Here is a 111,372-nt window from a genome sequence, read left to right as displayed (position 1 = left end):
GCCGGTGCCGGGGCCGCAAAATGGCCGCTACGCCGCTGAACCAAAGTCGGGGTTGACCAGCCTCAAGGAGTTCGAGAGTGGTCGGGCACAGTATAATGCTAGCGCACAGGCCGCGGTGGATATTGGTGATACGGTCAAACGGATTGATGGAACTGAGGTTCCGCTTCTAACGCCGTGGCGCGACAAGGGTGCGATGCACAAGCCCGCGCCCTCTGCGGTACAGCAGAACGCCGAACCGGTGGCGATCGTGCCCAAGGTAGCAGCCGGCACGCCTGCAGATGCCACCGGGGCTACCAAGGCCGAGGCGCAGGCGACGGCTACGGCGAAACCGGCAGTGGAACCGGCGGCCAAGCCCGTGAAAGCGGCGGCTGAGGCTGAGGTCACGCCGGGCAAGAAGCCCAAAGTAATGAAGTCACCGCGGAAATCCGGCCCGGATGATCTCAAGATGATCAAGGGTGTCGGTCCCAAGCTGGAGCAGCTTTTGCACAGCATGGGCTTTTACCACTTTGATCAGGTGGCAAGTTGGACGGAGGAGGAGATCAGTTGGGTCGATCAGAACCTTGAAGGTTTCAAGGGACGGGTCAGCCGGGACAACTGGGTTGAGCAGGCAAAATTACTGGCTGACGGCAAAGAGACGGAGTTCTCTGCCCGGGCCAAGAAAGGCGGAGTTTACTGAACACGCCTGCTTGAACAAAACAGGGGGTTACTGTCATGTCTGATACGTCGAAATTGAGCACTTGCCAGATCGTAAGTTGGGGTCTCGCGGCCCTGTCGGGGATACTGGTGGTCTGGTCAACCACGCCTGCCGTCGGTTTCTTCGCAGCGCTGCTGCTTGGATTGGCGTGTGCGGTGTTCTTTGGTCTGGTGCTGACAGGGCTGGTCTGTACCGGCTACAGCGCGGAGGACCGGGGGATCGCGGTCAGCGATGTCGAGGCAACGTTGCGCGGCGTGACGGGAATTACGGGCTACAAGGCCCCCGATGTTGAAGACGACGCTCCGGTCGCGGCATCACCGGCACAATCCGCGCCGGTGCCGACACCCCAAGCCCAACCGAAATCGGGGGGCACCGACACGGGGCCAAGCAGCGCGACGCGGGCCAACGACGGCGACGACGAGGCGGTTGGTACGCAACCTGAGGCATTGGCCAAGCCACGCGGAGGTAAGGCGGATGATCTCAAGCAGATCAAGGGCGTGGGGCCCAAGCTCGAAAAGCTCTGTAACGCGATGGGCTTTTACCACTTTGACCAGATTGCAGGCTGGTCGGCAGACGAGATTGCCTGGGTTGATGCCAATCTCAAAGGGTTCAAGGGGCGGGTGACACGCGACAACTGGGCCGCACAGGCCAAGACGCTCGCCGCTGGTGGCGAGACCGAGTTTTCGAAACGCGTCGCAAAGGGCGGCGTTTACGAGGAATGATGCAAGCGATGAGCGCGCAGAACAGAGACAGGCAAATGGCACGCAAGGGCCGCACCGTGGGTGTGGTGATTGCAGCGACTATGCTGATCTGGATGGCCGCTCAATGGCTGGGCGCACAGATGGAATGGCCGATAAGGTTCGTTTTTTTGTTCGATCTGGCCGCCATTGCCGCCTTTGTATGGGCGTTGGTGGTGACTTATCAAATCTGGCGCATGCGCCGAGACAATCAGGGGTAGCGGAATGCTCAAGGACCAGGACCGTATCTTTACCAATCTCTACGGGATGCATGATCGCAGCCTAAAGGGTGCCTTGGCGCGGGGGCATTGGGATGGCACGGCCAAGATACTGCAGAACGGCCGCGATTGGATCGTGAACCAGATGAAGGCGAGCGGGCTTCGCGGTCGTGGCGGTGCGGGCTTTCCTACGGGCCTGAAATGGTCGTTCATGCCCAAGGAAAGCGACGGGCGCCCATCCTATCTGGTGGTCAATGCCGATGAATCCGAGCCGGGCACCTGCAAGGACCGTGAGATCATGCGCCATGATCCACACACACTGATCGAAGGCTGTTTGATTGCAAGTTTCGCGATGAATGCGCATGCCTGCTACATCTACATCCGCGGGGAATACATCCGGGAAAAAGAGGCGCTTCAGGTCGCTATTGATGAGGCATACGCGGCGGGGCTGGTTGGCAAGAATGCCTGCAAATCCGGCTGGGATTTCGACATCTACCTTGCACATGGGGCAGGCGCTTATATCTGCGGCGAGGAAACGGCCCTCCTTGAAAGCCTTGAGGGCAAAAAGGGTATGCCTCGGATGAAGCCGCCCTTTCCGGCGGGCGCTGGCCTCTATGGCTGTCCGACCACGGTGAACAACGTGGAATCGATTGCCGTGGTCCCGACCATCCTGCGCCGTGGACCTGAGTGGTTTTCAAGCTTTGGCCGTCCGAACAATTCGGGGACCAAGCTCTTTGCGATTTCGGGTCATGTGAACAACCCCTGCGTTGTTGAAGAAGCGATGTCGATCAGTTTTGAAGAGCTGATTGAAAAGCATTGTGGCGGGATTCGCGGTGGCTGGGACAACCTTAAGGCTGTGATCCCCGGTGGCTCCTCCGTGCCTTGCATTCGTGGCGAACACATGCGCGAGGCGATCATGGATTTTGATTACCTGCGCGAACAACGCTCGGGCCTTGGCACGGCAGCGGTCATCGTGATGGACAAGTCCACCGATATGATCAGGGCGATCTGGCGGCTCTCAAAATTCTACAAGCATGAAAGCTGCGGTCAGTGCACGCCCTGCCGTGAGGGCACCGGCTGGATGATGCGGGTCATGGACCGGCTGGTGCGTGGCGATGCCGAGGTCGAGGAAATCGACATGCTTCTCGACGTGACCAAGCAGGTCGAGGGCCACACGATTTGTGCGCTTGGTGACGCGGCGGCCTGGCCGATTCAGGGCCTTATCCGCAACTTCCGCGACGAAATCGAGGATCGGATCAAGTCGAAACGCAGCGGGCGCGTCAGCGCCGTGGCGGCGGAATGAGCGCGTTGCGGACATATCGTCTCGCAGGGATTGCCCTGATTGCGATGACCGTGCTGGCAGGCTGTGCAGAGCGCGAGGAGCGCGTGCTGTTCAACGGCAATTACTATCCCGGCAAGGCGCGGGCACAGAAAGAGGACCGGCGCAATTTCACTGCCTCGGTACGGCGTGCCGGTCGTGGACTCGAGGGCGCGCAACAGGCCGTCCTGTACGAGGCAACGCGGTATTGTCTGACCAATTTCGGCACCTCCGAGATTGCTTGGTCCGGCGTGCCTGTCGGGGCTGAAGGACCGGTTTACGGGCGCTCCGGGGACACGGTATCAGTCAGGGGACGCTGCATTATATGGTCGTAAACCGTTTCATATCAGGGGTTTGGGCTGTTTGCTATTGCATAGCAGACACCATGAAACCCATCTGCAGTGCAGATGGGCGCGCCGTGTTGGTGATGCCCCGTACTGATATGAAGGGAATGATCTGATGCGTATGATCCTGTCTTTTATCCTGAGCTTTGGCCTGAGTTTTGGACTGGGTGTATCCGGGAGCGTGGCGTCGGCCAGTGCCGGCTCGCTCTCTCAGGAGGCTGATATAAATAAGGGCCTTTTCTATATGGCTGTGGCTGATGAAATCCGCAAACGCTGCGGTGACATCTCGCCGCGTGTCGTGACCGCCATCTCGTACATGCGAGCCCTCAAAGCCGAGGCGCAGTCGCGTGGCTACACCGAAGCCGAGATTGACGCCTACATCACGGACAAGGCCGAAAAACGAAAGATACGCGGGCGGAGCGACGATTACATCCGGTCGATGGGGGCCATGCCCAATGACGGCCCGAGCCTGTGCGAGCTGGGCCAATCGGAAATCGCGAAGCAAAGCCCGATCGGCAAGTTTCTGAAAGCAAAGTGAGATAATATGTCTGACCTACGCAAGATCATCATCGACGATCAGCAGATCGAGGTAGAGGGCGCAATGACCCTGATTCAGGCCTGTGAGCACGCCGGAGTCGAGGTGCCGCGCTTCTGTTATCACGAGCGGTTGTCGATTGCCGGGAATTGCCGGATGTGTCTTGTCGAGGTCGTGGGTGGTCCGCCCAAACCGGCGGCAAGCTGCGCCATGCAGGTCAAGGATCTGCGTCCCGGCCCGGATGGCCAGCCGCCGGTTGTCAAGACCAACAGCCCCATGGTCAAAAAGGCCCGCGAGGGGGTGATGGAGTTTCTGCTCATCAACCATCCGCTTGATTGCCCGATCTGCGATCAGGGCGGAGAATGCGATTTGCAGGATCAGGCCATGGCCTATGGGGTGGATTTCAGCCGCTATCGCGAACCAAAGCGGGCGAGCGAGGATCTGGACCTTGGCCCGCTGGTCGAGACCCATATGACGCGTTGCATCTCTTGCACGCGCTGTGTGCGTTTTACCTCCGAGGTGGCCGGGATTATGCAGATGGGTCAGACCGGACGCGGCGAGGATTCCGAGATCACCAGCTATCTGGGGCAAACGCTCGACAGCAATTTGCAGGGCAATATCATTGATTTGTGCCCGGTTGGCGCGCTGGTCAGCAAGCCCTATGCCTTTACTGCGCGCCCGTGGGAACTGACCAAGACCGAAACCATCGACGTGATGGATGCGCTCGGCAGCAGCATTCGGGTGGATTGCAAGGGGCGCGAGGTCATGCGCATCCTGCCGCGCAACCATGACGGTGTGAACGAGGAATGGATTTCCGACAAGACGCGCTTTGTCTGGGACGGGTTGCGGCGTCAGCGTCTGGACCGGCCTTATATCCGTGAAAACGGCAAGCTGCGGGTGGCCTCTTGGCCAGAGGCGCTCGCGTCGGTCGCGCAGGCCATCAAGGGTGCCAAGAAAGTCGCGGGTTTGGTCGGTGATCTTGTTCCCGTCGAGGCAGCCTTTGCCCTGAAAGGTCTGATCGAGGGGCAGGGTGGGCATGTGGAATGCCGCACCGACAAGGCCCATCTGCCCGCAGGCAATCGCAGTGGCTATGTGGGCAATGTCACGATTGAGGATCTGGATACGGCAAAGAACGTCGTGCTGATCGGCACCGATCCACGTGTTGAAGCCCCGGTTCTGAACGCGCGTCTGCGCAAGGCGTGGATCAAGGGCGCCAATGTCACGCTGGTTGGTCCCAAGGTTGATCTCACCTATGAGTACACCCACGCGGGCACGGATCGAGCCGCGCTTGATGCACTCAAAGTGCCAGAGGATACGATTGTCATTGTCGGCATGGGCGCGCTGCGCGAGGCTGATGGCGCGGCGGTTCTGGCGGCAGCGATGGCGCTCTCGGGTCGGATGCTGGTGCTGCATACGGCGGCGGGGCGTGTGGGCGCAATGGACGTAGGTGCCGTGACCAATGGCGGGCTAGAGGCCGCGATTGACGGTGCTGATGTGATCTACAATCTCGGCGCTGACGAGGTTGAGATCGCGGCGGGGCCGTTTGTGATCTATCAGGGTAGCCATGGGGATCGCGGTGCGCACCGTGCCGATGTGATCCTGCCGGGGGCTGCCTATACCGAAGAACAAGGTCTCTTCGTCAACACCGAAGGCCGCCCACAATTGGCGCTGCGTGCGGGCTTTGCACCGGGTGAGGCTAAGGAAAACTGGGCCATTCTGCGGGCGCTCAGTGGCGAATTGGGCGCGGTATTGCCCTATGACAGCATCGCTCAACTGCGGCAGGCGCTGGTCAAGGCCGTACCCCATCTGAAAAAGATTGATCAGGTGGCGCAGAACGACTGGCAACCGCTGACCAAGGCCGCACTTGGCAAGGCCGATTTTCGGCTGGCGATTGCGGATTTCTACCTGAGCAACCCGATCGCCCGTGCCAGCGAATTGATGGCGGAACTCAGTGCAAATGCTAAGGCGCGCGGTACGCAACCGATGGCGGCAGAGTGAGAATGGTCATGGCCCTCATATCGCCTCTGGCGTTTGGGCTGGCGGGCTGTACCGAGAGCGCGGCCCCCGCGCCCTTTGCGCCCGAGTATCAGGGCATTGAGACGCGGCTCTTGGATGGCGATTTGGTGAATTTCCACGTCCGTATGCGTGGCGCGCGCGACGCCAAGGATGTGGAGCGGTATGCCGAATGCGCCGCCGCGCAATATGCGCTGATCCGGGGCTATGGCTTTGCCCGCCACCTGCGCACCAGTGTTGCGGAACAGGCTGGCATCTGGCAAGGCGATGCGGTCTATACGATCTCGGCGGCTCTGCCCCGGGGGCTACTGACAATCGACGCCGAAGTCGTCGCCGCGAATTGTGCGGAAAATGGAATACCGATGGTGTGAGGACCTGATGGCTGAATTTTTTACAACCCCGCTCGGGATTCTTGTGATCATCTTTGCGCAATGTCTTGCGGTGCTTGGCTTTGTCATGGTGTCGCTATTGTTCCTGGTTTACGGCGATCGCAAGATCTGGGCTGCCGTGCAGATGCGCCGGGGTCCGAATGTGGTGGGCACATGGGGCCTGTTACAGACGGTGGCGGATGCTCTGAAATATGTGGTCAAAGAGGTCGTGGTTCCCGCAGGGGCCGACAAAACGGTGTTCATGTTGGCCCCAATGACGAGCTTCGTGTTGGCGGTGCTGGCTTGGGCCGTGATTCCGATGAACGAGGGTTGGGTCTTGTCGGACATCAACGTCGCCGTGCTCTTTGTCTTCGCCATCTCCTCACTTGAGGTTTACGGTGTGATCATGGGGGGGTGGGCATCAAACTCCAAATACCCGTTCCTTGGATCGTTGCGCTCTGCCGCGCAGATGATCTCCTATGAGGTCTCTTTGGGCCTCATCATCATTGGCGTGATCATCTCGACCGGCTCGCTCAATTTCAGCGAAATTGTCCGGGCACAGGATACCGATTTCGGATTCTTCGGCTGGTATTGGCTACCGCATTTCCCGATGGTTTTCCTGTTCTTTATCAGCGCCTTGGCCGAAACCAACCGGCCGCCCTTCGATCTGCCTGAGGCTGAATCGGAGCTGGTGGCGGGGTATCAGGTGGAATATTCCTCGACGCCGTTCCTGCTGTTCATGGCCGGCGAGTATATCGCGATCTTCCTGATGTGCGCGCTGATGAGCCTTTTGTTCTTTGGCGGCTGGCTGTCACCCATTCCGGGGTTGCCCGATGGGGTGTTGTGGATGATCGGCAAGATGGCGTTCTTCTTCTTCATCTTCGCCATGGTCAAGGCGATCACACCACGTTACCGCTACGATCAGTTGATGCGGATTGGCTGGAAAGTGTTCCTGCCAATGTCTCTGGGATGGGTCGTTATCGTGTCCTTCCTTGCGAAATTCGAAGTGCTGGGCGGCTTTTGGGCCCGCTGGGCGATTGGAGGCTGAACCATGACCAAGATAGATTACGGACGTGCGGCGGGGTATTTCCTGCTCTCCGATTTCATCAAGGGGTTCCGGTTGGGGCTGAAATACTTCTTTGCACCCAAGGCCACGCTGAACTATCCGCATGAAAAAGGCCCGCTCTCGGTCCGGTTCCGGGGTGAGCACGCGCTGCGTCGTTATCCCAATGGCGAAGAGCGCTGCATCGCCTGCAAACTCTGCGAGGCGATTTGCCCGGCGCAGGCGATCACCATTGATGCCGAACCCCGCGATGACGGAAGCCGCCGCACAACGCGCTACGACATCGACATGACGAAATGCATCTATTGTGGTTTCTGTCAGGAGGCCTGCCCGGTCGATGCTATCGTCGAGGGGCCGAATTTCGAGTTCGCCACGGAGACCCGCGAAGAGCTGTTCTATGACAAGGCCAAACTGCTCGCCAATGGTGACCGCTGGGAGGCCGAGATTGCCCGCAACCTCGAAATGGATGCACCCTACAGATGAGCGATCCAACCAACCCCTTTGAGATGATGATGCGTCAGGCTCAGGAAATGGCCAAGGCGATGAACCCGGCACTTGAATCCTTTTCTCCCAAAGGGTTCGAGTCGTTATGGCCGACCATGCCCAAGGAATTCATGGAAATGAGCTTTGGCAAGGGGTTGAACAAGGAGGGGCTGGATGCCAAGACGCGCCTGCTGATCACATTGGCGGGGTTGACCATGTTGGGCGCGCAGAGCGACACCCAGATCCGCATGACCGTTCGCCACGCGCTCGAAGCGGGGGCCACTCAGGACGAGATCGCCGAGACCATTGCGCAGATGGCGATGTTTGCTGGTATCCCTTCGATGACCCGCGCGATGGATTTCGCCCGCGAGGTCATGGACGAGGCCGATAAGGAAGGAAAAGACAAATGACGATTGCGGCCATGGCCTTTTATCTCTTTGCGGTCTCGCTGCTGATCGGGGGACTGTTCACTGTCATCAGCCGCAACCCGGTGCATTCCGTGCTCTGGCTGATCCTGTCCTTCATAAGTGCGGCTGGTCTCTTCGTGCTTCTTGGTGCCGAGTTTGTCGCGATGCTCTTGATCATTGTCTATGTCGGCGCGGTTGCGGTGCTTTTCCTCTTTGTCGTGATGATGCTGGATGTGGATTTTGCCGAACTGAAAGCAGAAATGGCGAAGTATATGCCGCTTGCCCTGCTGATCGGGGTCATCCTGCTCATGCAATTCGGCCTGGTCTTTGGCAATTGGCAGATGGCGGATGGCGCGGAGGCCGCGCGCCGCTCTGTCACCCCCGACGGGGTCGAGAATACTGCCGCCTTGGGGCTTCTGCTCTATGACACCTATTTCATTCTGTTCCAATTGGCGGGCCTGATCCTATTGGTGGCAATGATCGGGGCGATCGTTCTTACGCTGCGGCACCGGACCGATGTCAAACGGCAGGATGTGCTGGCGCAGATGTACCGCGACCCGGCCAAAGCGATGGAATTGCGCGACGTGAAGCCGGGGCAGGGGCTTTAATGGCTGACATCGCGCATCAGGTGGTATCAACCCTCGGTGTGGCGGGTTTGGCCGCACTTTGGGGACTAAAGGCGCTTTTGGGTTTTGCCACCCTGCGCGTCATGAAAAGAAGAAAATTGAGGGTCAGAGGGTGAAACGATGATCGGACTTGAACATTACCTGACGGTGGCAGCGGCGCTGTTCGTCATCGGTATATTTGGCCTCTTCCTGAACCGTAAGAATGTGATCATCCTCTTGATGTCCATCGAACTTATGTTGCTTTCAGTGAATATCAACCTTGTTGCCTTCTCGTCGTTTCTGGGCGATCTGGTCGGGCAGGTTTTCACCCTTTTCGTGCTGACAGTTGCAGCGGCAGAGGCTGCGATCGGCCTCGCGATTCTTGTTTGTTTCTTCCGTAATCGCGGCACCATTGCTGTCGAAGACGTCAATGTGATGAAAGGCTGACGCCATGGAAACCATTCTCCTATTCGCGCCTCTCGTCGGGGCGCTTCTCGCAGGTTTTGGCTGGCGGATCATCGGTGACAAGGGCGCACAGTGGCTGACCACCGGCCTTTTGTTTCTCTCCTGTCTGCTAAGCTGGGTTGTGTTCCTCGGGCATGACGGCGTCATGGAAAAGGTACATCTGCTCGATTGGGTGCAGTCTGGCACGCTAGATACGGCCTGGGCGATACGGATGGATCGCCTGACCGCGATCATGCTGATCGTGATCACGACCGTGTCGGCGCTCGTGCATCTCTATTCCATGGGCTACATGGCGCATGACGAGAATTTCCGCGAGAACGAGAGCTATCGCCCTCGCTTTTTCGCCTATCTGTCGTTCTTCACATTTGCGATGCTGATGCTGGTGACCTCGGACAATCTCTTGCAGATGTTCTTTGGTTGGGAGGGCGTTGGCGTTGCCTCTTACCTGCTGATCGGGTTCTACTATCGCAAGCCGTCGGCCAATGCCGCCGCGATCAAGGCCTTTGTGGTGAACCGGGTCGGGGATTTCGGCTTTGCGCTTGGCATAATGGCGCTCTACTTCCTTGTCGACAGCATCAAGCTCGATGACATCTTTGCCGCAGCACCAATGCTGGCGGAAACGCAAGTGACGTTCCTCTGGTCCGAATGGAACGCGGCCAACCTGATTGCAGTGCTTCTTTTCATTGGCGCCATGGGTAAATCGGCGCAGCTTTTCTTGCACACCTGGCTGCCCGATGCGATGGAAGGTCCGACACCTGTGTCCGCGCTTATTCATGCGGCCACCATGGTGACCGCAGGCGTGTTCCTTGTCTGCCGCATGTCGCCGTTGATGGAATATGCACCTGAGGCAAAGACCTTTATTGTCTTCCTCGGAGCTTCGACCGCGTTCTTTGCGGCCACAGTGGGGCTGGTCCAGAATGACATCAAGCGCGTGATTGCCTATTCGACCTGTTCGCAGCTTGGGTACATGTTTGTGGCCGCTGGTGTGGGCGTCTATTCGGTCGCGATGTTCCACCTCTTCACACATGCGTTCTTCAAGGCGATGTTGTTTCTTGGGGCGGGTTCCGTGATCCACGGCATGCATCACGAACAGGACATGCGCAACTATGGCGGGTTGCGCAAGAAACTGCCCTATACCTTTTGGGCGATGATGATCGGCACGCTGGCGATCACCGGCGTGGGCATCCCGCTGACCCATATCGGCTTTGCGGGATTTCTCAGCAAAGACGCGGTGATCGAGAGCGCGTGGGCTGGCACCCAAGGTGGCTATGCCTTCTGGATGCTGGTGATTGCGGCGCTCTTCACCTCGTTTTATAGCTGGCGTCTGATCTTTCTCACCTTCTTTGGCGAGGCGCGCGGCGACAAGCACACACATGAGCACGCGCATGAAAGCCCGATGGTCATGGTGGTCCCGCTCGGGGTACTGGCGCTTGGCGCGGTCTTTGCGGGGATGATCTGGTACAACAGTTTCTTTGGCAGCCATGACGCCGTCAACAAATTCTTTGGCATTGCCGCGCATCACGCGGAAGCGTCTGAGGCACATGGCGCTGATGCAACCGGCGAGGCCGCAGCCGCAACCGAGCACGCCGAAGCCGTCACGACCGAAGGCAACGCCCCTGTCGCAGCCCATGGTGAGGCCCCACAAGGTGCCATCTTCATGCATCCCGACAATCACGTCATGGATGAGGCGCACCATGCCCCCACCTGGGTCAAGGTCAGCCCGTTCTTTGCCATGCTGATCGGGTTTGTAATGGCAGTCTGGTTCTACATTCTTGATCCCTCAATGCCGCGTAAAGTGGCCGATACACAGCGCCCGCTGTATCTCTTTCTGCTCAACAAGTGGTATTTCGACGAGATCTTCGACTTTCTTTTTGTCCGGCCTGCCAAGGCGCTCGGAAATCTCCTGTGGAAGCGCGGCGATGGGGACGTGATCGACGGGTCGATCAATGGTGTGGCCATGGGGCTCATTCCTTGGGTCACCCGCCTCGCTGGTCGGGCACAGTCCGGCTACATCTTTACCTATGCCTTTGCCATGGTGATCGGGATTGCGGTTCTGGTGACATGGATGACGATCTTCGGGGGGGCCAACTGATGGACAACCTGCTTTCCATTGTGACCTTCATTCCGGCGGTCGCGGCGGCAATCCTTGCGGTTTTTCTCCGTGGCCAGGACGCAGCGGCACAGCGTAATGCCAAATGGGTGGCGCTCATCGCCACCACACTGACCTTTGTCGTGTCGCTGTTTATCCTCTTTCAGTTTGACCCCTCCAACACGGGGTTCCAGATGGTCGAAGAGCGGGAATGGCTCTTGGGCTTGCAGTACAAGATGGGCGTTGATGGGATCAGTGTGCTTTTCGTCATGCTGACGACCTTCATCATGCCGCTGACCATCGCGGCGTCTTGGACTGTGACAACCCGCGTCAAGGAATATATGATCGCCTTCCTGTTATTGGAGACGCTCATGTTGGGCGTATTCATGGCGCTTGATCTCGTGCTCTTTTACCTCTTCTTCGAGGCAGGGCTTATTCCGATGTTCTTGATCATCGGGATATGGGGCGGCAGGGAACGTATCTACGCGTCGTTCAAATTCTTCCTCTACACCTTTCTTGGCTCCGTGCTGATGCTTGTGGCGATGGTCGCAATGTTCTCGGATGCAGGGACCACCGATATTGCGGACCTGCTCAAGCATGAGTTCGAGAGCGAGACGTTCTCGATCCTAGGAGTCCATGTGATCGGCGGCATGCAGACGCTGATGTTCCTCGCGTTCTTTGCCAGCTTTGCGGTCAAGATGCCGATGTGGCCGGTCCACACATGGCTGCCGGACGCCCACGTTCAGGCACCCACGGCTGGCTCTGTTGTGCTGGCAGCGATCCTGTTGAAGATGGGCGGCTATGGCTTCTTGCGCTTCAGCCTGCCAATGTTTCCGGTGGGCACTGAGGTGCTGACGCCTCTGGTGCTCTGGATGTCGGCCATTGCCATTGTCTACACCTCACTGGTTGCACTTGCCCAAGAAGACATGAAGAAACTGATCGCCTATTCCTCGGTCGCCCATATGGGTTACGTCACAATGGGCATATTTGCGGCCAATCAACAGGGCGTGGATGGTGCGATTTTCCAGATGATCAGCCACGGATTCATCTCGGGCGCGCTCTTTCTCTGTGTCGGCGTGATTTACGATCGGATGCATACCCGCGAGATTGATGCCTATGGCGGTCTCGTAAACCGGATGCCCGCCTATGCGCTGATCTTCATGTTCTTCACCATGGCCAATGTCGGCCTGCCAGGCACCTCTGGCTTTGTCGGGGAATTCCTGACGCTGGTCGGTGTGTTTCAGGTCAATACATGGGTTGCAGCGGTTGCGACATCAGGTGTGATCCTGTCGGCAGCCTACGCGCTCTGGCTCTATCGTCGGGTGGTCTTTGGTGATCTGATCAAGGAAAGTCTCCGCACCATCACAGATATGAACAAACGCGAGCGGGCGATTTTCGCGCCGCTGGTGGTGATGACGCTCTTGCTTGGGGTTTACCCCCGGCTTGTGACCGACATCACCGGCCCCTCGGTCGAGGCGCTGATTTCCAACGTTGAGACGGCACAGGCCGTGGCGCAAGCTGCGACACAACTTGCCGAAACCTCGCATTGAACCGGAGGCCCTGAGACATGCAGGCTGATCTATCCATAATCCTGCCCGAGATCGTGCTCTCGGCCTATGCGCTGTTGGCGCTCTTGGGTGTGGCCTATACCGGGCAGGACCGAATGGCGGGCATGCTGGTCTGGGTCACGGCGGGGTTGTTTGCGCTGCTGGCGATCTGGATCGGGGCATCGGGGACCGGCACGCGCACCGCCTTTGGTGGCATGTTCAACGATGATGGATTTGCGCGTTTTGCCAAGGTCATGATTCTCCTCTCAGCGGCGGCTGTGCTGGTGCTGGGACAGGATTACATGTCGCGCCGCGGTATTCTGCGGTTTGAATATCCGCTCCTTGTGGCCCTGGCCGTCGTGGGCATGATGGTCATGGTCAGCGCGGGCGATCTGATGGCGCTCTATATGGGGCTCGAACTGCAATCGCTGTCGCTTTATGTCGTGGCCTCTTTGCGCCGGGACAGCGCAAAATCGACTGAGGCGGGGCTCAAGTATTTCGTATTGGGCGCGCTGTCGTCTGGCCTGTTGCTCTATGGGGCGTCGCTGATCTACGGCTTTGCGGGCACAACGCTTTTCTCCGGCATCATCGCAGCAGCCGAGGGGCAGGCTCCGATCGGTCTTTTGATCGGTCTGGTCTTTGTCATCTCCGGTCTCGCGTTCAAGATTTCGGCGGTGCCCTTTCACATGTGGACGCCCGATGTCTATGAAGGCGCGCCAACTCCGATCACTGCGTTCTTTGCGACGGCCCCCAAAATGGCGGCAATGGGGCTTTTTGCCCGCGTCGTGCATGACGCCTTTGGTGGGGTGGTTGCGGATTGGCAGCAGGTGTTGGCGCTTCTGGCGCTGCTCTCGATGTTCCTTGGCGCATTTGCAGCCATCGGCCAGACCGATATCAAGCGTCTGATGGCGTATTCTTCTATTGCCCACATGGGGTATGCGCTGATGGGACTGGCGGCCGGCACGGTGTTTGGTGTGCAGGCGATGCTGATCTATATGGCAATCTATGTCACCATGAACGTGGGAACCTTTGCCTTTATCCTGTCGATGGAACGAGATGGGCAACCGGTGACGGACATTCGCAGCCTCGCCCTGTATTCCCGCGCCGAACCGGGCCGCGCCTTGGCGATGTTGATTCTCTTGTTCAGCCTCGCGGGCGTGCCGCCACTCTTGGGCTTTTTCGGCAAGCTGTATGTGCTCCGTGCTGCCTATGAAGGTGGGCTTGGATGGCTCGCGATTGCCGGGGTTGTCGCGTCTGTCATCGGCGCGTTTTACTATCTGCGCATCGTCTTCTACATGTATTTCGGAGAAGAGGGGACCGGGGTCGAGACCGGTCGTTCGCCCGTGCAATGGGCGTTTCTGATGGGTTCGGCAGCGGTGATGCTGCTTGGCATCGTCAACATGTTCGGAGTCGAGGCCATGGCACAGGCGGCCGCGGCGACACTGGTCAACTGAGCCTCATTCCAATGCCAAGCCAAACAGGCGCGCCGCAGTGGCGCGCCTGTGTCGTTCAAGGGCGCAGATACTTTTCAAGAACGATTGCGGGCATGGCTCCACGCAACAACATGTCTGGCAACACATACGAGGGGGCCATGTCGAGGCCCAGCTCAGCGGCCAGTGCCGCATCCCGCACCATGTCAAATACGCTGACCCGCAGCGAAAGCCGTTCCGCGAGATGGCGTAATTCGTCTTCGGCGGCGGCACAGTCGGGGCAATCATCTTGCGTGAAGAACGCTATTGCGGCGGGCTCGCCCTCTGCCCCAAAGCCGGGCAGACCGGGTGAAAAAAGCTGTCTGGAGGCCCGGTCCAACAGTCCCAAATCACGCGCGGCATCCTCACTATAAAGATCGGTTGCGACAATCTGTGGCCGCTCACGCAATGGATAGATCAGTGCTGGTGTCTCGACCAACACCGCGCGTATTGCCTCTCCGAGTGCCGTTCGCGATTGCTGCGGTATCTCTTGCGCAACGACAGGTAAGGCTGTCCCGTGTAACAGGGCAGCAACGAAGAGGGTAGGGCGCATGGCTATTGTGCGCGGATCTCGTTGGCGATCTCTTGCATGGCATCTTGAGGCAAGTATCCGCGCAGCATTTGATCGCCCATCACAAAGGACGGTGTGCCGGTGATCTGCATTCTCTGACCAAGCGCATGATTGGCGGCGATCACCTCAGAGACCGCCTCGCTGTTCATCTCCGCGATGATTTTAGTGGCATCCAGGCCGAGCGTATCCGCCAGACGGGATAATCCGGTCTCATTCATGCTGCCGCTATAGCTCATCAGCGCGTCATGCACCGATTTATAGGCCTCATCCCCTGCAACTTGGCGTGTCGCGATGGCAAAGCGAGAGGCGAGCACAGAATCCTCACCCAGAATGGGGAATTCCTTGATAATGAAACGCATATTGCCATCGGCGGCCAAGAGACCCTTCACGTCATCAAAGGCGCGGCGGCAATAGCTGCAGCGATAGTCCATGAATTCAACCAATGTCAGGTTGCCTTCCGGATTGCCCCCAACCCAAGAGTTCGGATCGTTGAAGAGGGCATCGGCATTGCTTCTGACCAGATCGCTATCGGCCTGTGCCTGGCCTTGGGCTTCGCGCTTTTCCAGCACGGCAACTGCTTCCATGATCACTTCGGGGTTCTCGAGCAAGTAAGCTCGAATTTCCTCGCGCAAGAGCGTGCGTTCGGCCTCGTTCAAACTTTCAAGATCAAGCGCGGAGGCCGGCTGTGTCAGAATCAAGCAAAGGCCAAAACTGGCAGAGGACAGAACAGAACGTAGCATCAGGGTCATTTTCTCCGTTTTTCTTCGGCTTCTGCCGCAAAAAGTACATCCTGTGCCCTTTGCCACGCGGCAGAACCGCGGGGTAACAGGGAGGAAGCGCGCGTCGCATGTATCTTAGCATCTTTCAACTGGCCTGCCATCGCATATCGCTCTGCGGTCAGGACCGAGGCCATCCCGTTATTGCCTAACTTTGCATTGGCCTGTGCCAGATCGCGCAGGATGCGGGAGTCACGACCATCGCGCCCCCTCGCGGTTTCCAGAAACTCTGCCGCCTTTTGCACCTGACCATCAGCCAAGAGAGCCCGCCCATAAGATCCAAGGATCAGCGCATTCCGTGGGGCCAGATTGGCGGCGCGCGCATAGGCAGCGACGGCGGGCTTGATCTGTCTGCTTTCCATGAGAATCTGCCCGCGTAACTCGTGCAAATAAGGATCGTTCGGACGCCGTGCGATGGCCCCGTCTATCGCGGCCAAAGCCCGGCGCAGATCAGCCTGCCGATGATAGGCAATTGCCTGACGCATCAATTTGACGTCTTCATAGCCATATTCTCCGGCTCGCGTCAGCGTCCATTTCGGAGATCGTTGAAACGCCGAGAGCTTGCTTTTGGCCCGCGCAAACCAATAGGTTGCTTCAGGGTCGGGCGTTACGGTTTTTGACTGTGCGTCGGCCAATTGGCTGATCCGCCGGAACCGGTCCCGAGAGAGCGGATGGGTGCGCGCATAGGCATCCTGACGGCCTAGCGACAGGGATTCTTGTCCCCGAAATAGATCCATGACCTGCACGGCACCGCGCAGATCGATACCTGCGGCGGCCATAAACCGCATACCGCTGGCATCGGCCGCATTTTCCTCGGCCCGCGTGTGCGAAAAAAAGCTGCGCATCGCGGCCCCCTGAAGCCCGGCTGCGGCCCCTGCGGCAAACTCGCCACTTCCGGCGGCTGCTCCGGCGGCGACGGCCAATGCTGTTCCAAGTGCCGCAGCGGTTCGGGCGTTGCGGGCATTGATCGGGCGACGCATGAGGTGACCATTCGCAATATGGGCCGCCTCATGCGCAATCACCGATTGCAGCATGGCCGGGGTCTCCATCCTCAAGATTAGCCCGGAGTGTATGAAAATACTGTCCGAATCGATCACAAAGGCATTCATGCTCGAATCGTCAATCACCAGAATATCCACCCGTGCGGGACTCAATCCTGCGGCTTGCAATACAGGCGTCGCAAGACTGCGCAAGGCCTGCTCAATATCGGGATCACGCAGCAACGTCACGGCCCGCGCTGGAACAGCCAGCGTCAGGGTCAGCAGCAATGAGAGCGCGGCGAGTCGGAGAAGCAGCATTGACCTTGGCGGCCTTTTCCAGTGAGACGGGTCGGCAAGTGCGCGCAGTCTAGGAGAAAACCCATGCGAAACTCAACCCGGTCGCAGGTTGATGCCTTCATCGTGATGGATGTGATGGAGGCCGCGCGCCGCGCCGAGGCAATGGGACGCCACATCATCCACATGGAGGTGGGGCAACCGGGTACTCCTGCTCCGCAAGGCGCACGGGATGCCCTTGTCGAAACAATGGCGCGCGAGTCTCTGGGATACACGGTGGCGCTCGGCCTGCCAGCCCTGCGCGCACGGATCGCGCGGCTCTATAAAGACTGGTACAATATCGACCTGAACCCAAGCAGGGTTGTCATCACTCCCGGCTCTTCCGGGGCCTTCATTCTCGCCTTTACGGCCCTTTTCGATGTTGGCGACCGGGTCGGAATCGGTGCGCCGGGATATCCCAGCTATCGCCAGATTCTGCGGGCGTTGGATCTCGTGCCGGTGGATATAGAAACGGCGGCGGAAAACCGCTTGCAGCCAGCCCCTGGGGATCTCGCGGGGCGCGACTTGAGCGGGCTTCTGGTGGCGAGCCCGGCGAATCCGTCCGGTACGATGCTGGACCGGGTAGCGCTTGGCGGGCTCATTGAGGCGTGTCACGCGCAGGGGGTATCCTTCATCAGTGACGAAATTTATCACGGGATCGACTATGAGCAACGCGCCGTCAGCGCGCTTGAGATCACCGACGAATGCTATGTGATCAACTCCTTCTCGAAGTATTTTTCCATGACCGGCTGGCGCATCGGCTGGATGGTGGTGCCCGAAGATGACGTACGCGTGGTCGAACGGCTGGCGCAGAATCTCTTTATCTGTCCGCCCCACGCAAGTCAGATCGCTGCCCTCGCAGCAATGGATTGTACGTCGGAACTTGAGGCCAATATGGCGGTTTACCGGCGCAACCGCACCCTGATGCTGGATGGGCTGCCCAAAGCTGGGTTTGACCGTATCGCACCGCCTGACGGGGCCTTTTATGTTTATGCCGATGTCAGCCATCTGACCGACGACAGCCGCGCCTTTGCTGCCGAAATTCTGGACAAGGCCGGGGTCGCAGTGACACCGGGATTGGATTTCGACCCAGTCCGCGGTGCCGGAACGCTGCGGTTTTCCTATGCGCGCGCCACGGCGGATATCGAAGAAGGGCTGTCGCGGCTCCAGCGCTTTATGGACCAACGCAGCATCTAGAGCAGGCAGGGCGATTGAGTGGGCAATGGGCGCTAAAGCCCGTTCGCCAAAGTTTCACCACAGTCCTGTCCCGAATTCGCCAGATCGGCATGGCACTCTTTTTGGTGGCGGCAACTTTGTCAAAGGGGTGCGAAATGCAACAGCTCAGAAATGGCTATCAAAGCGCTAGTGTGTTGCTTCAGGTCAATGCCGATCTGTTGCTCTATCTGGTCACTCTTGGGTTCGCTCTTTTTGCCGGTGGATTTATTGGCGCGCTCTGATCCATGCGACCTGTTTCACGGCCACTCGCGTTTTGACAAGGCCAGACAGACGGGTTACTGACATCCATAATGAGATGTCTGACTGGGTTTGAGCAATGAATGATCGCGACATGAATCGGCAGAATAGCCGCAACGTTTTTTTCGCGTTGAGAACCGTTAAAGCCGCTCTTGTGTCAGTGATCATTGCCACATTCCTGTTAGGAACCGGCCAACGAGCCGAGGCGCAATCCTATCGCTTCTCCTCGGTGTCCATTGAGGGCAACCAACGTATCGAAGCAGGGACGATTCTTTCCTACGCAGGCATCGCGCGGAACGAGACCGTTTCGGCCGGTCAATTGAACGACGCCTATCAGAAAGTCTTGACCTCGGGACTTTTTGAAGAAGTTGAACTCGTCCCGCAGGGCAATAATCTGCTGATCCGCGTCACCGAGTTTCCAACCATCAATCGCATCGCCTTTGAGGGCAACGACAAGATCAAAGACGAGGATCTTGCTGGTTTCATCCAGAGCAAATCGCGTCAAGTCTTCAGCCCGACGCAGGCCGAGCGTGACGCGGGAATAATTTCAGAAGCCTATAGCCAAAACGGTCGCATTGCCGCCCGTGTGACGCCGAAGGTAATCCGGCGGAGCGATAACCGTGTTGATCTGGTGTTCGAGATTTTTGAGGGCCGCAAGATCGAGGTGCAGCGTATTGGCTTCGTCGGCAATCGCGCCTTTTCCGACACTCGCCTCCGTCGCGTGGTCGAAAGCAAGCAAACCGGCCTCCTGCGCGCCCTGATCGAACGCGACACCTTTGTCGAGGATCGGGTGAACTTTGATCGTCAGGTGCTGACCGATTTCTACAACTCGCGCGGCTACGTCGATTTCCGCGTCACGGGGACCAATGCCGAATTGGCCCGCGAGCGGGACGCTTACTTTGTCACGTTCAATGTTCAGGAAGGCCAACAGTTCAAGTTCGGCCAGATCACAACCGTGAGCGAGATGAACGGGGTTGAGGCCGAGACCTATCACGACACACTCAAGATCAAACCGGGAGTGGTTTACTCCCCGACGCTGGTCGAAAATTCGATCGCTCGGATGGAACGTCTGGCCATCAAGAACGGCGTTGATTTCCTGCGAGTCGAGCCGCGCATCACCCGAAACGACCGCGATTTGACGCTGAATGTGGAATTCGCCCTCCAACGCGGGCCGCGTATCTTTGTCGAGCGGATCGACATCGAAGGTAACACGACGACCCTCGACCGCGTGATCCGACGCCAGTTTGATCAAGCCGAAGGTGATCCGTTCAACCCGCGCTCGATCCAGCAGGCGGCAACCCGCATCCGGGCCTTGGGGTATTTCAAGGAGGTGGACGTGAATGCGCGCGAAGGGTCGCGTCCGGACCAAGTTGTGATCGAGACCGACGTGGAAGAGCAAACTACTGGAACGGTGTCTGTCGGTGCCAGCTTTTCCACCAACTCGGGTCTTGGCATTTCTCTTGGCTTCTCGGAGCGCAACTTTATCGGGCGCGGCCAACGGTTAACCGCGCAGATTTTGGCCACTGCCGATTCGATCAACTACAATCTCGGCTTTGTTGAGCCAGCTTTTCTTGGGCGTGATGTGGCCTTGGGTCTTGATTTCTCATTTCAGGAGACAGAGAGCGACAACAGCCTGTTTGACACCGCAATCGGGACATTCCGCCCCAGCCTGACCTTTCCGACCGGCGAGAATACCCGGCTTGGCGTCTACTACAATGCCAGCTACGAGGACATGTCTGACTATCAGGGCACGTCCGGTATTCTTCTGGACGAGATCAACCAAGGGGCGCTATGGACCAGTTCTGTGGGTTACAATTTCAATTATGACACGCGGGAGTCAGGGCTTAATCCCAATGCGGGGGTTCTCTTGTCATTTGGCCAGGAATTTGCCGGTCTCGGCGGTGACAACGACTATATCAAGACCACGGCGCGTCTGGTCGGCCAAACGACTGTCATGAATGAGGATGTGACCTTGAGGGCTATCCTCGAGGGCGGTGCGATCGAGTTTTCCGGAGGCCAAAGCAGCCGCTTTCTCAATCGCTTTGGTTCACAGGTTATTCGCGGCTTTGAGCCGAATGGCATGGGGCCGATTGAAGACGACGAACTGTTGGGCGGTGATTATTTCGCTGCACTCAAATTCGAAGCAGAATTTCCCCTCGGCCTGCCCGACGAATATGGCATCACTGGCGGGGCGTTCTACGACATCGGCTCGATCTGGGGTATTGGTAACCGGGGGTCTGTTGCTCCGGGCAATACGCTGTCCTCGACTGGGTTCAAAGCGCGGCATGTCGTTGGTTTCTCGATATTCTGGTCTTCACCCTTTGGCCCGATCCGGATGAACTTCTCCAACGCGCTCAAGAAAGAACCGGGCGATATCGAGCAACAGTTCGATTTGACGGTTCGAACGGAATTCTGAACATGCGAACGGCCCTTGCTCTGGCTGGGCTGATCGTGGCGCTGTCTCTTGGCACCCATGAGACGGCGCGTGCGCAACAGATGGGCGTAATTCAGAGCGATGTTCTTGTGATTGATCCCGAGCGTATGTTGATCGAATCCGATTATGGTCGACGGCTTCAAGTTGATATCCAGACAGAGCGGGACCGGCTCATTGCGCATAATGACCGGATTGCCAAGGAGTTGGAGGCTGAAGAACAAAGCCTGACAAGCCTGCGGGCGACAACGCCGTCGAATGAATTTCGTGCTCTTGCAGATTCCTTTGATCAAAAAGTGGAAGAGTTGCGGCTTGAAAGCGAACGCATGTCCCGCGACCTCGAACGCCGCCGGGATTTGGTGCCGGTGCAGTTCATGCGCGTCGTGCAGCCCGTCTTGGAGGACCTGCTGCGTGAGGCGGGCGCGATGGTGATGATAGATGCGCGTGCTGTGATGCTGCATGCGGGGGCTGCGGATGTAACGGATCTTGCTGTGGTTCGCATAAATGAGCGCATAGGGCGTGGACCACAGGCCCCGGATGTATCCGACAAAGAACAGGACCCTGCTCCGGAGACCCCGGTCGAATAGGCAGGTTTGAGATATTGCTCCTTTGTCTTCCGCTTGCTAGGGACGAGCAAGGTGTTATGCGAAAGGACAGCCCATGACAGAGCCTCTCAAATCTGCGGACATCCATCTGATCCAGCGGCTGATTCCGCATCGTTATCCGTTCCTTTTGGTCGACAAGGTGGTCGATATCGATGGCTATCAGTCGGCGCGCGGCATCAAGAATGTGACGATGAACGAGCCGCATTTTCAAGGACATTTTCCGGGCAAGCCGATCATGCCTGGCGTCACCATCATCGAGGCGATGGCGCAGACGGCCGCCGTGATGGTTGGCACGGCTCTGAACATGCAAGACCGAAACATGCTGGTCTATTTCATGGCGATAGACAGCGCCAAGTTTCGCCGCATGGTGGTGCCGGGCGATGTGCTTGAAATGAAACTGCGCACGACGCGTGGCAAGCCCGGCGGCAAGGTCTGGAAGTTTTCGGGTGTTGCCGAAGTCGAGGGCGAGTTGGCCGCTGAGGCCGAATTCACCGCCATGATGGATTTGCCGAAAGAGTAACTGCGGCGGTGAGCGGTCCCTGTTGCAACTCGCGCGCCGTCACGGGGTGACGGCGCGCCTCTCTTTTCACTTGGGAACGGTGATCGCCTCTATCTTTGGCATCATTTCTGGCATCGCCTTCTGCAAGACAGCAGAAATCATCGGTTGCTGGATCTGCGCCAGTTGCGGCATTTTGCGCATCACGGCGCCGCCATGCTCTGACGTGTAGAAGTCGCGCAATGCGGTCAACTCTTCCAGCGTCATGATATCGGCCATGATTTCATCCTGCTGGAGCATGACATCGGTGAGAGGGTCGGTTAATTCTGAAGAGAAAAGCTGGCCAATTTGCTCGATCTGTTCCGGTGTCATCGCCTGACGGGTTGCCGCCATTTGTTGAATCATGGGCTGCCAAAGTTGTTTGATGAACTCTTGGATATCGGTATCCGTCATCGTCGCTTGCACATACTCCTTGGCAACCGCGACCCGCGCCTCGCGATCACTGTCTGCATAGGCAGGAAACGCAAGACAAAAGGTCAACAAGGCACCACTCAAAATCCGCATGGGACAAACTCCAATCATGTAAATGCGTCGCCACACAAACACCTCTGCTTCTACCTGTCAACGGGCCGCAGGGCATATGGGTTGCATGGTGTCGCAGGGGTTGATATTTCCAGCGAATAAAACCCGATAGATTTGATCGGAAAGAACAAGAGGCTCCGGTGCAGACCCCAATTCCCCGGCTTGAAGTCAACAATCTGATGCGTCGGTATGATGGACGCCTCGTCGTCAATGACGTCTCACTCCGGGTGATGCCGGGGCATGTGACCTGCCTGCTTGGGCCGTCAGGGTGTGGGAAATCGACGACGCTGCGTATGATCGCAGGGGTCGAGATGCAGGATGCTGGTGAGATCTGGGTCGATGGCAATCTTGTGTGCAACACCGTGTTTCGCATACCGCCAGAGCGGCGGCACATTGGCTTGATGTTTCAGGACTTTGCCCTCTTTCCGCATCTCAGCGTGGCGCAGAACGTGGGATTTGGTCTTAGTGGCGACAGATCCGCCAAAGCGGTCCGTATTGGAGAATTGCTCGAGCGGGTGGGTTTGGAACGGCATCTCAACGCCTACCCTCATGAACTGTCTGGTGGCGAGCAGCAGCGTGTGGCCTTGGCCCGCGCGCTCGCGCCCCGTCCCGGCATCATGCTCATGGACGAGCCGTTTTCCGGCCTCGACAACCGCTTGCGCGATGGTATTCGCGACGAGACACTGGACATCCTGCGTGAACAGGACACCGCCGTGCTCTTGGTCACGCACGAGCCCGAAGAGGCCATGCGCATGGCCGACGAGATCGCGCTTATGCGTGATGGGCGGATCGTGCAACAGGGGGCGCCCTATAACGTCTACAATGCCCCGGTGGACCGAAGTGCCATGGCGTTTTTCTCTGAGGTCAACGTGATCCGGGGCAGGGTGCGCGGCTCATTGGTGGATACGCCGTTTGGCCAGTTTCTCTCGCCCGGTGCCTATGAGGGCAGCGAGGTCGAAATCGTGATCCGACCACAACATATCAAGATCGACTTTGACAGGCACGGGCGCGGCCCCAATCCCACATCGCAGGACGGTACGCCCGCGCGCGGTGTGGTCGAGCGCGCGCGCTTCATGGGCTCCGAGAGTCTGGTCGAGTTTCGGATGGATCACGACGGCTCGCTGCTCAAGGCAACAGTGCCCAATGTATTCCTGCCGAAACCGGGCAAGGCGCTGTGGCTGATGATCCGCCGAGATCGCTGTTTCCTGTTCCCGGTCAAGCGGTGAGGCGCTCGTCTCAGACCAATCGCGACGTCGCTATCGCCGCGCGCACGAAATCAGCAAACAGAGGGTGCGGCGCAAAGGGTTTGGATTTCAATTCCGGGTGATATTGCACCCCGATGAACCATGGGTGATCCGACCATTCCACGATCTCTGGCAGGCGACCATCAGGCGACATTCCAGAGAACGTTAGGCCACATCCTTCGAGCTTTTCGCGATATTTTGTGTCCACCTCATAGCGGTGGCGGTGCCGTTCGTCGATCGTCGTCGTGCCGTAGATCTGCGCCACGCGGCTACCGTCCTTGAGCACGGCGTCATAGGCCCCAAGACGCATGGTGCCGCCCTTGTCGTCACTGACCTTGCGTTGCACCTTTTCGTTGCCCTGCACCCATTCCTTGAGGTGATAGATCACCGGTTCGAACCGGCGCTTGCCCGCCTCGTGGTCGAATTCCTCTGATCCGGCGTCCTTGAGACCAGCCACATTGCGCGCGGCCTCAATCACCGCCATTTGCATGCCAAGACAAATGCCCAAATAGGGGATCTTGCGAGTTCGGGCGAATTCGGCAGCTTTGATCTTGCCTTCGGTGCCACGCTCACCAAAGCCGCCGGGCACCAGAATGGCATGAAAACCCTCAAGATGGGCGGCGGGGTCTTCGCGCTCGAAAATCTCGGCATCGACCCATTCCACGTTGACCTTGACCCGATTAGCCATGCCGCCGTGAATGAGCGCCTCCTTGATCGACTTATAGGCATCCTCGAGCTGCACGTATTTGCCGACAATAGCGATATTTACTGCCCCATCGGTATTCTGGATACGGTCCACCACATCCAGCCACACCGTCAGGTCCGGTTTGGGCGCGGGGCTGATCTGAAAGACGTCGAGCACCGCTTGATCCAGCCCTTCACGGTGATAGGCCAGCGGTGCCTCATAGATCGACTTGAGATCATAGGCCGCGACCACATGCTCTTTGCGGACGTTACAAAATAGTGCGATTTTCTCACGTTCCTTGTCCGGGATCGGCTGTTCCGAACGGCACACGAGAATGTCGGGCGCGATGCCGATGCTCTGGAGTTCCTTGACCGAGTGTTGCGTCGGTTTGGTCTTCAACTCGCCACTTGCCGCCAGATAGGGCAGAAGGGTGAGATGCATGAAAATACACTGTCCGCGCGGTCGGTCATGGCTGAACTGCCGGATTGCCTCAAAGAACGGCAGACCCTCGATATCGCCGACGGTGCCGCCGATCTCGCAGAGCATGAAATCGACCTCATCCTCGCCAATGCTCAGGAATTCCTTGATTTCATTGGTGACATGCGGGACGACCTGTATCGTCTTTCCTAGATAATCGCCGCGCCGTTCTTTTTCCAGGACGTTCGAATAGATACGACCAGAGCTGACAGAGTCGCTGATCCGTGCCGGAACCCCGGTGAATCGCTCATAATGACCAAGGTCGAGATCGGTCTCTGCGCCATCGTCGGTCACGAATACCTCGCCATGTTCAAACGGACTCATCGTGCCAGGATCAACATTGAGATAGGGGTCAAGTTTGCGCAATCGCACCGAAAACCCACGCGCCTGCAACAACGCCCCAAGGGCGGCCGAAGCCAGTCCCTTGCCAAGCGAAGACACAACGCCGCCCGTAATGAAAATATATCGTGCCATGCGCTGAGGCCCCCGTGTTTCTACGTGTTTGATGGTCGGTCAAAAGCCCAGAGATGGCCTCAAAAGACCGCTCTGCCACGGGATTTAACCCTTACAGGATTCGCGAGGTTTGCGCAAGCCAACCGCTAGATGCTGTTGCGCGGCAATCTCCGCCCTCAAAGATTTGTGTCAGTCGGCAGTGGGCGTCAGCGGAGCCGTATCGCCGGATGGCGGCGGCAGGAGGCTGTCTGCATCCGGAAGTGCAGGCACAGACTGTTCTGTGGTGGGCGGTGAATCAGTCAACCGGTCCAGCACCGAAACCCCAGCCGCGTTCTGCGCCGCAATGATGGTAAGTGTAATTGAGGTCACAATAAAGGATGCCGCGAGAATCCATGTCATCTTGCCCAGAGCCGTGGCCGCGGCGCGCCCCGTCATGGCCCCACCGCCACCGCCGCCCATCCCAAGTCCGCCGCCTTCGGAGCGTTGCAGCAGTACCACGCCAATCAGGGCGAGCGCCAAAAGAAGGTGGATGGTCAGGACGACATTTTCCATGGATCAGGGGGCCTACGCTTATGTCTCGATCTGCCGCTATCTATGCAATTCTGAGCCTGCCCGCAACCCGGCAATCGGCGCAGGTGCGTCTTATCATCATCATCGGCCATTTTGACGGATCGCTCAGCCGGTGGATCCCTCTCTCGTTCAGCCTGACGTGCCGCAGATGTCTGCATCCGTTCACAGCTTTGGGCGAATTAGATGTTTCACCCGGCGCGTCCCCCCGCTATACCAACGCGCGGTTTGGACCAAATGCCGAGGGGTAAATCATGGCAAATGTCGTCGTCGTCGGGGCCCAATGGGGGGACGAGGGAAAAGGCAAGATCGTCGATTGGCTGAGTGAGCGCGCCGATGTGATCGCGCGGTTTCAGGGTGGCCATAACGCGGGCCATACCCTCGTGATCGACGGCAAGGTCTACAAGCTCAATGCGCTGCCCTCAGGCGTGGTGCGGGGCGGAAAGCTGAGCGTGATCGGCAATGGCGTGGTGCTGGACCCCTGGCATCTGATCAAGGAAATAGCGTCGATCCGCGAACTGGGTGTGACAATCACGCCGGAGACGCTGATGATCGCAGAGAATACCCCCCTCATCTTGCCGATCCACGGCGAGTTGGACCGCGCCCGTGAAGAAGCCGCGAGCAAAGGCACCAAGATCGGCACAACCGGTCGCGGTATCGGGCCGGCCTATGAGGACAAGGTGGGTCGGCGGTCCGTTCGGGTGGCGGATCTGGCGGATGAGGCCACTTTGATCGCGCGGGTTGACCGCGCACTCCAACATCACGACCCGCTGCGTCGTGGTCTCGGGATCGCGCCGGTCGATCGCGAGGCCTTGATCGCGCAGCTCAAAGACATCGCACCGCAGATCCTTCCCTATGCCGCCCCCGTCTGGAGAGTGCTCAACGAGAACCGCCGCGCGGGCAAGCGTATCCTCTTCGAGGGGGCGCAGGGCGCGCTGTTAGATATTGATTTTGGCACCTATCCCTTTGTCACGTCATCCAATGTGATCGCCGGTCAGGCGGCCACGGGCGTGGGACTTGGACCGGGGGCGATTGATTACGTGCTGGGCATCGTCAAAGCCTATACGACGCGCGTGGGCGAGGGGCCGTTTCCAACCGAATTGCACGATGCGGATGGTCAGCGCCTTGGCGAGCGTGGGCATGAATTCGGCACGGTGACAGGACGCAAGCGGCGCTGCGGCTGGTTCGATGCCTGTCTTGTGCGTCAGACCTGCGTGACCTCGGGCGTCACCGGCATTGCGCTGACGAAGCTCGATGTGCTCGACGGGTTCGAGACGCTGAAAATCTGCGTCGGCTATGACCTTGACGGCACGCGGCTGGATTACCTGCCGACCGCCGCCGACCAACAGGCGCGCTGCACGCCCATTTACGAGGAACTGCCTGGTTGGTCGCAATCGACCGAGGGCGCGCGCAGTTGGGCCGACCTGCCCGCCGAGGCGATCAAATACGTCCGCCGCGTTGAAGAGTTGATCGACTGCCCGGTTGCCCTACTTTCCACCTCACCCGAGCGCGAGGATACAATCCTCGTGACAGACCCTTTCGCGGATTGAGGAGACCCGATGCCACTCAGTTACAAGGCCCGGAAACGCTGGTCACTGGTCGTCTTGCTCATTGGCCTGCCAGCCTATGTGGTGGTAGCCGTGAGCCTAGTGAATTGGATAGACCGGCCGTCGATCTGGGTGGAATTGCTGATCTATGTGGGGCTTGGCTTTCTTTGGATCGTGCCGCTCAAGCGCGTGTTCATCGGAGTGGGCCAGCCTGACCCGGATGCAGGCAAAGACTGAGCTTCGCCTTTCATCGTTCTGAAAATACTCAAAAAGACGGCGTCTGCCCCAGAGCAGGCGCCGTCTTTCTGATTTTAGCCGCGCATCCGCGCGCCATCCACGTCAAAGAGCGCTTCGGTGAGCATCGTCGCCCCATAACGACGCCCGAGTATCTCGATCTCTGCACGCAAGCCTGCCTGCGCCTGTCCCGCAGGAATGAGCGCGAGTGCTATCGACTTGTCCGCGTGGTGCGAATAGCCCCCGGAGGTGCAGAACCCAGCCACTTCACCCGCGATCCAGACCGGTTCATAGCCGTTCACATCGGCGTCCGTTGCCTCGACCTCAAAGGCCACCAGTTTGCGCGCGGCACCCTTGGCGCGTTCCACCTCTGCCGCCGCGCGTCCGACAAAATCGGCGTTCTTGGTAAAGCTGATGAACCGGTCCATCCCGGTCTCGCCGGGGGTGTAATCCGGCGAGAATTCATTGAGCCAAGAGCCAAAGAACCGATCCAGCCGCAGCGACATCATCGCGCGCATGCCAAAGGGTTTCATCCCGTGGTTCTGTCCTTCGGCCCATAGCACATCCCAGAGCGCGCGCTGTGCCATCGGGTCGCAGAAAATCTCATATCCCAGATCGCCGGTGTAACTGACGCGCTGCACCAGGCAATCGACCATGCCCACGGTCGCGTGGCGCACATCCATGAACCGCATCTCGCCCAGCGGATCGCGGGTGCAGGCCATCAGCACATCCCGTGCGCGTGGTCCTGCGATCTGAAACCCGTTGAGCCGATCCGAGACATTCTCGACCCTGACACCCTCTGCCTCGTTCTGCGCAAACCAGCGCATATGGACGGCTTGTGCACCGTAAGAGGCAGTGAGTTGGAAGCTCTCTTCATTGAGGCAAGACAGCGTGAAATCGCCCCAGAGGCGCCCTTTGGGTGAGAGCATCGGGGTGAGCGAGAGACGACCCGGTTTGGGAATCCGCCCCGCCATGATCCGGTCGAGCCAGCTGCGTGCGTTAGGGCCGGAGACAAGGTACTTGCCAAAGTTATGCACCTCGTTGATGCCGACGGCCTCTCGCACCGCCTTGACCTCGCGGGCCGTGGCCTCCCATGCGTTGGAGCGGCGGAAGGATGGGGTCTCATAGCGCGGCTCGTCGCCGGTCGCGAAGTAATTGACCACCTCCAACCCGTATTGCGCGCCCCAGACCGCGCCCATGCTGTCGAATACGTCGTACATGGGCGTCTGACGAAAGGGGCGGGCGGCGGGCAGTTCTTCGTTCGGGTAGCTGACGCTGAACCGTTTTTGATAGTTTTCAATGACTTTCGGGCGGGTATAGCCCGGCGTGATCCAGTCGCCAAAGCGGGCCACGTCCATCGCGGTCACATCGCGTTCACATTCGCCCTCGATCATCCATTGCGCCAGCATCAGGCCGACACCGCCGCCTTGGGAAAATCCCGCCATGACACCGCAGGCCGACCAATAGCCGCGCAAACCGGGGATGGGGCCAACCAGCGGATTGCCATCGGGGGCAAAGGTGAAGGGGCCATGAATGACCGATTTGACGCCAGCCTGCTCCAACACGGGGAAACGGCGGTAGGCGAATTCGATGCTGGCCTCGATTTTGTCGAGGTTGTCAGGCAAAAGCTCATGGCCAAAATCCCAAGGCGTGCCGTCGACCGCCCAAGGTTTGCAGGGTTGCTCATAAAAGCCAATACAAAGTCCGCGCCCCTCTTGACGCAGATAGCTTTCGCCTGCCGGGTCCATGACGTGGGGGTGTTCGGTATCGCGACTGTAGATTTCGGAGATTTCGTCGGTAACAATATACTGATGTTCCATCGGGTGCAGCGGCAGGTAGACGCCCGCCATCGCCCCCACTTCGCGCGCCCAGAGACCGCCCGCGTTGACCACATGGTCCGTGTGGATCGTGCCCTTGTCTGTCACCACATCCCAGGTGCCATCGGCGCGCTGATTGGTTCCGCGCACCATGCAATGCGTCTCGATCTGCGCGCCACCCATGCGCGCGGCCTTGGCATAGGCATGGGTGGTGCCGGACGGATCAAGATGTCCGTCAAGCGGATCGTAGAGCCCGCCGAGAATACCGTCGATATTGGTGACCGGGGCAATCTTTGCGATCTCTTCGGGTGTCACGATATGGGTGTCGAGGCCCATGTAGCGATGCTTGGCGCGCTCGGCCAAGAGCATGTCGAACCGGTCGCGATTGTCCGCGAGCGTCACGCCGCCGACATGGTGCAGGCCGCAAGACATGCCGGTAATCTCTTCGAGTTCCTTGTAGAGGCGGATCGTATAGCCCTGAAGGGCAGCCATATTGGTGTCACCGTTGAGGGTGTGAAACCCGCCTGCGGCATGCCAAGTTGAGCCTGAGGTTAATTCTGAGCGTTCCAGAAGCATCACATCGGACCAGCCCAGTTTGGTCAGGTGATAGAGCACGGAACAGCCGACGACACCGCCGCCGATCACGACCACACGGGTGCTGGTTTTCATTGAGAGCCTCCTGATGTTTTGCCAGAGCCTGCCCGCTACGCGTCAAAGATCATGTCTGTCAGCGACAAATTCTGACGTATTTGTTGTTCTGGTGCCAAGTGAAACGCTGGTCATCGCGGGGGGAGCGATTTTCAAAGAAAACTTGTGCCTCGTTTTATCACCGCGACAAAGTATGTCGGAAAATGGCATTCATCCGAAGTGGGGTCGCCGCAGTTTGTGCCGGAACTTGATCAAGGGACCCGCCATGAAGACCCATGCACAGGCCGTCGTGATCGGCGGCGGCGTTATCGGATGCTCGATTCTCTACCACCTGACCAAACTGGGTTGGACTGATGTCGTCCTGCTTGAACGCAACGAATTGACCAGCGGCAGCACATGGCATGCCGCCGCCAATATCCACGGGCTGCATGACAGCGCCAATATCAGCCGCCTGCAGCATTACACGATGAAGCTCTATAACGAGCTGGAGGCCGAGACCGGGCAAAGCTGTGGCGTGTTCCAGCCCGGCAGTCTCTACTTGGCGCAGACAGAGAATCGCGAGCATCAATTGCGACTTCAGGCGTCCAAGGCCAAGCTCTATGGCATGAACTTTCACGAGATTGGGCGGGATGAGGCCGAGCGGCTGCATCCGCTGGTGAATTTCGACGGCATCCGTTGCATTATGTACGAGCCGGATGGCGGCAATGTAGACCCGTCGGGTGTCACCAATGCCTATGCGGTGGGGGCGCGGCAGCGGGGTGCCGAAATTCATCGGTTCACGCCGGTGACGGGGACGGTGCCGCAACCGAACGGGTCTTGGATCGTTGAGACGCCCAAGGGCAATATCCATACACCGTGGGTGATCAATGCCGCCGGTCTCTGGGGGCGTGAGGTGGCCAAGCTGGCGGGGATCGAACTGCCGCTGCAACCGACCGAGCACCAGTATTTTGTGACCGAGATGATCGCTGAAATTGCCGGAATGGACCGGCGCTTGCCCTCGGTCGCGGATCGGGACGGGGAATATTACCTGCGACAAGAGGGCAAGGGCCTGCTGATCGGCGCCTATGAGCGCGATATGCGATTCTGGGCCGAAGAGGGCACGCCGCTTGATTTCGCGCATGATCTTTTCCCCGATGATCTGGAGCGGATCGAGGAAAACATGCTGCGTGCCATCGACCGGGTGCCGGTGGTGGGCACAGCGGGGATCAAGCGGGTGATCAATGGGCCGATGATCTGGTCGCCTGACAGCAACGTCATTCTTGGGCCGGTGCCCGAACTCAAGGGCTATTTCTGTTGCAACGGCATCATCCCCGGCTTTAGCCAATCGGCAGGCATGGGTTGGATGGTCGCCGAATGGCTGATCAACGGCGAGATGAATTACGACATGTTCGCCTGGGATGTTGCGCGCTTTGGCCTCTGGGCCAACAACCGCGATTTCGTCAAGGCCAAGGTGCGGGACCAATATGCGCATCGTTTCTCGATTCATTTCCCCAATGAAGAGCGCAGCGCCGGGCGTCCGCTGCGCACGCGGCCTGCTTATGAGATGCAAAAGGACATGGGCGCGGTCTTTGGTCTCAACTATGGTTGGGAACATCCGCTGTGGTTCTCGGATGCGCGCGGCACCGTGGATACCAACGGCTTTACCCGGCAGAATTGGTGGGCACCGGTGGGGTCGGAATGCAAGATGCTGCGCGAGCGGGCAGGGATTATCGACATTTCTAATTTCGCCAAGTACCGGGTCAAAGGGCCGGGGGCGGAGGATTGGCTGAACGCTGTCTTTGCAAACCGGATGCCCAAGGCGGTCGGGCGGTCATGCCTGACGCCGCTGATTGGCGTGCGGGGTGGAATCGCGGGGGATGCGACGGTGACGCGGCTTGCGGAGGATGAATTCTGGGTCATTTCCTCAGGCATGGCGGAACGCTATCACAAGCGGTTCTTTGATGCGGTGCCGTTGCCCGAGGGGACCACGTTTGAGAGCCTGACCGACATAGTCTGTGGTTTTAACGTGGCGGGGCCTCAATCGCGCGAGATGTTGCAACGGTTGACGAATGCCTCGCTGGCGACGGCGGATTTCCCGTTCATGGCAAGCCGCCGGATCGAGCTGGGCGGGGTCGCGTGCGTAGCCATTCGTGTGAGTTTCACCGGTGATCTAGGCTGGGAATTGCATTGCGCGGCTGAGGATCAGGCGCGGCTCTATGCGGCGCTGCTGGAAGCAGGGCGTGAGATAGGCGCGGGGCCAGTGGGCAGTCGGGCGCTGATGAGCCTGCGCATTGAGAAGGGTTATGGGTCCTGGAGTCGCGAATACAGCCCAGAGTACTGGCCGCAAGAAGCTGGGCTGGATGGTCTTTGCAAGATGGACAAAGCGTTCCTGAACAAGGCCGCGCTGCAGGAGGTGATCACGCAGGAGCCGCGCGAGCGACTGGTGATCCTGCATCTGAGTGAGGCGGATGTCACAGCGTCGAACGCGGATGCCACGGGCGGAGAGCCGATTTTCAAGGATGGCGTCGGTGTGGGCCGTGTGTCTTCGGGTGCCTACGGCTATTCCGTCGGCATGAGTCTCGCGCTTGGCTATGTCAAAGGGGGCGCAAGGCCTGGTGATGAGGTCGACGTCATGGTCTTGGGTCGACCGCACCGCGCGCGCATTCTGGATGCGGCTCCGTTTGATCCTGAGGGCACGCGCCTGCGCGCCTGAGGAGTCAGCCGTCGCCTTTGTCGGCGGCGGCCTCCTGGGCGGCCTTGAAGCGTTTAAGCTTGTCCAAAAGCAGTGCCCGCGCCTTGATATTGGCGCGGCGTACGCGAACAGCGGTCAAAAAAGCCTCTTCGGCCGTTTGCGAGGTGGCCCCGAGGATGTTTTGAATGTCGGTGATGATGGTCTCATCGCCCGTGGCCTCGATCGCCTTGATCACATCGCGTGCCAGTTCATCCGCCAGATCCTCGGTCACTCCCATGGGACAATCCTCAGCGCGTGTTCTCGGTCAGACGCCGTTTGACATAGGTGCTCACCGACCCGATCATCGTGTCCATATGCGGTTCCTTGAAGAAGTGATCCGCGCCGTCGACCTCTTGATGGGTGATGGTGATGCCATGCTGCTCATGCAGCTTGTTCACCAGCGTCTTGGTGTCCGCAGGCGGAGCAACCCTATCGTTGCTGCCATTGATAATCAGCCCGGAGGCCGGGCAGGGGGCAAGAAAGCTGAAATCATACATGTTGGCGGGCGGGCTGACCGAAATGAAGCCAGTGATTTCCGGCCGCCGCATCAAGAGTTGCATCCCGATCCATGCGCCAAAGGAAAAGCCCGCGACCCAACAATGTTTTGAATTGTTGTTCATTGATTGCAGGTAATCGAGCGCCGAAGCGGCATCGCTCAGCTCACCAACACCTTGATCATATTCGCCCTGACTGCGGCCTACGCCGCGGAAATTGAATCGCAACACGGTAAAGCCCATGTTGTAAAAGGCGTAATGCAGGTTATAGACAACCTTGTTGTTCATCGTGCCACCGAATTGTGGATGCGGATGCAGCACAATCGCAATGGGCGCGTCTTTTTCCTTTTGCGGGTGGTAGCGGCCTTCGAGCCGACCCTCGGGGCCGGGAAAGATAACCTCGGGCATGGGTTCCCTGTGTCCTCTTCATGGGTGAGTGCGATAATCTTGACGACTTCGCTCGGGCACCTTAGAACTGTTCTAAATTGTGATCCGGGCCAGGATGGCTCAGAGCGAGATAAGCCTTGCGCGGCGCAAGGTCAATCAGTTCGCGTAGGGGAAGATCAATGAAACTGAGCACAAAGGGGCGTTATGCCATGGTTGCACTGGTCGATATCGCCTTGCAACCGGCTGGGGCGGTCGTAACTCTAGGGGATGTTTCGCGACGGCAGGATATATCGCTGCCTTATCTAGAGCAGCTTTTTGTCAAACTTCGGCGCGCTGAACTTGTGACCTCGGTCCGGGGTCCGGGCGGCGGATATCGGTTGATGCGGCCTGCGTCGGAAATCCGGGTCTCGGATATTCTCGCGGCGGTGGATGAGACGATTGATGCGCTGCACAAGGGGGCAGGGGCCTCTGGTGGGGCGAGCGGATCGCGGGCGCAATCCATGGCCAATCGGTTGTGGGAAGGCCTGAGCGCACATGTCTATGTGTTTCTACACCAGACTCGTCTGAGCGATGTGGCGGGCAATTCGCTGGCCCCTTGTCCCGCCGTGCCGCACCTCTTTGCTGTGGTGGATGAGGATTGATTTCAAACCTGTGACGGCATTGCCGTCACAGACCCAGCGTATTTCACCAACAAGAATGGGCGATCATGCACAGGGTCTATCTCGATTACAATGCAACGGCTCCGCTGCGTCCCGAGGCGCGAGAGGCCATGATTGATGCCATGGAACTCCTCGGCAACCCCTCAAGTGTGCATGCTGAAGGACGTGCCGCCAAAGGGCTGGTGGAGCGTGCGCGTGCGCAGGTCGCGACAGCCTTTGGGGCCGATGGGGCGGATGTGATCTTTACGTCCGGAGCAACAGAAGCCGCGGCTCTTGCCTGTGCCGGGCGCACCCTGCACGGAAGTTTGGTCGAGCATGATGCGGTTGGCGCGTGGATCACTCCGGATTTGCCGGTGGATGCTGACGGGCGCGTCACCGTCCTTGATCCCGCGCAATCGGTGTTGCAATTGGCCAATTCTGAGACCGGCGTGGTCCAATCCCTGCCTGAGGGATTAGCGGTCAGCGACATGACCCAAGCCTTTGGGAGATTGCCCCTAGCCTTTAACTGGTCCGGCGCAGAAATGGCGCTTGTCTCCGCTCATAAGCTCGGGGGGCCAAAAGGGGTAGGCGCGTTGATCATCCGGCGTGGCACGGATCTGGCTGCGCAGATCCGCGGCGGAGGTCAGGAAATGGGCCGCAGAGCCGGTACTGAGAATGTAATCGGTATCGCCGGATTTGGCGCTGCGGCAGAGGCTTGCGGGCTTGATCTTGAAGACGGTCAATGGGCCCGGATTGAAAAACTTAGAAACATTCTAGAAAATACCATTGCAGAGTTTTCAAATGAGACTATTTTTGTCGGGAAAGCTGCCGCACGTTTGCCGAATACCAGTTGCTTTGTCACTCCGGGTTGGAAAGGCGAGACACAGGTCATGGCGATGGATCTAGCCGGATTTGCGATCTCTGCCGGGAGTGCATGTTCCAGTGGCAAGGTCAAATCCAGCCGGGTGCTGCGCGCGATGGGGTTTGACGAGGTCTTGGCGGGCTGCGCGATCCGCGTGTCGTTGGGGCCGCAGACGACAGAAGACGATATACTGCGCTTTGCCGAAGCTTGGCTGAAGCGACTGCAAAAGCATCGGGGCCGATTGGCCTGATACGGAAGGAGATGGGAATGGCTGCTTTGGATGACGTTCAGGTCAAGGACGGTGTTGATCGTGAAACCGTCGATGCGGTGCGCCAAGTTGGCGAAGCCTACAAGCATGGCTGGAACACCGATATCGAGATGGAATACGCGCCGCTTGGGTTGAACGAAGACATTGTTCGGCTGATCTCCTCCAAGAATGAAGAGCCCGAATGGATGACCGAGTGGCGGCTAGAAGCCTATCGTCGCTGGCTGACCAAGACCGAGCCGGAATGGGCCATGGTGGATTATCCCAAGATCGACTTTCAGGCGCAGTATTACTATGCGCGCCCCAAGTCGATGGAGGTAAAGCCCAAGTCGCTCGACGAGGTCGATCCCAAGTTGCTGGCCACCTATGAAAAGCTGGGTATTCCCCTGAAAGAGCAGATGATTCTTGCCGGAGTTGAAGGTGCTGAGGATGCGCCCGCCGAGGGCCGCAAAGTGGCGGTGGATGCGGTGTTCGACTCTGTGTCTGTTGGCACGACCTTTCAGGCGGAGCTGCGCCGCGCCGGGGTGATCTTCTGCTCGATCTCCGAGGCGATCCGCGAGCACCCCGAGTTGGTCAAGAAATACCTCGGATCCGTCGTGCCGGTCAGTGATAATTTCTACGCGACGCTGAATTCGGCGGTCTTTTCAGACGGTTCGTTTGTCTATGTGCCACCCGGCGTGCGCTGCCCGATGGAGCTAAGCACCTATTTCCGTATCAATGCCGAAAACACAGGCCAGTTCGAGCGGACGCTGATCATCGCCGACAAGGGCTCTTATGTGAGCTACCTCGAAGGCTGCACCGCGCCCAAGCGTGACGTGGCCCAGCTTCATGCCGCCGTGGTCGAGATCATCATCGAGGAAGACGCCGAGGTGAAATACTCCACGGTGCAAAACTGGTATCCGGGCGACGAGAACGGCAAGGGCGGGATCTACAACTTTGTAACCAAGCGTGCCGATTGCCGGGGCGACCGGGCCAAGGTGATGTGGACGCAGGTGGAAACCGGCAGCGCTGTCACATGGAAATACCCGTCCTGCATCCTGCGCGGCGATGACAGCCAGGGCGAATTCTATTCCATCGCCATCGCAAACAACTATCAGCAGGCCGATACCGGCACCAAGATGATCCATCTGGGCAAGAACACCCGCTCGCGCATCGTGTCCAAAGGGATCAGCGCAGGCCATGCGCAGAACACTTATCGCGGGCTGGTCAGCATGCACCCCAAGGCCAAGAACAGCCGCAACTATACGCAGTGCGACAGCCTGCTCATCGGCGATCAATGCGGGGCGCATACGGTGCCCTATATCGAGGTCAAGAACAACTCGAGCCGCGTCGAGCATGAGGCGACGACCTCGAAGGTGGACGACGACCAGATGTTCTATTGCCGTGCGCGTGGCATGGACGAGGAAGAGGCGGTGGCGCTCGTGGTCAACGGGTTCTGCAAGGACGTGTTGCAGGCGCTGCCGATGGAGTTTGCCATGGAGGCGCAGCAGTTGGTGGCGATTTCGCTGGAAGGAAGCGTGGGTTGACGCTCGCGTGAAGGACTTTTCGCCATGATCATCACCACCACCAACACCATCGAGGGCCGCAAGATCGTGGACTACCGCGGCATCGTCGTAGGAGAGGCGATCATGGGTGCCAATATCGTGCGCGATTTTTTTGCTCAGATCACCGATGTGGTCGGCGGTCGGTCTGACTCTTATGAGAGCAAGCTGCGCGAGGCGCGTGACGCGGCGTTGAGCGAGTTGGAAGAGCGCGCGGCAGGGCTTGGGGCCGATGCGGTGGTTGGCGTCGATCTCGATTATGAGGTGGTGGGCGACTCGATGCTGATGGTGTCGGCCAGTGGCACGGCGGTCGTGCTGGACTGATATGGCTGAGGCAGACACCATAGACAGGCCGGTTCTTACCCTGCCCGACGCCGAGGCTGCGCATCTGCGCGAGGTCTATGCGCGGGCAGACGTCATTCTCGAATATGGCTCCGGTGGATCGACCGTTGTCGCCGCCGAAATGCCAGGAAAGCGAGTGTTCTCGGTCGAGAGCGACGAAGAGTGGGCGAAGATGATGCGCGGGTGGTTCGCACAGAATCCACCCGCAAAGGACACGAACGTCGACGTTCTCTGGTCGGACATCGGTCCAACCAAGGAATGGGGATTCCCTCGGAATGCGAGCGGCTGGCGGCGCTATGCGCGCTACCCCCTCAAGGTCTGGGGCCTGCCAGAGTTTGTTCAGCCTGATGTGGTCTTGGTTGATGGTCGTTTTCGCACTGGCTGCGCTTTGGCAGCAGCACTAAGCACCACGAGACCGATCACGGTCCTGTTCGACGATTACACGCCGCGCAAGCACTATCACCGGGTTGAGGATCTGATTGGCGCCCCTCGACGGATTATCGGTCGAATGGCCGAATTCGAGGTAGAGCCGATGGTCCTCAAGCCCGAGATCTTGTTGACAATTATAGAGATGATGACACGGCCCTGATGCCGCCACGAAATAGAGAAGGATGATAAAAATGTTGGAAATCAAAAACCTGCACGTCGATCTTGAAGAAGAGGACAAGACCATCCTCAAGGGTGTGAACCTGACCGTCGAGGCTGGCAAGGTGCATGCGATCATGGGGCCGAACGGCTCTGGCAAATCCACATTATCCTATGTTCTCTCGGGGCGCGATGGTTACAAGGTGACCCAAGGCAGCGCCACGCTCTCTGGCGTTGACTTGCTTGATATGGAGCCAGAAGAGCGCGCGGCGGCAGGGTTGTTTCTCGCATTCCAGTATCCGGTTGAAATCCCCGGCGTGGGCAACATGACCTTCTTGCGCACCGCCGTGAATGCGCAGCGCAAGGCGCGTGGCGAGGACGAGATGAGTGCAGCAGATTTCCTCAAACTTGTGCGGGAAAAGGCCAAAACCCTGCAGATCGACGCCGAGATGCTGAAACGCCCCGTCAATGTAGGCTTTTCCGGTGGTGAGAAAAAGCGAAATGAAATTCTCCAGATGGCCATGCTGGAGCCCAAGATGTGCATCTTGGACGAGACTGACTCGGGCTTGGATGTGGATGCGATGAAGCTGGTGGCGGATGGGGTGAACGCTCTGCGTGATCCCGGACGCGGTTTCCTTGTCATTACGCATTACCAGCGTCTGCTTGACCACATCAAACCGGACGTAGTTCACATCATGTCTGATGGCCGGATCATCAAGACAGGTGGCCCGGACCTCGCCCTTGAGGTAGAGCAGAACGGGTATGCCGACATTCTGTCGGAGGGCGTGTGATGGCTGCGCCGCAAGCAAAGCAGGACGTGGTTGAGGCGCGATTGAGTGCGTTGACCCTGCCGGAGGGGGGCAAGTGGATCACAACAGCCCGTGAGGCCGCTTTGCGGCGGTTGAGGACATTGGGATTGCCGGACCGCCGTGACGAATATTGGAAATTCACCCGACCCGACACACTGGTGCAAGCCAACGCGCCGGAAGCCGCCTTGTTACAAGGGGCCGAGGAACCAGAGGGTTTTGACGCGGTCAATCGTCTGAAACTGGTGTTTGTGGATGGGGTGTTCGATCCCAAGGCAAGTGATGATCTGGCACTCGACGGCGTGCGGATCGAGCGACTAAGTGAGGCTGCAAAAACCGATATCCATTGGGCGCGCGACCTCTATGGCGTTCTGGAAGAGCGCGGACAGAGCCCCGTTCCCCGTTCCCTCGCGGCATTCAACACGGCCTTTGCAAGTGATGGGATGCTGATCCATGTAACGGGTCGTCCGAGCAAGGCTATAAATCTGATTTATATCCATAAATCAAAGACTTCAGACGCGGTATTGCACCATGTGATCAAGCTGGAGACCGGAGCTGAGCTGACCATTCTTGAGAGTGGTCCGGCGGCGGCGCGGCTCAACAAGGTCATGGAAGTCGAGATCGCGGATGAGGCGACATTTCACCACATTTGCACCCAAGGCCGAGATCACGAGCGGCGCGCGGTCACGCATCTTTTTGCGCGGCTGGCGGCGCAGAGCACGTTCAAATCCTTTACCATGACAGCCAATGGAAAGATGACACGCAATGAATGCGTGATCGAACTGACCGGCGATGACGCTGTGGCCCATGTGGCGGGGGCTGCGATGGGGGATGGTGATTTTCATCAGGATGACACGGTGTTCGTCACCCATGATGCGCTGCGGTGTGAGAGCCGTCAGGTGTTCAAGAAAGTCTTGCGCAAGGGCGCGACCGGCGTGTTTCAGGGTAAGATTCTGGTCAAACCGGGCGCGCAGAAAACCGATGGATATCAGATCAGCCAGGCGCTTTTGCTGGATGAGGACAGTCAGTTTCTAGCTAAACCAGAGCTGGAGATCTATGCCGACGATGTGGCCTGTTCGCATGGCTCGACCTCGGGCGCAATTGACGAGGACGCGCTCTATTATCTGCGTGCGAGGGGTATTCCAAAGTCATTGGCGACGGACCTGCTGACATTGTCGTTCTTGGCTGAAGCTGTTGAGGAAATCGAAGACGAGACCCTGCGTGAGGAAATCAACGGTCAGCTGGCTGGCTGGCTGGAGCGCAGGCGCCGCTGATGCCGGTCACAACAGACCTCGTCGCCACCTATCGCGGTCCACGTCGGGTGGTGCGGCGCTTGCTCGCCATGGGACCGCGTGAGGATCGCGCGCTGGTGATCTTGATCGCGGCCTGCGTTGTTGTGTTCGTTGCACAATGGCCGCGGCTGGCGCGCGAGGCACATTTCACAGGGCAGGAATTGAATCCCATGTTGGGGGGCGCGTTGCTGGCGTGGATCTTCTTTGCGCCGCTCATTCTCTATGCTTTGGCGCTGATATGCCATGGCATTGCGCGGATGTTTGGCGGTCGCGGTTCGGCCTATGATGCGCGGGTTGCGCTTTTCTGGGCGTTTCTGGCGGCAAGTCCTCTCATTCTTTTGCATGGGCTCGTGGCAGGATTTGTCGGGCCAGGACCGGGATTGCAGGCGGTTGGTCTCTTGTGGTTGCTGGTGTTCTTGTGGTTTTGGATGTCGGGTATGATCGAGGCGGGATGGAGCAAGGCATGACCCAGGCGCAATTCAAGGCGCTCTTGATAGAAACCCTGTTTCGCCCGCGTGACGCTGCGCGGGCGCTGATGGGTTTCGGGCTCCCGCAAAAGATCTTGTGGATGGCTTTGGTGCTGATGTCTGTGCTGAATGCCATCGTCTATTCCGTATCGTTGCGCCTCTCGCCTCCGACGGATCCCACCGCCGTGACGATCATGCCGCCTGCGTTCCATTCCCCCCTGCTCTTTACGCTTTTCTTGTTTGGGGCGCTCGCCATCACCGTATTTGCTCTGTTCTGGGTGGGTCGATCGCTTGGCGGCAAGGCGCGGATGGAGGATGTGCTGGTCTTGATCTGCTGGTTGCAGGTGCTGCGACTGATCCTGCAAATGGCGGTCGCCGTTCTTGTGTTGACTCTGCCTTCGGCTGCGGTTTTGTTGATCTTTCTGTCTTCAATCTGGGGGATCTACATTCTGATCGGCTTTGTCGATACCGCGCATCGCTATGATAACATGCTGAAATCTGCTGGTGTGATTGTACTCTCCATCGCCGCGATGGCGGTAGGATTGACCATTCTGCTAAGCTTTATCGGCGTGGCTGCAATGGGAGGAGCATGAAATGCTCGATGTTGAAAAAATTCGTGCCGACTTCCCAATCCTTGGACGAGAAGTGAACGGCAAGCCATTGGTTTATCTCGACAATGGAGCATCTGCCCAAAAACCGCAGGTTGTCATAGATGCCGTCACCAAGGCGTATTCGATGGAGTACGCCAATGTGCATCGCGGGCTACACTATCTGAGCAACCTCGTAACCGAGAAATACGAGGCGGTTCGTGGTATCGTCGCACGGTTTCTGGGTGTCGCGGATGAGGATCAGATCATTTTCAATTCTGGCACCACCGAGGGCATCAATATGGTCGCCTATGGTTGGGCCATGCCGCGGATGCAGCCCGGCGACGAGATTATTCTCAGCATTATGGAACATCATGCCAATATCGTGCCTTGGCATTTTCTGCGGGAACGGCAGGGGGTGGTGCTCAAATGGGTGGATGTGGATGCGCGCGGGGGACTTGATCCACAAAAGGTCATTGATGCCATCACGCCAAGAACAAAACTGATTGCAATTACACATCTTTCCAATGTGTTGGGAACCAAAGTTGATGTGAAGGCGATTTGCGATGCGGCGCATGCCCATGGCGTGCCGGTGCTCGTCGATGGCTCTCAGGCAGCGGTGCACATGCCCGTCAACCTCGATGAGATGGGCTGTGATTTCTATGCGATTACGGGCCACAAGCTCTATGGGCCGTCGGGCTCTGGCGCGATCTATGTGCACAAGGATCGTATGGCTGAAATGCGTCCCTTCATGGGGGGCGGTGACATGATCCGCGAGGTGACGCGCGACAGCGTGACCTATAACGATCCACCGATGAAGTTCGAGGCGGGAACGCCCGGTATCGTGCAGACCATCGGGCTTGGCGTGGCGCTTGAGTATATGATGGGCGTTGGGATGCATGCGATCAGCGCTCACGAGGATGATCTGAGCCGATATGCTCAAGAGCGCCTTGCGGGGCTCAACTGGATCAACGTCCAGGGTAGCATGCCGGACAAGGCCGCGATCTTCTCCTTCACAATGCAAGGGGCTGCGCATGCCCATGATATATCGACCATTCTTGACAAGAAGGGGGTGGCTGTCCGGGCCGGCCAGCATTGCACAGGGCCGCTGATGGAGCATCTTGGCGTGACAGCCACCTGCCGTGCCTCTTTTGCCATGTACAACACACGCGCCGAGGTCGATGTGTTGATCGAGGCGCTCGAACTGGCGCATGAGCTATTTGGCTGATTTTGCGATTGCGGGGCAGATCATGCCCCGCTATACCACCGCGCAAGTGGACCCATAGCTCAGCTGGATAGAGCGCTGCCCTCCGAAGGCAGAGGCCAGAGGTTCGAATCCTCTTGGGTCCGCCAGATCAAATCAGCTCAAATCTCAACGAAACGGACCTTGCCGATATAAGGTAGGTTTCTATTTCGTTGTGCGTAATCAATGCCATAGCCGACGACAAACTCATCTGGGATTTCAAACCCGATCCAATCAGCGCGAATATCCGCTTCGCGGCGAGAAGGTTTGTCCAGGAGCGCGATGGTGCGGAGTTTGTGCGGTCTTCGGCTCTGGAGGAGGTGCAATACATGAAAGAGCGTGTGGCCCGTATCGACGATATCCTCGACCACCAGCACATCACGTGCTTCAATGTCACCTCGTAAGTCTTTGAGAATACGCACCTCTCTACTGCTTTCCATTGAATTTCCATAGGAGGATGTTTCGACGAAATCGACCTCTACCGGCAAATCCAGCTCTCGCACCAGATCGGCGATGAAGATGAAAGACCCGCGCAGCAGACCCACGACCACCAGTTTCTGCGTTCCCGCGAATTCTGCCTCGATCTCATGCGAAAGCGCCTCGATTCGGGCGGCTATGCTCTTGGCAGAAATCAGTTTATCGATAACATAGGCTTGCTGTGGCATGCGACCCTCTTGCACTTCTGGTCTTAGTCTAGGAAAAAGCGCGCCACTGTCACGCGGAAACCGGGGCCCAAATGCCATCACATTCAGAAACACGTATTCTAAGCTACTCGGCCGATCAGATGTATGCTCTGGTTGCGGATGTGGCCAGCTATCCTCAGTTTCTGCCTTGGACCGCTGCGGCGCGGGTCCGTAGCGTGCGGCCGCGAGATGATGGATCAGAAGTAATGGAAGCCGATTTGGTTATTAGTTTCAAGGTGTTCCGTGAGAAATTTGGTAGCCGCGTCGTGCTGCGGCCGCAAGATCGGCGGATCGAAACAGAGTATCTGGAGGGGCCGTTCCAACATATGCGCTCGAACTGGCAGTTTCGTGACGTGAAAGACGGTTGCGAGGTCAGCTTCGATGTTGATTTTGCGTTCAAGAACAGGTTGTTGCAGTCCGCTGCTGATCTCTTCTTCTATGAGGCGATGAAGCGGATCGTGCGGGCCTTTGAGCAGCGGGCGCACGCGCTCTATGGAAACACATGAGGAATGAGGTCCAAGTTATTGCGATAAATAACTTAAGACCAAATTCAAGGCGTGGTCCCGAGCTCTTTCTCGGACTGTTTTGCGGCCTAAAGGACCAAAGTCGAGCGTTTCTGTGACAGTCTGACGCCCGGTCATCGCGAGACCAAAGCAAACGCGACCTTCGGGCTTCCTTTCGGAGTCGCCGGGACCAGCGATTCCGGTAATCGAGATTGCCAGTTGGGCCGCGCTATGGGCGAGGGCGCCTTCGGCCATTTCGCGTGCGACCTGTTCGGAGACGGCCCCGTGGGTCTCTAGCGTGACTTGAGAGACATCCAGCATCTCAATTTTTGATATATTTGAATATGTTACAAAGCCACGTTCAACCACTGCGGAGGAGCCGGGGATTTCGGTCAAGGCCGCTGCGACCATACCGCCCGTGCAGCTTTCGGCGGTCACGATCATCAGACCAAGGTGTCGGGCGCGGTCGAGAATATCCTGCGTAATCAAAGCCCTAAGACCCCATGATAAAAGCCCGCGGCGAGCATGACGCAGAGTGCGGCGGCGAGGCCGGCTAGGATGTCGTCAAGCATCACGCCCAAGGCATCGTTGCGACGGTCGGCCCACCCGATGGGGCCAAGTTTGGTGATGTCAAAGAAACGGAAGGCGAGGAAAGAAAAAAGAAAGCCAGGCCAAAGGCTTAGGAGATCCGCCCCAGCATGGGAGGCGCCAATGGAGACAGGAAGGAACGCCAACCATTGACCTGCAACCTCGTCAATGACGATCTCCGATGGGTCGTGGTTCAATTTTCCCTTTGTTTCCAGCGCAGTAGCCCACCATCCTATCAAGAAGGCGAGAACGACCCCTCCTGCAAGGAACATTGGGCCGCCTACAAGATGTAGAGCGAGTGCCACAGGCAAGGCCGCCAGTGATCCCCATGTTCCCGGTGCGGGACGCAGATGGCCAATGTAGAAAAACGTGCAAATCAAGTGGGTTAGGCGCATGTCTTGACCAATGTTACAACGGCTTGGGCGGCGATGCCTTCTTCGCGACCGGTGAAGCCCAAACGTTCGGATGTGGTCGCCTTGACGGAAATTCGGTCACTGGCGACCCCGGTGATCTCGGAGAGAGTGGCCTGCATCGCGGTGGCATGTGGGGTGATCTTGGGGTGCTCACAGACAAGAGTGACGTCTATATTATTGATTTTAAAACCACATTCATCAGCCAGCGCAACGGCATGGCGCAAAAAGATGTGACTTTCTGCACCCTTCCATTGGGGGTCGCTTGGGGGGAAGTGACGGCCGATATCACCCTGTGCCAGACCACCATATATAGCGTCTGTAAGAGCATGAAGCCCCACATCGGCGTCAGAATGGCCTTGAAGCCCGCAGTCATGCGGAACCGGGACACCGCAGAGCATGCAATGGTCGCCGGGGCCGAAGCGGTGAACGTCAAATCCTGAACCGACTCTTATATCCATTTGATTTCCAAGTATTTTCTCGGCACGTGCAAAGTCGTGCGGGTGGGTGATCTTGAGGTTATCCTCATGGGCCGCGACGATAGCAACCTTGAGTCCGGCGGCGCGCGCGACAGCTACGTCGTCTGCGGCCTCCCCGTCATAGGTGCGATGCGCGGCAAGTATGGGAGCGAATTCAAAGGCTTGCGGTGTTTGCGCCCGGTAAAGGCCGGTGCGGTCGCGGGTTCCGGTCACATATCCGTCCGCACCGGTCCAGAGAGCATCGGTGATGGCGAGGGCCGGGGCCAGTCCGGGGGTTTCCGAGTGGCGCAATGTGTCCACCATGTACGTTATGTACGCGGCTTTTGTACAGCATCGCGCAACGTCGTGGATCAGCACATAGTCGGGCGGATTTGCGGCCAGCGCCTCTAACCCGTTTCGGACCGATTGCGCGCGGGTCTCGCCCCCGGTTGTGATGAAAATCCGTGGGTCCGGAGCGAGATGATGCAGATCGTCGGGATGAAGAACGACCACAATGCGGTCGATCCCCTTGGCCGCATGAAAGGCGTCGAGGGTCCAGTCAATGACGCGGCGACCCAGAAGGGGCTGCCACTGTTTGGGGCTGTCTCCGCCGGCGCGAGTGCCCCGGCCTGCGGCGACGATGAGGGCGGCGGTTGTCATGCCTCTTGATTAGGCCGGGTTTTTGCCAAGCGCAATGGCTGAGCATACGCCTAAAAATTAGGCGACGACACGATTGGCGGCTGTTATTTAGGCCACCGATCATTGTTTGAGGCCAAGTTCACAGGTAGAACTTTGGAAATGCACAAGGATTAGGCAGGGTATGCTGAAGATCGCGGACAGGCAGATTGCAACGCCGGTGTTTCTGGCCCCGATGGCGGGAATCACGGACCTGCCGTTTCGGACGGTGGTCGCGGGATTCGGCGCAGGTCTGGTGGTGAGCGAAATGGTCGCGAGTCAGGAGATGGTGCAGGCCAAACCCTCGGCACGCGGCAAGGCGGAGCTTGGGTTCGGGATCGAGAACACGTCGGTACAATTGGCGGGCTGTGACCCGCATTGGATGGCGGAGGCGGCGCGGGTTGTGGCGGATCATGGCGCGCGGATCATCGACATCAATATGGGCTGCCCGGCCAAGAAGGTTGTGAGCGCAGCTGGGGCAGGGGCCTCTGGGTCGGCGCTGATGCGGGATCTCGATCACGCGTTGCGGTTGATTGAGGCGGTGGTCGGGGCGGTCGATGTGCCGGTGACGCTCAAGACCCGTTTGGGATGGGATGAAGGCTGCTCGAATGCGGCGGAGCTGGCGAAGCGGGCAGAGGCGGCGGGTGTGGCGATGATTACGGTGCATGGGCGCACGCGGTGCCAGTTCTACCGCGGCGCGGCGGATTGGGCGATGATTTCAGATATTGCGCAGGCCGTTAACATTCCGGTCATCGCGAACGGCGATATTGTGGGAGTCGCATCGGCGTGCAGGGCCATGGCGCAATCGAATGCTGCGGGTGTGATGATTGGCCGGGGCGCGCGCGGGCGGCCTTGGCTATTGGCAGAGGTTGCGGCGGCGATGGGGCATGGGACGGCCCCAGAGGTGCCGCGCGGCGCAGTGCTGGCGGATCTGGTGGCCGGGCATTACGAGGCGATGTTGGGCTTTTACGGCCGCGATTTGGGTCTGCGCGTCGCGCGCAAGCACCTCGGCTGGTATATGGAGGCGGCGGGCAGCGACCCGGAGATGCGCCGCGCGGTGTTGACGGCGGATCAGGCCAGCGTGGTTCTGGGCCTTTTGCCCGAGGCGATGGCAGCGGAGCCTGCTGCGCAAAGCGAAGACTGCGCGTCGAGGGCGGCGGCATGAGCATCGAGGACGCGTTCTGGATCTCGTTGCCGGTCCCGGCCCTGTTGCTCGATCATCAGGATCGGATCGTCGGGATCAATCCGGCGGCGGAAGGCTTTATGATGTCGTCGTCACGGGCGCTGGCGGGACAGCCGGTCTGGGACAAGCTGGCGGTCAATGCGCCGCTGGAAGAGGCGTTTGAACGGGCGCGGGTCAATGGCGCGCCGCTCTTTGTCAATGATGTGGATGTCGGCACCGGCGAGCGCGCACCGATGCAGTGTAATTTGCAGGTTGCACCCTTGGCGGGCAGTCCGGGGCATATGATCATGCTGATCAGCCCGCGCGAGTTGGCTGGGCGCATGGTGCAGAACAGCAGCGTCAAGGCGGCGGCGAAATCCGCGATCGGCATGGCGGAAATGCTGGCGCATGAGATCAAGAACCCCCTTGCGGGGATCACCGGCGCGGCGCAGCTCTTGTCGATGACGCTGGGACCAGAGGATCTGGAACTGACCGATCTCATCGTGAGCGAGAGTCGCCGGATCGTGAGTCTGCTGGAGCGGGTCGAGCAGTTTGGCAATATAAGCGCACCCTCCATGCGCCCGGTCAATGTGCATGATGTGCTGGACCGGGCGCGGCGCTCTGCGATGCTGGGCTTTGCCGCGCATATGGCGCTGGTCGAGGATTATGACCCGTCGCTGCCGATGGCGCTCTGTGATGGGGATCAGTTGTTGCAGGTGGTGCTGAACCTCTTGAAGAACGCGGCCGAGGCGGCACGCGGGCGGCCCGGAACGATCCGGCTGCATACCTATTACGAGCAATCGCTGCGGGTGCGGCGGGGCGAGGGGGAGGGTAAGGCGCTGCCCCTTCAGATCGAGATCATCGACGATGGTCCCGGCCTGCCACCGGAGATTGCCGATCAGGTGTTTGACCCCTTTGTTTCGGGACGAGAGAACGGAACCGGATTGGGATTGGCGCTCGCGGCCAAGATCATTTCGGATCATGACGGATGGATCTCGGTCAATTCCGTGCCCGGGCGCACGGTGTTTCGCATCTCGTTGCAACGGGCAGCGGATGAACCCAAGGAGGCTTGACGATGGATGGCACGGTATTGGTCGCCGATGACGACCGCACGATCCGAACGGTTCTGACGCAGGCACTGACACGGGCGGGATGCCGGGTGCATGCCACGTCGAGCCTGACCACGCTGATGCGGTGGATTGGCGAGGGCAAGGGCGATGTGGTCATTTCGGACGTGATGATGCCCGATGGCAATGGGCTCGAGATGCTGCCCAAGATCGCACAGGACCGGCCCGGCCTGCCGGTGATCGTGATCTCGGCGCAGAATACGATCATGACGGCGATCAAGGCGGCGGAGGCAGAAGCCTATGATTATCTGCCCAAGCCGTTTGACCTGCCTGATCTGATGAAGCGCACGGCGCGGGCGCTGGAGGCGCGGGCGCGCAGGCCCATTCGCGAGCACGAGGTGGAGCGGCCCGAGGAACTGCCGCTGATCGGTCGGACGCCAGCGATGCAGGCGCTCTACCGGGTGGTGGCGCGGATCATGAACACCGATCTGCCGGTAATGATCTGTGGCGAGTCGGGCACGGGAAAATCCCTGATTGCCAAGGCGATCCACGATTTCTCGGATCGTCGGACCTTGCCCTTTGTGACCGTGACACCGTCGGATTTGCGGGAATTGGATGGTCCGTCGCGGGTGATGGCGCGGGTCAAGGGGGGCACGATCGTTCTGGACGAGGTAACAGACCTGCCGCCCGAGGCACAGGGCCGGGTGGTGCGGATGATGGATGCGCCGGGCGATCATGTGCCGCGCTTCATGGCCACGAGCCGGGTGCCGCCGGGGCAGGCGCTGGACGAGGGCACGCTGCGTGAGGATCTCTATTACCGGCTGAGCGGGGCTGTGATCGACGTGCCGAACTTGCGGGCGCGGGTCGAGGATATTCCGCTCTTGGCCGAGCATTTTCTCGGGCGCGATGAGCGCGACGGGCAACCCGCACGGCATCTGTCGGAGCAAGCGGCGGAGTTGATGCGCGCCTATAGCTGGCCGGGGAATGTGCGGCAGTTGGAGAATGCCGTGCGGCGAATCGGGCTGACGGCGGTGACCGAGGAAATCAGCCGGGCCGAGGTCGAGGCCGTGCTGGGCAATCAGCCGCGGTCTGAGCCGGTGATGCGCGAAGGGCGCGGCGAGAGCCTGACCGCCTCGGTGGCGGGACATCTGCGACGGTATTTTGATCTGCATGGCGATGCTCTGCCGCCTGCGGGGCTCTATACGCGGATATTGCGCGAGATCGAGCTTCCGTTGATCGAGATTGCGCTGGATGCGACCGCTGGCAACCAAGCGAAATGTGCGGACCTCCTGGGTATCAACCGCAATACCTTGCGCAAGAAAATCACCGATCTGGATATTAACGTGACACGCCGCCGCAAGTTGATGTAAAACTGCAACAGGACTGTTGCTAAATGGGGCACGCGTGCCCCGACGGTCCATATGTTGCGGGGAAGCACAAGCGACCCCACGAGTGATGGGGGACGTGCGTGGTAACGCAGACACGCGGGATCAGAGGCAGGCGCCTGTCGTGGGAGGGGATCAACCGCCTGCGACGGCTGCAACGGTTGCAGAACTGGGCGACCCTGAGCCTTGTGCTTTTGGGTCCGGTGCTGGCGATGGCGACCTATCTGATGATGGGCCCGCTGGATCAGGGGAGCACATCGGATGGGCTGCGGCTCGTGCTGTTGTGCGACATGGTCTATGTCTTGATGGTGGCCGGATTGGTCATGCAGCGCGTGGCGCGCATGGTGGCCGCGCGGCGCAGTCGGTCGGCGGGGTCACGGCTGCATCTGCGGCTGACGGGTGTGTTTGCGCTGATGGCGCTCTTGCCCACCATCACGGTGGCGGTGTTTGCCACCCTGTCGGTGAACATGGGGTTGGAAGCATGGTTTTCTGAGCGCGTTGGCCGGGTGGTGGACAGTTCTGTCGCAGCAGCCCAAGCCTATGAAGAGGAACATCGGCGCGATCTGGAAACCGATATTCGGGTTTTGGCGCGGGTGATCAATGCCACCAAACGCGCCGCTGTCTTTATGACCGATGGCGATATCCGTCAGGTTCTGTCCTCGGGGCAGCGCGAGATTCAGCGCGGTCTGCGCGAGGCCTTTGTGATTGATGGCACAGGGGAAATTCGGGCACGGGGCGAGCGATCCTATTTGTTCGACTTTGAAAAGCCGACTGAGGCGCAGATCAACGAGGCCTATGCGCAAGGCGTGGTGGTGATCCGCGATTGGGAGAATGACGAGTTTCGGGCCTTGATGCCGCTCGATGCCGTGCCGGACCGGTTGCTCTATGTGAGCCGGACGGTCGATGGCGCGATTCTGAACCTGTTGGATGAAACCAAGGAAACGGCGGCCTTTTACAAGCAGCGCGAGAGCGAGCGGGGGCGTGTTCTGTTTGAGTTCGGGCTGCTTTATCTCGGGTTTGCCGTGATCCTGATCCTGGCCGCCATCTGGCTTGGGATGTGGTTTGCCGAACGGTTGTCGCAGCCGGTGGGCCGGTTGACCTCGGCGGCACAACGGGTGGGCGAGGGGGATCTTGACACCCAGGTGCGCGAGGAGGAGGGCGACGATGAGATCGCGCAGTTGAGCACCTACTTCAACCAGATGACACGGCAGTTGAAGGGGCAGCGTGAGGCGCTCTTGACCAACACGCAGCAGATCGAGCGGCGGAGGCGGCTGTTTGACTCTGTGCTGGGGTCGGTTTCATCCGGGGTTGTCGGGCTGGATGCGCAGGGCCGCGTCACCTTTGTGAACCGCGCCGCCGAACGGCTGCTCGATTGGGGGGAGGATCAGCAATCCGTGGCCCTGAGTGCAGCGGTGCCGGAATTTGCGGCGCTGTTTGATCGGTTGCGCACGGTGCCCGGCGGATTTGTGCAGGAAGAGATCAAAGTCGCGCGCGGCGACCGGCAGGAGAACCTGCTGGTGCGCATGTCAACGCGGATCAGCGAAGAGGGCCGTCGCGAGGGCTATGTGGTGGCGTTCGACGATGTGACCGATCTGGTGGCGGCGCAGCGTATGGCCGCCTGGGGAGATGTGGCGCGGCGGATTGCGCATGAAATCAAGAATCCGCTGACGCCCATTCAATTGAGTGCAGAGCGGATCAAGCGCAAGTTCGCCAAACAGTTGCCGCCGGACGAGGCCGCGAGTCTTGAGCAATTGACGGATGTGGTGGTACGGCAGACCAATGATCTGCGCCGTATCGTGGATGAGTTTTCGAAATTCGCGCGCATGCCGGAGCCTGTGACACAGCAGGAAAGCCTGACGCAGGTCTTGCGCGAGGTGGTTCTCTTGCAAGAGAGCGGGCAACCGGAGGTGCGCTTTGACGTGGCGCTGGAGACCGGGCCATTGCGGGCCGATATTGACGCGTCGATGATCGGGCAGGCGCTGACCAATCTGGTCAAGAATGCCGGCGAGGCGATTGAAAGCCTGCAAGAAAAGGGTGCGCCTGTGGGACATCGGCCAATGATCCGCATCAAGAGCGGGGTCGAGGATGGCAACGCCGTGATCCGCATTTCGGACAATGGGATCGGATTGCCGCAGGATCGCGCGCGGCTCTTTGAGCCTTATGTGACGACGCGGGATAAGGGCACCGGACTGGGCCTGCCCATCGTGAAGAAAATCATCGAAGAGCATGGCGGGACGCTTGTGCTTGAGGATGCAGAGCCGTTTGAAGCGGGGGCACATGCCGGGGCGATGGCCGTGGTGCGGCTTCCGCTGGTGGCGGAAGAGCTTGTAGAGGCCAATCTGGCTGTTTGAGGGACCGATGAGTGATATTCTGATTGTCGATGACGAACGCGATATCCGGGAGCTGATTTCGGATATTCTGGAGGACGAGGGCTATAGCACCCGTCGGGCGGGCAATTCCGACGAGGCAATGGCGGCGATTGCGGCGGAGCAACCCGGTTTGCTGATCCTCGATATCTGGCTGAAGGACAGCCATATGGACGGGATCGACATTCTCAAGGCGGTCAAGCGTGATTATCCCGATGTGCCGGTGGTGATCATCTCTGGCCATGGCAATATCGAAATCGCGGTCGCGGCGATCAAGCAGGGGGCCTATGACTTTATCGAAAAGCCGTTCAACATCGACCAGTTGATGGTGGTGATCCGGCGCGGCATGGAAACCAGCCGGTTGCGGCGGGAGAATCAGGCCTTGAAGCGGCGGGAAACCGCACCGTCCGAGATGCTGGGCGAGGCCCCTGCGTTTCGCACGCTGATGGGGCAGTTGGACAAGGTCACGAAATCCAATGGGCGGGTGATGCTGTCAGGCCCCGCCGGGTCGGGCAAGGAATTGGCGGCGCGCTACATCCATGCCAATTCGGCGCGCGCCTCGGCCCCGTTTGTCACGGTTGGCTGCGCCTCGATTGCCTCGGATCGGATGGAAGAGGTGCTCTTTGGCCGCGAGAATGAAGAGGGCGGCGTGGTTCCGGGGCTGTTGGAAGAGGCCAACGGCGGGGTGATCTATTTTGACGAGGTCGCCGATATGCCGATGGGCACGCAGTCCAAGATCCTGCGGGTGCTGGTGGATCAGACCTTTTTGCGAGTGGGCGGCAGTGACAAGGTACAGGTCGATTTGCGGGTGATTTCTTCGACCAGCCGGGATCTGGAGGCGGAGATTGCCGCAGAGCGGTTTCGGCGCGAGCTCTATCACCGGCTGAATGTGGTGCCGATTGCGGTGCCGAGTCTGGAGGACCGGCGTGAGGATGTTCCGGCGCTGGCCGAGCATTTCATCGCGATGTTCCACAAGACCCAAGGGTTGACGCTGCGCGTGCTGAGCGAGGAGGCGGCGGCGCTGCTGCAGACGATGCGCTGGCCGGGCAATGTGCGGCAGTTGCGCAATGTGATCGAGCGAGTTCTGATTCTGGGCGAAGGCACGGGGCCGATTGTGGCGCGCGAGTTGCCAAGCGAGAGCGCCGGGGCGGTGGAAGAGGGCCGGGTGGTGCTGTCGGGGGCCGTTGCCACAATGGCGCTGCGCGAAGCGCGCGAGGCGTTTGAGCGCGAGTATCTGCTGACCCAGATCAACCGCTTTGGCGGCAATATCAGCCGGACGGCGGAATTCGTGGGCATGGAGCGCAGCGCCCTGCACCGCAAGCTGAAATCCCTTGGGATCGTGACCGGGGTAAAGGGAACGGGACGCGGCGATGAGGAGGAGGATGCGCAGGCATTTGGGTAGAATGTTCTGACCGCTAAGCCGTGTTTGGAATATTGTTCGGATTGTGTGACCGGGCCGGGATGTTGAGCGCCGCTTGACAGGCTGTCCGGGCCAAGCTCCTTATTTGCTCAAGATTAAGTGAAAGCCCGGTCTGATGCTTGTCGTTACTCTGGCACAAGCCTAGGTTCTGCGACAGGACAGCAAGGGGATACATCATGTTTGACATGTTCAGGAAATTGGGGTTGGCGGCGGCACTTGCGGTCGCACCTTTGACCGCCGTTGCACAGTTGGGGCCGCTCACGGACCCCGACGCCGTGGCACAAGCGCAGGCCACGCAAGAGGTGATCGTGCTGGATATCCGCACAGGCGCGGATTACGAGGCGGGCCACATTCCCGGAGCGCTTCCGGCGCCATACGGTCTCTTTCGGGGACCGGCGGAAAACCCCGGCGAGTTGGTCGCCGAGGCGGCCATGACAGACGTCTTGCGCAATCTTGGCGTGACCGAGGGCAGCCAGATTGTCGTGGTGCATCAAGGCAGCGATCAGACCGATTTCGGGGCTGCGGCGCGGGTCTATTGGACGTTGAAATCAAGCGGCATTCAGGATTTGGCAATCCTCAACGGGGGGATGAACGCCTGGCAACAGGCGGGCAAGCCGGTTGAAAAGGGTGCAGCCAAGACGATCACACCGAGCACGATCACGGTCACATATGACCCGACCTGGACGGCGACCCGCGAGGATGTGAAAGCCATTGTGGATGGCAAGGACAGTGCCGAGTTGATCGACGCACGGCCCGAAGCCTTTTGGAAGGGCGAAACCAAACATGCGGCAGCGGCCAAGCCCGGCACACTGCCGCAGTCGCGGTATTTCACCCATGATCGTTGGTTCGGTCAGGATGAGCCCGCGTTGATCAAGCCGGACCTGATCCGGGAATTGGCCGCACAGAACGGGTTTGAGGCGGGTGACCGGCTGGTGTCGTTTTGCAACACCGGGCATTGGGCCGCGACCAACTGGTTCGCGCTGAGCGAAGTGGCTGGTATCGAGGGCGTGCGGATGTATCCGGAGTCGATGGTCGGTTGGTCGAACTCTGGCTATGAAATGGCCAATGTGCCGGGACTGTTCCAGAATCTGCTGAACAAGATCACCGGCAAGTACTGACAGGAGGTCCGAACATGAGCCAAACCGCCTCTGCGTCCGCTCCGGGGATTCCATCCAGCCCCGGCACCCTGTCGCGTGCCGGGATGCTGGTGGCTGTGGGGGCGGTGGTTCTGGCGGTGGCCCTGCTGGCGGGGCCGCGCTTTGGTCTCTTGTTGCTGATCGGTCTCGGCTTTGGCCTGACGCTGGAGGGGTTCCGCTTTGGCTTTACCGGGCCGTGGCGGCGGATGATCCTCGAGCGGGACGCCTCGGGCCTTGTGGCGCAGCTCATCTGCATTGCCATTGTGGCCAGCGTCGCCTTTCCGCTCTTGGCGGCGAATGGCGCAGAGTTGAAGGGCGCGCATGCGCCTATCGGGCTGGCGATGATCGGCGGTGCATTTGTTTTCGGCGCAGCGATGCAGATCGTGATGGGTTGTGGATCCGGCACGCTGGTCAATGCCGGAAGCGGCAATGCCATTGGCGCCGTGGCGCTGCCATTCTTTGCGATTGGCAGTTTTGGGGGTGCCTACCACCTGACCTGGTGGACCAATCTTGGCAGTATGCCGGTGGTGGTGCTCAGCGGTGGGCAGGGGTTGGCACTCACGTTGATCGGGTTGGCGGCGGTGGCTGGTCTGGCGCTCCTGCTGGGCAAGCCCGGCTCGTATCGTCTGCCTGCACGCTATTGGGGCGCGATTCTGGCGCTGGCGGGATTGGCGATCGTGCATCTGGTGGTGGCCGGTCAGCCCTGGGGCGTGGTCTATGGTCTGGGCCTCTGGGTGGCCAAGGTGGCTGTGGCTGTGGGGGGCGATCTGTCGGGATCGGCGTTCTGGTCGGCACCGGGCAATCAGGCACAGGTGGCCGCAAGTGTGCTGACGGATGTGACCTCGCTCACCGATTTCGGGTTGATCGGGGGGGCGGCGTTGATGGCATGGTGGCGGGCCGGTCTGGCCTCGCCGGTGGGCCTTCTGCCTGCACGCGCCTGGGGTGCGGTGATCATCGCGGGGCTGGTGCTGGGCTATAGCTCAAGACTGGCGTTCGGCTGCAATATCGGGGCGTTCTTCAGCGGCATCGGCACCGGGTCCGCGCATGGCTGGGTGTGGTTTGTCGCGGCCTTTGCCGGGTCTTGGGTTGGCATCCGGCTGCGGCCCTCTCTGGGATTGGAGACGCGCAAATGATCCGGGCGCATGTAACAACGGCGGTATTGGTTCTTGTGGCGGGGTTCATTGCCTTTGACGCTGGGGCGTCAGACCCGCTCAATCCCTATGGCGCTGTGCCGATGCTGGCGCTTGGATCAGGGATGGCTGCGGCGGGGGCGCATTGCGCTGCCCCGCCACCAAAGTAATCGCAACGCTCAGGACGACGCCCCGAGGAAGCGCATCGGATCGACACTATCGAACCCGTCGCGCACCTCGAAATGCAGGGCAGGCGTGCCGGTGCGGCGGATCTCGGCGAGTTTTTGACCGCGGGTGACGCTATCGCCCTTTTTCACGGTCAGAGCATCGACGTTGGAATAGACCGTCAGGAGCGAGCCTGCGTGTTTCACCACGATGATCGGCACACCATTTGTGTCCTCGGTTATCGCAGCGACTGTGCCCGCATCGGCCGCCACGACGGGTGCCCCAGGGGTGGCGGAGATGTCGATGCCGTCATTGCGGCCCTTGGAATACTCGCGGATGATGTCGCCGTTGACCGGGAAGGACATACGCGCCGCGGTGGTCGTGGTTTCGGTTTTACCCAAATCCGGGGCGGCGATGGTTTCAACGGGCGCAGCCTTGGGCGTGGTCTTTTCGTCTGGCAGGGGTTTGGAGGCGCTCGGCGGCGTCGGCGTGGGCGAGCCAGCACCCGGCCGCGTGACGGTGACGACATCGGCCTCATTGAACGGTTCGGTTTTCTCGCCCGGAAGGGCGACGGGGATCAGCAGGAACTGACCTTCACGGACCGAGAAGTCAGACCCAAGCCCGTTCCAATCGGCCAAGCTGCGGATCGAGACATTGTAGAGCCGGGCGATGGAAAAGGCGGTCTCTCCGCGCTCGACCTTGTGACGGACCGGCTCCGCGCCGACCTGTGCCGGGGCGGCGGTGCCGGGCGTTGCGGGTGGCAGTTCCGAGGTTGTGACAGTCTGCGAATCCGCACGGCGGATCGCGCCATCGGCGAGAGTGCCGATATCCACGCCCGGAGTGGTCTGAATCGGGCCGCCCAGCGGCTCTGCCACACGACCGGGCAGGGCGATGATTTCACCCGTGCGGAGCGGGTCGCCGGTTTGCATGCCGTTGAAGCGGGCCACTTCGCCGGGGTCGGCACCGATGCGGCGGGCGAGGCTGGCCAGAGTGTCACCGCGCTCGGCCACCGCGACTTGATAGCCGGGATAGGAGATGATGCCGCGCGCATCCGGTTGCGGACGCGGGGCCGTCGCGTTGCGCGCGGCCTCTGCGGTGCTGGGCGCGTTGCCAAAGGCCCCGCGCACATCGAGATCCAGCGGTTGGTCGCAGGCGGCAAGGGCCAAGGCCATGGTCGCCAGCAACGGTGCGGAGCGTGGGAATTTGCGCATCTCGATCATCCTCTTGAGTGGCCCCTTGTTGGCCGGGGCCTTGGTTACTGTGTCTCGCGCTCTACTCAGCCGTCGCGTCCCAGTCCCTCGATCAGAGGAACAAAGCGCACCGGGCGCAATTCGTCATAGTCAAATCCGGTCTCATGCCGGGTCACGCGGATCAGCCGTTGCACGGCATCGGACTGACCCACGGGCACGACCATGATACCCCCGATTTTAAGCTGGGCCAATAGGGGGCCGGGCGGGTCTTCGGCGGCTGCGGTCACGATTATGCGGTCAAAGGGCGCCTGATCGGGCAAACCGAAGCTGCCATCGGCGGTCAGGGCCGTGATATTGGTCAGATCGAGGGCGCGAAAGATCTCTGATGCTTCGGTGACCAGTCGTTTGTGACGGTCGACGGTATAAACGCGGCGGGCCAACTGGCTCAGGATCGCTGCCTGATAGCCAGAGCCGGTGCCGACCTCGAGCACCTTGTCGCGGCTGGAAACCTTGAGCGCCTGTGTCATCAGCCCCACCACCGAGGGCTGGCTGATGGTCTGGCCGCAGGCGATGGGCAACGGCATATCCTCATAGGCGCGTTCCGCGAAATAACCCCGGATGAAAGGGCCACGGTCGATCTGTTCCATTGCCGTGAGCACGCGCGCATCGGTCACGCCCTTGGAGCGCAGGGCAAAGAGAAACTGCATCTTGCGTTCGGCAATATGGTGATCGTCCCCGTCGGTCATTCGATCGCCCTGAGCGCCTCCAACGCGTCATGGGCGGTCAGGTCCGCACGCATGGGAGTGACCGAGATATACCCCTGAAGGTTCACATCGGCATCTGATCCGGGGCTGGTGGGTTCGTGCTGGGGGGCGCCCGTGACCCAGAGAAAGCGACGACCCGAGGGCGAGACATGCGGCTGCACCCCATAGCCCATATCGCGGCGAAAGCCCTGACGGGCGGCGCGCAGGCCCTTGACCTCTGCGGCAGGTACGGGCGGGAAGTTGATGTTGTAGAAAATGCCGTAATCGTCCTTGGTCCAGACACCCTTGTCCAGAAGGCGTTGCAGCGTGGGCAGGCCATGCACGCGCGCGGCCTCGAATGTGTCGTCGAGATCGCGGTTGCCGGGGCCGTAATACTGGCTGAGGGCCACGGCGGGCACGCCCTGAAGCGCCGCCTCCATCGCGGCCCCGACGGTGCCGGAATAGACCGCGTTTTCGGCGGCATTGTTGCCGCGATTGACGCCAGAGAGCACGAGGTCCGGGCGGGCGTCCTTCATCACGTCATGCAGGCCCGCAAGGATGCAATCGGCGGGGCTGCCCTCGGCGGCAAAGCGGCGCGGGCCCATCTGTGCGATCATCATCGGGCGGGTGTAGGAAATGCAGTGACCAACGCCGGATTGCTCAAAGGCGGGGGCCACGGTCCAGACTTCACCAGTGTCACCGGCGAGGGCGGTGGCGATGTCGTGGAGAACGACAAGGCCGGGGGCATTGATGCCGTCGTCATTGGTGATCAGAATGCGCATCGGTCTGCCCCTTTTTCTTGCTTGGTCTCTGTCTAGCTGCCGAGGGCGCGCGCGGCAAGCACGGGACGCAGCTTAGATCAATTCTGCAAGCAGGCGCGCGGCCTCGTCGCGGGGAAAGGCCAAGGTCTCGCGGTCTTCGCCGGGGTGGAAGCGCGCGCGGGTGGCGGTGGGCATCGGATGGGGCGTGAGGATGTGAACACGCGGGCCGGTCTGGGCAGTCTCGGCCTGCCAAGAGCGGGCGAGGGCGATTTGCGCGGCTTTGGTGGCGCCATAGGCCGCATAGAATTTCTCGCCCGCGCGCGGATCGTCGAAAAAGATCGCTTGCCCGCTGGTGCCCAAGAGGGGCGCTATGAAGGGGATCAGAATCCCGGTGGCGGTCACGTTGCAGGCCACGGATTTGGACCAATCGCCCTCGGACAGATGCGCCACCGGGGTCAGGGGGGCGGCATGCACCGCCGCATGCACCCAAGTGGCAATCGCGCCCCAGCGGTCATGGATCGAGCGGCATAGCTGCGCCATCGCTCCAACATTGGTAACGTCCATCGGTGCCAGTGTCGCCTGACCGCCCGCCGCCTGAATGCGGTCATCGAGGTCTTCGAGCGCGCCGGTGGTGCGGGCCACGGCAACGACGTGATGGGTTTTGGCCAGGGCCTCGGCCATGGCGGCACCCAGACCGCGCGACGCGCCGGTCACGAGAGCGATCGGGAGGGAGTTCTGAGTTTCCATGCGTAGGGAAATCCCACCAGTTGCGCGGCAATTCAAGGGCAATCGCTTGACTTTCTCGCACATGCAGCGAAAAAGTCATTTCAGAGACATAACAGAGGGACGCGACCAATGCGCGATACAGTTTTGACCAAGGCCGTGATCGGCCACGACACATTGCTCCGCAAGGCGGGGCTGGTTTTGGGCGGCTCTTTCCTGATTGCAGTGGCAGCTCAGATCAGCGTGCCGTTCTATCCGGTGCCGCTCACGCTTCAGACTTTGGCGATTCTGATGGTCGGTCTGACCTTTGGATCACGCCTCGGCGCGCTGACGCTGCTGGCCTATCTGGCCGAGGGAGCGATGGGCCTGCCGGTCTTTGCAGGTGGGTTGAACGGCGTGGCTCTGATGGGACCGACGGCCGGTTTCCTGTTTGGGTTTGTTGCCATGGCCTATCTTGCCGGTTTGGCCGTTGAGCGCGGCGTCGCGCGGGGCGTCGTGTCCACGGCGATTTGTGGCGTGGGGATTTCGGCGCTGCTCTATCTGCCGGGTCTGGCATGGCCTGCGGCGATGCTGGGCAAGAGCGCGGATGCGCTGTGGTCCGGTTGGATGGCCCCCTTCCTGCTGGGGGATGTGGTCAAGGCCGTTCTGGCGGCGATGATCGTCACCGGGGCAACCGCCCTGGTCCGCGCGCGCAAGGGCTGAACCAGCACCAAACCGTTGAAACAACGAACGCCGCTCCTGCATGGGAGCGGCGTTTTTCTGTGCGTCCAGAGGATCAGGAGGCGGGAAGGCTGAGCCGTTCGCTGCGCCCACCGTCGCGCGCAAGGATCAAGACCCCCTCACCGATGGCGGCGACTGTAGCGCTGCCAAGGTCGGTGCCAATTTTAACGGTGTGCACCGTGCGGCCGATACGCAAAAGCGCGCGGGCGTGGTCCGGGCCATGCAGGGTGCCAATCAGGGTCAGACGTGCGTCCGGCAGGGCCGCGCGATTGGTGGCGGCATCCAATGTGGCGGCGGGGGTTTCTGTGTGCTCTGTCACGCGTACCTCTTTGTGCAATGCTCAAAGGGGCGTCTAGACGGGTGCTGACGGGGGAGAAAGAGGGCGGGTTTGGTGTCGGCGGAGAGTTGCCGCAATGCAGCATCGCCGCGCAAAGACCCGCTCAGCCGCCTGAGTGACGGCTGAGCGGCGGGCTCTTATTCGGCGGCTTTCAGCTCGAAACCCTTGTCGATCATGTCGGACGGTGCAACGGGGTATTCGCCGGAGAAACAGGCGTCGCAATATTGCGGGCATTTGGTGTTGCGCCCGCCTGCCTCGCCCACGGCACGATAGAGACCGTCGAGCGAGATGAACTTGAGACTGTTGACCTGCAAATGGTCGCGCATCTCGTCCTCGGACATGGTGGCGGCGAGCAGTTTTTCCCGCTGCGGTGTATCCACCCCGTAAAAGCAGGGCCACGCGGTAGGCGGCGAGGCAATGCGAAAGTGCACCTCGGCGGCCCCAGCATCGAGGATCATCTCTTTGATCTTGCGGCTGGTGGTGCCGCGCACGACGCTGTCATCCACGAGGATCACGCGCTTGCCCTCGATCAGGGCGCGGTTGACGTTGAGTTTGAGACGCACGCCCATGTTACGGATCTGTTCGGTGGGCTCGATAAAGGTGCGGCCCATGTATTGATTGCGGATGATCCCCATCGCAAAGGGGATGCCCGATTCGTGGCTGAAGCCGATGGCGGCTGGCGTGCCGCTGTCGGGCACGGGACAGACGAGATCGGCATCAACAGGGGCCTCGCGGGCCAGCTCTACACCGATCTGATGGCGGGTTTCATAGACCGAGCGGCCCCCGATGATCGAATCAGGACGCGAGAAATACACATGTTCGAAGATGCAGAAGCGCGAGGACTGGCGGCGAAAGGGAAAATGGCTCTCGACGCCACCCTTGGCCGAGATGACGACCATTTCACCCGGTTCGATTTCACGGACATGGCGCGCGCCGATGATGTCGAGCGCGCAGGTTTCCGAGCTGAGAATCCAGCCCTCTCCCAATTGACCCAAGACCAAGGGCCGCACGCCCAAGGGATCACGCACGCCAATCAACTTGGTGCGGGTCATGGCGACGATTGAAAACGCGCCTTCGACCCGACGCAGCGCATCCTCCATCCGTTCGGGGATATTGCGTTGGAGCGAGCGGGCCATCAGGTGAATGATGCATTCGGTGTCCGAGCTGGACTGAAAGATCGAGCCGCGCTCGATCAGTTCCTTGCGCAGCGCAATGGCGTTGGTGATGTTGCCGTTATGGGCAATTGCCGCACCGCCCATGGAAAATTCACCGAAAAAGGGCTGAACATCGCGGATCGCCGCCCCTTTGGAACCAGCCGTGGAGTAGCGGACATGGCCGATGGCCAGCGGGCCGGGCAGCCGTTCCATCAGCGACTGGCTGGTGAAATTATCGCGCACATACCCAAACCGGCGTTCTGAATTGAAGCCGAGTTCAGGATCGTGGCTGACGATGCCGCCAGCCTCTTGGCCGCGATGTTGCAGCGCGTGCAGGCCGAGGGCCACGAAATTTGCCGCATCGGTCAGACCGATTGCGCCGAAAATTCCGCATTCCTCCTTCAGTTTGTCATCATCGAAAGGGTGAGCGGGGGGCATTTGTTTGGGCAAAGCGGGCAGCTCCGAATCCGTGGATATCGCTTGGGCGTGTCATACGCCCTCAGGCCGGACATGTCACGAAACTATCACAGATAACGTTGGGACGCGATGCGGCCCGTTCTGGATCAGAAGCGCGAGAGAATGACACCTGCCCCGACCAAGAGCGCGGCCATCACGCGGGTCAGCGACAGATCCCTCGCGGCGATGCCGAAGGCACCGATGTAGTCGAGCACCATTGCGCCGACGATCTGTCCAAGGATCAGCGCCGCCGTGGTGGTGAGCACGCCCAGGACCGGCACGCTCCAGAGCGAGGCCCAGACAAAGAAAGCCCCAAGCAGGCCGCCGAGCAAAAGCCAGAGCGGGGCGAGGGCCGCGCGACCAAAGGCGGCACTGTCGCCGGAGAGGGCCACCAAGAGCACCAGCGCCACAAAGCCCACGCCAAAGGAAACAGCCGCCGCTGCGACCGAGCTTTCGATGGTGCGCCCAAGGGCCGCGTTGAGCGGCGCCTGAATGGCGATGGCCAGCCCGGCCACGGCCATCAGAATGAGGGCAAAAACCGGGCTTTGCGGGAGCATGCTTACTGCGGAGCCTCGCATTTGCCGATCAGATCCTCGTATTGCCGGGTGATCCAGCCCAACGCCTCGTCGGGGTTGCGATCCTCGATCTTGCCGGTCAGTTGCGAAAAGACCCGCGCCGAGCGGCTGTCGTCGATGATCTGGATGGATTGTGAGGAGATCACAGTCTGATAGACGAAATAAGCGATGGCGATGAGCAGCACACCGCGCGCTACGCCAAAGACAAAGCCAAGCCCTTGGTCAAGACCGCCCAGAACCGAGCGTTGCACCAGCGAGGAAAAGAGCGGCGTGATCAGCGAGGCGATGATGAGACCCACGGCAAAGACCACCGCGAACGCACCGATCATCGACAATTCACAGCTATCGGCGATGAATTCGCCAACCACCGGGATTTCCTTGACCAGCGGTTCCACCTGCGGCGCGAAGATAAAGGCGAGGAGGCCCGCCACGACCCAGCCCGCGATGGCCAGGGATTCGCGCACGAAGCCGCGCGAATAGGCCAAGAGCGCCGAGAGCACGATGAAAAGCGCCACGACGCCGTCGATGATGGTAAAACCTTCCATATGCCTCTTCCTGTCCCGATAGACGCCTAACCTGCGCCGAATATGTCACCTACGAATGTGGTCAAATCCCCCATATGGGTGAGTTTGAGGCCACTGTCGCCCGCCGTCTTGCCACCCGACGGGGTGATCGCGGCTGTGAAACCAAGTTTTTGCGCTTCTTTCAACCTGTTTTCGGTCTGCCCCACCGGGCGCAGGGCCCCGGATAGGCTTATTTCGCCGAAAACGACCGTATCTGCCGGTAGGGCTTTGTCCTCGCGCGCGCTCAGAAGGGCGGCGGCGACCGCAAGATCGGCGGCGGGTTCGCTGATCTTGAGGCCACCCGCGACGTTGAGATAGACATCAAGCCCGGCAAAGGGGATGCCGCAGCGCGCCTCGAGCACGGCGAGAATCATCGCCAGACGCGCGCCGTCCCAGCCGACAACGGCGCGGCGCGGTTGAGCATGGGGCGTGGGCGCGACGAGCGCCTGCATTTCGACAAGCAAGGGCCGCGTGCCCTCGATCCCCGAAAAGACAACCGAGCCGGGAGTGGGCGCGCCGCGCCCCGAGAGAAAGAGGGCAGAGGGGTTGGCAACCTCGGCCAGCCCCGCACCGGTCATCTCGAAGACGCCGATTTCATCGGCGGGGCCAAAACGGTTCTTGACGGACCGCAGGATGCGGAATTGATGCCCGCGCTCGCCCTCGAAATAGAGCACGCAATCAACCATGTGTTCCACCACGCGGGGGCCGGCGATCTGGCCGTCCTTGGTGACATGGCCGACGAGGATCACGGAGGTGCCAAAGCGTTTGGCAAAGCTGGTCAGTTCATGGGCGGCGGCGCGCACTTGGCTTACGCTGCCGGGGGCGGCCTCGACCGTGTCGGACCAGACGGTCTGAATCGAGTCGATGATCACGAGATCGGGTTTCTCGGATTCGAGCGTGGTCAGGATGTCGCGCAGCGATGTGGCAGCGGCGAGTTTGACGGGGGCATTGCCAAGACCCAAGCGCTGCGCACGCATGCGGACCTGCGCGCTGGCCTCTTCGCCGGAGATGTAGAAGGTCTTGAGGCCAGCGCCCGCAAATTGCGCGGCGGCCTGCAAGAGCAGTGTGGATTTGCCGATACCCGGATCGCCGCCCACCAGAACCGCGCTGGCAGGCACAAGGCCGCCGCCCAGAACGCGGTCAAGCTCGCCGATGCCCGAGAGGGTGCGGGGCGGCGGGGCCTCTTCGGTCGAGAGGTCCGTGAGGGTGAGGGGCGTGCCGCGTTTGCCGCCCAGTGTCTTGCTCTTGGGGCCGGTCGAGAGCGGCGCTTCTTCGATGATGCTGTTCCATTCGCCGCAGGCGTCGCAACGCCCCGACCAGCGGTTGTGAACCGCGCCGCAGGCCGTGCAGGTGAAGGTGCCGGGTTTTGCCATATGCGCCTGATGCCCCAAGCGGCGGGCGCGGTCAAATGCGAAACCTATGGCGTGGTTATTCCGCCGCTTTTTGGGTCATGTCGATCACGGTGCCGTCACGGCGCAGCATATCCTCAAGCCCCAGTTCTGGCAGCACCTCGCGCAACGCGTCGTGCAGCCGTTGCAACTGGCTCGCGGCGACGCTTTCCTCCAACTCGACCTCGTGGGACCAGTGTCTGAGCTCGCGGGTGATCTGTTTGGCCTGATCAAGTCGAACATTGAATGCCTCGACCTCTTGCTGGCGCTGCGTGAGGAAGCTGCGGGCGCGGGCGATGCGGTCATCGGAATAGACCTGCGCCAATTCCCGGCTGATATGGGACATCTGCGCCGCCACCTCTAAGAGGTCCGGCTCTAGCGTGCCGAGATCGGGATGGTCGCGCAGGTAGGCGAGACGTTCGCGCACCGCGTCAAATTCCGACGAAAGGCGAAAGAGCCCGGCACGATCCGCCGCATGGGCTGCGTGGTAGGCGCGGGCCACGTCCTGCATCCCGATGTTGAAGCGCCGGTGCGAGGTTTCGAGTGCCATGATGCGGGCGTTGGTGGGCAAGTAGGCGCAGAGCAAAATCGCCAGAATCGTGAGGCCAATCTGCGCGAATTGGCCTGCGTTGTGATAGATCACGCCGCCAAAGCCCACGCTGAAATCGAGCCAGGGCAGGGCGCCCACGCTGGCGGCAATGGTGGCAGCGCTCAGGGTGAGCGCGCAGAGCAGAAGGGTCAAAAAGGCAATGCGTTGCAAAATGGACTGTGTCAGCAGCGCCGCGGATCTAAAATAGTCGGTCATGACTTCCCCCCCTCGAAAGATCATTTCCAATATAAGCAAGTTTACGCCGATTGCTCGAAAGGCAAAGGATTAATTCAATCAATCCAGAGTCAAGTTTAGGGGAGTGTGGCGTGAGCGCTGCGCGATTGGTGCGAGGCTCTAGAGAATATCGGGGTGATTTTGAGGCGTGTGGCGCTGACCGAGGCTGATCGCCAGCGAGGCGAGGATGCAGGCGGTGAAGAGATAAAGACCCCAGGCCACCTCGACCCTCGCCAAGCCCACGCCTTTGACCACGATGATATAGAGCGCGATGAGGAAGATATCGGCCATGGCGAGTTTGCCCATGACATGCAGCGCGGGCAGGGCGCGGGGCGAGAGGAGGCCAAAGTGCAGGAGGGCGAGGCCGATGGTTTTGAGATAGGGGGCAAAGAGGGCAAAGACGGTGACCAGAAGGGCCAGGTAGACGTCGCTCTGCCAGAGGGCTTGCAGGCCGGAGATGATGCTGATTTCGGAGAGGCCGAAGAGTGGCAGGTCGATGCCCGCGCGCATCAGGGGCGCGAACCAGGCGAGGGGGAAGAGCACCAGAAGTGCCAGATTTCCGTATCGCAGGGCTGCGTTCACCGCACCGCCTCGATCGGTCCCTCAGCCCTGCCGTGGATGAATTGGTCGAGATAGGGATCGCCGGAGTTGTCCATCTCGGACACCGGCCCGGTCCATTTGATCACCCCGTCATGTAGCATGGCGACATTGTCGGCGATGGCGCGCACGGAGGTCATATCGTGGGTGATGGTCATGGCGGTGGCGCCCATTTCGGTGACAATCTCGCGGATCAGGTCGTTGATCACGCCAGCCATGATCGGATCAAGGCCGGTCGTCGGCTCGTCGAAAAAGATGATCTCGGGTTCCGCCGCGATGGCGCGGGCGAGGCCGACGCGCTTTTGCATGCCGCCCGAAAGCTCGGCGGGGAATTTATCGGCGACATCGGGTTTGAGGCCGACACGGCGCAGTTTCTCGATGGCGATTTCGCGGGCCTCGGGGAGCGGGCGTTTGAGCGAGCCGCGCAAGAGGCGGAACGCGACGTTTTGCCAGACGGGGAGCGAGTCAAAGAGCGCGCCGCCCTGAAAGAGCATGCCGAAACGGGCGAGAAAGGCGTCGCGGTCGCCGCGTGTCACGTCTTGCCCGTCCAGCGTGATCGTGCCGCTATCGGGGCGGATGAGGCCGAGAACGCATTTCAACGCCACGGATTTGCCAGTGCCTGAGCCGCCGATGATGACGAGCGAGGTGGCCGAGGGAATGGTGAGGTTCACGCCGCGCAGGACGCGGTTGGGACCGAAGGCTTTGTGGACGTTTTTAAGTTCGATCATGACGAGAAAAACACCTCTGTCAGGATGTAGTTGGAGGCGAGGATCAGCACGGAAGCGGCGACAACCGCCGATTTGGTGGCGCGGCCCACGCCCTGTGCGCCGCGGCCCGAGTTCATGCCGTAGTAGCAGCCCATCAGCGCCACGATAAAGCCGAAGGCCGCGCCCTTGATCAGGCCCGAGACCACATCCCATGTTTCGAGAAAATCCATGGTGTTGTGCAGATAGGTGGCGGCGGAGAAATCGAGCCGTCCGACGCCCACCAGAAACCCGCCCATGATGCCGATCACATCGCCCACGCCGACCAGAACCGGCACGGCGAGGGTCGCGGCCAGCACGCGGGGCAGGGTGAGGTATTTCATCGGGTTGGTGGAGAGGGTGGTGAGCGCGTCGATCTGCTCTGTGACCTTCATCGTGCCGATCTCTGCGGCGATGGAAGAAGCCACGCGCGCGGCGACCATGAGGCCGCCAAGGACCGGGCCAAGCTCTCGGGTGAGGCCAATCGCGACAATCGAGGGCACCACGGTTTCGGCGTTGAAGCGCGCGCCGCCGGCGTAGATCTGAAGCGCGAGCGCGCCGCCGGTGAAGAGCGCCGTCATGCCCACAACGGGCAGCGAGAGCCAGCCGATCTGCACCAGCGCATGCAAAAACTCGCGCCAGTAGAAGGGGGGCCGCGCCAGATGGCTGAGTGTATCACTGGCGAAAAGCGCAATCCGGCCCATAGATGCCAGCCCGTTCAGAACGGTGCGGCCAATGCTGGCCAGAAAGCCGAGAATAAAATTCATCCGCCGATATAGCGTCGCGTATAGCGCGCCCCCAATGAGGTCAGGATTTCGTAGCCGATGGTATCGGCGTGATCGGCCAGCGTGTCGATGCTCTGGTATGGCCCGAGAAGTTGCAGGCTCTTGGGGTCATGGCCCAGATCGGTGATATCAACGCAGATCAGGTCCATCGAGATGCGACCTGCGATGGGGCAGGGGATATCTTCGGCCCAGAGGCTGGTTTTCGGCCCCATGGCGCGCAGGATGCCATCGGCATAGCCCGCCGCCACCGTGGCGATGCGGGTCTCACGGGGGGCGGTAAAACCGTTGGCATAGCCAACTGTTTCGCCCGGTGCCAGATCGCGGCATTGGATCACGGGAATGTCGAGGGTGACGACGGCGCGCGCCTCTGCAAAGGGGCGGCCGCCATAGAGGCCGATGCCGGGGCGGGCCAGATCGAAGTGATAGGCCGCATCCAGCAAGATGCCGCCGGTATTGGCAAGGCTGCGCGGCACATCGAGCCCGTCAGTCATCTCGCGGAAGGTGGCAAGCTGCTGCGGGTTCATCGCATGATCCGACTCGTCGGCGCAGGCGAGGTGCGACATGATCAGGCGCGGATCCTGGGCCAAGGCGATGTCGCGCAGCGCGGCCCATTCGCCGGGTTCCATGCCGAGGCGGTTCATGCCGCTATCAAGCTGGATGCCGAAGGGGTGCCCCGGCAAGGATTCGACATGGCGGATCATCTGCTCAAGCGAATTGATCATCGGGGTCAGGTGCATGTCGCCGATCATATCCGCGTCACCGGGCATATGGCCGGAAAACACATAAATCGCAGGTCCGCTCCCGAGCGTGTCGCGCAGGGCTGCGCCTTCTTCGGCGACAGCGACAAAGAAGTGGCGGGCACCGGCGCGCGCGAGGCTGCGCGCCACCTTTGCCGCACCCAAGCCATAGGCATCCGCCTTGACCACGGCGGCGGTCTCGCCCGCTGTCATGGCATCCAAGGCGCGCCAATTGGCGGTGATGGCATCAAGGTCGATGGTAAGAAATGCAGTGCTCATAGGCCGGGTTTTGACAGGATGGACGGGGGCGTCAAGGGGAAAGGCATGATTGGTTCCCGGTCATAGCCTCGGGGCCTGCGCCCATCGAGGCGCAAGCGACGCAAATCTCGTCGGGAGGTGGGCCGTCGGCGGATCAGAACCAGCTCTGAACGCCGCGCGCGGCACCCGATATGTCACGGCCCACACCGTCGACAGTGGCACATCCGGCCAGCGTCGCAAGGAGGGCGAGTGCAATCAGTTTTCGCATGCTCATGCCTGTTTTATTGCTCTGTTTTATTGCTCTGTTTCGTTGCTTTTTGTTATTCGTTTGCCTCGAACCACCATACCTCGGGGAGAAAGCCAATGCCATCCCCATAGATCGGCAGCCTATCGTCAGGGTATTTCAACTGTGACTTATGCGCAATACGACCCACGCTGTATTGATGGATCGGGATCACATAGCGCCCCGCCATAAGTACCCGGTCGAGCGCACGGGTGGCGGCGACGAATTCGGCGCGGTCGCGGGCGGTCAGCATGGCGCGGATCATCGCCTCGGCGGCGGAGGATTTCATGCCCATGAGATTGCGGCTGCCGGGTTGGTCGGCATAGTCGGCGCCCCAATAATAGGTCTGTTCATTGCCGGGGCTGAGCGACAGAGAGCGGCGCATCATGGTGAGGTCAAAGTCAAACTGCGCCTCGCGTTCGGCATATTGCGCCTTGTCGGTCATTTCGACCTTGAGCGTGATGCCGAGCCGCTCGAGGGCGCGGGCGTAGATATCCATCATGGCGCTTGCCTGTGCGATCAGACCGTCCTGTTGTAAAAGGACGGTGAGGGACAGGGGTGTCCCCTCTGCATTCACAAGCCGCCCATTCTGGACCTGCCAGCCCGCCTCGTTCAGGAGGTCCACCGCGCGGCGCAGGGCGGTGCGGTTGCGCGCGGTGCCGTCGCCGACGGGCAGGCTGTAGCCCTCAAGCGTGCCGGGCGGGAGAGTATCGGCCAAGGGGGTCAAGAGATCACGCACCCGGCCCGTGGCGGGGCCGTGATCCATCCCGAGTTCGGAGCCGGAGAAATAAGAGGTGATGCGCGGCTGGCGTCCGCCGGTCAGGGTGTCGTTGATATACTCGAAATTGAACGCGGTGATCAGCGCCTCGCGCACGCGCCAATCGTCCAGCGGGGGGCGACGGGTGTTCATGACAAAGCCGGTCATGCCCGAGGGTTTGCCATGGGGGATTTCGCTTAGGGTTATCTCGCCGCGCGCAACAGCGGGAAAATCATACTGTGTGGCCCAAGCCTCGGCGTTGAATTCGCGCACGTAACTGACAAGCCCCGCCTTGAACGCCTCTTTCAGCACGGTGTCGTCGCCGTAGAATTCGATGCGGATTTCGTCGAAATTGTTGGTGCCGCGCCGCAGGGGTAGGTCGCGGCCCCAATAGTCGGGATTGCGTTTCAGGGTGACGTGACGGTTGATTTCGTAATCGCTGACCACATAGGGGCCGGTGCCGAGGGGAATGTCATCAATCCCGGCCTCTGTGATGTCGCGTCCCTCCCACTGGGATTTTTGCAGGATCGGGCGGAGACCGGCCAAGAGCGCCAATTCGCGATCATCTTCGGTGAAGGTCAGGCGCAGAGAGCGCGGGCCGGTTTGGGCGATGCTGTCCACCTTGGTCCAGAATCCGCGATAGCGCGGGTGGCCCGTGGTGCCGAGGGTCTCATAGGACCAAAGCACATCTTCGATGGTGACGGGGGTGCCATCCGAGAATCGGGCCTCGGGGCGCAGGGTGAATTCGACCCATCGGCGGTCGTCGTCCGTCTCGACCGATTCGGCCAAAAGACCGTAGAGCGTGAACGGTTCGTCCCAGGACCGACCCATCAGGGTCTCGTGGGTGAGGTTGGCCAGTTGCCACGGCGGATTGCCGCGCAGGATGAAGGGATTGAGCGAATCAAAGCCCCCCACGTTGCCGGTGACGACCGCGCCGCCCCTCGGTGCGTCCGGGTTGGCATAGGGGAGCGACACAAAATCAGGTGGGAGCGCCGGGGCGCCATACATAGCTATGCCATGCGCCGGGGCGGCACCCGCCTGAGAGGCCGTGCCAGCAAGGATGATCGCGGCCAATCCAGCCCTCAGGTGGCGGAAAAATTCTGATCTCATTTTGGCGACAATCCTCAATCATCCTTGTTTGTCTGGGCCGGACCCTAGAGAGGGATTCAAGGCTTTTCAAACTTTTAGCTTGGACAGTGGCGCAGGATTGCTTATAAAGGGGGCACTGCTCGATAGGTTTCTTGCCTGTATGAAACCTGCCTCAATAACTTAACGCCCGCTTCGTGCGGGCGTTTTTTTTGGTCTGCTCGCGAGAGCGTGATGGGTATTCCCGTGCAATTTGCAGATGCAGCACATATGCTGCGCGCGCAATGGTTATTGGGAGACAGAGCATGAGTGTCAAAGGTAAAACCGCCATCATCACGGGGTCAAACTCGGGTATCGGTCTGGGCATCGCTGAAGAACTGGCGCGGGCTGGTGTGAATATCGTGCTGAATTCCTTTACCGATTCGGAAGAGGATCACGCGTTGGCCAAGCGAATCGCCAAGGAGACCGGCGTCGATGTGCGCTATATTCAGGCCGACATGTCCAAGGGCGATCAATGCCGGGCCTTGATCGAAAAGGCGGGGCGCTGCGATATTCTGGTGAACAATGCCGGAATTCAGCATGTGGCGCCGATTGACGAGTTTCCGAGCGACAAATGGGATGCGATCATCGCGATCAACCTCACTTCCGCGTTTCACACCACCGCAGCTGCGCTGCCGATGATGCGCAAGGCGGGGTGGGGCAGGGTGATCAATATCGCCAGCGCCCATGGTCTGACCGCGAGCCCCTATAAATCCGCCTATGTGGCGGCCAAGCATGGCATTGTCGGGCTGACCAAGGTCACGGCGCTGGAAACCGCGAAAGAGCCGATCACGGCCAATGCGATCTGTCCGGGCTATGTGCTGACCCCGCTCGTAGAGGCGCAAATCCCGGATACGATGGAGAAATACGGCATGGGGCGTGAAGAGGTGATCGAGAAGGTCATGCTCGAGCGGCAACCGTCCAAGGAGTTCGCCACGACCGAACAATTGGGCGGCACGGCGTTGTTTTTGTGCTCGGATGCCGCGGCGCAGATCACCGGCACGACGATCAGCGTCGATGGAGGCTGGACAGCGCTCTGAGGGGAAGCCCCGGCTCAGGTTATGCCCCCGCGCGAATAGCACCGAAGGTGCCGCGCGGATCGCTGGGCCGTCTCGCGGCCTAGCGATTTCGAGAGGGAGCGCTTCCCTGAGAGGTCATACGGATTTGGCAGGCATTAAGTGGCAGCCACCTCTGTCGCTTCGCTAGTCCCCGGCCCAGCGACCGCGCGGCTCTGGGTATAGAGCCCCCCCTAATCCCCGGCTTTTTTGCGCGTTTCCTCGGATTTTCTCTGATCCGGATAGACCAGACCGGCAGAGATCACCAGTTTGGCCGCGTCCTCGATGCTCATGTCCAGCTCAATCACATCCTCGCGCGGGAAATACAGCAGAAAGCCAGAGGTAGGGTTGGGCGTGGTCGGCACGAAGACACTCAGAACCTCGCTGTCGGTATGAGCCTTTTCGCTGATCTCGCCACGCGCCTCGGTCGAGATAAAGCCGATGGCCCAAATCCCCTTGCGCGGATATTCGACAAGGCAGGCTTTCTCGAAGCTGCGTTCGGATTGGGCAAAGACCGTTTCGGCGATCTGTTTCACACCGGAATAGATGGAGCGCACCACCGGCATCCGGTTCACAAGCGATTCCGCGAAAAGGATCAGGGACCGCCCGATCAACCCCTTGGCGATCCAGCCCACAAGAACCGTGAAGATCAGGAAGATGATGACGCCGACACCGCGCAGGTTGATGCCGATATATTGCTCGGGCTGATACTGCGCGGGGATGAGGGGCAGCACGAAGCCATCAACCCAACCGATCAGAGTCCACATCAGCCAGACCGTCAGGCCCACGGGGGCAATCACCACGAGCCCGGTCAGAAAGGATGCGCGCAGACCGCCCAAGCGTCTGGGTTTGCGCGGTGGAGGGGGCAGATCGTCAAAGGGTGTGTTCATCACGGTTCCATCACGCGGATCATGGGGATATCTAGGCACAATATTGCCTGCTCACAATGGGGCATCGGGCGCTGTCGAACGTCACGTTCAAAATACCGGACTGGGGCTTGTATCGGGCCAAGAGGGCAGGTATACGCGCGCCACTGAACCCCGCAGGTATGGGCGGGCTGACAGGGGAGACATCCCTGTCCGTCCACCGGTTGAAGCACCCGCTTCTCTTCCCATGCCGAGGCGAAAACCGGAAAAGGAAAACGAGACATGGCTCTTCCCGAGTTCACGATGCGTCAGTTGTTGGAAGCTGGCGTTCACTTTGGCCACCAGACGCAACGCTGGAATCCCCGTATGGGCGAATTCATTTATGGCGCGCGCAATGGCATCCATATCATGGATCTGACGCAGACCGTGCCGCTGCTGGATGCGGCGCTGCATGCAATCCGCGAGACCGTTGCCAAGAATGGCCGCATTCTGTTCGTCGGCACCAAGCGTCAAGCCGCGCAGCCGATTGCCGAAGCTGCTGAAAAATGCGCTCAGTATTACATGAACCACCGCTGGCTCGGTGGCACGCTGACCAACTGGCAGACCGTGTCGAAATCGATTCAGCGTTTGAAGCAGATCGACGAGATGATGGAAGTCGGTGCTGAAGGCCTGACCAAGAAAGAGCGTCTTGGCATCGAGCGCGACCAGATCAAGCTTCAGGCGAGCCTGGGCGGTATTCGCGAAATGGGCGGCGTGCCGGACATGCTGTTCGTCATCGACGTCAAGAAAGAAGCGCTGGCCGTGGCCGAAGCCAACAAGCTGGGCATCCCGGTTGTCGGTATCGTTGACACCAACTGCTCGCCCGATGGCATCGACTATATCATCCCCGGCAACGACGACGCGGCGCGTGCCATAGCGCTCTATTGCGATCTGGTCAGCCGCGCGGCACTGGACGGCATGTCCGCCCAGTTGGGCGCGGCAGGCGTCGATATGGGCGCCTTGGAAGATGTGCCGGTCGAAGAAGCCTTGGCCGAAGTTGCCGAAGCCGAAAGCTGAAGCTGCGTCATGAAACTGACATGGGGGCAGGGGTATCCCGCCCCCAATCCCGAGACTAATTTGAGGAGAGCCGGTATGGCGATCACTGCTGCAATGGTTAAAGAACTGCGCGAGAGCACGGGCGCAGGCATGATGGACGCAAAGAAAGCGTTGACCGAAACCGATGGCGACATGGAAGCCGCTGTCGATTGGCTGCGCACCAAGGGGCTGGCCAAGGCTGCCAAGAAATCCGGCCGCACTGCGGCTGAGGGTCTTGTCGCGGTCAAGGTCGCGGGCGGCGTCGGTGTGGCGGTCGAGATCAACTCCGAGACCGACTTTGTTGCCAAGAACGCTGATTTTCAGGGCATGGTGGCTACGATTGCCGATGCCGCTGTCGGTGTGGCCGATGTGGAGGCCCTGAAGGCCGCCACAGTGAATGGCAAGGCCGTCGCTGATATCGTGACCGACAAGATCGCCACCATCGGCGAGAACATGGCGCTGCGCCGGATGGCCCGGATCGAAGGCGACGGTGTGGTGGCCTATGTCCACAATGCCGCAGCCGAGGGTATGGGCAAGATCGGCGTTCTCGTGGCCTTCAAGGGTGATGAGGGCTTTGCCCGCCAAGTGGCGATGCATGTCGCCGCAACCAACCCCGCCGCGCTGAACGAAGCGGTTCTGGACCCGGCGATTGTCGAGAAGGAACGTCAGGTTCAAATCGACATCGCGCGCGAATCGGGCAAGCCGGACGCTGTGATCGAGAAGATGATCGTGGGCCGCATGGCCAAGTTCATGGCAGAGGTGACGTTGATGGGTCAGTCCTTTGTGATGAACCCCGACCTGACCGTCGAGGCAGCAGCCAAGGACGCTGGCACCGAGATCATCGGTTTCGTGCGTCTGGAAGTGGGCGAAGGCATCGAGAAGAAAGAAGAAGATTTCGCCGCAGAAGTGGCCAAGGTCGCACAGGGCTAAGCTCTGGTGATATTCAACTATTAAGGGCATCCTTTGGGGTGCCCTTTTTCATTCGCGGCGGCGCCAAAATGAAACCGGTGCCACCCCGAGGGATGACACCGGTCTTGGATCGCGTCGTCTATTGGGGATGAAACGACGTTTAGATAGGCGCCGACCGTCAGTTCCGATCAATAAGAACCAACGGCCGACATCCGGCAGGACCGGAAAGGACGACGTCACCTGCTCAATAAAACAGGCTCCGCAATCCGAAGTGTTCCCAGGCAAATAGCCACCACTCACGGAACAGTGAGATCATGCTACGTAACGTCAACTCAGGAAAGTAAGGTATTCCATACCATCTGATATCTATCCGATTTTAATGAACTTTATTTCTCGAGAATGAAAATTTGATTCTGAAATGCAGCTTTTAGAACCGCCTGTGCTGTGGTTTCGACTGAGAGCGCATGACGCGCGAGACGCAGGTGCTTTTCCACGGTGTCAGAGGTCAAGCCCATGATGATCGCGATATCCTGGACGGTCTTGCCGTCACCGACCCAACCGAGCACTTCGCGCTGTCGTGGTGTGAGGGCACGGCCCGGTGCGGTATAGGGCAGGGAGAGAATCCGAAGATGCGCCACATTATTGAGGGCGAGGATCTGTTCGCCACTCTTTTTCCAGAGCGCATCCACTTCTGATTGCATCATGCCTTTTTGTGCGGTGAGGGCGATGGCCCCTTTGGTGCGTGGGCTGAGGGATTTGAAACTGATGGAATAGCCTGCCGTGACACCGTGCGATTGGTTGAACTCGAACACCCGGCGTTCTTGCTTGGTCAGCGTCCCGCTGTCGATCATGTCGCGCAACACGGACCAAGAGCAGGCGCCGTCATTGTCGAGGGCCCAGCGGACCATCGGGGCATTGAAATACAAACCTTCGCCCACGAAGACATCCGTATACCTGGGACTGTGGTTCGTCAGCATGAGAAAATCGTCGGGGTCGCCCAGAGAGGTTGCGGTGCGATAGCGCGTGTAGCCGTAGATCAAACGATCAAAGCCATAGTCCGCCATGAACCGGGTGTGCAGATCCCAGAGTTCTTCGATAGATGCGGCATTCAACAGGGCATTGATGCTGGAGGCTTCTATCATCCGGGACTCTCCAGATGGCCAAGCAATGCGTCGAGTGCGAGGACATAGCCCCGCGCGCCAAAGCCGCAGATCACACCCACAGCCACGCGCGCAATGTAAGACTGGTGCCGAAACGCCTCGCGGGCGTGGACGTTGGAGAGATGCAGTTCAATCGTTGGAATGGCCACGGAGCTGATCGCATCCATCAGGGCGACGGAGGTATGGGTATAGGCTCCGGCGTTGAGGATAATTCCGTCATAGGTTCCGCGAGCCGCATGAATGGCGTCGAGCAGCGCACCTTCGTGATTGCTCTGGGCAAAGGCGACGGTGACACCGCGCTGAGCGGCGGCGGCTTGGCACATCGTTTCGATGTCTTTCAAGGTCGTGCGCCCGTAAACCTCAGGCTGCCGCGTCCCCAAAAGATTGAGGTTTGGTCCGTTCAAAAATAGAATTGCGGTCATGGCTTCGCTCCTGAGACCTTCTCTTAAACCGCAAATCCTTGGCCTGTCGAGACTTCTGTGGTCGTATCTCGTGGATCAAGCGGTAAGGCCGACCTTGGGACACCCTAGTGAACTTGACCTGACAAGGGAAGGTGTCGCAGAAAACTTACTCCTCACTGGGGTCGTGAATTAACATCTATCTGTAACTAGTTGTAATACTTTATTAAACTTTAACTTTAACACCGCTACATGTGGCTTGGCTGCCACATATAAGTTACATAATACTGATTATGCGATACATAGATTAGGGTAGGGTGAATTCACAAATGAAGTGCAATTTCTTTAACAAGGTATTGAATTGCATGGAGTTAATTTATGGGACGCTGCTACCCTCACCTGAACCTCGACGAACGGCGTAATCTGGCCAAATGGCTTGAAGCGAAGATATCAATCAAAGAGATCGCTGATCGGTTGTGCAGAGATGCATCGACAATCTACCGCGAGATCAAGCGCAACTCGTGCCGTTTCGACGATCAACCTGAGTTGAACGGCTATCATGCGTTGGCCGCGCAGGATCGGAGCGAAGATCGCCGTGCGGTGCATCGCAAGCTGATCTTATATCCCGAGATCATGGCTGCCGTGCGGTGTGGTTTTGACGCCGGATGGTCCCCTGAACAAATTGCAGGACGTATGCGCCTGGAACGCCATCCGATGCGTGTGAGCCACGAGACGATCTATCGATATGCCTATTCAAAAGCCGGCCGTGCTGAGAAGTTCTACCGCCACTTACCCATGCATCGCCATCGCCGCAGGCCACGTGGAACTCGGAGGCATCATGGGCGTCATATCCTTGATGAATTGGCCATCGCGCACCGCCCTGAAGCGATAGCCGAACGTGACCAGTTCGGTCACTGGGAGTGCGACCTGGTGATGTTCCGCAAGGAGTTTGGCAAAGCCAATGTGACGTCTCTGGTCGAGCGTGTCAGCCGGTTTGCTCTCGTTTTGAAGAACCCGGATCGCCAGTCAAAACCGGTGATGGAGAGCCTGATCGCCAACCTGTCTCCCCTGCCAGCTGAAGCGCGTCGCAGCATCACCTTTGATCGCGGCACTGAGTTCAGCGCATGGCAGCATCTAAAGGATGGTCTGGGCGTCGAACCATGGTTCTGCGATCCTCAGTCGCCGTGGCAAAAAGGAACGGTCGAGAACACCAACAATCGCCTGCGCCGCTACCTGTCCCGCAAGGCTGATCCCACGGCGTTCACAGATCGATATTTGAGGTCAATCTGTGACCGCCTCAACGCGACCCCACGCAAGTGTCTGGGGTATCAAACACCGGCTGAGGTATTCCGGGCAAAACTGATGGAAGGAGGGCCATGATCCAGATAAAATGACCCCACAGAAATTGCGCTTCAGCGTGAGTTCACAGTAGTCAGGACCGGTTGCAGCGGTTCATGACGATCTGCATACGATGATCCGGACACGCGTAATGCCCCAAGAGCGGATCTTTGCAAGGGGCTTCGATCACTCTCAAGCTGAGCCAGGTGGCAAGCGCCGCAAAGACCACCCCACCTACGGCCTGTCCCAACAACACGCCCTGCGCCCCCCAGATCATTCCGAAGGCGATGGCAAAGGGCCAGATGCCCAACGTGTTGCGCGCCCAGTTGACCGATGTCGAATAGCCCGGATGCCCAAGGTTGTTGAACGAGGCGTTGGCGACAAAGATCGTGCCGTTGAAGAAAGACGCAAGGGCCAACGGCCCGAGGTACAGGTAAAGCAAGGTGCGCATCTCGCCGGTGGCATTGAACAGGTCCGCGATGGGAGCGCGGAAGACGAAGAGCAGCGCCGACATAGCGATCACGTAGAGAGCTAGAAATTTGAGTCCGTCAAAGAAGGTCTCTTGCACCCGATCCAGTCGCCCTGCCCCGAAGTTCTGTCCAAAGATCGGGCCAATCGCTCCGGAAAGCGCGAGAACGACTGAGAAAACCACTGGAATAAGGCGATTGATCACGGCCATGCCCGCGACGGCATCCGCGCCGTATTTTGCCATTTCCCGCGTTACGATGGCAGCCCCGACCGGGGTTGCGACGGTGGCCAGAACAGCAGGCACCGCAATCTTGATTGCGCCGCCGCAATCGCGCAGCACACATCCCAAATGCGGTTTGGAAAATGCGTTGTACCGGGACATGGCGAGACTGAGCGCCAGAACCATGGTCGCCACGCGTGCCACCACGGTCGCCAATGCCGCCCCCTCAAGCCCCATGCTGAGGCTGAATATCAGGATCGGGTCCATCACGAGATTGACGGCGGCACCCAAAAGCGCCGGATACATTGCGCCGCGTGCGTCGCCATAGGCCCGCAGCACGGCCACTGCGACCATGGAGAGGCCAGAAACAAAGGTTGTGGGCAGGATGATCCAGAGATAGCTGGCCGCCATATCGAGCATGGCCCCTTTGGCCCCGACAAGCCCGAGAATGTCGTCAATGAACGGCAAGGCCAGAAGCGGCAGAATGAGGCCAACACCGATGGCGATAACGGCCGTTGTGCTGGCATAATCGCGGGCGGCGGCACGATCCTCGCGCCCTTCTGCCTGCGCCACCAACGCGCCTGCGGCGATGGAGAGCCCGATATTGACCGCGCTGGCAAAGAACATGACCGTGCTGGCATAGCCTGCGGCAGCCGCCAATTCTTCGCGGCCCAGCATGGAAATGAAAAGGATATCAATAAGATCGACAGCGAAAATCGCCATCAATCCGATGCTTGAGGTGAAGGACATCACCGATATGTGCCGAAAGAGATTGCCTCGGGTAAAGCTGCCGCCGGTCTCGGTGAGGGCCATGTCATGCTCCTGTTACATCACGCATGCTGACATAAACGAACAACGGCGCTCTGCAACTGGGGCAGGATCAACAAGTCTGTGTGCGTTTTTGCTCAGCGGCGGGCGGCAGCCAGATGCACCAGACGTGCACCGGTCTCGTAATAGAGTGATTTCAGTGTGACGAAGTGTTCTGAGTGGCTGTCTACCACGGAAACTGGAAGCCCGGTTTCATCGCCGCTCAGCAAAGCCTGAGCCGCGGCGCAACCGAACACCGTGCCGGGGCCGATGCCGCGGCCAGAGTATCCGAAAATGGCAAGCGCGCCCTGCCCCATGCGTTGAATGCGCGGCAAATGATCATGGGTCATGGCGATGCGCCCGGCCCAAGCATGCGCGATGTCGGCCCCTGCAAGACGCGGGAAAAGCTGTGCCAGTTTGCGACGGGCCCAGTCGGCGTGCAAAGCGACATCGCCACCCATACCGCCGAGGATCACGCGCCCTGCCTGATCGCGGCGTACCGACGTCATCACGAGGCCTGTGTCCCAACACCCCTCGCCTCCGGCCAGAATTTCACCTGCGCGATTGTCGCCAATTGGGGCAGTCGCCAGTTGGAAATACTGGACGATCGGCACATCGGGACGAGCCACATGGGTGATGGGGCGGTGATAGGCGTTGGTGGCGATGAGCAGATGCCGCGCGCGGAGTTTGCCGCCGGGGGTGGTGATGATCCATTGTCCGCTGCGGTGTTCGGCAGCAGTGACGGGGGTTCCTTCGCAGATCAGGGCACCGGCGGTCTGGGCGGCGCGGGCCAGGCCGCGCGCATAGGCGAGCGGCTGAATCGTGCCCGCGCGCGCATCATGGAGTGCGCCATAAAACCGATCTGTTCCCGTGCGTTGCGCGGTTGTCTTCATGTCAATAAGGCGCACCGGGGCACCCCGCGCAGCCAGTTGGGCATGGCGCGATTCGAGGTCAGCCATGGCCTTGGGCGCATGCGCGAGATGCAGGGTTCCGTTGCGCGTGGGCTCGCAGGCGATGTCGTGCTGCGCGATCAGGTCGAACACCAGCGAGGGCGCCTCGGCCAACACGGCATTGAGATGCTCGCCTGCCTCTGCTCCAAGGATCTTGCACACCTCATCGGGAGGGAGCCAAAGGCCAGCATTGACAAGGCCGACGTTGCGTCCAGAGCCGCCCTCGCCCACGGTTTCGGCCTCAAGGACTGCCACATCGGCCCCCTGCCCCGCGGCATAGAGCGCCGCCGACAGTCCGGTGAATCCCGCGCCGATAATTGCAAGGTCCACGCTGCGTTCGCCGCGCAGGGGCTGTGCGGCGAAGGTTTCACGCGAGCTGTCACGCCACAGATTTCCAAGGGCCGACATCGGTCAGAAGAAGGCCTGAAGCCCGGTCTGGGCGCGGCCCAGGATCAGGGCGTGGACGTCATGGGTGCCCTCATACGTGTTCACGGTCTCGAGGTTGACCATATGCCTAATAACTTGAAATTCCTCTGAAATTCCGTTGCCGCCATGCATGTCGCGGGCGTGGCGGGCGATGTCCAGCGCCTTGCCGCAATTGTTGCGCTTGATCATCGAAATCATCTCGGGGGCGGCGTTGGCCTCGTCCATCAGGCGGCCGACGCGCAGGGCGGCTTGCAGGCCCAAGGTGATTTCGGTCTGCATATTGGCCAGTTTCAGCTGAAAGAGTTGGGTCTGGGCCAAGGGGCGGTTGAACTGCTTGCGGTCAAGGCCGTATTGCCGAGACGCGTGCCAGCAGAATTCCGCAGCCCCCATGACACCCCAAGCGATGCCGTAGCGGGCCCGGTTCAAACATCCAAAGGGGCCTTTAAGTCCTTGAACATTCGGGAGAAGTGCCGATTCCGGCACCTCGACATTATCCATAACGATCTCACCGGTGACGGAGGCACGGAGCGAGAGTTTGCCGCCGACCTTGGGGGCACTCAGGCCCTTCATACCCTTCTCTAGCACGAAACCACGAATCTTGCCGTCATGTGCGTCGGACTTGGCCCAGATCACGAACACATCCGCGATAGGGCTGTTGGAAATCCACATCTTGGTGCCGGAGATGCGATACCCACTATCTGTGCGCACGGCACGGGTTTTCATACCGGCGGGATCGCTGCCTGCGTCCGGTTCTGTCAGGCCAAAACAGCCGATGAGATCGCCGCTGGCCAGACCGGGCAGATATTTGCGGCGCTGCTCTTCGGACCCGTAGGCGTAGATCGGATACATCACGAGCGAGGACTGCACGCTCATCATCGAGCGGTAACCCGAATCAACCCGCTCGATTTCGCGGGCGACGAGGCCATAGCTGACATAGTTCGAGCCGAGCCCGCCGTATTCCTCGGGGATGGTGGTGCCCAAAAGACCCATCTGCCCCATTTCCTTGAAGATTTCGGGGTCCACACGCTCTTCTCGGTAGGCGGCGATGACGCGCGGTTGCAGCACTTCTTGCGCGAAAGTGCGGGCGCTTGTGGCGATCATGCGCTCTTCTTCGGAGAGCTGGTCATTCAGACGGAAGGGGTCGGCCCAATCGAAAGAGTTAAGGTCCGGTGCATCCTTGGCGCGCAGCGTCGGCGTCTTGGCGTTCATGGCGGGCTCCTTATGAGTATTTTTACAGGTTGAGGGCAGGTTACACTGGCATAGTTGCGAAGAATAACGATAATTTCACATAGACATATGAGTAAACCGCAAGAATGACCCTGCCCCGCCGCTTTCTCCCGTCCATATCATCCTTGCGTGCGCTGGAGGCGCTCGATCGTCTGGGCAGCGCCACGGCGGCAGCGGCGGAGCTGTCACAGACACAAAGCGCGGTCAGCAGGCAATTGAAAACATTGGAAGATCAGCTTGGTGTGGGGTTGATCGTGCGGCAGGGCCGTGGCATTCATCTGACCCCGGAAGCGGCGGATTATGCGGATAAAATCCGCGGCGCATTGCAGCAGATTGCACAGGCTTCGGTCAAGCTGACGGTCAATCCGGTGGGCGGCAGTTTGAGCCTTGCGATTCTGCCCACATTCGGGATGCGTTGGCTGGTGCCGCGACTGGCAGACTTTGCACGGCTGCATCCGGAGGTGACAATCAACCTGTCGACCCGGTTGAAGCCATTTAACTTTGTCACAGAACCCTTTGATGCAGCGATACATTTCGGGCATTCTGATTGGCTTGGCACTGAGGCTTTGCGCCTGCGGACGGAGCGGGTTGTTGCCGTGGCAACGCCCGAATTTCTAGCACGACAGGGACCCATTAAGAGTGCCGAGTCCCTATTGCGCCTGCCGCTTTTACAGATTGAAACCCGGCCTTCTGCCTGGCCAACATGGTTCGAGGCTCAGGGGATTTCGGGGGCAAGGGTGACGGGCACAATCTATGATCAATTTTCAACCATTACACAGGCGGCGTTGCATGGTCTGGGGGTCGCGCTCTTGCCGGATTATCTGGCCGAACAGGATTTGGCGACGGGGCGATTGGCAATAGCTTGGGGTGACAAGACGCTGATTTCAGGAGCTTATTATTTGGTTTGGCCAGTTCAGAACGGACGCGATCCGGCGCTGCGCAAGTTTCGCGATTGGCTGGCGGGACAGGCCGAGGATGAGGACCTGTTACCGCGCTGAGCGACCGGGTGGGGAGATGGCTGATTTGGTGGGATGTACGATTGTGCGGAGTGTCCGTACGGCTTTAACGATTTGGAAAGCCTCAGCCCGCAGGATGAGGATGCGTGAGTCGTCCGGGGAATTGGACTGATCCCCCTACCCCGGTGCCGCGCGTGCCTTGGACTTGGAAACAGGAGGGCCAGAGGAGTCGAATAGTGCGCTCCGATTAAGCCGGATTAACCGAGTGTTCACAGGCGGTGCGCATGGACATGCTTTGACGCCGTCAGCCCCCGTTAACCTGCCGTCAGCCTAAGGCGTAGCCCGCGCCGCGCACGGTGCGCAGCGGGTCTTCGCCGCCATACTGGCAGAGCGCCTTGCGCAACCGGCCGATGTGGACATCGACGGTGCGGGTGTCGACATAGATGTCGCGACCCCAAACGCGGTCAAGGAGCTGCTCGCGGGACCAGACGCGACCTGGCTTTTCCATGAAGGTGGACAGCAGGCGAAATTCGGTCGGGCCGAGTTTCAGCGGCTTTTCGCTGCGGGTCACGCGATGGGTTTCGGCATCGAGCACGATGTCGAGATATTCCAGTCGTTCGCCGACGGTTGCGGGGCGGGTGCGGCGCAGTTGGGCGCGGACGCGGGCCATGAGTTCGACCAGTGAATAAGGCTTGATCACATAGTCATCTGCTCCGGTCTCCAACCCGCGTACGCGGTCCACCTCTTCGGAGCGGGCCGAGAGCATGATGATCGGGATGCCGCGTGTTTCGGAGCGGGTCTTGAGTTGGCGGCAGACCTCGATGCCCGACACATTCGGCATCATCCAGTCAAGCACAATGATGTCGGGCGGCATCTCGGACACCATCAGGAGCGCCTCTTCGCCATTGCTGGCGGTGAGGACGTGAAAACCGTCGGCCTGAAGATTATAGCCGAGCACCTCACGCTGTGCTGGCTCGTCTTCGACGAGAAGGACGGTAGGCTGATCTGCGGACATCGGGCTTTCCTATCCTAGGCCTTGACCTTGGGGGCGAGATTGGGGTCGATGGACGTGTCGTCGCCCTTGGGGCGCGGATCCTCCGGAAAGGAGCCCGAGACGAGGTAGACCACCTGTTCTGCGATGGCCGTGACCAGATCACCCATGCGCTCGGTGTTCTTGGCAATGAAATGCAAATGCATGCAGGGCGTGATATTGCGCGGATCCTCCATCATGAAGGTGAGGAATTCGCGAAAGATTGCATTATACATCTGATCGACATCCTGATCACGCCGGATCACCTCATTGGCAAGATCCATGTCGCGCTGGATATAGGCATCGAGCACATCCTTGAGCATTTCCTCAACTTCGCGCGCCATGCGGCGCAGCGCAGCGGGCGAGCCGTTGACAGCGGTCATCTGGCTGAGCACCGAGGTGCGCTTGGCCATGTTCTTGGCATAGTCGCCGATGCGCTCGAGGCTGGCGGAGATTTTGATCACGGTCAGGACAACCCGCAGGTCGCCGGCGGTGGGCGACCGCAAGGCCAGCACGCGGGCGGCCTCTTCGTTGATCTGCTCTTCGAGCGCGTCGATCGCCTTGTCGCGGCCGCGCACCTCTTCGGCAAGTTCATCGTCGCGGGATTCGAGCGAGCGGGCGGCATCGGAGATCGCGCGTTCGACCATGCCGCCCATCTTCATGATATGGGCCTGAATGGTCTCGAGGTCGCGGTCGAAGGAGGAGACGATGTGCTGATGGTCGGACATGGGGAGTTCCTTAGCCAATGCGCCCGGTGATGTAGCTCTCGGTGCGCTCATCCTTGGGGTTGGTGAAAATCTGGCCGGTGTCGCCGAATTCGACGAGATGACCCAAGTGGAAGAAGGCTGTTTTCTGGCTGACGCGGGCGGCCTGCTGCATCGAGTGGGTGACGATGACCACGGAAAACTCCTGGCGCAGCTCGTCGATCAGTTCCTCGACCTGGGCGGTGGCGATGGGATCGAGCGCCGAGCAGGGTTCGTCCATCAGGAGCACTTCGGGTGAGGTGGCCACGGCGCGTGCGATGCAGAGGCGCTGTTGCTGGCCCCCTGAGAGGCCGGTGCCGGGCTGATCGAGTCGGTCTTTGGCCTCAGTCCAGAGCGCGGCGCGGCGCAGGGACTTTTCGACGATCTCGTCAAGATCGGCTTTGGTGCGGGCAAGACCATGGATACGTGGACCGTAAGCCACGTTGTCATAGATCGACTTGGGGAATGGATTGGGTTTCTGGAACACCATGCCCACCTTGGCGCGCAATTGCACCGGATCGACCTTTTTGTCGTAGATGTCTTCGCCGTCGATGCGGATATCCCCCTCGACGCGGCAGATGTCGATGGTGTCATTCATCCGGTTGATGCAGCGCAGGAAGGTGGACTTGCCACAGCCCGAGGGGCCGATGAAGGCGGTCACGGTCTTGTCGGCGATATCGACGTTCACGTCCTTGATGGCATGCGTATCGCCATAATAGACCTGCACATTGCGCGCGGCGATCTTGATGTCGTTATTGCTCACTCTGGTCTCCGAGAGTTTTGGGGCGTCATACATGTGTCTATACCTTTGTTTACCAGCGGCGTTCAAACCGTCTGCGCAGAAGGATGGCAGCGATGTTCATCAGCACGAGGAAGACGAGCAGCACGATGATGGCTCCGGACGCGCGTTCGACAAAGGCCGGATCGCCGCGTTGGGTCCAGTTGTAGACCTGCACCGGCAGGGCGGCGGCAGGATCAAAGAAGCCCTCGGGCGGGCCGCCGGGGTATTCGCGCACAAAGGCCACCATGCCGATGAGGAGCAGCGGCGCGGTTTCGCCAAGCGCCTGTGCCAACCCGATGATCGCGCCGGTGAGGATACCGGGCATGGCGAGCGGCAGGACGTGATGAAAGATCGCCTGCATCTTGGAGGCACCCACGCCGAGGGCTGCATCGCGGATCGAGGGCGGCACAGATTTGAGCGCCGCACGGGTGGCGATGATGATGGTGGGCAGGGTCATCAGGGTCAGCACGAGGCCGCCCACGATAGGCGCTGATTGCGGCAGGCCCACCATATTGATGAAGATCGCAAGGCCAAGGATACCGAAGACGATGGAGGGCACCGCCGCGAGGTTGGAGATATTCACCTCGATGAGATCGGTCCAACGGTTCTTGGGGGCGAATTCCTCGAGATAGATGGAGGCCGCTACACCGAGCGGCAGCGCCAGCACCAAGACGATCAACATCATGTAAATCGAGCCGATGATGGCCACGCCGAGACCGGCAGCCTCGGGGCGGGTGTCGGAGGCATCGGGCGCGGTGAAGAAGGCCCAGTTGAACTTGGTTGTGAGGATGCCCGCCTCTTTGAGTTGGTCCGCGAGTTGCAATTGCTCGGGGGAGATGTTGCGGTCGAGGGCTGCGGTTTCCATGGTCACACGACCCTTGAAAAACCCGTCGATCCGGCCTGCTGCAAGAAGGTCGAATTGCACCGTTTCGCCGATCCTATCGATGTTCGCCAGAACGAAGTCGCGCAAGGACGCAGGCGCCTCCTTGGAAATCAGCTCACCTGCGGCTTTGGCGTTGATGTCGGTCGCAGCCCCCACACGTTCGATGGCTGCTCCCATTGCGGCGTCGATCAGCGGCGCATAGCCAAAGGTGGACACTTTGGCGATATCTTCCGGGTTGCGGTTGCCGGTCTTGTCGAGTTTGGCGGGATCAAGATAGACCTCCAGCTCGATATAGGTCTGTTGAAAGGAGGACAGACCGCTGGCGAGGATCGAGGTCAGCAGGCCAACCAGAGACAGCAGGCCAATGGTGACCGCGACAAGGCCCATCATGCGGAACCGCGCCTCTTTGGCATTGCGTTGCTTGGTGCGGGCGTCCTGGGTTAGCAAGGACCCTTTGCGCGGGGCCGGGACGGCGTCTGAGGCGGTGAAATCGGTCATTCGTACTGCTCCCGGTATTTGCGCACGATCACAAGGGCGATGACATTGAGTCCAAGCGTGAAGACGAACAGGGTAAGGCCAAGGGCGAAGGCCACCAGCGTTTCGGGGCTGGCAAATTCAGTGTCGCCGGTCAACTGGCTCACGATCTTGACGGTGATTGTGGTCATCGCCTCGAAGGGGTTGAGGCCGAGTTTGGCCGCGGCCCCTGCCCCCATGACGACGATCATCGTCTCGCCGATGGCGCGGCTTGCCGCCAGAAGGATGGCCCCGACAACACCCGGCAAAGCCGCAGGCAGGATCACCTGTTTGATGGTTTCGGATTTGGTGGCCCCGAGGCCATAAGCCCCGTCCCGCATGGATTGCGGCACCGCGTTTATGATGTCATCCGAGAGCGACGAGACAAAGGGAATGAGCATGATCCCCATCACCAAACCGGCTGTCAGCACCGAGGACGAGGAGGAGCCAAGCCCAAGCGGTGAGGCCACATAGTCGCGCAGGAAGGGGCCGACGGTGATCAGGGCAAAGAGACCGTAAACGATGGTCGGGATGCCAGCCAGAACCTCGATCGCGGGTTTGGCGACGGCGCGCAGCGCTTTACTGGCATATTCCGCGAGATAGATGGCGATCATCAGGCCAATCGGCACAGCGACCAGCAGGGCCAGAAAGCTGACATAGAGCGTGCCCCACAAAAGTGGCAGGATGCCCAGATCCGAGCCGCCGCGAAATTGCGGGTTCCAGACGGTCGAAAAGAAGAAATCGCCGGCGGGATACATCTTGAAGAAATTGATGGTCTCGAAGAGAAGCGAGGCCACGATGCCCACGGTTGTGAGGATCGCCACCAGCGACGCGCCGATCAGCAGGGCCAGAACGAAGGTTTCCGAGGCGTTGCGGGCGCGCTGGTCGGGGTGGACGCGCAGCCATGACCAGACCAGCAGAGCGAGGGCCAAGCCAAGCACCGCCACGGTCATCAGGAAATGGCCGGAATTCTGCGACTTGCGCAGTTCCTTGGCCGCCTCAAACACCGGCACCGGCACGTCCGAACCAAGCGCCACGCCGACATTGCCGAGGCGGTTGCGGATATCGGTGAAATCAGCGCGCATGGCGTCAAGGTCGGCCTCGGACATTTGTCTGGCCGCCATCAGCGCATCGAGCCCTTCCGCGATGCGGCGGACATCGGCCATGACAAGGCTCTTGGCCCCGCCGTCGGGGATCACGCTGTCGGGGATCATCTGTCCGATCCGACCTTCGATCAGAAGCGGCTGCACAAAGAGCCACGTCAGCATCAAGAGAAGCGCAGGGACCGCAGTGAAGAGGGCAACGGCCTGACCGTAATAATTGGGCAGGGAATGCAATTTCTTGCCCGTGGCGTGTGAGGTTGCGAAGGCGCGCGCACGCCCCAAGAAAAAGCCCAGCCCGCCAAGGCCGAGCACGATCAGGATTATATAGCCGGTACTCATCTGCTCTCCGCCAAAAAGGGAGGGATGGCGCGGAGGCGCCACCCCTCGGAGGTCTTGGTTTAGTTCAGCACGCCCATGGGGACGCGGTTGGCAACCATTTCCTGAGTCTTGGCAAGCTCGGGGTCGGACACGAGGCCATAGGCCGCGAGCGGGCCATCGGGGCCTGCGATCTCGTCGGAGACGAAGAACTCGATGTATTCCTGCATGCCCGGGATCACATCAAGATGTGCGTTCTTGACGTAGAAGAACAGCGGACGCGACACCGGGTATTCGCCGGATGCGATGGTCTCGACCGAAGGCTCAATGCCGCCCATCGTGGCAACCTGAAGTTTGTCGGTGTTGTTCTGGTAGAACGAGAGACCAAAGACGCCGATGCCGTTCTTGTTGGCGTCAACGCGGGCCAGCGTTTCGGTGTAATCGCCGTCGATGTCGATCGACGCGCCATCGGTGCGCAGCGCCATGCAGGCCTTTTCAGCGGCTTTCTCGTCGCCGCCATTGGCCGCGAGATGCGCGTCATAGGTGCCGTTTTCTTCGCAACCGGCGATGATCACCTTTTCGTCGAACACTTCGCGGGTGCCGTGCTTGGTGCCGGGCACGAAAGCGAGGATTTCGTCGCCGGGCAGGTCGGCGCGCACGTCGGACCAGACCTTGTTGGTGTTGTCAGCCAGAGCGCCATCCTTGACGACCTGAGCCGCCAGCGCCGCGTGCCAATCCGCCGGGGTAAAGGCGTAGGACGGGCCGTTGATGTCGGACGCAAAGACGATGCCATCATAGCCGATGCGGACTTCCATGATCTCGGTCACGCCATTCGAGGCGCAGAGGTCGATATCCGACTGCTTGATGCGCGAGGAAGAGTTGGCGATATCGATGGTGTTCTCGCCGACGCCTTCGCAGAGTTTCTTGCGGCCAGCGCCCGACCCGCCGGATTCAACGACCGGGGTAGGGAATTCAAAATTTTCGCCAAAAGCTTCGGCGACGATGGCGGCATAGGGCAGCACGGTCGAGGAGCCAGCGATCTGGATGTTGTCACGGGCTGCGGCGGTGCCAGCAGCGAGGGCCGTCAGGGCCAGGGCGGAAACGGTGGATTTGAACAGCATGAGTTGCTCCTGAGTTCGGTTTCACGGGGCGCCCAGGCAGGGGCGACCTCGGGGTCAGCACTAGGCGAGATCCACAACGCTTTTGTTACATTTATGTAACTGTTTTATGACAGCGCGGGAAAGGCCGGGTTTCAGAAGGTTTTTTTACGCGCGCAGGGTTTGGCTAGGGTTCTTGTCGGTCCCATTGCGGCAGAATCACCGAAAACTCGGCGCCCTCACCCGGCGTGGAAGAGATTCGCAGCCGTCCCCGGTGGCGGTTGACGATATGTTTGACGATGGCGAGGCCAAGGCCGGTGCCCCCCATCTCGCGCGAGCGGTGGGTGTCGACCCGGTAGAACCGCTCGGTCAGGCGGGGGATATGCAGTGGGTCGATGCCGGGGCCCTGATCACGGACGCGCGCCACGATGGCCGGGGCGCGCAGGGTGGCATCGCGCGGGGTACGCTCCAGCGTGATTGTGATGTGGTTGCCCGTGCCGCCATATTTGATCGCGTTTTCAATCAGGTTGGTAAAGACCTGTTGCAACTGGTCGTCATTGCCGCGCACCACCATGCCTTCGGGTGGATCGAAACTGATGTCGCAGGCGCGGTCGCGCGCCAAGGGGCGCAGCGCATGCAGAACCGATCCGATCACCTGCCCCAAGTTCACCTCGTCGCGCGGGCGCACGCGCTCTTCGCTCTCGACCCGGCTGAGTGACAGAAGGTCGCGCACAAGGCGTTCCATCCGCGCCGCCTCGGATTGCATGATCCCGAGAAAGCGGTCGATGGCGGCCTGATCGTGGCGCGCTGGCCCTTGCAGCGTTTCGATGAAGCCCATGAGCGCGGTCAAAGGCGTGCGCAATTCATGGCTGACATTGGCCACGAAATCACGGCGCATTTGCGCGGCATGTTCGCGTTCGGTCAGATCCTCGAAACACACGAGCGTGCCGCGCGCATCCAGTGTTTCGACATAGCCCACATGCACCTGAAAGCTGCTGTCGCGCCCCGCCTCGGAGGTTTGATAGGTGATCTTGCGTGGCTGACGGTCGCGCAATGTCGCCTCGATCGCCTCGAGCACATCGGGCTGGCGGAGCGCGGTCAAAAGATGCCGCCCCTCGAGCCCCTGCCCCAAGAGGTCGCGCGCGCCCTGATTGGCGGCAAGGATGCGATCCTGCGGCCCGACCAGAAAGGCAGCAAGCGGGATGCCTGCAAGAACGGTGGCCAGACCCTGCATCGCGTGTCAGAGCGCCGTGAGGCCGGTACGATACCGGCGCAGGTTCTGTTGATAATGCAAGGCCGTGGCGCGCAGGGCCGCAATCGCGGCCGCGTCCAGACTGCGCACCACCCGTCCCGGCGCGCCCATCACGAGGCTGCCTTCGGGGATTTCCTTGCCGTCGGTGATCAAGGCACCTGCGCCAATCAGGCTGTTGCGCCCGATGCGTGCGCCGTTGAGCACCGTGGCCCCCATGCCGATCAGCACATTTTCCTCCAGAATACAGCCATGAAGCATCGCCTTGTGCCCGATGGTGCAGCCCGGCCCGATGAGGAGCGGATAGCCCATATCTGTGTGCAGGACGCAGTTTTCCTGCACATTGCTGCCAGCGCCGACGCGGATTTCCTCATTGTCGCCGCGCAGGGTGCAGCCGAACCAGATCGAGGCCAGATCCTCGATCACCACCTTGCCGATCACGTTCGCATCGGGGGCGATCCATGTGTTTTCGGCAATCTGCGGCGCGTGGCCGTCGAGCGTGTAGATCGTCATTGCATCTCCTCGAATTCGGTTTGCAGCGCGCGTACATGGGCGGTCAGGCCCGGCTGCTGGCTGCGGCGCAGGCGCGTGGCCTCGATGATGGTCTTGAGCCGCGCCTCGGTGGTGTCGAGATCGTCATTCACCAGCACGAAATCATAGCCGTCCCAATGGCTGATCTCATCCCAGCTTTTCTCCATCCGTTTGGCGATCACCTCGGGCGTGTCCTGCCCGCGCGTCTCAAGCCTGCGGTGCAATTCGCGGATCGAGGGGGGCAGCAGAAAGATCGAAAGCGTATGTGCGCCAAGCGCCGAGTTGCGGATCTGCTGCGCGCCTTGCCAGTCGATGTCAAAGAGCACGTCACGCCCGCCATCAATCGCCGCCTGCACCGGGCCACGCGGGCTGCCGTAGAAATTGCCGAACACATGCGCATGTTCCAGCATTTCGCCGGCCGCCACATCCTGCTTGAAGCGCGGCTGCGCCATGAAGTGATAATCCTGCCCATCCACCTCGCCGGGGCGCGGGGCGCGGGTGGTGGCCGAGACCGAAAAGGCAATCGTGGGATCCCAGTCGCGCAGCCGCCGCGAGAGGGTGGATTTGCCAGCACCCGAGGGCGAGGACAGAATGATCAAGAGACCCCTGCGATTGCTCATTCTTTGCCCTGCCCTTTTTCTTGGTGCAAATACTCAAATCCTGCGCTGACCGCGCGCGCGTCATTCGACATTCTGCACCTGTTCGCGCATCTGGTCGATCACGGTCTTGAGGTTGAGACCGATCTCGGTCAGGCTGGTGTGCTGCGCCTTGGAGCAGAGGGTGTTGGCCTCTCGGTTGAATTCCTGTGTGAGAAAGTCGATCTTGCGTCCGAGCGGCGAGCCGGCATCGAGCAAGCTCCGCGTCGCTGTGATATGGGCGGTCAGGCGGTCCAACTCTTCGGTCACGTCCAGTTTGACCGCGAGCAGGGCCAATTCCTGAGCAAGGCGGGCGGGATCAAGGTCGGGCATCGCGTCACGCAGGCGCAACAGGGCATTCTGATGCGCGCGGGCGACATCGGCGCTGCGGCTCTCGAGCAAGGAGCGCGCCGCCGTTGTCAGGCGGGAAATCTCGTCCAGTTGGGCACGCAGCACCTGCGCAAGGGCCGCGCCCTCTGAGGCGCGCATGGCGAGGAAATCGTTGAGCACCGGGTCGAAATCCGCAAGAAGCGCCGCGCAAAGCGCGCTGGTGTCGCTCTCGCCCGCGCCGGCCTCGAGCACGCCGCGCAGGGACAGGATATCGGCGGCGGTGCCGGGGGCGAGCGACAGGCCGCAGGCCATGGCGCGGTCTTCGACCAGGGCCATGGCGCGCAGCACATCCTCGAGCCGGTCGGGATTCACCGCCATCTGGCCGCTGGCATCCTCGCTGGTGACACGCAGGCTCAGCGCCACATTGCCGCGTGTCATTGCCTGACCCAGCTTGGCCCGGAGGGCTGGCTCCAACCCGTCGATCCAGTCGGGCACGCGCAGGCGCAGGTCCAACCCCTTGCCATTGACGCCGCGCAATTCCCAAACCCAGCTATGGCCCAGATGCGCGCCCTTGGCCGTCGCGAAAGCGGTCATCGAATGGATCATGCCTTGGGTCGTCCTTGGATCGTGCCGGTTTGCCCCGTCCTAGTGCGTGGTCTGGCGGCTGGCAAGTCTCGGCTGTGGCCTTGGGGGGTGAGTGGTTAACCAAGCACAGCGATTTTTAAACAAATTTCCGGAAACTTGTGTCAGTTTGAAGCAAGCGCGCGGTGCCTCAGGTGCGGATTAAACCGGACAAGGGACGTTGGCGCGGGTGGTTTCAGGCTTTGGGAGGTGAGGTGTATTATGCCGGATGACAGGACGATTTTGCAGGTGCCGGGCGCATCACACGGTTTGCAGGCGCGGCAAGAGGCGGATTTACGGGCACTTTGCAGCTATTGGGAGGGGCTTTGTCAGCGCAACAGCGTGCCGCGCCGGTCCGACATCGACCCGCGCCGGATCAGCGGGCTGTTGTCCAATGCCTTTATCGCCGAGCGGATCGCACCGGGTGTGACGCGGCTGCGCATCGCGGGGATGCATCTGAATGCCCTGATGGGTATGGAAGTGCGGGGCATGCCGCTCACGAGTTTCATTGCGCCCGCGGCGCGTGAGGCCTTTGCGCTCGCGCTGGTCGATCTCTTTGAGCGGCCCGCGCGGTTGGAGTTGGATCTGCATGCCAGAGCGGGATTGGGGCGGCCCGAGATGACGGGGCGGATGATCCTGTTGCCGTTGCGCAGCGATCTGGGGGATGTGTCTCGCGCACTGGGCTGTCTGGTGACGCAAGGCGAGATCGGGCGCGCCTCGCGGCGGTTTGAGGTGGAGGCGGTTCGGGTGCTGCCGATTGGAACGGTCGCGGCGGAGATGAAGCCCTTTGCCGCGTTGCCGGGCGGGCTGCGCGACGAGGGACGCGGGCGCAGCCTGAGCCGGGGGCGGGATTATCTGCGGGTGGTGAAGTAGGACCAGAGCAACAGACCAACCGCAACAGGGTTATTCCCTGCTGCGGTCAGTCCGGTTATCAGCCCGCCTCGGCCTGACGGCGCTCAAGGCGCAGGGATTTGAGTTCCTCGGCCACGAGGAAGGCCAATTCCAGCGACTGGCTGGCATTGAGGCGCGGGTCGCAGGCGGTGTGATAGCGGGCCGAGAGGTTTTCGTCAGAGAGCGCACGCATGCCGCCGGTGCATTCGGTCACGTCCTGACCGGTCATCTCGAAATGCACGCCGCCGGGGATGGTAGCCTCGGATTTGTGGATCGCGAAGAACTCGCGCACCTCGCGCAGCACGGAATCGAAGGGCCGTGTTTTGTAGCCTGTCGCCGATTTGATCGTGTTGCCATGCATCGGGTCGCAAACCCAGAGCACATTGGCCCCCTCTTGCTCGACGGTGCGGATCAGGCGCGGCAGGTTGTCACCGACCTTGCCGGCACCAAAGCGCGCGATGAGCGTCAGACGCCCGGCCTCATTGCTCGGGTTCAGCGTGGCCAAAAGCAGCTTGAGATCCTCGGAGGTCATGGTCGGGCCGCATTTGAGGCCGATCGGGTTCTGCACACCGCGCAGGAATTCGACATGCGCACCGTCGGGTTGACGGGTGCGGTCACCGATCCAGAGCATATGCCCCGAGCCTGCCAGCCATTTGCCGGAGGTGGAATCAAGCCGACAGAGCGCCTCTTCGTATTCCAGCAAAAGCCCCTCGTGCGAGGTGTAGAAATCCACCGTCTTGAGGGTATGGGCACTGTCGCTGTCGATGCCCGCCGCCTTCATGAAGTCGAGCGCGTCGGAGATGTGATTGGCCATCTCGCGGTATTTCGCCGCCTTTTCGCTCTCGGTGAAGCCCAGCGTCCAGGCATGGACCTGATGCACATCGGCATAGCCACCCGTTGAAAAAGCGCGCAGCAGGTTCAGCGTGGCAGCCGCCTGGGTGTAGGCCTGCAGCATCTTTTCCGGGTTGGGGATGCGCGATTCCGGCGTGAAGGCCAGTTCGTTGATGATGTCGCCCCGGTAGCTGGGCAGTTCCACGCCATCAATCACCTCAGTGGGTGCCGAGCGCGGCTTGGCGAATTGACCGGCCATGCGGCCAACCTTGACCACCGGCACCTTGGCCCCATAGGTCAGCACCATCGCCATTTGCAGCATCACCTTGAAGGTGTCGCGGATCGCATCGGCCGAGAACTGATCGAAGGCCTCGGCGCAGTCGCCGCCCTGAAGCAAGAACGCCTCGCCGCGGGCGGCAGCCCCCAAAGCGCGCTTGAGGCGACGCGCCTCACCGGCGAAAACCAGCGGCGGATATTGTGTCAGACGGGCCTCGACACCGGCCAGAGCGGCGGCATCGGTATAGTCAGGCATCTGCACCCGCGGTTTCGCGCGCCAGCCTGTTTTCTGCCATTCCGTCATTGTCGTCACTCCGCTTGATCGCATTCAGAGCCTTGTCCTTAGCAAAGGCAGGGACGAGAGGCCATATGAAACGCGCAGGAATTGGCCGCAAAATAGCAGGGCCTCTCTTGTCAATCCAGACAGTTTCATGACAGACCCGATAAGGGCCATTGCGCCGGGGATTCGGATGAGTATGACGTCAGAGGCCACAAAAATCGAGGTCAAGGCACCCAAAGCGCCGAAACGCTTTGTGTTTGTGCTGCTCGATAACTTTACCCTTCTCAGCTTTGCGTCGGCGATTGAATGTCTGCGTATTGCCAATCGTATGGCGGAAGAAGAGCTCTACAGTTGGGCGCTCAGTGGCGATTCCCAAGAGGTCATCACCTGCTCTGCCGGTGTCCGGTTTTATCTTGATTTTCCGCTGGCAGAGTTGAACCGGGACGATGTGGTATTGGTCTGTGGGGGTGTCGATGTGCAGGCCGCCGCGACCAAGCGCATGTTGAACTGGCTGCGCCGCGAGGCGCGCAAAGGGTTGCGTATGGGCGGGCTCTGCACGGCGGCCTATGTTCTGGCAAAGGCCGGGTTGCTGGATGGCAAGCGCGCCACGATCCATTGGGAAAACCACGACAGTTTCATCGAGGAATTCGAGGACGTGCATCTGACCAAGTCGGTCTTTGTGATCGACGGCAATCGGATGACCACGGCGGGCGGCACCTCTTCGATTGATCTGATGCTGAATATCATTGCCGATGATCACGGCGAGAAGCTGGCCAATGCGGTTGCGGATCAACAGATTTACAGCTCGATCCGCACAGATCAGGACACGCAGCGTTTGAGCGTGCCGACACGGATCGGCGTGCGCCATCCCAAGCTGAGCCAAGTGATCCAGATGATGGAGAGCAATATCGAGGAGCCGATCAGCCCGGCGGTTCTGGCGCGCGAAGTTGGCATGTCGACACGGCAGCTCGAGCGGTTGTTCCGGCGGTATCTGAGCCGCAGCCCCAAGCGGTATTACATGGAATTGCGTCTGCAAAAGGCGCGCAATCTGTTGATGCAGACCGATATGACGGTGATCAACGTGGCGCTGGCCTGTGGCTTTGCCTCGCCGTCGCATTTCTCGAAATGCTACCGGGCGCATTACAACACGACGCCCTATCGCGAGCGCGGGGCGCATTCGTCGCGGCTGTCGGTCTGACAGGGTGCCGCTTTCTTGAAGTGAAAGCGGTCCAGGTCATTGCGAGAGCCGGTAGGCCGCGCCCTGCCTGACGCTGAGAAACCAGATCGAGCCATCCGGGGCCTCTCGGATGTCACGGACGCGGCGGGTATCGCTGGATTTGAGGCGCTCGACCTCTGTGAGCTGCGCGCCATCCAAGCGTGAGATCATATCGAATTTCAATGAGCCTACGAATATGTCGCCACGCCAGTCGGGGAACATGTCACCGGTGTAGATCATCATGCCCGAGGGCGCGATGGAGGGATCCCAGAAATGGGCGGGTTGTTCCATGCCGGATTTTTGCGTGCCTTCCCCGATCTTTAGCCCAGAGTAGTGACGCCCGTAGGAGATCACGGGCCAGCCATAATTGGCCCCCTTGGCGATGCGATTGACCTCATCGCCGCCGCGCGCACCGTGTTCCACGACCCAAACGTCGCCCTTGGCATCCAGCGCCGCGCCTTGCGGATTGCGGTGGCCATAGGACCAGATTTCGGGCTCTGCGCCTGTCGTTTGGGTGAAAGGGTTATCGGCAGGGATACCACCGTCACGGGCGATGCGAATGACCGACCCGTTCTGGCGGGCCAGATCCTGCGCCGAAGTGTCATCGCCCCGGTCGCCGATGGTGGCGTAGAGCATCCCGTCGCGCCCCTCGACCAACCGCGAGCCGAAGTGACGACCGCCGGAGGAGCCGGGTTCCAGTTCGAAAATCACCGTCCAATCGGTCAGGCGATCCGCGCCCGGTGCAAGGCGGGCATGGGCGATGGCGGTTCCTTGGCCGCCCTGCTGGGGTTTGGAATAGGTGAAATAAAGCTGACGCGTCCGGGCAAAGTCGCGCGGCACGAGGATGTCAAGCAAGCCCCCCTGCCCGCGTGTGGCTATTTGGGCCACGCCGGTGATTTCGCTGCGTTGGCCGTCCTGCACACGCAGCAGGCGACCGCCCTTTTCGGTGATCAGCACGCCACCCTCTGGTAGAAAGCCTATTGCCCAAGGCTCCGAGAGCCGGTCGACCATCTTGGTCACGGTGAGGTTGCCGGCGCTGCCCTCAAACGCGTGGGCGGGGGTGAGGGCGAGGGTGAGCGCGAGGATCAGGGGGGTAAGACGCAACATGATGTCTCCTTTCCCCTTAGAGATATGAAGGTCAGGCGCGTTTGCCAGCAATCTGCGCGATGCCCAGCACATCCAGAACGCGCGCCTCGATATCAGAGGCGTTGAGGCGCGCCACGGCATACATATCTTCGGCATTGGCCTGATCTATGAACGTGTCAGGCAGCACCATGGAGCGGAACTTGAAGCCGCGATCAAACACCTGAGCTTCGGCCAAGAAGTGACTGACATGGCTTGCAAATCCGCCGATTGCACCCTCTTCTATGGTGATCAGCGCCTCGTGGTTCTGCACGAGATCGAGAATCAGTTTCTCATCAAGTGGTTTGGCAAAGCGGGCGTCGGCGATGGTCGGCGTGATCCCGCGCGCGCGCAGGGATTCAGACGCCTTGAGCACCTCGGCGAGCCGGGTGCCGAAGGACAGGATGGCGACGCGCGCGCCCGTCTGAATGATGCGCCCCTTGCCGATTTCCAGCGCTTCGCCACGTTCGGGCATGGTTACACCCATCCCCTCGCCGCGCGGATAGCGGAAGGCAATCGGCCCCTCGTCATGCGCCACTGCAGTGGCGACCATATGGACAAGCTCTGCCTCATCGGCGGCGGCCATGACCACGAAACCGGGCAGATTGGCGAGAAAGGCGGTGTCAAACGCGCCCGCGTGGGTGGCACCGTCTGCGCCCACAAGCCCGGCACGGTCGATGGCAAACCGCACCGGAAGGCGCTGAATCGCCACATCATGCACGACCTGATCGTAACCACGTTGCAGAAAGGTCGAGTAGAGCGCGCAGAAGGGTTTCATCCCCCCCGCCGCCAGACCGGCCGAGAAGGTCACGGCGTGCTGTTCGGCGATACCCACATCAAAGAGCCGCGACGGATAGCGTTCGGCAAAGAGGTTGAGGCCGGTGCCATCGGGCATCGCGGCGGTCACGGCGCAGATTTTGTCATCCTGACCGGCGTGAGCCAGCAGCGCCTTGGCAAAGACGGAGGTGTAGCTGGGCGCATTGGAGGGCGATTTGCGCTGTTCTCCGGTGAGCACGTCGAATTTGGCGGTGGCATGGCCACCGTCGCGGGCGCGCTCGGCGGGTCCGTAGCCCTTGCCCTTTTTGGTCAGGACGTGAATCAGGATCGGACCATTGGCGCGGGCCTTGACGGTGCGCAGGACGGGGAGCAGTTGGTGCAGGTCGTGGCCGTCGATGGGGCCGAGATAGCTGAAGCCAAGTTCTTCAAAGAGCGTGCCACCGACCGTCAACCCCTTGAGCATGTCCTTGGCGCGGCGCGCGCCCTCTTGAAAGGGGGGCGGCAGAAGAGAAATCGCCCCCTTGGCGGCGGCCTTGAAATCCTGAAACGGCTCACCCGCGTAGAGGCGTGAGAGATAGGAGGAAAGCGCGCCCACCGGCGGTGCGATGGACATCTCATTGTCGTTGAGGATGACGATCAGGCGCTTCTTGAGATGGCCTGCGTTGTTCATCGCCTCAAAGGCCATGCCCGCCGACATCGCCCCGTCGCCGATTACCGCGATGGCATCGCCAAGGCCCGAGGGGCAGTTACCGCCCAGATCACGCGCCACGGCAAAGCCCAAAGCGGCGCTGATCGAGGTCGAGCTATGGGCGGCCCCAAAGGGATCGTAGGGGGATTCCGAGCGTTTGGTGAAGCCCGAGAGCCCGTCCTTTTGCCGCAGGGTGCGGATGCGGTCACGCCGCCCGGTCAGGATTTTGTGCGGGTAGCATTGGTGCGAGACATCCCAAATGATCTTGTCACGCGGGGCGTCAAACACCGCGTGCAGGGCGACGGTGAGTTCGACCACGCCCAGGCCCGCGCCCAGATGCCCGCCGGTTTCCGACACGGCCGAGATGGTTTCCGAACGCAATTCATGCGCCAGTTGCACCAGTTGGGGATCGGACAGCCGTTTGAGATCCGCAGGGCTGGCTGTCTGATCGAGCAAAGGTGTTTTCGGGCGGTCGGACATCATGCCCCTCCGTGGGGAAATTTCAGCACATTCTAGCTTTGGCGCGAGATAACGAAGCGGGCAAGGTCGCGCAAGGCACCCGCGCGCGCCCCGTAGCAAGATAGCGCGTCGCAAGCCTCGTCAACAAGGCTTGTCGCGCGGGTGCGGGCGCCCTCAAGACCGAGCAGCGAGACAAAGGTGGCCTTGCCCGCCGCGGCATCCTTGCCCACCGCCTTGCCTGCGGCGGCGGCATCGCCGGTCACGTCGATCACATCGTCCTGAATCTGAAAGGCGAGGCCAAGCGCGCGGGCGTAGGTGCTGAGGGGGGCACTGTCGGCCATGGCCATGCGCGCGCCTGCTGTGGCGGACCAGAGAATGAGCGCGCCGGTCTTGCCCGCCTGCAGGGTGGTGATCTCATCCAAGCTGAGCGGCGTTGTGGCGGTCTCGGCGGCGATGTCGAGCGCCTGACCCAGCACCATCCCCTGCCCGCCTGCGGCGCGGGCGAGGGTCAGTGTGAGGTCAGCGCGCACCGCAGCCGGGCCGCAGTCGGGATGCGCCACCAGCTCAAACGCCAGCGATTGCAGCGCGTCGCCCACGAGGATCGCGGTCGCTTCGTCCCATTTGACATGCACGGTGGGCTGACCCCGGCGCAGGTCGTCATTGTCCATGGCGGGCAGATCGTCATGGACGAGGGAATAGGCATGGAGGGCCTCGATGGCGGTGGCGGGCCAAAGCGCAGATGTCTCAGGCACCGCATGCAGCCGCGCGCTTTCCATCAACAGAAAGCCGCGGATGCGTTTGCCGCCTTGCGTGGCGTAGCGCATGCCCTCGGCCACGGGACCGGTGCCAAAGGGGGCCAGAACGCGGGTCAGATGCGTTTGGATGACCTCGGCCTCGGCGGCAAGTCGCGCCTGCATCTGCGTCAGAGGCCGTCGACGGGCTTGGTGCCGGTGGGCTGGCCGTCGGCGTCGAGGGTGATAGCGGCGACTTTTTCCTCGGCTTCTTTCAGTTTTTCCTCGCAGCGTTTCTTGAGTTTGGCGCCGCGTTCATAGAGCGTGATCGACTCGTCCAGCGCCACATCGCCCCGTTCGAGACGCCCGACGACCTGCTCCAGCTCTTTCATTGCCTGTTCAAAGGTCATCTCGGAGGGGGGGATATCGGTCATGGCTGCGTCCTTCTGCGCGGGAATTCAGCACCGATCATAGGGCTGTGCGGCGAGGGGTGCAATTCGGTTGACGCCCCGGTGCGGCTGGGGGACAGTCGAGCCATGTCAGAGCCTGCCGCCCCCCTGCCTGATCTTGATGTGCTTGGCCGCGTGGATGCGCGCCTGCGGGCCCTTGTGACGGCGCATCCCGAGGTGGCGGGGCTCGATATTTCCGAGGTGCTGCGGATCGTGCCGGAGAAGCGCGCGGTGCTTGCTGGGCGCTTGGACGGGCGCGCGGTGGTGGCGCGGCTGGTGGAGCCGAAATATTCCGAAGCGTTGGCCAAGGAATGGGCCGAATTGCAACGCATCTGGCCGCATATGCAGACCGGGCGGTATTGCGTGGCAGAGCCGATCCTGCACCTGCCCGATGCGGGGTTGATGGTGATCGAACGGGTCGAAGGCGACCCCTTGCTGGAACATCTGTGGCAGCAAGATGTAGGCGCGCGCGCGCAGCATCTGCGCCCCGTCGCCGAGTGGCTGCGCCAATACACGGAGGTCAGCGAAAGCTGGCAGGAGGGCAATGCGACCGGGTGGTTGGCCAGAGTGGAGCGCGCAGCGGGCACACAGCCCTTTGCGCGGCTACGGCGGATCGAGGCGGCGATTCTGACGCATCTGCGCAGCATGACGCGGGCCTTGGAGGGCGCAGATTGGCGGGTGGCGATCAGCCATGGCGACTATCACCCGAACAACCTTATTCTGGGATCTGACCGGCTGACGGGGATTGACACTGGTGGCTCGGGGCGGATGCCCGTCTGCAAGGATATTGCACGGTTTCTGGTGCATATGGGGCGACGCGGCATGATCCCGTCCGGGCGGCGCTATCTGGGGGTGGATGCGGAGGGTCTTGAGGTCTTTGCCGACGTGTTCGCCTTGACCGAAATCGAGCGGTGGCTGTGGCTGCCGTTCTTTATCGGCGTGGAGGCCCTCATTCGGGTAGAGAACCGCACGCTCAAATCCAGCCGAATCCGGCGCGCGGAAGAGATGTATGCCCTCTTGCTCGAGGATCTGGCGGCGCGGTAAGCGGCCGTCAGGCGGGGCGTGTGATCAAGGCCTCTTCAAGGTCAGCAATGCGGGCGAGAAGAGGTGTGGTGAGCGCCTGCACCTCAGCGGCGCTGTGGCGTGGGGTGATATGTTGCGGGCAGTTCCAGTCGAAGCCTTCGACCGTGATCAGAAACCCCCGCTCGATCCGGGCGCGGTAATCGGGCATTTCCAGTTGTGCAAGTGTTGCCTGATCCTCGGGGTCGATGACGCGGGCGCGGCCAAAGAGTTTCAGCCGGGTGCGGTTAGGGTAGTCCATGAAGAACATCGACACGCGATCGTCCGTGCTCAGGTTGCCGAGGCTGATATATTGGCGATTGCCGCGAAAATCGGCAAAACCCAGCGTGCGGCTGTCCAGCACGCGCATAAAGCCAAGCGGGCCGCCGCGATGCTGGATATAGGGCCAGCCGGTTTCGGTGACCGTGGCCATGTAGAATGAGTCACGCGCCGCGATGAAACCGGCCTCGTGTTCGGTCAGGTGCTGGTTCACCGCATCGGGCTGATGCTGCATTCGCGCGTAGGATGTGCGGCTGCCTTGCAACTCTTGCAGTTTTATGACCGATGGGGTGAAGGCGATATCGGCGAAATGATGGGGCATGGCATCCTCTGGGGTCAAAGGCCTAGATCGGACAGGCCAGGGTGATCGGCGGGGCGTGGTCCCTGTGGCCAGTGGAATTTGCGGGCGCTCTCTTGGATTGGTTGATCATTGATGCTGGCAAAGCGCAGGCGCATGAGGCCTGCCTCGTCGAAGTCCCAATTCTCATTGCCATGGCTGCGAAACCAGTTGCCGGCATCGTCGCGCCATTCATAGGCAAAGCGCACGGCGATGCGCGTGTCGGCAAAGGCCCAAAGCTCCTTGATCAGGCGATAGTCGAGTTCGCGGGTCCACTTGCGTGTCAGAAAGACCTTGATCTCGTCCCGGCCCGCGGGGAATTCGGCGCGGTTGCGCCAGCGGCTGTCGGGTGTGTAGGCCAGCGCAACACGTTCGGGATCGCGGCTGTTCCAGCCATCCTCGGCCATGCGGACCTTTTGGGTGGCGGTGGCATGGGTGAAGGGCGGAAGGGGCGGACGGGTGTCTTGGGTCATAGGGCTCTCCGATCGGGGGATGTGACGCGGCGGAGGGCCGCGCCACAAGATTGTTTCAGGCGGCAGTGCGCAAGGCAACCGTTGGAAAGTCAATCTCGACCTGCGTGGCCTTGCCCAAGAGGTTGGTAAAGATGTTCATCGCGACATGGGTGATGATCTCGATGATCTCGGCGTCGGAATGCTCCGCTGCGCGCAGGGCGGCGAATTCGCTTTGGCTGACTTGTCCGGAATGTTCGACGAGCGCGCGGGCGAAGGTGAGCGCTGCCTCGGCCTTGGCATCCGCCGAGCGGCCTGCGCGGTTGGCCAGCATCTCATCCGCATCCAGCCCTGCCTTGCGGCCAATCGCGGTATGGGCGGAGACGCAATACTGACAGCCGTTCTGCTCGGCCACCGCAAGAGCGATGCGTTCGCGGGTCAAGGGATCGAGCACCCCTGCCCCGGCTATGCCATGCAGACCGAGAAAGGCCTGAAGCGCCGCGGGGGAATTGGCGAGAACCCGGATGAAATTGGGCACCATGCCAAGCGCGGAGTGCACCGCGTCTAGCAGCGCCTTGGCGTCTCCGGTGGCGGTTTGCGGGTCGATGACGGATACACGGGCCATATTGCGGCGTCCTTTTGTCTGAGGGGCAATGCGATCCTGCACTGCATGGCGGTAATTTGGTGCAGATTGGTATTTGAAAGAATAGATGAAATGTGGAATACTTTATTTCTCTAGGAGTAATAATTTATGAACCGCTTGCATGAGATCGAAGTCTTTATCGCCGTGGCGGAGGCAGGCAGTTTTGCACGGGCCGCAACGCGGTTGCGTCTGTCGCCGCCTGCGGTGACGCGGGCCGTTGCCGCACTTGAGGATCGGCTGGGTGCGAGGGTGTTCAATCGCACCACGCGCAGCGTCACGATCACCGATGTCGGTCGGCGGTTTCTGGAGTCGGCGCGGCGCGTTGTCAGTGATCTGGAGAGTGCGGAGCGCGAGGCGCTGGGAGAGGCCGCCACGCCGCAGGGCCATCTGACGGTCACGGCCTCGGTCACATTCGGGCGGGCGGCGCTGGCGCCGCTGGTCTGCGAATTTCTGGCACTGTATCCGCGTGTGACCGTGTCGGTGCTTTTGCTCGACCGGGTGGTCAATCTGGTCGAGGAAGGGGTCGATGTCGCGGCGCGTATCGGGCCGCTGCCGGATTCCGGGCTGATGGCCCGCAAGGTCGGGACCGTTCACAGGATTCTGGTGGCGAGTCCGGCGTATCTTGTGGCGCGCGGCGTGCCGATGACCCCGGCGGACCTGCGGGACCATGCGGTGGTGGGATTTACCGGGTTGATGCCAAATCGCGAGTGGCGCTATGTCAACGGCTCGAAAATCGGGTCCGTGGCGCTGCATCCGCGTTTTGAGATCAATGATGCCGCGACGGCGATCGAAGCGGCTGTGCTGGGGCACGGCATTACGATTGCGCTATCCTATATGGTGGCCGATCTGATCCACGCGGGCCGGTTGGTGCCGGTGTTGCAAGCCTATACCCTGCCACCGCAGCCGGTGCATCTGGTCTATCCCGAGACGCGGTTGGTTGCGCCCAAGATCCGCGCCTTTCTCGATTTTGCGGCTCCGCGTCTGAAGGCGAGTTTGCACGATCTCACCCTGCGCGACGCGGGTGCGTAGTGCTTTTTCGGGCTCGCAAACATATCCGCATGAGATCAGAGGAAGAGAAAATCGTCCGAGGTGAGTTGCGCCGCCGTGATCCCCTCAACGAGGATCGTGTTGCCGTTCACGGTCATTTCCGCGCCCGCCGCCGTGTCGACGATACCCAAAGCCTCGACAAACCCGGCAATTCCGTTGCCGTTGTTGATAATGTTTGCCTCGCCCGTTGCCGGATTGACGATCCGGATGAACAGGCGGTCGACGCCATCTTTGAAATCGGGGATCACGTCGCGCTCACCGTTGAAAAAGGCGGAGAAGACGAATTGATCCGCGCCTGCGCCGCCCATCATAAGATCGTTGCCAGCCCCGCCGTTGATCGTATCGTCGCCGGTGCCGCCGTCGATCAGATCGTCACGGCCACCCCCGGCCAGAAAATCATTGCCGTCGCCGCCCAAGATGTCGTCATCGCCCTCGCCGCCGCCCACGTTGTCGTGTCCCGCCCCCGCGTTGATCGTATCACGGCCTGCGCCGCCGCCGATGTCGTCATCGTCGCCGTTGCCGAAGATCAGGTCGTTGCCAAAGCTGCCCGAGATGCTGTCATTGCCAGCCCCGCCCGCAAGCATGTCGTTGCCGGCGCCGCCTGCAACCACGTCATTGCCATTGCCGCCCAAAGCGCTGTCGTCGCCAAAGCCCGCGCCGATCACATCGTCGCCCTCACCGCCGTCGATCGTATCGTTGCCCGGACCGCCGCCAATGAAATCTCTACCCGGGCCCGCATCGACCAGATCATCCCCGTCCGAGGCTGATATGGAATCATTGCCACCGCCGCCCTCGAGATGGTCGTGCCCAAGGCCGCCCGACAACATGTCTGCACCCGCCTGACCGAGCAGCGTGTCGTTGTGATCGGTGCCGATGAGGATACTGCCTTGCACAAGGGCAACGGCAAAGACATCGGGGTCGTCCAGAATTTCCACCATAACATCAGCCACGCGCAGCCTCTGGTCGGAGAACTCGATCCATTCCACGCCGATCAGTTCATCTGTGCCAAGCGCGGAGACGACCCATAGCCCTTCGCTCGTAAGGCTGAACGCGGCCGAGGCGCGTGTGATCGTGTCGAAGACTGCCGCATCGTCGCCGAGATCCCCCCGGATCACGTCATCGCCCGCGCCCCCGTCAAGCAGATCATCGCCCGCGCCGCCAAGAAGGGTATCATCGCCCTGCCCACCGTTGAGGATGAAACGCGGTGTGAGAATTTGCGTATGGTGCGTCTCTTCGCCGGGTATGTCTCCGAGGCTGAGAGCGTCATCCCCTGTGACGACCGACACGACCCGGCGTGCGGTGCCGATGCTGGCCGCGATGCCATCGGTCACAGCCTCGACGTTCAAATAGACCAGTGACCAGGCCTGCATGGTGAGCAGAAAAGCGTCCAGTTCTTGGGCACTGACGAGATCTATCAGGTCTGTCTCGATCACGACCTGGGCCGCCGCTTCATCCTGACCCCCTGCCCCGCCGTCCCAAAGTTCGGACCAAGACACCCGGTAAAGGGTATCCAACGGATCACGCACGGCGCTGAAATCCAGCGTCAGGGTGTTTTCGGTTCCGCTGCGTTCCGAGAGGATGAACAGGGCTTGCGGGCCGGCCTCAAATCCGTGGATCGACACATTGCCTGCGTCCCGAAAGTCCAACGAGGGTGTCATGCCGATCGTCTGGGTCAGTTGGGAATAGGCCTCGCCTGCGGTGGTCAGATGGCCACGACAGAAACAGACCAACGACACCGAGCGGCTGACATCGAACAAGGACGGCCAGAAGTGTGCGACTGTGACATCATGTGTCACCATTTCGTAGAACATCTCGACATTCAACGCGGCCTGCTGGAGACCACGGTTGTTGCCGTAGTCAACCTCCGTGGTTCGACGCACGTTCCATTCGGTGATGTAAAAGTCCAATTCCGGCAGGGTCGGATCCCGTCCTGCGAGGGTGTCGCGCCAGAATTGCATTTGGCTGAAGCCGAATTGCTCTTGGGTGTCGGCGGCATCGAACCCGCCGTCGAGGTAATAATGTTCGCTCACCCCGTCGATGGCATTGGCGGCGTCGGATGTGTCCATGGAAAGAAGGGTACCGTTGCCCTCTTTCACGGGTATGGTGTCCTGAGCAAAGGCCGAGAGGATGGCGATGTTCTGTGAGCGGGCCGTGCCCTGAGAGGGGACAACCACCTGTGTGAGCTGGTCGACGGGAGGTATCCCCGCATCACCGATTTGCTGCGGGTCATAAACGAAGCCCGTGGTTGCATCGACGTAAAGGATCCCATCGCCATTGGGCGAGAAAAGACCGGCCGAACTGAGGGTCTGAACCACGATATCCGGTTGATCGGCGCGGTGAAGGCCAAGATCAAGCAAGGTGGTTTCGATGGTTTGGGATACGGCGGCGGCCAGATTGCCATATTCCTGCGCCGTCATCCGTCCCGATGCCCAGAATTCATTGCCGATTTCGAAGGCATCGACGGTCACGCCCATGGCCCCGGCCTCTCGCATCGCCATGGCGACGAAATCCGCCACATCCGCGAGATAGTCGGCGGACAGACTGCGGGTTCCATAGGTCCCGGCCAAGAGCGCCTCGCCCGCCGATTGCGTGAAGCCGACAGAGGTGGGAATGACAAGCGTCGTGCTCGTCCCGAGTGAGGCGGCCAGATCCATGAAGTCGGAAAACGCGATCAAGTCCAGATCGCCGGAGTTCTCGTAGGATCCGACCATCCGGTTATGGCTTCCGCCCGCGATATCCGAAATATCGAAATGGGTTTCGGTGATCGTGCCGCCGGGATACCTGAGATTGGTGATTCCGGCCTCGCCAAACCGATCAAGGACGTCCTGCCGTAAGGATACATCCGTGGTAAGCGTGAGATTGGCACCAAACATCTCTGAGGAGATTTCGGTCCTTGACGTCTCATCTGTTTGGTCAACAATATGCAGCATTGATCGGAGTCCGTCCAGACGTAGACTTGGAAAGTATTTCGAAAAAACAAAGGCCTATTGGTTAATTTGCCCTGTGTCTCAGATGCTCGTGCAAGAACCGTGCAAAGTTTTTGGGAAACGGAAGGAATTAATCTGGAGTTTCAGAATACTACTTTAAGAAGAGTTGCCTAGAAAGCTTCTCTATAAAAGTGAGTGGATTCTGAAGCGCACTTCATGGCTTCACCCACTGTGGTGGCCGATCGTGGCCATGCCCTCTGGACCATCCGGGTTTGACGGGATGAAGCGGAAGATAGCGGTCTTTTGCCGCTTTCAGGCCCCCTTGAACGATTTTCATGTCGAAACGTCCGCATTTAATCTCTATGAGAGCGTCAAATCGGTAAACAGACCCTATTTTTGCAAGAACGGAAGTCCCAATGACGGCATATGCGCGTGGCAACCCCAGCCCTGAATACCTTGACATGGTTGCCATGTACGAGACGCTGCATACCGAAGGCGAAAGTATCGCCAAGAAATCTGGCAAGGATACATTTCCGGGCAAGATGCTGATCCGGCACACGCCGGGCATCAAGGAGATGATCGACCGGACGGGCGCGCGCAGTATTCTCGACTATGGGGCAGGCAAAGGTGCTGGCTATGACCAGCGCAACATCGCCCTGTCGAATGGCGACACGGCCAGCAGCATTCAGGATTATTGGGGGATCAGCGACATCCGCTGTTACGATCCGGGGCATGAGCCGTTCAAGGATCTGCCCGATAGCCAATATGACGGCGTGATCTGCACCGATGTTCTGGAGCATATCACCACACCGGATGTGCCGTGGATCGTGGACGAGATGTTCAGCTATGCGCGCAAGTTTCTCTATGCCAATGTCGCGTGCTACCCGGCGGTCAAGGTGCTGCCCAACGGACAGAATGTGCATTGCACGGTCAAGTCACCGGATTGGTGGGCCGGGTTGTTTCATGCCATTGCGATGCGGCACACGGATGTGTCGTTCCGGCTCATCACCTCGACGGCGACCGGGCGGAAGAAGAAGTTCGGCTTCGCCAAGAACCGTAAGAAGGCGTATCAAACGGTCGAACGGATGGCGTGACCCGGTCGGCTGGCCGGGGAACGCGCAGGGATCATGAGTGGTGTTTCAATGAAATACAGACCCGAAGTTGATGGTCTGCGCGCGGTCGCGATTCTGCCGGTGGTGCTCTATCACGCGGGCAGCCCGTGGTTTCCCGGCGGGTTCGTTGGCGTGGATGTGTTCTTTGTCATCTCGGGCTATCTGATCACCTCGATCATCCTGGCCGAGCGTGCGGCGGGCCACTTTACGCTGGCCGGGTTCTATGGCCGCCGCATCCGGCGTATCTTTCCGGCGCTCTTTGCGATGATGGGGATCAGCTATCCGATCGCATGGCTGCTGCTCGACCCATCGGCAATGGCCGAGTTTTCCAGCAGTATGGCGGCCTCGACCGTGTTTTTCGCCAATGTCTATTTCCTTGAGGTCAGCGGCTATTTTGCGACGGCGGCGGAATTCAAGCCGCTTTTGCACAATTGGAGCCTGTCGGTCGAAGAGCAGTTTTACTTGATCTTTCCGATGGCGGTGCTGTTGACATGGCGTGCCGGGTCAAAGTGGCAGGTCCGCATTTTCATCGCGGTGGCGCTTCTCAGCCTTGCCCTTGCGCAATGGCAGATCGCGCGGGGCGATGAAGCGCGCGCGTTTTTCCTGCTCTATGCGCGTCTGTGGGAGCTGATGGTGGGCGTTGTCATCGCCTATTGGCTGGCCACGCCGCAAGGGGCGGCCCTGCGCGAGAGCGGCCGCTGGCGTCACGGCGCGCTTTTGGGTTTGGCGCTCATTCTCTGGGCGGTGTTCACCTTTGACACTGAAACGAAATTTCCGGGGCTGGCGGCACTCTTGCCCTGCGTTGGCGCGGCTCTGGTCATCGCCTGTGCCAAGGGGCAGAGCCTGTCGGGCCGCCTGCTTGGCTGGCGTCCGGTCGTCTTTGTCGGGCTGGTCAGCTATTCGCTCTATCTCTGGCATGTGCCGGCGCTGGTCTTTACCCGTATTGGAACCGGGCGCGACGACCTTGGGCTCATGCTCAGTGCCTGTGCGCTCGCCTTTGTCCTTGCCTGCCTAAGTTGGCGCTATGTTGAACGACCGTTTCGGCGCATGCGCGCGCTGCCGCCCCTGCGCCTGTTTGGCACGGCGGCCGTGTGCATGGCGGTGCTGGGCGGTCTGGGCCTTTGGGGGCAGGAAACCGACGGGTTTCGCGCGCATTACCTTGCCAACCGGCTCGATCCCGTGACGCGCGCCAATTATGAGCGGTTTAGCCCGACCGCCACCCGCGCGCGCGTGGCCGATGACGGCTGTCGCTTTCGCAACGAAGAGATCAAGGATGAGTTCGGCACGCGGTTGCAGGACTGCGCCGCACGGCATGGGCCGGGAATTTTCATCCTTGGGGACTCTCATGCCGAGAATGTCTATAACGCCCTGCGCAGCACCGAGCAGTTCCCGTTTCTTGTGGCCCTCACGCGCGGCGGCTGCAGACCCTATAAATACAAGCCCGAATGCTCTTATGAGGCGGCGATCCCGTTTCTGGAGGCGCATCGCGACGCCGTGGCACAGGTGGTTTTTCATGTCTCCGGCTCGCATTACATTCTCGATCACCGCAACGAAGGTGACACTGACGCGGCGTTTGAGCCGGGCACCGAGGCGCGGATTGCTGACGAGAATATTACCCTCACCTCGGCCTATCTGGCGCGCTTGCCCAAGGGGCTTGATGTGCTCTGGCTTGGCCCCTTTGCCGAGGCGCGGGTGGACCTGAGCAACCCTGGTAATTACAGCCCCGAGCGGCTGCGTTTCAACCCGGTGGCGCTGGTGCATTTTGAGGCGTTGGAGGGGCGGCTCAGGGCCGAGACCGAGGGGCAGAGCGCCTATCGCTATGTCTCGCTGCTGGAGGCGCTCGCATTCGATCAAGACACGCTGTTACAGGGCGATTGCCTGACCTTTTGGGACGTGGATCATTTCAGCCCCTGCGGCGAACGCCTGTTCGGTCCGACCATCGCCGATCTGGTGCAGGGCAAGGCTCTGCTCACGCAGTCACGCTTTTGATATGGCAAATCGGATGTAGAATGAGTAAGCGACCCTCGAAACCGGTCACACTGCGACCGCCCGGCGTGAAACCGGCAGAAAAGGCCCAAGCCCATGCGTGACACTCTCCGCCTGCTGCGCGCCTCCTTTCCCGAGGCCAGCAAGGTCGTCTGGCGCAAGGCCAGTCGGCGCCTGCTCAAGCTCAAGATGGATATGAAAGGTGCGGGTCAAGACGAGCGCATCCGCGCTGAACGCCAGATGCGCGGCCGCGAGCAATTCGCCAGCCTGCAACGCGCCGATGCCGTGGTTGTGTCCTTTGGCAAGAGCGGGCGCACATGGCTGCGGGTGATGATCTCGCGGCTCTATCAACAGGTCTATGATCTGCCCGAGGATATTCTGATCGGGTTCGACAATTTTCACAACATGGACCGACGCGCGCCGCGGCTGTTCTTTACCCATGACAATTACATCGGCGATTTCACTGGCCATACCGACAGCAAGGCGGATTTCTACGACAAACAAGTTCTCTTGATGATGCGCGACCCGCGCGATGTGGCGGTGTCACAGTTCTTTCAGTGGCGGTTTCGTATGCCCTCTGAAAAAAAGCTGCTCAACGAATATCCGGCCCATGGGGATGACACCTCGATCTATGATTTCGTGCTGCATGAGGGTGGTGGCCTGCCCAAGATCATCGACTTCATGAATATCTGGGCGCGGGAAATGGACAAGATGCGCGCGCTCTGTCTCATCCGCTATGAGGATATGCGCGCCAATCCCCAGACGGTGCTGACCGAGGTCGCGCAGTTTCTGGAGATTCCCGCCGATGCCGCCGTGATCCAAGAGGCGGTGGATTATGCGGATTTCGAGAATATGAAGAAGAAAGAGGCCGACAGCAGTTTCCGCCTGAGTGGCGCGCGCGTCGCCCCCGGCGACAAGAGCAATCCCGACAGCTACAAGACCCGGCGCGCCAAGGTGGGCGGCTATCGCGACTATTTCGACGATGCGCAGGTGGCGGTGATCGACGCGCTGGTCGAGGCGCGGCTGGACCCGGTTTACCGCTATGGCGTGACGACCAAAGCGGACAAACCGGCGGAATGAGTCAGTCCGAGACACCACCCCGGATCTGGCGGGTTCTGGGGGACAAGCGCGGTGACAATGCTCAGGTCGAGATTGTCGCCGAGGCGTTGGCCCGGGACCGCGGCTGGGTGTCGGACCTGCGGCATCTGGAGATGTTGCCGCAATTCGTGGTCGGAAAGCCGCGCGTGGGGCCGACGCTCTATCACATTGATCAGAGCCTGAGTGATCCGATCGAGCCGCCCTGGCCCGATCTGATCCTGACACGTGGCCGACGCCCCGCCAATGTGGCGCTCTGGATCAAGAAGCAATCGGGCGGGCGCACGCGGATCGTGCTGGTGGGCAAGCCTGCGGGCTGGTTCTCGCATCAGATGGCGCAGTTCGATCTGATCGTCACGAGTTCCGAGACCCTGCCTGCGCCGTTCGACAACGTCATGCAGATTGATCTGCCGCTGATGAAGATCAGTGAAGCGCGGCTAGAGGCCGGGCGCAAAGCGTGGCAAGCGCGGCTGGACACCCTGCCCCGTCCTTTGGTGGTGTTTCTCATTGGCGGGCCGACCAGCCCCTTTGTCTATAATGCCGAGATGGAGGCGCGGTTGCGTGCGCGCATGGCGCAGGTGCTGGCCGAGGGCGGCACGCCCTATATCGTTGGCTCACGGCGCACGCCAAAGGGGTTTCTGGACCGAGTGACGGAGGGCCTGTCCGACGGGGTG

General features: G+C 60.4%; 114 protein-coding genes and 1 tRNA gene (2 of these 115 cut by a window edge). 61 read left to right on the top strand and 54 right to left on the bottom strand.

All coding sequences use genetic code 11. From position 1 onward, the window contains the following. The 17 genes from ROS217_RS16605 to nuoN all read left to right on the top strand — a co-directional run. Positions 1-676, top strand: the 3' portion of a protein-coding gene (locus ROS217_RS16605; RefSeq protein ID WP_009818955.1) for an NADH-quinone oxidoreductase subunit E. It extends 521 nt beyond the left edge of the window; only the last 676 of its 1,197 coding nucleotides appear in the window; its start codon lies off the left edge, out of view; the stop codon is at positions 674-676. Between the two features lie 35 nt (positions 677-711). Continuing rightward, positions 712-1,416, top strand: coding sequence for an NADH:ubiquinone oxidoreductase (locus tag ROS217_RS16600; RefSeq protein ID WP_009818953.1), 705 nt, complete (start codon positions 712-714; stop codon positions 1,414-1,416). Further along, positions 1,413-1,652, top strand: coding sequence for a DUF5337 domain-containing protein (locus ROS217_RS16595; RefSeq protein WP_009818952.1), 240 nt, complete (start codon positions 1,413-1,415; stop codon positions 1,650-1,652). Before ROS217_RS16600 ends, ROS217_RS16595 begins: the two co-directional genes overlap by 4 nt. Positions 1,653-1,656: 4 nt before the next feature. Continuing rightward, on the top strand, positions 1,657-2,952 hold the full coding sequence (gene nuoF / locus ROS217_RS16590; RefSeq protein ID WP_009818951.1) for an NADH-quinone oxidoreductase subunit NuoF: 1,296 nt from the start codon (positions 1,657-1,659) through the stop codon (positions 2,950-2,952). Then, complete coding sequence (locus tag ROS217_RS16585) at positions 2,949-3,302, top strand: hypothetical protein (protein WP_009818950.1); 354 nt, start codon at positions 2,949-2,951, stop codon at positions 3,300-3,302. The genes nuoF and ROS217_RS16585 overlap by 4 nt, the downstream gene beginning before the upstream one ends. A gap of 124 nt (positions 3,303-3,426) precedes the next feature. Then, complete coding sequence (locus tag ROS217_RS16580) at positions 3,427-3,849, top strand: DUF5333 domain-containing protein (RefSeq protein WP_009818948.1); 423 nt, start codon at positions 3,427-3,429, stop codon at positions 3,847-3,849. A gap of 6 nt (positions 3,850-3,855) precedes the next feature. Beyond that, positions 3,856-5,844 (top strand): NADH-quinone oxidoreductase subunit NuoG, encoded by a 1,989-nt coding sequence (gene nuoG / locus ROS217_RS16575; protein WP_009818947.1) that lies wholly within the window; start codon positions 3,856-3,858, stop codon positions 5,842-5,844. Between the two features lie 2 nt (positions 5,845-5,846). Next, positions 5,847-6,230 (top strand): hypothetical protein, encoded by a 384-nt coding sequence (locus ROS217_RS16570; protein WP_009818946.1) that lies wholly within the window; start codon positions 5,847-5,849, stop codon positions 6,228-6,230. Between the two features lie 7 nt (positions 6,231-6,237). Then, positions 6,238-7,275 (top strand): NADH-quinone oxidoreductase subunit NuoH, encoded by a 1,038-nt coding sequence (nuoH, locus tag ROS217_RS16565; protein ID WP_009818945.1) that lies wholly within the window; start codon positions 6,238-6,240, stop codon positions 7,273-7,275. Between the two features lie 3 nt (positions 7,276-7,278). Further along, positions 7,279-7,773 carry an NADH-quinone oxidoreductase subunit NuoI gene (gene nuoI, locus ROS217_RS16560; RefSeq protein ID WP_009818944.1) on the top strand — a complete coding sequence of 165 codons (495 nt, stop codon included), beginning with the start codon at positions 7,279-7,281 and terminating at the stop codon, positions 7,771-7,773. Further along, positions 7,770-8,183 carry a carboxymuconolactone decarboxylase family protein gene (locus tag ROS217_RS16555; RefSeq protein ID WP_009818943.1) on the top strand — a complete coding sequence of 138 codons (414 nt, stop codon included), beginning with the start codon at positions 7,770-7,772 and terminating at the stop codon, positions 8,181-8,183. Before nuoI ends, ROS217_RS16555 begins: the two co-directional genes overlap by 4 nt. Continuing rightward, on the top strand, positions 8,180-8,788 hold the full coding sequence (locus ROS217_RS16550) for an NADH-quinone oxidoreductase subunit J (protein ID WP_009818942.1): 609 nt from the start codon (positions 8,180-8,182) through the stop codon (positions 8,786-8,788). Before ROS217_RS16555 ends, ROS217_RS16550 begins: the two co-directional genes overlap by 4 nt. Beyond that, complete coding sequence (locus ROS217_RS24915; protein ID WP_296430469.1) at positions 8,788-8,922, top strand: hypothetical protein; 135 nt, start codon at positions 8,788-8,790, stop codon at positions 8,920-8,922. Before ROS217_RS16550 ends, ROS217_RS24915 begins: the two co-directional genes overlap by 1 nt. A 4-nt stretch (positions 8,923-8,926) precedes the next feature. Further along, positions 8,927-9,232, top strand: coding sequence for an NADH-quinone oxidoreductase subunit NuoK (gene nuoK / locus ROS217_RS16545; RefSeq protein ID WP_009818941.1), 306 nt, complete (start codon positions 8,927-8,929; stop codon positions 9,230-9,232). 4 nt (positions 9,233-9,236) lie between these two features. Next, the gene (nuoL, locus tag ROS217_RS16540; protein ID WP_009818940.1) at positions 9,237-11,342 is read left to right on the top strand and encodes an NADH-quinone oxidoreductase subunit L; all 2,106 of its coding nucleotides are present in this window, start codon (positions 9,237-9,239) and stop codon (positions 11,340-11,342) included. Continuing rightward, positions 11,342-12,889, top strand: a complete 1,548-nt coding sequence (locus tag ROS217_RS16535; RefSeq protein WP_040651628.1) for an NADH-quinone oxidoreductase subunit M — start codon at positions 11,342-11,344, stop codon at positions 12,887-12,889. The genes nuoL and ROS217_RS16535 overlap by 1 nt, the downstream gene beginning before the upstream one ends. A gap of 17 nt (positions 12,890-12,906) precedes the next feature. Next, positions 12,907-14,340, top strand: coding sequence for an NADH-quinone oxidoreductase subunit NuoN (gene nuoN, locus ROS217_RS16530; RefSeq protein ID WP_009818938.1), 1,434 nt, complete (start codon positions 12,907-12,909; stop codon positions 14,338-14,340). 55 nt (positions 14,341-14,395) lie between these two features. Here the strand turns inward: nuoN and ROS217_RS16525 are convergent, their stop codons facing one another. Genes ROS217_RS16525 through ROS217_RS16515 form a run of 3 tightly spaced genes read right to left on the bottom strand, consistent with a single transcriptional unit; the run spans position 14,396 to position 17,000 of the window. After that, on the bottom strand, positions 14,396-14,908 hold the full coding sequence (locus ROS217_RS16525) for an NADH dehydrogenase (RefSeq protein ID WP_083781556.1): 513 nt from the start codon (positions 14,906-14,908) through the stop codon (positions 14,396-14,398). Positions 14,909-14,910: 2 nt separating this feature from the next. Beyond that, positions 14,911-15,675, bottom strand: a complete 765-nt coding sequence (locus ROS217_RS16520; RefSeq protein WP_009818936.1) for a DsbA family protein — start codon at positions 15,673-15,675, stop codon at positions 14,911-14,913. Beyond that, positions 15,672-17,000 (bottom strand): M48 family metalloprotease, encoded by a 1,329-nt coding sequence (locus ROS217_RS16515; RefSeq protein ID WP_009818935.1) that lies wholly within the window; start codon positions 16,998-17,000, stop codon positions 15,672-15,674. Before ROS217_RS16515 ends, ROS217_RS16520 begins: the two co-directional genes overlap by 4 nt. A gap of 63 nt (positions 17,001-17,063) precedes the next feature. On the opposite strand from ROS217_RS16515, the gene ROS217_RS16510 reads away from it, so the two are divergent. From ROS217_RS16510 to fabZ, 5 genes are all read left to right on the top strand, one after another. After that, positions 17,064-18,212, top strand: coding sequence for a pyridoxal phosphate-dependent aminotransferase (locus tag ROS217_RS16510; protein WP_009818934.1), 1,149 nt, complete (start codon positions 17,064-17,066; stop codon positions 18,210-18,212). A gap of 134 nt (positions 18,213-18,346) precedes the next feature. Continuing rightward, complete coding sequence (locus ROS217_RS24910; protein ID WP_302621683.1) at positions 18,347-18,472, top strand: hypothetical protein; 126 nt, start codon at positions 18,347-18,349, stop codon at positions 18,470-18,472. Positions 18,473-18,567: 95 nt separating this feature from the next. Beyond that, entirely contained in the window at positions 18,568-20,904 is a 2,337-nt protein-coding gene (gene bamA / locus ROS217_RS16505; protein WP_009818932.1) for an outer membrane protein assembly factor BamA, read from the top strand. A 2-nt stretch (positions 20,905-20,906) separates the two neighbouring features. Next, positions 20,907-21,506, top strand: coding sequence for an OmpH family outer membrane protein (locus ROS217_RS16500; protein WP_009818931.1), 600 nt, complete (start codon positions 20,907-20,909; stop codon positions 21,504-21,506). Positions 21,507-21,579: 73 nt separating this feature from the next. Further along, positions 21,580-22,044, top strand: coding sequence for a 3-hydroxyacyl-ACP dehydratase FabZ (gene fabZ, locus ROS217_RS16495; RefSeq protein ID WP_009818930.1), 465 nt, complete (start codon positions 21,580-21,582; stop codon positions 22,042-22,044). A gap of 66 nt (positions 22,045-22,110) precedes the next feature. Here fabZ and ROS217_RS16490 read toward each other — a convergent pair whose 3' ends face one another. After that, on the bottom strand, positions 22,111-22,584 hold the full coding sequence (locus ROS217_RS16490; protein ID WP_009818929.1) for a DUF2059 domain-containing protein: 474 nt from the start codon (positions 22,582-22,584) through the stop codon (positions 22,111-22,113). A gap of 158 nt (positions 22,585-22,742) precedes the next feature. Here ROS217_RS16490 and ROS217_RS16485 point away from each other — a divergent pair, with 158 nt between their 5' ends. After that, positions 22,743-23,828, top strand: a complete 1,086-nt coding sequence (locus ROS217_RS16485) for an ABC transporter ATP-binding protein (RefSeq protein ID WP_009818928.1) — start codon at positions 22,743-22,745, stop codon at positions 23,826-23,828. Between the two features lie 10 nt (positions 23,829-23,838). On the opposite strand, the gene ROS217_RS16480 is transcribed toward ROS217_RS16485, so the two are convergent. After that, positions 23,839-25,482, bottom strand: a complete 1,644-nt coding sequence (locus tag ROS217_RS16480; RefSeq protein ID WP_009818927.1) for a CTP synthase — start codon at positions 25,480-25,482, stop codon at positions 23,839-23,841. A gap of 168 nt (positions 25,483-25,650) precedes the next feature. Continuing rightward, on the bottom strand, positions 25,651-26,013 hold the full coding sequence (secG, locus tag ROS217_RS16475; RefSeq protein WP_009818926.1) for a preprotein translocase subunit SecG: 363 nt from the start codon (positions 26,011-26,013) through the stop codon (positions 25,651-25,653). Positions 26,014-26,033: 20 nt separating this feature from the next. Here secG and ROS217_RS16470 point away from each other — a divergent pair, with 20 nt between their 5' ends. Genes ROS217_RS16470 through ROS217_RS16460 form a run of 3 tightly spaced genes read left to right on the top strand, consistent with a single transcriptional unit; the run spans position 26,034 to position 27,812 of the window. Continuing rightward, positions 26,034-26,279 carry a hypothetical protein gene (locus ROS217_RS16470; RefSeq protein ID WP_009818925.1) on the top strand — a complete coding sequence of 82 codons (246 nt, stop codon included), beginning with the start codon at positions 26,034-26,036 and terminating at the stop codon, positions 26,277-26,279. Positions 26,280-26,282: 3 nt separating this feature from the next. After that, positions 26,283-27,578, top strand: coding sequence for an adenylosuccinate synthase (locus tag ROS217_RS16465; protein ID WP_009818924.1), 1,296 nt, complete (start codon positions 26,283-26,285; stop codon positions 27,576-27,578). A 9-nt stretch (positions 27,579-27,587) separates the two neighbouring features. Next, positions 27,588-27,812, top strand: coding sequence for a DUF2842 domain-containing protein (locus ROS217_RS16460; protein WP_009818923.1), 225 nt, complete (start codon positions 27,588-27,590; stop codon positions 27,810-27,812). A gap of 74 nt (positions 27,813-27,886) precedes the next feature. Here the strand turns inward: ROS217_RS16460 and ROS217_RS16455 are convergent, their stop codons facing one another. Next, on the bottom strand, positions 27,887-30,295 hold the full coding sequence (locus ROS217_RS16455; protein ID WP_009818922.1) for a GcvT family protein: 2,409 nt from the start codon (positions 30,293-30,295) through the stop codon (positions 27,887-27,889). A 244-nt stretch (positions 30,296-30,539) separates the two neighbouring features. Between ROS217_RS16455 and ROS217_RS16450 the strand changes: the two genes are divergently transcribed. Next, positions 30,540-32,966, top strand: a complete 2,427-nt coding sequence (locus ROS217_RS16450) for a GcvT family protein (RefSeq protein ID WP_040650678.1) — start codon at positions 30,540-30,542, stop codon at positions 32,964-32,966. Between the two features lie 4 nt (positions 32,967-32,970). On the opposite strand, the gene ROS217_RS16445 is transcribed toward ROS217_RS16450, so the two are convergent. Both ROS217_RS16445 and ROS217_RS16440 read right to left on the bottom strand, forming a co-directional pair. Beyond that, positions 32,971-33,222, bottom strand: a complete 252-nt coding sequence (locus ROS217_RS16445) for a hypothetical protein (RefSeq protein WP_009818920.1) — start codon at positions 33,220-33,222, stop codon at positions 32,971-32,973. A gap of 10 nt (positions 33,223-33,232) precedes the next feature. Continuing rightward, the gene (locus ROS217_RS16440) at positions 33,233-33,886 is read right to left on the bottom strand and encodes an alpha/beta hydrolase (RefSeq protein ID WP_009818919.1); all 654 of its coding nucleotides are present in this window, start codon (positions 33,884-33,886) and stop codon (positions 33,233-33,235) included. Between the two features lie 158 nt (positions 33,887-34,044). On the opposite strand from ROS217_RS16440, the gene ROS217_RS16435 reads away from it, so the two are divergent. The 11 genes from ROS217_RS16435 to ROS217_RS16385 all read left to right on the top strand — a co-directional run bounded on the left by ROS217_RS16435 (position 34,045) and on the right by ROS217_RS16385 (position 42,603). Further along, the gene (locus tag ROS217_RS16435; RefSeq protein WP_009818918.1) at positions 34,045-34,506 is read left to right on the top strand and encodes an Rrf2 family transcriptional regulator; all 462 of its coding nucleotides are present in this window, start codon (positions 34,045-34,047) and stop codon (positions 34,504-34,506) included. Positions 34,507-34,571: 65 nt separating this feature from the next. Further along, positions 34,572-35,615 carry a cysteine desulfurase family protein gene (locus ROS217_RS16430; protein WP_009818917.1) on the top strand — a complete coding sequence of 348 codons (1,044 nt, stop codon included), beginning with the start codon at positions 34,572-34,574 and terminating at the stop codon, positions 35,613-35,615. 17 nt (positions 35,616-35,632) lie between these two features. After that, positions 35,633-37,156, top strand: a complete 1,524-nt coding sequence (sufB, locus tag ROS217_RS16425; RefSeq protein ID WP_009818916.1) for a Fe-S cluster assembly protein SufB — start codon at positions 35,633-35,635, stop codon at positions 37,154-37,156. 24 nt (positions 37,157-37,180) lie between these two features. Next, positions 37,181-37,495 carry a heavy metal-binding domain-containing protein gene (locus ROS217_RS16420; RefSeq protein WP_009818915.1) on the top strand — a complete coding sequence of 105 codons (315 nt, stop codon included), beginning with the start codon at positions 37,181-37,183 and terminating at the stop codon, positions 37,493-37,495. Position 37,496: 1 nt separating this feature from the next. After that, positions 37,497-38,102 carry a hypothetical protein gene (locus ROS217_RS16415; RefSeq protein WP_009818914.1) on the top strand — a complete coding sequence of 202 codons (606 nt, stop codon included), beginning with the start codon at positions 37,497-37,499 and terminating at the stop codon, positions 38,100-38,102. Between the two features lie 31 nt (positions 38,103-38,133). Beyond that, entirely contained in the window at positions 38,134-38,889 is a 756-nt protein-coding gene (gene sufC / locus ROS217_RS16410; protein WP_009818913.1) for a Fe-S cluster assembly ATPase SufC, read from the top strand. After that, entirely contained in the window at positions 38,889-40,178 is a 1,290-nt protein-coding gene (sufD, locus tag ROS217_RS16405) for a Fe-S cluster assembly protein SufD (protein WP_009818912.1), read from the top strand. Before sufC ends, sufD begins: the two co-directional genes overlap by 1 nt. Next, a complete protein-coding gene (locus ROS217_RS16400) occupies positions 40,178-40,663 on the top strand; it encodes a YIP1 family protein (protein ID WP_009818911.1) in 486 nt (161 codons plus the stop codon). Before sufD ends, ROS217_RS16400 begins: the two co-directional genes overlap by 1 nt. After that, on the top strand, positions 40,660-41,256 hold the full coding sequence (locus tag ROS217_RS16395) for a Yip1 family protein (RefSeq protein WP_040651625.1): 597 nt from the start codon (positions 40,660-40,662) through the stop codon (positions 41,254-41,256). Before ROS217_RS16400 ends, ROS217_RS16395 begins: the two co-directional genes overlap by 4 nt. A gap of 1 nt (position 41,257) precedes the next feature. Continuing rightward, positions 41,258-42,478 carry a cysteine desulfurase gene (locus ROS217_RS16390; protein ID WP_009818909.1) on the top strand — a complete coding sequence of 407 codons (1,221 nt, stop codon included), beginning with the start codon at positions 41,258-41,260 and terminating at the stop codon, positions 42,476-42,478. Between the two features lie 48 nt (positions 42,479-42,526). After that, a tRNA-Arg gene (locus ROS217_RS16385) sits at positions 42,527-42,603 on the top strand. A 12-nt stretch (positions 42,604-42,615) separates the two neighbouring features. Here the strand turns inward: ROS217_RS16385 and hpt are convergent. Beyond that, a complete protein-coding gene (gene hpt, locus ROS217_RS16380) occupies positions 42,616-43,158 on the bottom strand; it encodes a hypoxanthine phosphoribosyltransferase (protein ID WP_009818908.1) in 543 nt (180 codons plus the stop codon). 71 nt (positions 43,159-43,229) lie between these two features. Between hpt and ROS217_RS16375 the strand changes: the two genes are divergently transcribed. Beyond that, entirely contained in the window at positions 43,230-43,682 is a 453-nt protein-coding gene (locus tag ROS217_RS16375; RefSeq protein WP_040650675.1) for a type II toxin-antitoxin system RatA family toxin, read from the top strand. 15 nt (positions 43,683-43,697) lie between these two features. Here the strand turns inward: ROS217_RS16375 and ROS217_RS16370 are convergent, their stop codons facing one another. From ROS217_RS16370 to ROS217_RS16360, 3 genes are read right to left on the bottom strand one after another with little or no spacing between them, the layout of a single operon-like run. After that, complete coding sequence (locus tag ROS217_RS16370; protein WP_009818906.1) at positions 43,698-44,168, bottom strand: CinA family protein; 471 nt, start codon at positions 44,166-44,168, stop codon at positions 43,698-43,700. Continuing rightward, positions 44,165-44,662, bottom strand: coding sequence for a phosphatidylglycerophosphatase A family protein (locus tag ROS217_RS16365; protein ID WP_040650674.1), 498 nt, complete (start codon positions 44,660-44,662; stop codon positions 44,165-44,167). Before ROS217_RS16365 ends, ROS217_RS16370 begins: the two co-directional genes overlap by 4 nt. Further along, on the bottom strand, positions 44,653-45,795 hold the full coding sequence (locus tag ROS217_RS16360) for a bifunctional 2-C-methyl-D-erythritol 4-phosphate cytidylyltransferase/2-C-methyl-D-erythritol 2,4-cyclodiphosphate synthase (RefSeq protein ID WP_009818904.1): 1,143 nt from the start codon (positions 45,793-45,795) through the stop codon (positions 44,653-44,655). Before ROS217_RS16360 ends, ROS217_RS16365 begins: the two co-directional genes overlap by 10 nt. A 160-nt stretch (positions 45,796-45,955) precedes the next feature. Between ROS217_RS16360 and dusB the strand changes: the two genes are divergently transcribed. The 8 genes from dusB (at position 45,956) to ROS217_RS24415 (ending at position 55,646) form a co-directional block, all read left to right on the top strand. After that, positions 45,956-46,975, top strand: a complete 1,020-nt coding sequence (gene dusB, locus ROS217_RS16355; protein WP_009818903.1) for a tRNA dihydrouridine synthase DusB — start codon at positions 45,956-45,958, stop codon at positions 46,973-46,975. Further along, positions 46,972-48,045 carry a two-component system sensor histidine kinase NtrB gene (locus ROS217_RS16350; RefSeq protein WP_009818902.1) on the top strand — a complete coding sequence of 358 codons (1,074 nt, stop codon included), beginning with the start codon at positions 46,972-46,974 and terminating at the stop codon, positions 48,043-48,045. Before dusB ends, ROS217_RS16350 begins: the two co-directional genes overlap by 4 nt. A gap of 2 nt (positions 48,046-48,047) precedes the next feature. Continuing rightward, positions 48,048-49,409 carry a response regulator gene (locus ROS217_RS16345; RefSeq protein ID WP_009818901.1) on the top strand — a complete coding sequence of 454 codons (1,362 nt, stop codon included), beginning with the start codon at positions 48,048-48,050 and terminating at the stop codon, positions 49,407-49,409. A 98-nt stretch (positions 49,410-49,507) separates the two neighbouring features. Beyond that, positions 49,508-51,775: a sensor histidine kinase NtrY-like gene (locus tag ROS217_RS16340; protein ID WP_009818900.1), complete on the top strand. Its 2,268-nt coding sequence runs from the start codon at positions 49,508-49,510 to the stop codon at positions 51,773-51,775. A 7-nt stretch (positions 51,776-51,782) separates the two neighbouring features. After that, positions 51,783-53,192 carry a nitrogen assimilation response regulator NtrX gene (gene ntrX / locus ROS217_RS16335; protein ID WP_009818899.1) on the top strand — a complete coding sequence of 470 codons (1,410 nt, stop codon included), beginning with the start codon at positions 51,783-51,785 and terminating at the stop codon, positions 53,190-53,192. A gap of 194 nt (positions 53,193-53,386) precedes the next feature. Next, the gene (locus ROS217_RS16330; protein ID WP_009818898.1) at positions 53,387-54,328 is read left to right on the top strand and encodes a sulfurtransferase; all 942 of its coding nucleotides are present in this window, start codon (positions 53,387-53,389) and stop codon (positions 54,326-54,328) included. Positions 54,329-54,342: 14 nt separating this feature from the next. Further along, positions 54,343-55,479 carry a YeeE/YedE family protein gene (locus tag ROS217_RS16325; RefSeq protein ID WP_040650672.1) on the top strand — a complete coding sequence of 379 codons (1,137 nt, stop codon included), beginning with the start codon at positions 54,343-54,345 and terminating at the stop codon, positions 55,477-55,479. Beyond that, complete coding sequence (locus ROS217_RS24415; RefSeq protein WP_009818896.1) at positions 55,476-55,646, top strand: hypothetical protein; 171 nt, start codon at positions 55,476-55,478, stop codon at positions 55,644-55,646. The genes ROS217_RS16325 and ROS217_RS24415 overlap by 4 nt, the downstream gene beginning before the upstream one ends. Before the next feature lie 9 nt (positions 55,647-55,655). Here ROS217_RS24415 and ROS217_RS16320 read toward each other — a convergent pair whose 3' ends face one another. The 4 genes from ROS217_RS16320 to ROS217_RS16305 form a co-directional block, all read right to left on the bottom strand. Beyond that, a complete protein-coding gene (locus ROS217_RS16320; protein WP_009818895.1) occupies positions 55,656-56,861 on the bottom strand; it encodes a M23 family metallopeptidase in 1,206 nt (401 codons plus the stop codon). Positions 56,862-56,917: 56 nt separating this feature from the next. Further along, positions 56,918-57,577, bottom strand: coding sequence for a protein-L-isoaspartate(D-aspartate) O-methyltransferase (locus ROS217_RS16315; RefSeq protein WP_009818894.1), 660 nt, complete (start codon positions 57,575-57,577; stop codon positions 56,918-56,920). Continuing rightward, positions 57,574-58,356: a 5'/3'-nucleotidase SurE gene (surE, locus tag ROS217_RS16310; protein ID WP_009818893.1), complete on the bottom strand. Its 783-nt coding sequence runs from the start codon at positions 58,354-58,356 to the stop codon at positions 57,574-57,576. Before surE ends, ROS217_RS16315 begins: the two co-directional genes overlap by 4 nt. A 72-nt stretch (positions 58,357-58,428) precedes the next feature. Continuing rightward, positions 58,429-59,082 (bottom strand): SDR family NAD(P)-dependent oxidoreductase, encoded by a 654-nt coding sequence (locus ROS217_RS16305; RefSeq protein WP_009818892.1) that lies wholly within the window; start codon positions 59,080-59,082, stop codon positions 58,429-58,431. A gap of 108 nt (positions 59,083-59,190) precedes the next feature. On the opposite strand from ROS217_RS16305, the gene ROS217_RS16300 reads away from it, so the two are divergent. Next, positions 59,191-59,760: a biotin transporter BioY gene (locus tag ROS217_RS16300; RefSeq protein WP_009818891.1), complete on the top strand. Its 570-nt coding sequence runs from the start codon at positions 59,191-59,193 to the stop codon at positions 59,758-59,760. A gap of 73 nt (positions 59,761-59,833) precedes the next feature. Here the strand turns inward: ROS217_RS16300 and ROS217_RS16295 are convergent, their stop codons facing one another. The 12 genes from ROS217_RS16295 to ROS217_RS16245 form a co-directional block, all read right to left on the bottom strand. Continuing rightward, on the bottom strand, positions 59,834-60,097 hold the full coding sequence (locus tag ROS217_RS16295) for a hypothetical protein (protein ID WP_009818890.1): 264 nt from the start codon (positions 60,095-60,097) through the stop codon (positions 59,834-59,836). Between the two features lie 155 nt (positions 60,098-60,252). After that, on the bottom strand, positions 60,253-61,707 hold the full coding sequence (gene purF / locus ROS217_RS16290) for an amidophosphoribosyltransferase (protein ID WP_009818889.1): 1,455 nt from the start codon (positions 61,705-61,707) through the stop codon (positions 60,253-60,255). 125 nt (positions 61,708-61,832) lie between these two features. Next, positions 61,833-62,282: a DMT family transporter gene (locus ROS217_RS16285; protein WP_009818888.1), complete on the bottom strand. Its 450-nt coding sequence runs from the start codon at positions 62,280-62,282 to the stop codon at positions 61,833-61,835. 2 nt (positions 62,283-62,284) lie between these two features. After that, complete coding sequence (locus ROS217_RS16280) at positions 62,285-62,845, bottom strand: CvpA family protein (RefSeq protein ID WP_009818887.1); 561 nt, start codon at positions 62,843-62,845, stop codon at positions 62,285-62,287. A gap of 26 nt (positions 62,846-62,871) precedes the next feature. Beyond that, a complete protein-coding gene (radA, locus tag ROS217_RS16275) occupies positions 62,872-64,236 on the bottom strand; it encodes a DNA repair protein RadA (RefSeq protein WP_009818886.1) in 1,365 nt (454 codons plus the stop codon). A gap of 55 nt (positions 64,237-64,291) precedes the next feature. Further along, positions 64,292-65,056, bottom strand: coding sequence for a DNA repair protein (locus tag ROS217_RS16270; protein WP_009818885.1), 765 nt, complete (start codon positions 65,054-65,056; stop codon positions 64,292-64,294). A gap of 138 nt (positions 65,057-65,194) precedes the next feature. Continuing rightward, positions 65,195-65,656 (bottom strand): paraquat-inducible protein A, encoded by a 462-nt coding sequence (locus ROS217_RS16265; protein ID WP_009818884.1) that lies wholly within the window; start codon positions 65,654-65,656, stop codon positions 65,195-65,197. Next, on the bottom strand, positions 65,653-66,399 hold the full coding sequence (locus ROS217_RS16260; protein WP_009818883.1) for an ABC transporter ATP-binding protein: 747 nt from the start codon (positions 66,397-66,399) through the stop codon (positions 65,653-65,655). The genes ROS217_RS16265 and ROS217_RS16260 overlap by 4 nt, the downstream gene beginning before the upstream one ends. Then, positions 66,396-67,181, bottom strand: coding sequence for an MlaE family ABC transporter permease (locus tag ROS217_RS16255; protein ID WP_009818882.1), 786 nt, complete (start codon positions 67,179-67,181; stop codon positions 66,396-66,398). The genes ROS217_RS16260 and ROS217_RS16255 overlap by 4 nt, the downstream gene beginning before the upstream one ends. Continuing rightward, positions 67,178-68,215 carry an alanine racemase gene (alr, locus tag ROS217_RS16250; protein WP_009818881.1) on the bottom strand — a complete coding sequence of 346 codons (1,038 nt, stop codon included), beginning with the start codon at positions 68,213-68,215 and terminating at the stop codon, positions 67,178-67,180. The genes ROS217_RS16255 and alr overlap by 4 nt, the downstream gene beginning before the upstream one ends. A gap of 133 nt (positions 68,216-68,348) precedes the next feature. Further along, positions 68,349-68,462: an entericidin EcnA/B family protein gene (locus ROS217_RS23635; RefSeq protein WP_157046626.1), complete on the bottom strand. Its 114-nt coding sequence runs from the start codon at positions 68,460-68,462 to the stop codon at positions 68,349-68,351. A 52-nt stretch (positions 68,463-68,514) separates the two neighbouring features. After that, entirely contained in the window at positions 68,515-70,344 is a 1,830-nt protein-coding gene (locus tag ROS217_RS16245) for an extracellular solute-binding protein (protein ID WP_040650671.1), read from the bottom strand. A gap of 281 nt (positions 70,345-70,625) precedes the next feature. Between ROS217_RS16245 and ROS217_RS16240 the strand changes: the two genes are divergently transcribed. Next, on the top strand, positions 70,626-71,399 hold the full coding sequence (locus ROS217_RS16240; RefSeq protein ID WP_009818879.1) for a 3-hydroxybutyrate dehydrogenase: 774 nt from the start codon (positions 70,626-70,628) through the stop codon (positions 71,397-71,399). A 209-nt stretch (positions 71,400-71,608) separates the two neighbouring features. Here ROS217_RS16240 and ROS217_RS16235 read toward each other — a convergent pair whose 3' ends face one another. After that, on the bottom strand, positions 71,609-72,304 hold the full coding sequence (locus ROS217_RS16235) for a DUF502 domain-containing protein (protein WP_009818878.1): 696 nt from the start codon (positions 72,302-72,304) through the stop codon (positions 71,609-71,611). A 258-nt stretch (positions 72,305-72,562) separates the two neighbouring features. On the opposite strand from ROS217_RS16235, the gene rpsB reads away from it, so the two are divergent. Then, on the top strand, positions 72,563-73,336 hold the full coding sequence (gene rpsB / locus ROS217_RS16230; RefSeq protein WP_040650670.1) for a 30S ribosomal protein S2: 774 nt from the start codon (positions 72,563-72,565) through the stop codon (positions 73,334-73,336). A gap of 75 nt (positions 73,337-73,411) precedes the next feature. Further along, positions 73,412-74,284 carry a translation elongation factor Ts gene (gene tsf / locus ROS217_RS16225; RefSeq protein WP_009818876.1) on the top strand — a complete coding sequence of 291 codons (873 nt, stop codon included), beginning with the start codon at positions 73,412-73,414 and terminating at the stop codon, positions 74,282-74,284. Positions 74,285-74,649: 365 nt separating this feature from the next. On the opposite strand, the gene ROS217_RS16220 is transcribed toward tsf, so the two are convergent. Both ROS217_RS16220 and aroQ read right to left on the bottom strand, forming a co-directional pair. Further along, a complete protein-coding gene (locus ROS217_RS16220; RefSeq protein WP_009818875.1) occupies positions 74,650-75,405 on the bottom strand; it encodes a LuxR family transcriptional regulator in 756 nt (251 codons plus the stop codon). Continuing rightward, on the bottom strand, positions 75,402-75,845 hold the full coding sequence (gene aroQ, locus ROS217_RS16215; RefSeq protein WP_009818874.1) for a type II 3-dehydroquinate dehydratase: 444 nt from the start codon (positions 75,843-75,845) through the stop codon (positions 75,402-75,404). The genes ROS217_RS16220 and aroQ overlap by 4 nt, the downstream gene beginning before the upstream one ends. A 354-nt stretch (positions 75,846-76,199) precedes the next feature. Here aroQ and ROS217_RS16210 point away from each other — a divergent pair, with 354 nt between their 5' ends. Then, positions 76,200-77,201, top strand: a complete 1,002-nt coding sequence (locus tag ROS217_RS16210; RefSeq protein ID WP_009817807.1) for an IS30-like element ISRssp4 family transposase — start codon at positions 76,200-76,202, stop codon at positions 77,199-77,201. Between the two features lie 52 nt (positions 77,202-77,253). Here ROS217_RS16210 and ROS217_RS16205 read toward each other — a convergent pair whose 3' ends face one another. From ROS217_RS16205 to ROS217_RS16195, 3 genes are all read right to left on the bottom strand, one after another. After that, entirely contained in the window at positions 77,254-78,660 is a 1,407-nt protein-coding gene (locus ROS217_RS16205) for an MATE family efflux transporter (protein ID WP_009818872.1), read from the bottom strand. Between the two features lie 92 nt (positions 78,661-78,752). Further along, on the bottom strand, positions 78,753-80,012 hold the full coding sequence (locus tag ROS217_RS16200) for an NAD(P)/FAD-dependent oxidoreductase (RefSeq protein ID WP_009818871.1): 1,260 nt from the start codon (positions 80,010-80,012) through the stop codon (positions 78,753-78,755). A 3-nt stretch (positions 80,013-80,015) separates the two neighbouring features. Then, a complete protein-coding gene (locus tag ROS217_RS16195; RefSeq protein WP_009818870.1) occupies positions 80,016-81,239 on the bottom strand; it encodes an acyl-CoA dehydrogenase in 1,224 nt (407 codons plus the stop codon). A gap of 104 nt (positions 81,240-81,343) precedes the next feature. On the opposite strand from ROS217_RS16195, the gene ROS217_RS16190 reads away from it, so the two are divergent. Beyond that, positions 81,344-82,255, top strand: a complete 912-nt coding sequence (locus ROS217_RS16190) for a LysR substrate-binding domain-containing protein (RefSeq protein WP_009818869.1) — start codon at positions 81,344-81,346, stop codon at positions 82,253-82,255. Positions 82,256-82,538: 283 nt separating this feature from the next. On the opposite strand, the gene phoB is transcribed toward ROS217_RS16190, so the two are convergent. The 10 genes from phoB to ROS217_RS16140 all read right to left on the bottom strand — a co-directional run bounded on the left by phoB (position 82,539) and on the right by ROS217_RS16140 (position 92,029). Then, a complete protein-coding gene (gene phoB / locus ROS217_RS16185; RefSeq protein ID WP_009818868.1) occupies positions 82,539-83,228 on the bottom strand; it encodes a phosphate regulon transcriptional regulator PhoB in 690 nt (229 codons plus the stop codon). 14 nt (positions 83,229-83,242) lie between these two features. Next, positions 83,243-83,971, bottom strand: coding sequence for a phosphate signaling complex protein PhoU (gene phoU / locus ROS217_RS16180; RefSeq protein WP_009818867.1), 729 nt, complete (start codon positions 83,969-83,971; stop codon positions 83,243-83,245). Positions 83,972-83,981: 10 nt separating this feature from the next. Beyond that, the gene (gene pstB / locus ROS217_RS16175; protein ID WP_009818866.1) at positions 83,982-84,782 is read right to left on the bottom strand and encodes a phosphate ABC transporter ATP-binding protein PstB; all 801 of its coding nucleotides are present in this window, start codon (positions 84,780-84,782) and stop codon (positions 83,982-83,984) included. Between the two features lie 16 nt (positions 84,783-84,798). Then, entirely contained in the window at positions 84,799-86,148 is a 1,350-nt protein-coding gene (gene pstA / locus ROS217_RS16170; RefSeq protein WP_009818865.1) for a phosphate ABC transporter permease PstA, read from the bottom strand. After that, positions 86,145-87,605, bottom strand: a complete 1,461-nt coding sequence (gene pstC, locus ROS217_RS16165) for a phosphate ABC transporter permease subunit PstC (RefSeq protein WP_009818864.1) — start codon at positions 87,603-87,605, stop codon at positions 86,145-86,147. The genes pstA and pstC overlap by 4 nt, the downstream gene beginning before the upstream one ends. 59 nt (positions 87,606-87,664) lie before the next feature. Further along, a complete protein-coding gene (locus ROS217_RS16160) occupies positions 87,665-88,702 on the bottom strand; it encodes a substrate-binding domain-containing protein (protein ID WP_009818863.1) in 1,038 nt (345 codons plus the stop codon). A gap of 163 nt (positions 88,703-88,865) precedes the next feature. Then, positions 88,866-89,912, bottom strand: coding sequence for an ATP-binding protein (locus ROS217_RS16155; RefSeq protein ID WP_009818862.1), 1,047 nt, complete (start codon positions 89,910-89,912; stop codon positions 88,866-88,868). A gap of 6 nt (positions 89,913-89,918) precedes the next feature. Next, on the bottom strand, positions 89,919-90,440 hold the full coding sequence (locus ROS217_RS16150; RefSeq protein WP_009818861.1) for a gamma carbonic anhydrase family protein: 522 nt from the start codon (positions 90,438-90,440) through the stop codon (positions 89,919-89,921). Next, entirely contained in the window at positions 90,437-91,078 is a 642-nt protein-coding gene (gene gmk, locus ROS217_RS16145; protein WP_009818860.1) for a guanylate kinase, read from the bottom strand. Before gmk ends, ROS217_RS16150 begins: the two co-directional genes overlap by 4 nt. A gap of 60 nt (positions 91,079-91,138) precedes the next feature. Next, positions 91,139-92,029 (bottom strand): YicC/YloC family endoribonuclease, encoded by an 891-nt coding sequence (locus ROS217_RS16140; protein ID WP_009818859.1) that lies wholly within the window; start codon positions 92,027-92,029, stop codon positions 91,139-91,141. 237 nt (positions 92,030-92,266) lie between these two features. On the opposite strand from ROS217_RS16140, the gene ROS217_RS16135 reads away from it, so the two are divergent. After that, positions 92,267-92,917 (top strand): PAS domain-containing protein, encoded by a 651-nt coding sequence (locus tag ROS217_RS16135; RefSeq protein WP_009818858.1) that lies wholly within the window; start codon positions 92,267-92,269, stop codon positions 92,915-92,917. 58 nt (positions 92,918-92,975) lie between these two features. Here the strand turns inward: ROS217_RS16135 and ROS217_RS16130 are convergent, their stop codons facing one another. Next, complete coding sequence (locus ROS217_RS16130; RefSeq protein ID WP_009818857.1) at positions 92,976-94,346, bottom strand: class II 3-deoxy-7-phosphoheptulonate synthase; 1,371 nt, start codon at positions 94,344-94,346, stop codon at positions 92,976-92,978. Positions 94,347-94,518: 172 nt separating this feature from the next. Between ROS217_RS16130 and ROS217_RS16125 the strand changes: the two genes are divergently transcribed. Then, positions 94,519-95,520 carry a GlxA family transcriptional regulator gene (locus ROS217_RS16125; protein WP_009818856.1) on the top strand — a complete coding sequence of 334 codons (1,002 nt, stop codon included), beginning with the start codon at positions 94,519-94,521 and terminating at the stop codon, positions 95,518-95,520. 36 nt (positions 95,521-95,556) lie between these two features. Here ROS217_RS16125 and ROS217_RS16120 read toward each other — a convergent pair whose 3' ends face one another. The 4 genes from ROS217_RS16120 to ROS217_RS16105 are packed head-to-tail and all read right to left on the bottom strand — an operon-like array spanning position 95,557 to position 99,749. Next, the gene (locus ROS217_RS16120; protein WP_009818855.1) at positions 95,557-96,645 is read right to left on the bottom strand and encodes a PQQ-dependent sugar dehydrogenase; all 1,089 of its coding nucleotides are present in this window, start codon (positions 96,643-96,645) and stop codon (positions 95,557-95,559) included. A gap of 31 nt (positions 96,646-96,676) precedes the next feature. Further along, positions 96,677-98,605 (bottom strand): 1-deoxy-D-xylulose-5-phosphate synthase, encoded by a 1,929-nt coding sequence (gene dxs / locus ROS217_RS16115; RefSeq protein ID WP_040651615.1) that lies wholly within the window; start codon positions 98,603-98,605, stop codon positions 96,677-96,679. 32 nt (positions 98,606-98,637) lie between these two features. Next, positions 98,638-99,501, bottom strand: coding sequence for a polyprenyl synthetase family protein (locus ROS217_RS16110; protein WP_009818853.1), 864 nt, complete (start codon positions 99,499-99,501; stop codon positions 98,638-98,640). Between the two features lie 5 nt (positions 99,502-99,506). Then, entirely contained in the window at positions 99,507-99,749 is a 243-nt protein-coding gene (locus ROS217_RS16105; RefSeq protein ID WP_009818852.1) for an exodeoxyribonuclease VII small subunit, read from the bottom strand. Positions 99,750-99,851: 102 nt separating this feature from the next. Between ROS217_RS16105 and ROS217_RS16100 the strand changes: the two genes are divergently transcribed. Then, positions 99,852-100,808, top strand: a complete 957-nt coding sequence (locus ROS217_RS16100) for a phosphotransferase (RefSeq protein WP_009818851.1) — start codon at positions 99,852-99,854, stop codon at positions 100,806-100,808. Positions 100,809-100,815: 7 nt separating this feature from the next. Here ROS217_RS16100 and ROS217_RS16095 read toward each other — a convergent pair whose 3' ends face one another. From ROS217_RS16095 to ROS217_RS16085, 3 genes are read right to left on the bottom strand one after another with little or no spacing between them, the layout of a single operon-like run. Then, entirely contained in the window at positions 100,816-101,424 is a 609-nt protein-coding gene (locus ROS217_RS16095) for a pyridoxamine 5'-phosphate oxidase family protein (protein WP_009818850.1), read from the bottom strand. 14 nt (positions 101,425-101,438) lie between these two features. Further along, positions 101,439-101,912 carry a nuclear transport factor 2 family protein gene (locus ROS217_RS16090; RefSeq protein WP_009818849.1) on the bottom strand — a complete coding sequence of 158 codons (474 nt, stop codon included), beginning with the start codon at positions 101,910-101,912 and terminating at the stop codon, positions 101,439-101,441. 55 nt (positions 101,913-101,967) lie between these two features. Further along, positions 101,968-102,513, bottom strand: coding sequence for a carboxymuconolactone decarboxylase family protein (locus ROS217_RS16085; protein ID WP_040651614.1), 546 nt, complete (start codon positions 102,511-102,513; stop codon positions 101,968-101,970). 126 nt (positions 102,514-102,639) lie between these two features. On the opposite strand from ROS217_RS16085, the gene ROS217_RS16080 reads away from it, so the two are divergent. Continuing rightward, positions 102,640-103,560: a LysR substrate-binding domain-containing protein gene (locus ROS217_RS16080; protein ID WP_009818847.1), complete on the top strand. Its 921-nt coding sequence runs from the start codon at positions 102,640-102,642 to the stop codon at positions 103,558-103,560. Positions 103,561-103,595: 35 nt separating this feature from the next. On the opposite strand, the gene ROS217_RS16075 is transcribed toward ROS217_RS16080, so the two are convergent. Beyond that, positions 103,596-106,508 (bottom strand): calcium-binding protein, encoded by a 2,913-nt coding sequence (locus ROS217_RS16075; protein WP_009818846.1) that lies wholly within the window; start codon positions 106,506-106,508, stop codon positions 103,596-103,598. 413 nt (positions 106,509-106,921) lie between these two features. Here ROS217_RS16075 and ROS217_RS16070 point away from each other — a divergent pair, with 413 nt between their 5' ends. From ROS217_RS16070 to ROS217_RS16055, 4 genes are all read left to right on the top strand, one after another. Further along, on the top strand, positions 106,922-107,599 hold the full coding sequence (locus ROS217_RS16070) for a class I SAM-dependent methyltransferase (RefSeq protein WP_009818845.1): 678 nt from the start codon (positions 106,922-106,924) through the stop codon (positions 107,597-107,599). A gap of 48 nt (positions 107,600-107,647) precedes the next feature. After that, positions 107,648-109,606, top strand: a complete 1,959-nt coding sequence (locus ROS217_RS16065; RefSeq protein WP_009818844.1) for an acyltransferase family protein — start codon at positions 107,648-107,650, stop codon at positions 109,604-109,606. Between the two features lie 93 nt (positions 109,607-109,699). Continuing rightward, positions 109,700-110,683, top strand: a complete 984-nt coding sequence (locus ROS217_RS16060; protein WP_009818843.1) for a sulfotransferase domain-containing protein — start codon at positions 109,700-109,702, stop codon at positions 110,681-110,683. Next, a protein-coding gene (locus ROS217_RS16055; RefSeq protein WP_009818842.1) for a mitochondrial fission ELM1 family protein crosses the window boundary here: on the top strand, positions 110,680-111,372 show its 5' portion. The gene runs 456 nt beyond the window's last position; 693 of the gene's 1,149 nt are visible here — the first part of the coding sequence; it begins with the start codon at positions 110,680-110,682; the stop codon falls past the right edge of the window. The genes ROS217_RS16060 and ROS217_RS16055 overlap by 4 nt, the downstream gene beginning before the upstream one ends.

Origin of the sequence: Roseovarius sp. 217, from assembly GCF_000152845.1 — a bacterium.
GTDB lineage: Bacteria > Pseudomonadota > Alphaproteobacteria > Rhodobacterales > Rhodobacteraceae > Roseovarius.
The sequence above is the reverse complement of the archived record's forward strand: the minus strand, read 5'-3'. Positions and strand labels throughout refer to the sequence as shown.

What these genes read in the sequence shown, in the direction of transcription:
- ROS217_RS16600 (WP_009818953.1), top strand. Translation starts at nt 712, where the DNA reads ATGTCTGATACGTCGAAATTGAGCACTTGCCAGATCGTAAGTTGGGGT.
- ROS217_RS16595 (WP_009818952.1), top strand. Translation starts at nt 1,413, where the DNA reads ATGATGCAAGCGATGAGCGCGCAGAACAGAGACAGGCAAATGGCACGC.
- nuoF (WP_009818951.1), top strand. Translation starts at nt 1,657, where the DNA reads ATGCTCAAGGACCAGGACCGTATCTTTACCAATCTCTACGGGATGCAT.
- ROS217_RS16585 (WP_009818950.1), top strand. Translation starts at nt 2,949, where the DNA reads ATGAGCGCGTTGCGGACATATCGTCTCGCAGGGATTGCCCTGATTGCG.
- ROS217_RS16580 (WP_009818948.1), top strand. Translation starts at nt 3,427, where the DNA reads ATGCGTATGATCCTGTCTTTTATCCTGAGCTTTGGCCTGAGTTTTGGA.
- nuoG (WP_009818947.1), top strand. Translation starts at nt 3,856, where the DNA reads ATGTCTGACCTACGCAAGATCATCATCGACGATCAGCAGATCGAGGTA.
- ROS217_RS16570 (WP_009818946.1), top strand. Translation starts at nt 5,847, where the DNA reads ATGGTCATGGCCCTCATATCGCCTCTGGCGTTTGGGCTGGCGGGCTGT.
- nuoH (WP_009818945.1), top strand. Translation starts at nt 6,238, where the DNA reads ATGGCTGAATTTTTTACAACCCCGCTCGGGATTCTTGTGATCATCTTT.
- nuoI (WP_009818944.1), top strand. Translation starts at nt 7,279, where the DNA reads ATGACCAAGATAGATTACGGACGTGCGGCGGGGTATTTCCTGCTCTCC.
- ROS217_RS16555 (WP_009818943.1), top strand. Translation starts at nt 7,770, where the DNA reads ATGAGCGATCCAACCAACCCCTTTGAGATGATGATGCGTCAGGCTCAG.
- ROS217_RS16550 (WP_009818942.1), top strand. Translation starts at nt 8,180, where the DNA reads ATGACGATTGCGGCCATGGCCTTTTATCTCTTTGCGGTCTCGCTGCTG.
- ROS217_RS24915 (WP_296430469.1), top strand. Translation starts at nt 8,788, where the DNA reads ATGGCTGACATCGCGCATCAGGTGGTATCAACCCTCGGTGTGGCGGGT.
- nuoK (WP_009818941.1), top strand. Translation starts at nt 8,927, where the DNA reads ATGATCGGACTTGAACATTACCTGACGGTGGCAGCGGCGCTGTTCGTC.
- nuoL (WP_009818940.1), top strand. Translation starts at nt 9,237, where the DNA reads ATGGAAACCATTCTCCTATTCGCGCCTCTCGTCGGGGCGCTTCTCGCA.
- ROS217_RS16535 (WP_040651628.1), top strand. Translation starts at nt 11,342, where the DNA reads ATGGACAACCTGCTTTCCATTGTGACCTTCATTCCGGCGGTCGCGGCG.
- nuoN (WP_009818938.1), top strand. Translation starts at nt 12,907, where the DNA reads ATGCAGGCTGATCTATCCATAATCCTGCCCGAGATCGTGCTCTCGGCC.
- ROS217_RS16525 (WP_083781556.1), bottom strand. Translation starts at nt 14,908, where the DNA reads ATGCGCCCTACCCTCTTCGTTGCTGCCCTGTTACACGGGACAGCCTTA.
- ROS217_RS16520 (WP_009818936.1), bottom strand. Translation starts at nt 15,675, where the DNA reads ATGACCCTGATGCTACGTTCTGTTCTGTCCTCTGCCAGTTTTGGCCTT.
- ROS217_RS16515 (WP_009818935.1), bottom strand. Translation starts at nt 17,000, where the DNA reads ATGCTGCTTCTCCGACTCGCCGCGCTCTCATTGCTGCTGACCCTGACG.
- ROS217_RS16510 (WP_009818934.1), top strand. Translation starts at nt 17,064, where the DNA reads ATGCGAAACTCAACCCGGTCGCAGGTTGATGCCTTCATCGTGATGGAT.
- ROS217_RS24910 (WP_302621683.1), top strand. Translation starts at nt 18,347, where the DNA reads ATGCAACAGCTCAGAAATGGCTATCAAAGCGCTAGTGTGTTGCTTCAG.
- bamA (WP_009818932.1), top strand. Translation starts at nt 18,568, where the DNA reads ATGAATGATCGCGACATGAATCGGCAGAATAGCCGCAACGTTTTTTTC.
- ROS217_RS16500 (WP_009818931.1), top strand. Translation starts at nt 20,907, where the DNA reads ATGCGAACGGCCCTTGCTCTGGCTGGGCTGATCGTGGCGCTGTCTCTT.
- fabZ (WP_009818930.1), top strand. Translation starts at nt 21,580, where the DNA reads ATGACAGAGCCTCTCAAATCTGCGGACATCCATCTGATCCAGCGGCTG.
- ROS217_RS16490 (WP_009818929.1), bottom strand. Translation starts at nt 22,584, where the DNA reads ATGCGGATTTTGAGTGGTGCCTTGTTGACCTTTTGTCTTGCGTTTCCT.
- ROS217_RS16480 (WP_009818927.1), bottom strand. Translation starts at nt 25,482, where the DNA reads ATGGCACGATATATTTTCATTACGGGCGGCGTTGTGTCTTCGCTTGGC.
- secG (WP_009818926.1), bottom strand. Translation starts at nt 26,013, where the DNA reads ATGGAAAATGTCGTCCTGACCATCCACCTTCTTTTGGCGCTCGCCCTG.
- ROS217_RS16470 (WP_009818925.1), top strand. Translation starts at nt 26,034, where the DNA reads ATGTCTCGATCTGCCGCTATCTATGCAATTCTGAGCCTGCCCGCAACC.
- ROS217_RS16465 (WP_009818924.1), top strand. Translation starts at nt 26,283, where the DNA reads ATGGCAAATGTCGTCGTCGTCGGGGCCCAATGGGGGGACGAGGGAAAA.
- ROS217_RS16460 (WP_009818923.1), top strand. Translation starts at nt 27,588, where the DNA reads ATGCCACTCAGTTACAAGGCCCGGAAACGCTGGTCACTGGTCGTCTTG.
- ROS217_RS16455 (WP_009818922.1), bottom strand. Translation starts at nt 30,295, where the DNA reads ATGAAAACCAGCACCCGTGTGGTCGTGATCGGCGGCGGTGTCGTCGGC.
- ROS217_RS16450 (WP_040650678.1), top strand. Translation starts at nt 30,540, where the DNA reads ATGAAGACCCATGCACAGGCCGTCGTGATCGGCGGCGGCGTTATCGGA.
- ROS217_RS16445 (WP_009818920.1), bottom strand. Translation starts at nt 33,222, where the DNA reads ATGGGAGTGACCGAGGATCTGGCGGATGAACTGGCACGCGATGTGATC.
- ROS217_RS16440 (WP_009818919.1), bottom strand. Translation starts at nt 33,886, where the DNA reads ATGCCCGAGGTTATCTTTCCCGGCCCCGAGGGTCGGCTCGAAGGCCGC.
- ROS217_RS16435 (WP_009818918.1), top strand. Translation starts at nt 34,045, where the DNA reads ATGAAACTGAGCACAAAGGGGCGTTATGCCATGGTTGCACTGGTCGAT.
- ROS217_RS16430 (WP_009818917.1), top strand. Translation starts at nt 34,572, where the DNA reads ATGCACAGGGTCTATCTCGATTACAATGCAACGGCTCCGCTGCGTCCC.
- sufB (WP_009818916.1), top strand. Translation starts at nt 35,633, where the DNA reads ATGGCTGCTTTGGATGACGTTCAGGTCAAGGACGGTGTTGATCGTGAA.
- ROS217_RS16420 (WP_009818915.1), top strand. Translation starts at nt 37,181, where the DNA reads ATGATCATCACCACCACCAACACCATCGAGGGCCGCAAGATCGTGGAC.
- ROS217_RS16415 (WP_009818914.1), top strand. Translation starts at nt 37,497, where the DNA reads ATGGCTGAGGCAGACACCATAGACAGGCCGGTTCTTACCCTGCCCGAC.
- sufC (WP_009818913.1), top strand. Translation starts at nt 38,134, where the DNA reads ATGTTGGAAATCAAAAACCTGCACGTCGATCTTGAAGAAGAGGACAAG.
- sufD (WP_009818912.1), top strand. Translation starts at nt 38,889, where the DNA reads ATGGCTGCGCCGCAAGCAAAGCAGGACGTGGTTGAGGCGCGATTGAGT.
- ROS217_RS16400 (WP_009818911.1), top strand. Translation starts at nt 40,178, where the DNA reads ATGCCGGTCACAACAGACCTCGTCGCCACCTATCGCGGTCCACGTCGG.
- ROS217_RS16395 (WP_040651625.1), top strand. Translation starts at nt 40,660, where the DNA reads ATGACCCAGGCGCAATTCAAGGCGCTCTTGATAGAAACCCTGTTTCGC.
- ROS217_RS16390 (WP_009818909.1), top strand. Translation starts at nt 41,258, where the DNA reads ATGCTCGATGTTGAAAAAATTCGTGCCGACTTCCCAATCCTTGGACGA.
- hpt (WP_009818908.1), bottom strand. Translation starts at nt 43,158, where the DNA reads ATGCCACAGCAAGCCTATGTTATCGATAAACTGATTTCTGCCAAGAGC.
- ROS217_RS16375 (WP_040650675.1), top strand. Translation starts at nt 43,230, where the DNA reads ATGCCATCACATTCAGAAACACGTATTCTAAGCTACTCGGCCGATCAG.
- ROS217_RS16365 (WP_040650674.1), bottom strand. Translation starts at nt 44,662, where the DNA reads ATGCGCCTAACCCACTTGATTTGCACGTTTTTCTACATTGGCCATCTG.
- ROS217_RS16360 (WP_009818904.1), bottom strand. Translation starts at nt 45,795, where the DNA reads ATGACAACCGCCGCCCTCATCGTCGCCGCAGGCCGGGGCACTCGCGCC.
- dusB (WP_009818903.1), top strand. Translation starts at nt 45,956, where the DNA reads ATGCTGAAGATCGCGGACAGGCAGATTGCAACGCCGGTGTTTCTGGCC.
- ROS217_RS16350 (WP_009818902.1), top strand. Translation starts at nt 46,972, where the DNA reads ATGAGCATCGAGGACGCGTTCTGGATCTCGTTGCCGGTCCCGGCCCTG.
- ROS217_RS16345 (WP_009818901.1), top strand. Translation starts at nt 48,048, where the DNA reads ATGGATGGCACGGTATTGGTCGCCGATGACGACCGCACGATCCGAACG.
- ntrX (WP_009818899.1), top strand. Translation starts at nt 51,783, where the DNA reads ATGAGTGATATTCTGATTGTCGATGACGAACGCGATATCCGGGAGCTG.
- ROS217_RS16330 (WP_009818898.1), top strand. Translation starts at nt 53,387, where the DNA reads ATGTTTGACATGTTCAGGAAATTGGGGTTGGCGGCGGCACTTGCGGTC.
- ROS217_RS16325 (WP_040650672.1), top strand. Translation starts at nt 54,343, where the DNA reads ATGAGCCAAACCGCCTCTGCGTCCGCTCCGGGGATTCCATCCAGCCCC.
- ROS217_RS24415 (WP_009818896.1), top strand. Translation starts at nt 55,476, where the DNA reads ATGATCCGGGCGCATGTAACAACGGCGGTATTGGTTCTTGTGGCGGGG.
- ROS217_RS16320 (WP_009818895.1), bottom strand. Translation starts at nt 56,861, where the DNA reads ATGATCGAGATGCGCAAATTCCCACGCTCCGCACCGTTGCTGGCGACC.
- ROS217_RS16315 (WP_009818894.1), bottom strand. Translation starts at nt 57,577, where the DNA reads ATGACCGACGGGGACGATCACCATATTGCCGAACGCAAGATGCAGTTT.
- surE (WP_009818893.1), bottom strand. Translation starts at nt 58,356, where the DNA reads ATGCGCATTCTGATCACCAATGACGACGGCATCAATGCCCCCGGCCTT.
- ROS217_RS16305 (WP_009818892.1), bottom strand. Translation starts at nt 59,082, where the DNA reads ATGGAAACTCAGAACTCCCTCCCGATCGCTCTCGTGACCGGCGCGTCG.
- ROS217_RS16300 (WP_009818891.1), top strand. Translation starts at nt 59,191, where the DNA reads ATGCGCGATACAGTTTTGACCAAGGCCGTGATCGGCCACGACACATTG.
- purF (WP_009818889.1), bottom strand. Translation starts at nt 61,707, where the DNA reads ATGCCCCCCGCTCACCCTTTCGATGATGACAAACTGAAGGAGGAATGC.
- ROS217_RS16285 (WP_009818888.1), bottom strand. Translation starts at nt 62,282, where the DNA reads ATGCTCCCGCAAAGCCCGGTTTTTGCCCTCATTCTGATGGCCGTGGCC.
- ROS217_RS16280 (WP_009818887.1), bottom strand. Translation starts at nt 62,845, where the DNA reads ATGGAAGGTTTTACCATCATCGACGGCGTCGTGGCGCTTTTCATCGTG.
- radA (WP_009818886.1), bottom strand. Translation starts at nt 64,236, where the DNA reads ATGGCAAAACCCGGCACCTTCACCTGCACGGCCTGCGGCGCGGTTCAC.
- ROS217_RS16270 (WP_009818885.1), bottom strand. Translation starts at nt 65,056, where the DNA reads ATGACCGACTATTTTAGATCCGCGGCGCTGCTGACACAGTCCATTTTG.
- ROS217_RS16260 (WP_009818883.1), bottom strand. Translation starts at nt 66,399, where the DNA reads ATGATCGAACTTAAAAACGTCCACAAAGCCTTCGGTCCCAACCGCGTC.
- ROS217_RS16255 (WP_009818882.1), bottom strand. Translation starts at nt 67,181, where the DNA reads ATGAATTTTATTCTCGGCTTTCTGGCCAGCATTGGCCGCACCGTTCTG.
- alr (WP_009818881.1), bottom strand. Translation starts at nt 68,215, where the DNA reads ATGAGCACTGCATTTCTTACCATCGACCTTGATGCCATCACCGCCAAT.
- ROS217_RS23635 (WP_157046626.1), bottom strand. Translation starts at nt 68,462, where the DNA reads ATGCGAAAACTGATTGCACTCGCCCTCCTTGCGACGCTGGCCGGATGT.
- ROS217_RS16245 (WP_040650671.1), bottom strand. Translation starts at nt 70,344, where the DNA reads ATGAGATCAGAATTTTTCCGCCACCTGAGGGCTGGATTGGCCGCGATC.
- ROS217_RS16240 (WP_009818879.1), top strand. Translation starts at nt 70,626, where the DNA reads ATGAGTGTCAAAGGTAAAACCGCCATCATCACGGGGTCAAACTCGGGT.
- ROS217_RS16235 (WP_009818878.1), bottom strand. Translation starts at nt 72,304, where the DNA reads ATGAACACACCCTTTGACGATCTGCCCCCTCCACCGCGCAAACCCAGA.
- rpsB (WP_040650670.1), top strand. Translation starts at nt 72,563, where the DNA reads ATGGCTCTTCCCGAGTTCACGATGCGTCAGTTGTTGGAAGCTGGCGTT.
- tsf (WP_009818876.1), top strand. Translation starts at nt 73,412, where the DNA reads ATGGCGATCACTGCTGCAATGGTTAAAGAACTGCGCGAGAGCACGGGC.
- ROS217_RS16220 (WP_009818875.1), bottom strand. Translation starts at nt 75,405, where the DNA reads ATGATAGAAGCCTCCAGCATCAATGCCCTGTTGAATGCCGCATCTATC.
- aroQ (WP_009818874.1), bottom strand. Translation starts at nt 75,845, where the DNA reads ATGACCGCAATTCTATTTTTGAACGGACCAAACCTCAATCTTTTGGGG.
- ROS217_RS16210 (WP_009817807.1), top strand. Translation starts at nt 76,200, where the DNA reads ATGGGACGCTGCTACCCTCACCTGAACCTCGACGAACGGCGTAATCTG.
- ROS217_RS16205 (WP_009818872.1), bottom strand. Translation starts at nt 78,660, where the DNA reads ATGGCCCTCACCGAGACCGGCGGCAGCTTTACCCGAGGCAATCTCTTT.
- ROS217_RS16200 (WP_009818871.1), bottom strand. Translation starts at nt 80,012, where the DNA reads ATGTCGGCCCTTGGAAATCTGTGGCGTGACAGCTCGCGTGAAACCTTC.
- ROS217_RS16195 (WP_009818870.1), bottom strand. Translation starts at nt 81,239, where the DNA reads ATGAACGCCAAGACGCCGACGCTGCGCGCCAAGGATGCACCGGACCTT.
- ROS217_RS16190 (WP_009818869.1), top strand. Translation starts at nt 81,344, where the DNA reads ATGACCCTGCCCCGCCGCTTTCTCCCGTCCATATCATCCTTGCGTGCG.
- phoB (WP_009818868.1), bottom strand. Translation starts at nt 83,228, where the DNA reads ATGTCCGCAGATCAGCCTACCGTCCTTCTCGTCGAAGACGAGCCAGCA.
- phoU (WP_009818867.1), bottom strand. Translation starts at nt 83,971, where the DNA reads ATGTCCGACCATCAGCACATCGTCTCCTCCTTCGACCGCGACCTCGAG.
- pstB (WP_009818866.1), bottom strand. Translation starts at nt 84,782, where the DNA reads ATGTATGACGCCCCAAAACTCTCGGAGACCAGAGTGAGCAATAACGAC.
- pstA (WP_009818865.1), bottom strand. Translation starts at nt 86,148, where the DNA reads ATGACCGATTTCACCGCCTCAGACGCCGTCCCGGCCCCGCGCAAAGGG.
- pstC (WP_009818864.1), bottom strand. Translation starts at nt 87,605, where the DNA reads ATGAGTACCGGCTATATAATCCTGATCGTGCTCGGCCTTGGCGGGCTG.
- ROS217_RS16160 (WP_009818863.1), bottom strand. Translation starts at nt 88,702, where the DNA reads ATGCTGTTCAAATCCACCGTTTCCGCCCTGGCCCTGACGGCCCTCGCT.
- ROS217_RS16155 (WP_009818862.1), bottom strand. Translation starts at nt 89,912, where the DNA reads ATGCAGGGTCTGGCCACCGTTCTTGCAGGCATCCCGCTTGCTGCCTTT.
- ROS217_RS16150 (WP_009818861.1), bottom strand. Translation starts at nt 90,440, where the DNA reads ATGACGATCTACACGCTCGACGGCCACGCGCCGCAGATTGCCGAAAAC.
- gmk (WP_009818860.1), bottom strand. Translation starts at nt 91,078, where the DNA reads ATGAGCAATCGCAGGGGTCTCTTGATCATTCTGTCCTCGCCCTCGGGT.
- ROS217_RS16140 (WP_009818859.1), bottom strand. Translation starts at nt 92,029, where the DNA reads ATGATCCATTCGATGACCGCTTTCGCGACGGCCAAGGGCGCGCATCTG.
- ROS217_RS16135 (WP_009818858.1), top strand. Translation starts at nt 92,267, where the DNA reads ATGCCGGATGACAGGACGATTTTGCAGGTGCCGGGCGCATCACACGGT.
- ROS217_RS16130 (WP_009818857.1), bottom strand. Translation starts at nt 94,346, where the DNA reads ATGACGGAATGGCAGAAAACAGGCTGGCGCGCGAAACCGCGGGTGCAG.
- ROS217_RS16125 (WP_009818856.1), top strand. Translation starts at nt 94,519, where the DNA reads ATGACGTCAGAGGCCACAAAAATCGAGGTCAAGGCACCCAAAGCGCCG.
- ROS217_RS16120 (WP_009818855.1), bottom strand. Translation starts at nt 96,645, where the DNA reads ATGTTGCGTCTTACCCCCCTGATCCTCGCGCTCACCCTCGCCCTCACC.
- dxs (WP_040651615.1), bottom strand. Translation starts at nt 98,605, where the DNA reads ATGTCCGACCGCCCGAAAACACCTTTGCTCGATCAGACAGCCAGCCCT.
- ROS217_RS16110 (WP_009818853.1), bottom strand. Translation starts at nt 99,501, where the DNA reads ATGCAGGCGCGACTTGCCGCCGAGGCCGAGGTCATCCAAACGCATCTG.
- ROS217_RS16105 (WP_009818852.1), bottom strand. Translation starts at nt 99,749, where the DNA reads ATGACCGATATCCCCCCCTCCGAGATGACCTTTGAACAGGCAATGAAA.
- ROS217_RS16100 (WP_009818851.1), top strand. Translation starts at nt 99,852, where the DNA reads ATGTCAGAGCCTGCCGCCCCCCTGCCTGATCTTGATGTGCTTGGCCGC.
- ROS217_RS16095 (WP_009818850.1), bottom strand. Translation starts at nt 101,424, where the DNA reads ATGCCCCATCATTTCGCCGATATCGCCTTCACCCCATCGGTCATAAAA.
- ROS217_RS16090 (WP_009818849.1), bottom strand. Translation starts at nt 101,912, where the DNA reads ATGACCCAAGACACCCGTCCGCCCCTTCCGCCCTTCACCCATGCCACC.
- ROS217_RS16085 (WP_040651614.1), bottom strand. Translation starts at nt 102,513, where the DNA reads ATGGCCCGTGTATCCGTCATCGACCCGCAAACCGCCACCGGAGACGCC.
- ROS217_RS16080 (WP_009818847.1), top strand. Translation starts at nt 102,640, where the DNA reads ATGAACCGCTTGCATGAGATCGAAGTCTTTATCGCCGTGGCGGAGGCA.
- ROS217_RS16075 (WP_009818846.1), bottom strand. Translation starts at nt 106,508, where the DNA reads ATGCTGCATATTGTTGACCAAACAGATGAGACGTCAAGGACCGAAATC.
- ROS217_RS16070 (WP_009818845.1), top strand. Translation starts at nt 106,922, where the DNA reads ATGACGGCATATGCGCGTGGCAACCCCAGCCCTGAATACCTTGACATG.
- ROS217_RS16065 (WP_009818844.1), top strand. Translation starts at nt 107,648, where the DNA reads ATGAAATACAGACCCGAAGTTGATGGTCTGCGCGCGGTCGCGATTCTG.
- ROS217_RS16060 (WP_009818843.1), top strand. Translation starts at nt 109,700, where the DNA reads ATGCGTGACACTCTCCGCCTGCTGCGCGCCTCCTTTCCCGAGGCCAGC.